100 protein-coding genes and 1 pseudogene (1 of these 101 cut by a window edge) are annotated in these 115,343 nt (G+C 63.7%); 71 read left to right on the top strand and 30 right to left on the bottom strand.

The genetic code is table 11. The features are described from left to right. Window positions 1-29 precede the first annotated feature (29 nt). The 5 genes from Q8L25_RS07740 to Q8L25_RS07760 all read left to right on the top strand — a co-directional run bounded on the left by Q8L25_RS07740 (window position 30) and on the right by Q8L25_RS07760 (window position 6,965). Window positions 30-1,301, top strand: a complete 1,272-nt coding sequence (locus Q8L25_RS07740; RefSeq protein ID WP_308924307.1) for a porin — start codon at window positions 30-32, stop codon at window positions 1,299-1,301. Between the two features lie 144 nt (window positions 1,302-1,445). Then, window positions 1,446-3,512, top strand: a complete 2,067-nt coding sequence (locus tag Q8L25_RS07745) for a glycosyl hydrolase family 28 protein (protein ID WP_308925681.1) — start codon at window positions 1,446-1,448, stop codon at window positions 3,510-3,512. A 138-nt stretch (window positions 3,513-3,650) separates the two neighbouring features. Then, complete coding sequence (locus tag Q8L25_RS07750) at window positions 3,651-4,553, top strand: sugar kinase (protein WP_374694243.1); 903 nt, start codon at window positions 3,651-3,653, stop codon at window positions 4,551-4,553. Between the two features lie 60 nt (window positions 4,554-4,613). After that, window positions 4,614-5,336: a GntR family transcriptional regulator gene (locus tag Q8L25_RS07755; RefSeq protein WP_308924309.1), complete on the top strand. Its 723-nt coding sequence runs from the start codon at window positions 4,614-4,616 to the stop codon at window positions 5,334-5,336. Between the two features lie 99 nt (window positions 5,337-5,435). Then, window positions 5,436-6,965 carry a methyl-accepting chemotaxis protein gene (locus Q8L25_RS07760; RefSeq protein WP_308924310.1) on the top strand — a complete coding sequence of 510 codons (1,530 nt, stop codon included), beginning with the start codon at window positions 5,436-5,438 and terminating at the stop codon, window positions 6,963-6,965. Window positions 6,966-6,989: 24 nt separating this feature from the next. On the opposite strand, the gene Q8L25_RS07765 is transcribed toward Q8L25_RS07760, so the two are convergent. Further along, window positions 6,990-7,235, bottom strand: a complete 246-nt coding sequence (locus Q8L25_RS07765; protein ID WP_308924311.1) for a hypothetical protein — start codon at window positions 7,233-7,235, stop codon at window positions 6,990-6,992. A gap of 130 nt (window positions 7,236-7,365) precedes the next feature. On the opposite strand from Q8L25_RS07765, the gene Q8L25_RS07770 reads away from it, so the two are divergent. Beyond that, window positions 7,366-8,766 carry a PLP-dependent aminotransferase family protein gene (locus Q8L25_RS07770; protein ID WP_308924312.1) on the top strand — a complete coding sequence of 467 codons (1,401 nt, stop codon included), beginning with the start codon at window positions 7,366-7,368 and terminating at the stop codon, window positions 8,764-8,766. 122 nt (window positions 8,767-8,888) lie between these two features. On the opposite strand, the gene Q8L25_RS07775 is transcribed toward Q8L25_RS07770, so the two are convergent. After that, a complete protein-coding gene (locus Q8L25_RS07775) occupies window positions 8,889-10,097 on the bottom strand; it encodes a hypothetical protein (protein ID WP_308924313.1) in 1,209 nt (402 codons plus the stop codon). 88 nt (window positions 10,098-10,185) lie between these two features. Next, complete coding sequence (locus Q8L25_RS07780) at window positions 10,186-11,064, bottom strand: HDOD domain-containing protein (RefSeq protein ID WP_308924314.1); 879 nt, start codon at window positions 11,062-11,064, stop codon at window positions 10,186-10,188. A gap of 225 nt (window positions 11,065-11,289) precedes the next feature. Between Q8L25_RS07780 and Q8L25_RS07785 the strand changes: the two genes are divergently transcribed. Continuing rightward, entirely contained in the window at window positions 11,290-11,862 is a 573-nt protein-coding gene (locus Q8L25_RS07785; protein ID WP_308924315.1) for a DNA-3-methyladenine glycosylase, read from the top strand. A 10-nt stretch (window positions 11,863-11,872) separates the two neighbouring features. Here the strand turns inward: Q8L25_RS07785 and Q8L25_RS07790 are convergent, their stop codons facing one another. Both Q8L25_RS07790 and Q8L25_RS07795 read right to left on the bottom strand, forming a co-directional pair. Beyond that, window positions 11,873-13,555, bottom strand: a complete 1,683-nt coding sequence (locus tag Q8L25_RS07790) for a methyl-accepting chemotaxis protein (RefSeq protein ID WP_308924316.1) — start codon at window positions 13,553-13,555, stop codon at window positions 11,873-11,875. Window positions 13,556-13,609: 54 nt separating this feature from the next. Then, the gene (locus Q8L25_RS07795; RefSeq protein ID WP_308924317.1) at window positions 13,610-14,071 is read right to left on the bottom strand and encodes a cache domain-containing protein; all 462 of its coding nucleotides are present in this window, start codon (window positions 14,069-14,071) and stop codon (window positions 13,610-13,612) included. Window positions 14,072-14,295: 224 nt separating this feature from the next. Between Q8L25_RS07795 and Q8L25_RS07800 the strand changes: the two genes are divergently transcribed. The 5 genes from Q8L25_RS07800 (at window position 14,296) to Q8L25_RS07820 (ending at window position 20,009) form a co-directional block, all read left to right on the top strand. Next, a complete protein-coding gene (locus Q8L25_RS07800) occupies window positions 14,296-15,660 on the top strand; it encodes a lysine 2,3-aminomutase (RefSeq protein ID WP_308924318.1) in 1,365 nt (454 codons plus the stop codon). Between the two features lies 1 nt (window position 15,661). Beyond that, window positions 15,662-17,002 (top strand): MFS transporter, encoded by a 1,341-nt coding sequence (locus tag Q8L25_RS07805; protein WP_308924319.1) that lies wholly within the window; start codon window positions 15,662-15,664, stop codon window positions 17,000-17,002. Beyond that, entirely contained in the window at window positions 16,947-17,795 is an 849-nt protein-coding gene (locus Q8L25_RS07810; protein ID WP_308924320.1) for a fumarylacetoacetate hydrolase family protein, read from the top strand. The genes Q8L25_RS07805 and Q8L25_RS07810 overlap by 56 nt, the downstream gene beginning before the upstream one ends. Continuing rightward, window positions 17,795-18,361: a carboxymuconolactone decarboxylase family protein gene (locus Q8L25_RS07815; RefSeq protein WP_308924321.1), complete on the top strand. Its 567-nt coding sequence runs from the start codon at window positions 17,795-17,797 to the stop codon at window positions 18,359-18,361. The genes Q8L25_RS07810 and Q8L25_RS07815 overlap by 1 nt, the downstream gene beginning before the upstream one ends. Window positions 18,362-18,455: 94 nt before the next feature. Next, on the top strand, window positions 18,456-20,009 hold the full coding sequence (locus Q8L25_RS07820) for a trypsin-like peptidase domain-containing protein (RefSeq protein WP_308924322.1): 1,554 nt from the start codon (window positions 18,456-18,458) through the stop codon (window positions 20,007-20,009). Window positions 20,010-20,064: 55 nt separating this feature from the next. Here the strand turns inward: Q8L25_RS07820 and Q8L25_RS07825 are convergent, their stop codons facing one another. The 3 genes from Q8L25_RS07825 to yjgA form a co-directional block, all read right to left on the bottom strand. Then, window positions 20,065-20,733 (bottom strand): alpha/beta hydrolase, encoded by a 669-nt coding sequence (locus Q8L25_RS07825; protein ID WP_308924323.1) that lies wholly within the window; start codon window positions 20,731-20,733, stop codon window positions 20,065-20,067. Then, window positions 20,730-21,362 (bottom strand): molybdopterin adenylyltransferase, encoded by a 633-nt coding sequence (mog, locus tag Q8L25_RS07830; protein WP_308924324.1) that lies wholly within the window; start codon window positions 21,360-21,362, stop codon window positions 20,730-20,732. Before mog ends, Q8L25_RS07825 begins: the two co-directional genes overlap by 4 nt. 88 nt (window positions 21,363-21,450) lie before the next feature. Then, window positions 21,451-22,050, bottom strand: a complete 600-nt coding sequence (yjgA, locus tag Q8L25_RS07835) for a ribosome biogenesis factor YjgA (RefSeq protein WP_308924325.1) — start codon at window positions 22,048-22,050, stop codon at window positions 21,451-21,453. 92 nt (window positions 22,051-22,142) lie between these two features. On the opposite strand from yjgA, the gene pmbA reads away from it, so the two are divergent. The 3 genes from pmbA (at window position 22,143) to Q8L25_RS07850 (ending at window position 27,451) form a co-directional block, all read left to right on the top strand. Further along, entirely contained in the window at window positions 22,143-23,495 is a 1,353-nt protein-coding gene (gene pmbA, locus Q8L25_RS07840; RefSeq protein WP_308924326.1) for a metalloprotease PmbA, read from the top strand. Window positions 23,496-23,716: 221 nt separating this feature from the next. Further along, window positions 23,717-26,128: a TonB-dependent receptor gene (locus tag Q8L25_RS07845; RefSeq protein WP_308924327.1), complete on the top strand. Its 2,412-nt coding sequence runs from the start codon at window positions 23,717-23,719 to the stop codon at window positions 26,126-26,128. Between the two features lie 15 nt (window positions 26,129-26,143). Next, window positions 26,144-27,451 (top strand): aminotransferase class V-fold PLP-dependent enzyme, encoded by a 1,308-nt coding sequence (locus tag Q8L25_RS07850; protein ID WP_308924328.1) that lies wholly within the window; start codon window positions 26,144-26,146, stop codon window positions 27,449-27,451. A 7-nt stretch (window positions 27,452-27,458) separates the two neighbouring features. On the opposite strand, the gene Q8L25_RS07855 is transcribed toward Q8L25_RS07850, so the two are convergent. Beyond that, on the bottom strand, window positions 27,459-28,583 hold the full coding sequence (locus Q8L25_RS07855) for a M14-type cytosolic carboxypeptidase (protein ID WP_308924329.1): 1,125 nt from the start codon (window positions 28,581-28,583) through the stop codon (window positions 27,459-27,461). A gap of 142 nt (window positions 28,584-28,725) precedes the next feature. On the opposite strand from Q8L25_RS07855, the gene Q8L25_RS07860 reads away from it, so the two are divergent. Next, window positions 28,726-28,980 (top strand): hypothetical protein, encoded by a 255-nt coding sequence (locus Q8L25_RS07860; RefSeq protein WP_308924330.1) that lies wholly within the window; start codon window positions 28,726-28,728, stop codon window positions 28,978-28,980. An 87-nt stretch (window positions 28,981-29,067) separates the two neighbouring features. Here the strand turns inward: Q8L25_RS07860 and paaX are convergent, their stop codons facing one another. Beyond that, window positions 29,068-29,997 (bottom strand): phenylacetic acid degradation operon negative regulatory protein PaaX, encoded by a 930-nt coding sequence (paaX, locus tag Q8L25_RS07865; protein WP_308924331.1) that lies wholly within the window; start codon window positions 29,995-29,997, stop codon window positions 29,068-29,070. 223 nt (window positions 29,998-30,220) lie between these two features. Here paaX and paaA point away from each other — a divergent pair, with 223 nt between their 5' ends. The 19 genes from paaA to Q8L25_RS07960 all read left to right on the top strand — a co-directional run bounded on the left by paaA (window position 30,221) and on the right by Q8L25_RS07960 (window position 47,533). Further along, window positions 30,221-31,210 carry a 1,2-phenylacetyl-CoA epoxidase subunit PaaA gene (gene paaA, locus Q8L25_RS07870; RefSeq protein WP_308924332.1) on the top strand — a complete coding sequence of 330 codons (990 nt, stop codon included), beginning with the start codon at window positions 30,221-30,223 and terminating at the stop codon, window positions 31,208-31,210. Window positions 31,211-31,243: 33 nt separating this feature from the next. Next, window positions 31,244-31,528: a 1,2-phenylacetyl-CoA epoxidase subunit PaaB gene (gene paaB / locus Q8L25_RS07875; RefSeq protein ID WP_034746356.1), complete on the top strand. Its 285-nt coding sequence runs from the start codon at window positions 31,244-31,246 to the stop codon at window positions 31,526-31,528. Window positions 31,529-31,542: 14 nt separating this feature from the next. Further along, a complete protein-coding gene (gene paaC, locus Q8L25_RS07880) occupies window positions 31,543-32,295 on the top strand; it encodes a 1,2-phenylacetyl-CoA epoxidase subunit PaaC (RefSeq protein ID WP_308925682.1) in 753 nt (250 codons plus the stop codon). After that, complete coding sequence (paaD, locus tag Q8L25_RS07885; protein WP_308924333.1) at window positions 32,295-32,834, top strand: 1,2-phenylacetyl-CoA epoxidase subunit PaaD; 540 nt, start codon at window positions 32,295-32,297, stop codon at window positions 32,832-32,834. The genes paaC and paaD overlap by 1 nt, the downstream gene beginning before the upstream one ends. 35 nt (window positions 32,835-32,869) lie before the next feature. Continuing rightward, entirely contained in the window at window positions 32,870-33,949 is a 1,080-nt protein-coding gene (gene paaE / locus Q8L25_RS07890) for a 1,2-phenylacetyl-CoA epoxidase subunit PaaE (protein WP_308924334.1), read from the top strand. A gap of 58 nt (window positions 33,950-34,007) precedes the next feature. Next, window positions 34,008-34,799: a 2-(1,2-epoxy-1,2-dihydrophenyl)acetyl-CoA isomerase PaaG gene (paaG, locus tag Q8L25_RS07895; protein ID WP_308924335.1), complete on the top strand. Its 792-nt coding sequence runs from the start codon at window positions 34,008-34,010 to the stop codon at window positions 34,797-34,799. Window position 34,800: 1 nt separating this feature from the next. Continuing rightward, the gene (gene paaH / locus Q8L25_RS07900) at window positions 34,801-36,366 is read left to right on the top strand and encodes a 3-hydroxyacyl-CoA dehydrogenase PaaH (RefSeq protein ID WP_308924336.1); all 1,566 of its coding nucleotides are present in this window, start codon (window positions 34,801-34,803) and stop codon (window positions 36,364-36,366) included. Beyond that, window positions 36,359-36,811 (top strand): hydroxyphenylacetyl-CoA thioesterase PaaI, encoded by a 453-nt coding sequence (gene paaI, locus Q8L25_RS07905; RefSeq protein ID WP_308924337.1) that lies wholly within the window; start codon window positions 36,359-36,361, stop codon window positions 36,809-36,811. Before paaH ends, paaI begins: the two co-directional genes overlap by 8 nt. A 44-nt stretch (window positions 36,812-36,855) precedes the next feature. Next, window positions 36,856-38,184 (top strand): phenylacetate--CoA ligase PaaK, encoded by a 1,329-nt coding sequence (gene paaK / locus Q8L25_RS07910; RefSeq protein ID WP_308924338.1) that lies wholly within the window; start codon window positions 36,856-36,858, stop codon window positions 38,182-38,184. A gap of 22 nt (window positions 38,185-38,206) precedes the next feature. Continuing rightward, complete coding sequence (pcaF, locus tag Q8L25_RS07915) at window positions 38,207-39,412, top strand: 3-oxoadipyl-CoA thiolase (RefSeq protein WP_308924339.1); 1,206 nt, start codon at window positions 38,207-38,209, stop codon at window positions 39,410-39,412. A gap of 79 nt (window positions 39,413-39,491) precedes the next feature. Next, the gene (locus Q8L25_RS07920; RefSeq protein ID WP_308924340.1) at window positions 39,492-40,643 is read left to right on the top strand and encodes an ABC transporter substrate-binding protein; all 1,152 of its coding nucleotides are present in this window, start codon (window positions 39,492-39,494) and stop codon (window positions 40,641-40,643) included. A gap of 72 nt (window positions 40,644-40,715) precedes the next feature. Next, on the top strand, window positions 40,716-41,594 hold the full coding sequence (locus Q8L25_RS07925) for a branched-chain amino acid ABC transporter permease (protein ID WP_308924341.1): 879 nt from the start codon (window positions 40,716-40,718) through the stop codon (window positions 41,592-41,594). Continuing rightward, complete coding sequence (locus tag Q8L25_RS07930; RefSeq protein ID WP_308924342.1) at window positions 41,591-42,595, top strand: branched-chain amino acid ABC transporter permease; 1,005 nt, start codon at window positions 41,591-41,593, stop codon at window positions 42,593-42,595. The genes Q8L25_RS07925 and Q8L25_RS07930 overlap by 4 nt, the downstream gene beginning before the upstream one ends. Window position 42,596: 1 nt before the next feature. Then, window positions 42,597-43,352 carry an ABC transporter ATP-binding protein gene (locus Q8L25_RS07935; RefSeq protein WP_308924343.1) on the top strand — a complete coding sequence of 252 codons (756 nt, stop codon included), beginning with the start codon at window positions 42,597-42,599 and terminating at the stop codon, window positions 43,350-43,352. Beyond that, window positions 43,349-44,077: an ABC transporter ATP-binding protein gene (locus tag Q8L25_RS07940; protein WP_308924344.1), complete on the top strand. Its 729-nt coding sequence runs from the start codon at window positions 43,349-43,351 to the stop codon at window positions 44,075-44,077. The genes Q8L25_RS07935 and Q8L25_RS07940 overlap by 4 nt, the downstream gene beginning before the upstream one ends. 129 nt (window positions 44,078-44,206) lie before the next feature. Next, window positions 44,207-44,821, top strand: coding sequence for a phenylacetic acid degradation protein PaaY (gene paaY / locus Q8L25_RS07945; protein ID WP_308924345.1), 615 nt, complete (start codon window positions 44,207-44,209; stop codon window positions 44,819-44,821). Between the two features lie 20 nt (window positions 44,822-44,841). Continuing rightward, on the top strand, window positions 44,842-46,893 hold the full coding sequence (paaZ, locus tag Q8L25_RS07950; protein ID WP_308924346.1) for a phenylacetic acid degradation bifunctional protein PaaZ: 2,052 nt from the start codon (window positions 44,842-44,844) through the stop codon (window positions 46,891-46,893). 61 nt (window positions 46,894-46,954) lie between these two features. After that, window positions 46,955-47,209 (top strand): type II toxin-antitoxin system ParD family antitoxin, encoded by a 255-nt coding sequence (locus Q8L25_RS07955; RefSeq protein ID WP_308924347.1) that lies wholly within the window; start codon window positions 46,955-46,957, stop codon window positions 47,207-47,209. Window positions 47,210-47,215: 6 nt separating this feature from the next. Further along, entirely contained in the window at window positions 47,216-47,533 is a 318-nt protein-coding gene (locus tag Q8L25_RS07960) for a type II toxin-antitoxin system RelE/ParE family toxin (RefSeq protein WP_308924348.1), read from the top strand. A 1-nt stretch (window position 47,534) separates the two neighbouring features. Here Q8L25_RS07960 and Q8L25_RS07965 read toward each other — a convergent pair whose 3' ends face one another. Further along, window positions 47,535-48,794 carry a M24 family metallopeptidase gene (locus Q8L25_RS07965; protein WP_374694244.1) on the bottom strand — a complete coding sequence of 420 codons (1,260 nt, stop codon included), beginning with the start codon at window positions 48,792-48,794 and terminating at the stop codon, window positions 47,535-47,537. A gap of 84 nt (window positions 48,795-48,878) precedes the next feature. Beyond that, on the bottom strand, window positions 48,879-50,276 hold the full coding sequence (gene argH / locus Q8L25_RS07970; protein WP_308924349.1) for an argininosuccinate lyase: 1,398 nt from the start codon (window positions 50,274-50,276) through the stop codon (window positions 48,879-48,881). Window positions 50,277-50,552: 276 nt separating this feature from the next. Here argH and Q8L25_RS07975 point away from each other — a divergent pair, with 276 nt between their 5' ends. Further along, on the top strand, window positions 50,553-50,735 hold the full coding sequence (locus Q8L25_RS07975; RefSeq protein ID WP_308924350.1) for a hypothetical protein: 183 nt from the start codon (window positions 50,553-50,555) through the stop codon (window positions 50,733-50,735). Window positions 50,736-50,866: 131 nt separating this feature from the next. Further along, window positions 50,867-51,919 carry a DUF5694 domain-containing protein gene (locus Q8L25_RS07980; RefSeq protein ID WP_308924351.1) on the top strand — a complete coding sequence of 351 codons (1,053 nt, stop codon included), beginning with the start codon at window positions 50,867-50,869 and terminating at the stop codon, window positions 51,917-51,919. 85 nt (window positions 51,920-52,004) lie between these two features. On the opposite strand, the pseudogene Q8L25_RS07985 reads toward Q8L25_RS07980, so the two are convergent. From Q8L25_RS07985 to Q8L25_RS07995, 3 genes and pseudogenes are all read right to left on the bottom strand, one after another. Next, window positions 52,005-53,465 (bottom strand): annotated as a pseudogene (locus Q8L25_RS07985) (M56 family metallopeptidase); the annotation flags it as partial. Next, window positions 53,465-53,881 carry a BlaI/MecI/CopY family transcriptional regulator gene (locus tag Q8L25_RS07990; RefSeq protein WP_308924352.1) on the bottom strand — a complete coding sequence of 139 codons (417 nt, stop codon included), beginning with the start codon at window positions 53,879-53,881 and terminating at the stop codon, window positions 53,465-53,467. The gene Q8L25_RS07990 and the pseudogene Q8L25_RS07985, both read right to left, overlap by 1 nt. 39 nt (window positions 53,882-53,920) lie before the next feature. Next, window positions 53,921-54,814 carry an alpha/beta hydrolase gene (locus Q8L25_RS07995; RefSeq protein ID WP_308924353.1) on the bottom strand — a complete coding sequence of 298 codons (894 nt, stop codon included), beginning with the start codon at window positions 54,812-54,814 and terminating at the stop codon, window positions 53,921-53,923. Between the two features lie 204 nt (window positions 54,815-55,018). On the opposite strand from Q8L25_RS07995, the gene Q8L25_RS08000 reads away from it, so the two are divergent. The 7 genes from Q8L25_RS08000 (at window position 55,019) to Q8L25_RS08030 (ending at window position 61,251) form a co-directional block, all read left to right on the top strand. After that, window positions 55,019-55,483 (top strand): carboxymuconolactone decarboxylase family protein, encoded by a 465-nt coding sequence (locus tag Q8L25_RS08000; protein WP_308924354.1) that lies wholly within the window; start codon window positions 55,019-55,021, stop codon window positions 55,481-55,483. A 44-nt stretch (window positions 55,484-55,527) separates the two neighbouring features. Then, window positions 55,528-56,415: an RNA polymerase sigma-70 factor gene (locus Q8L25_RS08005; protein ID WP_308924355.1), complete on the top strand. Its 888-nt coding sequence runs from the start codon at window positions 55,528-55,530 to the stop codon at window positions 56,413-56,415. 151 nt (window positions 56,416-56,566) lie between these two features. Then, a complete protein-coding gene (locus tag Q8L25_RS08010) occupies window positions 56,567-56,764 on the top strand; it encodes a hypothetical protein (RefSeq protein WP_308924356.1) in 198 nt (65 codons plus the stop codon). 128 nt (window positions 56,765-56,892) lie between these two features. Then, window positions 56,893-57,360, top strand: coding sequence for a GNAT family N-acetyltransferase (locus Q8L25_RS08015; RefSeq protein WP_308924357.1), 468 nt, complete (start codon window positions 56,893-56,895; stop codon window positions 57,358-57,360). 118 nt (window positions 57,361-57,478) lie between these two features. Further along, window positions 57,479-58,426, top strand: coding sequence for a GSU2403 family nucleotidyltransferase fold protein (locus Q8L25_RS08020; protein ID WP_308924358.1), 948 nt, complete (start codon window positions 57,479-57,481; stop codon window positions 58,424-58,426). A 291-nt stretch (window positions 58,427-58,717) separates the two neighbouring features. Beyond that, entirely contained in the window at window positions 58,718-58,915 is a 198-nt protein-coding gene (locus tag Q8L25_RS08025) for a hypothetical protein (RefSeq protein ID WP_308924356.1), read from the top strand. A gap of 287 nt (window positions 58,916-59,202) precedes the next feature. After that, on the top strand, window positions 59,203-61,251 hold the full coding sequence (locus Q8L25_RS08030; protein ID WP_308924359.1) for a M13 family metallopeptidase: 2,049 nt from the start codon (window positions 59,203-59,205) through the stop codon (window positions 61,249-61,251). Between the two features lie 132 nt (window positions 61,252-61,383). Here Q8L25_RS08030 and Q8L25_RS08035 read toward each other — a convergent pair whose 3' ends face one another. From Q8L25_RS08035 to Q8L25_RS08050, 4 genes are all read right to left on the bottom strand, one after another. After that, window positions 61,384-61,770 (bottom strand): hypothetical protein, encoded by a 387-nt coding sequence (locus tag Q8L25_RS08035; protein ID WP_308924360.1) that lies wholly within the window; start codon window positions 61,768-61,770, stop codon window positions 61,384-61,386. A gap of 186 nt (window positions 61,771-61,956) precedes the next feature. Further along, window positions 61,957-62,520: a hypothetical protein gene (locus Q8L25_RS08040; protein ID WP_308924361.1), complete on the bottom strand. Its 564-nt coding sequence runs from the start codon at window positions 62,518-62,520 to the stop codon at window positions 61,957-61,959. 279 nt (window positions 62,521-62,799) lie between these two features. Continuing rightward, complete coding sequence (locus Q8L25_RS08045) at window positions 62,800-64,191, bottom strand: YfcC family protein (protein ID WP_308924362.1); 1,392 nt, start codon at window positions 64,189-64,191, stop codon at window positions 62,800-62,802. A gap of 13 nt (window positions 64,192-64,204) precedes the next feature. Beyond that, on the bottom strand, window positions 64,205-65,341 hold the full coding sequence (locus tag Q8L25_RS08050) for a M14 family metallopeptidase (protein ID WP_308924363.1): 1,137 nt from the start codon (window positions 65,339-65,341) through the stop codon (window positions 64,205-64,207). A gap of 200 nt (window positions 65,342-65,541) precedes the next feature. On the opposite strand from Q8L25_RS08050, the gene Q8L25_RS08055 reads away from it, so the two are divergent. From Q8L25_RS08055 to Q8L25_RS08065, 3 genes are all read left to right on the top strand, one after another. Further along, complete coding sequence (locus Q8L25_RS08055; RefSeq protein WP_308924364.1) at window positions 65,542-66,579, top strand: MurR/RpiR family transcriptional regulator; 1,038 nt, start codon at window positions 65,542-65,544, stop codon at window positions 66,577-66,579. Then, window positions 66,570-69,350, top strand: a complete 2,781-nt coding sequence (locus Q8L25_RS08060) for a TonB-dependent receptor (protein ID WP_308924365.1) — start codon at window positions 66,570-66,572, stop codon at window positions 69,348-69,350. Before Q8L25_RS08055 ends, Q8L25_RS08060 begins: the two co-directional genes overlap by 10 nt. Window positions 69,351-69,412: 62 nt before the next feature. After that, window positions 69,413-70,678, top strand: a complete 1,266-nt coding sequence (locus tag Q8L25_RS08065) for a cyanophycinase (RefSeq protein ID WP_308924366.1) — start codon at window positions 69,413-69,415, stop codon at window positions 70,676-70,678. A 3-nt stretch (window positions 70,679-70,681) separates the two neighbouring features. On the opposite strand, the gene Q8L25_RS08070 is transcribed toward Q8L25_RS08065, so the two are convergent. Then, the gene (locus Q8L25_RS08070; protein ID WP_308924367.1) at window positions 70,682-72,688 is read right to left on the bottom strand and encodes an ATP-binding protein; all 2,007 of its coding nucleotides are present in this window, start codon (window positions 72,686-72,688) and stop codon (window positions 70,682-70,684) included. A 154-nt stretch (window positions 72,689-72,842) separates the two neighbouring features. Between Q8L25_RS08070 and Q8L25_RS08075 the strand changes: the two genes are divergently transcribed. From Q8L25_RS08075 to Q8L25_RS08120, 10 genes are all read left to right on the top strand, one after another. Next, on the top strand, window positions 72,843-74,264 hold the full coding sequence (locus tag Q8L25_RS08075) for a M64 family metallopeptidase (protein WP_308924368.1): 1,422 nt from the start codon (window positions 72,843-72,845) through the stop codon (window positions 74,262-74,264). Window positions 74,265-74,270: 6 nt separating this feature from the next. Continuing rightward, window positions 74,271-74,915 (top strand): hypothetical protein, encoded by a 645-nt coding sequence (locus Q8L25_RS08080; protein WP_308924369.1) that lies wholly within the window; start codon window positions 74,271-74,273, stop codon window positions 74,913-74,915. Window positions 74,916-75,122: 207 nt separating this feature from the next. Continuing rightward, complete coding sequence (locus tag Q8L25_RS08085) at window positions 75,123-75,308, top strand: hypothetical protein (protein WP_308924370.1); 186 nt, start codon at window positions 75,123-75,125, stop codon at window positions 75,306-75,308. A gap of 10 nt (window positions 75,309-75,318) precedes the next feature. Beyond that, the gene (gene fabI / locus Q8L25_RS08090; RefSeq protein WP_308924371.1) at window positions 75,319-76,095 is read left to right on the top strand and encodes an enoyl-ACP reductase FabI; all 777 of its coding nucleotides are present in this window, start codon (window positions 75,319-75,321) and stop codon (window positions 76,093-76,095) included. An 84-nt stretch (window positions 76,096-76,179) separates the two neighbouring features. Continuing rightward, the gene (locus Q8L25_RS08095; RefSeq protein ID WP_374694246.1) at window positions 76,180-78,405 is read left to right on the top strand and encodes a DUF3141 domain-containing protein; all 2,226 of its coding nucleotides are present in this window, start codon (window positions 76,180-76,182) and stop codon (window positions 78,403-78,405) included. A 9-nt stretch (window positions 78,406-78,414) separates the two neighbouring features. Next, window positions 78,415-79,824 carry a bifunctional enoyl-CoA hydratase/phosphate acetyltransferase gene (locus Q8L25_RS08100; protein ID WP_308924372.1) on the top strand — a complete coding sequence of 470 codons (1,410 nt, stop codon included), beginning with the start codon at window positions 78,415-78,417 and terminating at the stop codon, window positions 79,822-79,824. Continuing rightward, window positions 79,821-81,038, top strand: a complete 1,218-nt coding sequence (locus tag Q8L25_RS08105) for an acetate/propionate family kinase (RefSeq protein WP_308924373.1) — start codon at window positions 79,821-79,823, stop codon at window positions 81,036-81,038. Before Q8L25_RS08100 ends, Q8L25_RS08105 begins: the two co-directional genes overlap by 4 nt. A 131-nt stretch (window positions 81,039-81,169) precedes the next feature. After that, window positions 81,170-81,694, top strand: a complete 525-nt coding sequence (locus Q8L25_RS08110) for a hypothetical protein (protein ID WP_374694247.1) — start codon at window positions 81,170-81,172, stop codon at window positions 81,692-81,694. A gap of 179 nt (window positions 81,695-81,873) precedes the next feature. Further along, window positions 81,874-83,865, top strand: coding sequence for a M43 family zinc metalloprotease (locus Q8L25_RS08115; protein WP_308924374.1), 1,992 nt, complete (start codon window positions 81,874-81,876; stop codon window positions 83,863-83,865). A 13-nt stretch (window positions 83,866-83,878) separates the two neighbouring features. Next, on the top strand, window positions 83,879-84,214 hold the full coding sequence (locus tag Q8L25_RS08120) for a hypothetical protein (protein WP_308924375.1): 336 nt from the start codon (window positions 83,879-83,881) through the stop codon (window positions 84,212-84,214). 19 nt (window positions 84,215-84,233) lie between these two features. On the opposite strand, the gene Q8L25_RS08125 is transcribed toward Q8L25_RS08120, so the two are convergent. From Q8L25_RS08125 to Q8L25_RS08150, 6 genes are all read right to left on the bottom strand, one after another. After that, on the bottom strand, window positions 84,234-84,449 hold the full coding sequence (locus Q8L25_RS08125) for a helix-turn-helix transcriptional regulator (RefSeq protein WP_308924376.1): 216 nt from the start codon (window positions 84,447-84,449) through the stop codon (window positions 84,234-84,236). A 206-nt stretch (window positions 84,450-84,655) separates the two neighbouring features. Beyond that, window positions 84,656-87,010, bottom strand: a complete 2,355-nt coding sequence (gene parC, locus Q8L25_RS08130; RefSeq protein ID WP_308924377.1) for a DNA topoisomerase IV subunit A — start codon at window positions 87,008-87,010, stop codon at window positions 84,656-84,658. A gap of 62 nt (window positions 87,011-87,072) precedes the next feature. Then, entirely contained in the window at window positions 87,073-88,899 is a 1,827-nt protein-coding gene (locus Q8L25_RS08135) for a hypothetical protein (protein WP_308924378.1), read from the bottom strand. 153 nt (window positions 88,900-89,052) lie between these two features. Next, entirely contained in the window at window positions 89,053-90,756 is a 1,704-nt protein-coding gene (locus tag Q8L25_RS08140; protein WP_308924379.1) for a hypothetical protein, read from the bottom strand. Further along, entirely contained in the window at window positions 90,756-92,465 is a 1,710-nt protein-coding gene (locus Q8L25_RS08145) for a molecular chaperone HscC (protein WP_308924380.1), read from the bottom strand. The genes Q8L25_RS08140 and Q8L25_RS08145 overlap by 1 nt, the downstream gene beginning before the upstream one ends. Further along, window positions 92,465-94,462, bottom strand: coding sequence for a DNA topoisomerase IV subunit B (locus tag Q8L25_RS08150; RefSeq protein WP_308924381.1), 1,998 nt, complete (start codon window positions 94,460-94,462; stop codon window positions 92,465-92,467). The genes Q8L25_RS08145 and Q8L25_RS08150 overlap by 1 nt, the downstream gene beginning before the upstream one ends. A 450-nt stretch (window positions 94,463-94,912) precedes the next feature. Here Q8L25_RS08150 and kdpF point away from each other — a divergent pair, with 450 nt between their 5' ends. The 7 genes from kdpF to Q8L25_RS08185 all read left to right on the top strand — a co-directional run bounded on the left by kdpF (window position 94,913) and on the right by Q8L25_RS08185 (window position 103,828). Continuing rightward, window positions 94,913-95,002: a K(+)-transporting ATPase subunit F gene (kdpF, locus tag Q8L25_RS08155; RefSeq protein WP_034746483.1), complete on the top strand. Its 90-nt coding sequence runs from the start codon at window positions 94,913-94,915 to the stop codon at window positions 95,000-95,002. Continuing rightward, the gene (kdpA, locus tag Q8L25_RS08160) at window positions 95,002-96,819 is read left to right on the top strand and encodes a potassium-transporting ATPase subunit KdpA (protein WP_308924382.1); all 1,818 of its coding nucleotides are present in this window, start codon (window positions 95,002-95,004) and stop codon (window positions 96,817-96,819) included. The genes kdpF and kdpA overlap by 1 nt, the downstream gene beginning before the upstream one ends. Beyond that, complete coding sequence (kdpB, locus tag Q8L25_RS08165) at window positions 96,816-98,882, top strand: potassium-transporting ATPase subunit KdpB (RefSeq protein WP_308924383.1); 2,067 nt, start codon at window positions 96,816-96,818, stop codon at window positions 98,880-98,882. Before kdpA ends, kdpB begins: the two co-directional genes overlap by 4 nt. Before the next feature lie 10 nt (window positions 98,883-98,892). Beyond that, window positions 98,893-99,468, top strand: a complete 576-nt coding sequence (gene kdpC / locus Q8L25_RS08170; RefSeq protein WP_308924384.1) for a potassium-transporting ATPase subunit KdpC — start codon at window positions 98,893-98,895, stop codon at window positions 99,466-99,468. A gap of 41 nt (window positions 99,469-99,509) precedes the next feature. Next, on the top strand, window positions 99,510-102,236 hold the full coding sequence (locus Q8L25_RS08175; RefSeq protein WP_308924385.1) for a DUF4118 domain-containing protein: 2,727 nt from the start codon (window positions 99,510-99,512) through the stop codon (window positions 102,234-102,236). Beyond that, complete coding sequence (gene kdpE, locus Q8L25_RS08180; RefSeq protein WP_308924386.1) at window positions 102,233-102,952, top strand: two-component system response regulator KdpE; 720 nt, start codon at window positions 102,233-102,235, stop codon at window positions 102,950-102,952. Before Q8L25_RS08175 ends, kdpE begins: the two co-directional genes overlap by 4 nt. A gap of 132 nt (window positions 102,953-103,084) precedes the next feature. Continuing rightward, on the top strand, window positions 103,085-103,828 hold the full coding sequence (locus Q8L25_RS08185) for a TorF family putative porin (protein WP_308924387.1): 744 nt from the start codon (window positions 103,085-103,087) through the stop codon (window positions 103,826-103,828). On the opposite strand, the gene dapA is transcribed toward Q8L25_RS08185, so the two are convergent. Next, window positions 103,812-104,771 (bottom strand): 4-hydroxy-tetrahydrodipicolinate synthase, encoded by a 960-nt coding sequence (gene dapA, locus Q8L25_RS08190; protein ID WP_308924388.1) that lies wholly within the window; start codon window positions 104,769-104,771, stop codon window positions 103,812-103,814. The genes Q8L25_RS08185 and dapA overlap by 17 nt on opposite strands. Then, the gene (locus Q8L25_RS08195; protein WP_308924389.1) at window positions 104,768-105,028 is read right to left on the bottom strand and encodes a hypothetical protein; all 261 of its coding nucleotides are present in this window, start codon (window positions 105,026-105,028) and stop codon (window positions 104,768-104,770) included. The genes dapA and Q8L25_RS08195 overlap by 4 nt, the downstream gene beginning before the upstream one ends. Window positions 105,029-105,295: 267 nt before the next feature. On the opposite strand from Q8L25_RS08195, the gene Q8L25_RS08200 reads away from it, so the two are divergent. Both Q8L25_RS08200 and Q8L25_RS08205 read left to right on the top strand, forming a co-directional pair. After that, window positions 105,296-106,297 (top strand): type 1 glutamine amidotransferase, encoded by a 1,002-nt coding sequence (locus tag Q8L25_RS08200; RefSeq protein WP_308924390.1) that lies wholly within the window; start codon window positions 105,296-105,298, stop codon window positions 106,295-106,297. Next, complete coding sequence (locus tag Q8L25_RS08205) at window positions 106,294-107,355, top strand: alginate lyase family protein (RefSeq protein WP_308924391.1); 1,062 nt, start codon at window positions 106,294-106,296, stop codon at window positions 107,353-107,355. Before Q8L25_RS08200 ends, Q8L25_RS08205 begins: the two co-directional genes overlap by 4 nt. A gap of 1 nt (window position 107,356) precedes the next feature. Here the strand turns inward: Q8L25_RS08205 and Q8L25_RS08210 are convergent, their stop codons facing one another. Together Q8L25_RS08210 and Q8L25_RS08215 are read right to left on the bottom strand one after the other, a co-directional pair. Continuing rightward, window positions 107,357-108,790 carry an ATP-binding protein gene (locus tag Q8L25_RS08210; RefSeq protein WP_308924392.1) on the bottom strand — a complete coding sequence of 478 codons (1,434 nt, stop codon included), beginning with the start codon at window positions 108,788-108,790 and terminating at the stop codon, window positions 107,357-107,359. Further along, entirely contained in the window at window positions 108,787-109,524 is a 738-nt protein-coding gene (locus Q8L25_RS08215; protein ID WP_308924393.1) for a response regulator, read from the bottom strand. The genes Q8L25_RS08210 and Q8L25_RS08215 overlap by 4 nt, the downstream gene beginning before the upstream one ends. 115 nt (window positions 109,525-109,639) lie before the next feature. Here Q8L25_RS08215 and Q8L25_RS08220 point away from each other — a divergent pair, with 115 nt between their 5' ends. The 5 genes in view from Q8L25_RS08220 to Q8L25_RS08240 are tightly spaced (at most 22 nt apart) and all read left to right on the top strand, a layout consistent with a single transcriptional unit that may run on beyond the window. After that, a complete protein-coding gene (locus tag Q8L25_RS08220) occupies window positions 109,640-111,670 on the top strand; it encodes a TonB-dependent receptor domain-containing protein (RefSeq protein ID WP_308924394.1) in 2,031 nt (676 codons plus the stop codon). Window positions 111,671-111,692: 22 nt separating this feature from the next. Beyond that, window positions 111,693-112,667, top strand: a complete 975-nt coding sequence (locus Q8L25_RS08225; RefSeq protein WP_374694248.1) for a siderophore ABC transporter substrate-binding protein — start codon at window positions 111,693-111,695, stop codon at window positions 112,665-112,667. Between the two features lie 14 nt (window positions 112,668-112,681). Beyond that, a complete protein-coding gene (locus tag Q8L25_RS08230) occupies window positions 112,682-113,677 on the top strand; it encodes an ABC transporter permease (RefSeq protein WP_374694249.1) in 996 nt (331 codons plus the stop codon). Continuing rightward, window positions 113,677-114,639 (top strand): iron chelate uptake ABC transporter family permease subunit, encoded by a 963-nt coding sequence (locus tag Q8L25_RS08235; RefSeq protein ID WP_308924396.1) that lies wholly within the window; start codon window positions 113,677-113,679, stop codon window positions 114,637-114,639. Before Q8L25_RS08230 ends, Q8L25_RS08235 begins: the two co-directional genes overlap by 1 nt. Beyond that, window positions 114,636-115,343, top strand: partial view of an ABC transporter ATP-binding protein gene (locus tag Q8L25_RS08240; RefSeq protein WP_308924397.1) — the 5' portion only. Its footprint extends 51 nt past the window's final position; only the first 708 of its 759 coding nucleotides appear in the window; its start codon is at window positions 114,636-114,638; the stop codon falls past the right edge of the window. The genes Q8L25_RS08235 and Q8L25_RS08240 overlap by 4 nt, the downstream gene beginning before the upstream one ends.

Consider the following 115,343-nt stretch of genomic DNA (forward strand, 5'->3'; position numbering starts at 1 on the left):
ACCCCAAGGCGCGACCAGAGGAGAAAGACATGCAACAACTGAACAACAAACTGACCCGCCGCGTGCTGGCGACGGCACTGCTGGCAGCCCTGTCGGGCGGCGCGCTGGCCGACGGTTTCCTGGAAGGCCGCAAGGTTGAAACCCGCATCTACGGCTTCCTGAACGGCGAGATTGAATCGGTCAAGGCCGAAGGCGGACCGACTCCGTACGGCAGCCGCGGCCGCGTTTCGGACGGCAATTCGCGTATCGGCTTTGCCGGCTCGATCGGCATCAAGGGCGACGTGCGCGGCCTGTGGCAGATCGAGGGCAGCCTGAACAACTTCGACGAAGGCGGCATCAACGGCCAGGGCAAGTCCTCGACCATCGAATCGCGCAACACCTTTGTCGGTATCGAAAGCAAGCGTTTCGGCCGCTTTATCATCGGTAACAACGACTCCGTCTACCGCAGCCTGGTCGGCTCGGGCGGCGCGCTCGGCGGCAACCTGGGCCTGTCCGTGCAGGGCCTGGACGTGTGGAACAACACCTCGGCGCAACTGAGCGGCAATGCCGACAGCCTGTTCGGCCGCGGCGAAGCGCGCTACAAGAACTCGGCCCACTACCTGACGCCGGAGTGGAATGGCTTCCAGGCTGGCGCCTCCTACGGCTTCGACGAAGTGCGCGACACCGGCGACGACCGCGCGCGCTACTCGCTGGCCGCCAAGTACAGCATCGGCGCATTCTCGATCGGCGCCGGCTATGACCGCCAGCAGAACACGGGCGTGGACGTGGAAAACCTGTCCAAGGGCTTTGGCTTTCGCAATACCTCGGTCAGCGGCGTGAACACCTCGTTCTACAAGGTGCTGGCGACCTACAAATTTCCGACCAAAACCAGCGTAGGCCTGGGTTTTGAGTCGGGCAGCTACGGCTACGCCGTGCAGTCGCTGCCGACCCCCGGCAATATCTACACGGCCCTGCAGACGGGCAGCATGAAACAGCGCTCGGTGATGGCCTCCGTGACCCAGGAAGTGGGCTACGACGTGAACGTCATGCTGGCCGCCGGCAAGCTGGGCAAGCTGGACAACACCACCTTCGGCCGCGCCGACGATTTCGGCGCCACGCAAGTGTCGCTGGGCGCCACCTACAAGATCGACGAACAGTTCATGCCGTATGTGTACTTCACGCGCATCAACAACAAGTCGCAGCAAAACGTCAACCTGGGCCAGTCGCCGCTGCACAGCAACAAGGCCGGCACCGACGACGCCTTCCTGGCGCCGGGCAATTCGCCGCGCGCCTTCGGCATCGGCCTGATCGCCCGTTTCTAAACCTTGTTCCAAAAAGAGCCGGCGCGAGCCGGCACACAGCGCGCCCCAGAGCGCGCTTCCATCAGGAGATGCATCATGAAGTCAGGTATCAAACAATTCAATACAGGCTGGACGCAGGCATGCGTCGCCCTGCCGCTGGCCGTCATGCTGGCCGCTTGCGGCGGTGGTGGCGACACCAAGGGCGAGACCGCCACCAGCTACACCCCGGGCAGCGTGTTCCAGGTCGGCACCACGGCCTTCGATCCGGACCTGCCGGCCGAACCGACCCTGCCGAAAGACACGCAGGTCTGCGCCACCCTGGAAGCGACCAGCAACCTGGTGCGCCGCCCGGACGGCTCGCTGCCGCCGGAAGCCGATCCGTCGAAAGCCGGCGTCGGCGTGGCTGTCACCACCGCCACCGCCAATCCTGACCAGGCCCGCATCCAGGCCGCGCTCGACGCCTGCGGCGCCGCCGTCGACGCCGAAGTGGGCGCGAAGATCGCCGCCGCCGATGCCGCCGCGACCGCCGCGCAGAAAACCGCCAACGTCAAGAACGTCAATATCGCCGGCGTCTCGGGCGAAGAACTGGCCAAACCGGAATACCGCGGCACCAGGTACGCGGTGCGCCTGGTGGTCAACAAGTCCGGCGTGGGCGACGGCTTTATCAGCGGCCCGCTGACCCTGCCGTCCGGCGTGACCCTGTGGATCGACAAGGGCGTGACCCTGTACGCCTCGCGCGACGTCACCACCTATTCGCCGAATCCTGCCGGCCCATACTGCGGCAATACGGCGGTCAGCTCGACCAAGGCCGGCAGTTCGGGCAATTGCACGGCGCTGATCAACGGCTCCAACCTGGTCAACTCGGCCGTGATGGGCGACGGTTCGATCGACAGCCGCGCCTATGCGGAAATCGTCACCACCAACAAGCTGTACCCGCTGATGAAGGTCGACATGACGTGCTCGAACACCTACGCGGCCTATGCCACCGGCAAGCAGGCGGCGGACGGCGTATCGTGCGACAACGGCGGCACCACGGTCGACTCGAAATCGTCGGCGCGCAACATGAGCTGGTGGGACCTCGCCTTTTTGGGCAATATGGTGCAGAACGGCGTGACGGGCACGGGCTCGCAGTCAAACTTCCGCATGATGGTGTTCAACTACGCGAAAAACCTGACCCTGTACCGCATCTCGCTCAATAACAGCGCCAACTTCCACGTCGTGCCGAGCGGCGTCGATGGCCTGACGGTATGGGGCGTGAAAGTGCAGACGCCGACCCTGGCGGCGTTTGCCAATCCGGCCGGTAACGGCAACCCGCTGTACAACGGCGAAACCTACAACGCGGACAACGTCAAGAACACCGACGCCTTCGATCCGGGTGCGGCCGGCAAGGCGATTTCGGGCAAGCTGACCACCGGTTTTGCCACCACCTCGACGGGCGCGATGTCGTTCGACGGCTACCTGAAGAACTTCGTCTTTGCCTACAACTTTGTCAGCACCGGCGACGATGACGTGGCACTGAAAGGCAGCGCCAATCCTTCGCCAGCAGGTTCCGGCCTGTTCGCCATCGACGGCAAGCGCGACGTGCGTTCGGACCGCAAGCACGGCATGATCATCGCCCACAACCATATCTACTGGGGCCATGGCATTTCGGTCGGCAGCGAAACGAATGCGGGCGTGACCAACGTCGAAGTGTATGACAACTCGTTCACGCACTCGGAAGAAGCGCTGCGCATCAAGTCGGACTATGCACGCGGCGGCGAAGTGAGCAATATCCACTACCGCAATATCTGCATCCGCGACGCCCTGAACGCGCTGTTGTTTACCACCTACTACAGCACCAAGGCGCTGCCGGCGGCCGGCCCGCTGTACCCGAACTTCCACGACATCACGCTGGACAATGTTCGCATCCTGGGTAACACTGCCATCAAGCTGCAAGGCTTCAAGGAAAATACGGGCGGCTTTGCCAACCCGCAATATCCGCTGGTGATGAACCTGAACAACGTGGTCACGGACGCGCCGAACGGCACCACCATGATCTCGTCGGACGCGAACCTGACGATCAAGGGCACCAACCTGCCGATCTTCGCCAACGCTGCCGAGCGCGTGACGGTCAACGGTACGGCCACGCAAGCGGTCGACGTCGACAAGGTGGTCGATTGCAGCCGTGCTTTCGTCGACTTCCCGGCGATCGGCCAGTCCAACCTGTTCGGTTCGACCTGGGACAAGAAGTAAGCAGTAACGCGTAAGACCTGAGTAGTCCGCCGCGCCGGCCGTCCTCACGGATGCCGGCGCGGTGTCACGTTCTTGATTGATAGGAGTGAGATGGAGACGAACAATAGCGCCGAAACAGTCTTTGTAATCGGTGAATGCATGATCGAATTGCAGCGCGCGCAAGGCAGCGGCACTGCGCAGGCGATGGATTACCGCTTTGGTGGCGATACCCTGAACGCGGCCGTGTACCTGGCGCGCCTGGTCGACGCCAGCCGCCACCGCATCGCCTATGTGACGGCGCTCGGTACCGACGGGCTGTCCGACGATATGGCCGCCAGCTGGCAGGCCGAGGGCATCGCCACCAGCTGCGTGCAGCGGCTGGCCGACAAGCTGCCCGGCATGTATCTGATCGAGACTGATGCCGACGGCGAGCGGCGCTTTCATTACTGGCGCAGCGATTCGGCGGCGCGCCACTGGCTGCGCGGCCCGCAGGCGCCAGCCATCCTGGCACAGCTGGCGCAAGCGCCTCGTGTGTACCTGTCCGGCATCAGCCTGGCGATTCTGTCGCCAGCCGACCGCGAGCTGCTGCTGGCGACCCTGGCGCAATGCAAGGCCAATGGCGGCCAGATCGTGTTCGACAATAATTACCGGCCCCGTCTTTGGGAGGGGGCGCAAGTGGCGGCCGAGGTTTATCATCGCGTATTGCAGCTGTCCTCGCTGGCCCTGCTGACACTCGACGATGAAGAGGCACTATACGGCCCGGCGTCGGTCGAACAGGTGATCGCGCGCACCAGCGCGCTGGGCGTGGGCGAAATCGTGCTCAAGCGCGGCGGCCAGCCCTGCATCGTCTGGCGCGACGGCGAAGCCCGGGAAGTGGCGGCGCCACCGGTGGAAAAAGTGGTTGATACCACGGCCGCCGGCGACTCGTTCGGCGCGGCGTATTTCGCGGCGCGCCTGGCGGGCAAGCCGCCGGTTGACGCGGCGCTGGCGGGGCATCGCCTGGCCGGCTGCGTGATCGGCCAGCGCGGCGCCATTATCGCGCGCGCGCTGATGCCGCATTGATGCAAGTGGACAGGGTATGATCGCTTGCCCTGTCGTTGATTGTTTAACCTGGCCCAGCTTATGAATTTGTCGTCTTCCCTTCCTCCCGCCGATGGCGAAACGGGCATCAGCGCCGCGCGCCGCGTGTATGGCTTGCTGCGCCAGCGCATCGTCGAGATGAGCATGCTGCCCGGCACCCGCATCGTGGAAAAGGAACTGGCCGAAGAGCTGGGCACCAGCCGCACGCCGGTGCATGAAGCGGTGCAGCGGCTGGCCGAGGAAGGCCTGATCGAGGTGCTGCCCCGGGTCGGCACCTTTGTCGCGCGCATTCCGCTCGATTCGCTGGAAGAAGCCATGCTGGTGCGCTGTGCGCTGGAAACGGCCATCATCGAAAAAGCCACTGAACGGGCCACGCCGGAAGGCATCGCCCGCCTGCGCGCCATCCTCGCCACGCAAGCCGAGTGCATCGCCAATAACGATATCCGCGGCTTTCACCGCACCGACGAAGGCTTCCATGCGGCGCTGGCCGAATTGTCCGGCTATCCGGGCGTATGGCCGATGATCCTGCAGGCGAAAACCCAGATGGACCGCTATCGCCAATTGACTTTGCCGCTGGCCGGGCGCATGAGCGACGTCATGCTGGAGCATAGCGACGTGATCGAAGCGCTGGCCTCGGGCGACCCGAAACACGCCGTCGCCGCCATGCGCAGCCACCTCGATCACGTGCTGCCGGTGCTGGAAATTACCCGCAAACTGCGGCCTGAATACTTCATGCCGCACCTCGCCACCAAACCTCCGCGCTAGCCCCTTTTCTGCCAGCCAGTCCCGATGGGCCGCCTCACGCGCGCGGCCAGGGACAGTCACGCCCATGGCAGATGCGCTGCGCCTTTTTGAAGGAATACCATGAAAGTGTCACACCGCCTGATCCTGCTGGTCGGCGCCGCCTTGCTGGCCATGGCCATGCTGGGCGCCTACAGCCTGCGCACCCTGCATGCGGCCATGCTGCATGACCGCGAAGCGCAGATCGTCAATATGCTCAAGATGGGCGAACACCTGGTCGCGTACTACCACGCCCAGGAAACCGAAGGACGCCTGACGCGCGAGCAGGCGCAGGCCGCCGCCAAGGCCGCGCTGACCCAGCTCAATAACGACGGCAAGAGTTATTACTGGGCGCGCCTGTCCGACGGCCTGAACCTGGTGCACCCGAATCCGAAGAATATCGGCGTGATCGCCCAGGGCGAAACCATGGACGGCAGGCCCGACTCGCAAGCCTATGTCGAAGCGCTGGCAAAGAGCGAAGTGGGGCTGGTGTCGGTGAAAAGCCGGCGCGACGGCCAGCTGGTGGCCAAGCTCAACGGTATTATCGCTTTCAAACCCTGGGGCTGGTGGATAGGCACCGGCTTTTTCGGCGACGATATCGAGCGCGCCTTCTGGCAGGCGGCGCTGCAGTTCCTGTGGTTTTTCCTGGCCGCGCTGGCCCTGATGTCGGCACTGGGCTGGCAGGTGATCCGTCGCGTGCTGGGTGCGCTCGGTGGCGAGCCGGCCTATGCCGTCAACGTCACGCGCCGCATCGCCGGGCGCGACCTGTCGGCAGCCATCACCTTGCGCGCCGGCGACCAGGGCAGCCTGCTGCACAGCATCGCCCGCATGCAGCGGGACCTGGCCGCCACCGTGCGCCAGGTCCAGGGCAATGCGGCCGCCATCGCCGGCGCTTCGCAGGAAATCGCCCAGGGCAATCTCGATTTGTCGGCCCGCACCGAAGCGCAGGCGTCCGCGCTGGAGCAGACGGCGGCCTCGATGGAAGAGCTGACCGGCACCGTCAGCCAGAATGCGGGCAACGCGCGCCAGGCCAGCAGCCTGGCGGCCGACGCGTCACACCTGGCGCAGCAGGGCGGCGCGGTGGTGGCGCGCATGGTCGACACCATGGGCGCCATCGGCCAGTCCTCCGGCAGGATCGCCGATATCACCAGCGTGATCGACGCGATCGCCTTCCAGACCAATATCCTGGCCTTGAACGCGGCCGTCGAAGCGGCGCGCGCCGGCGAACAGGGACGCGGCTTTGCCGTGGTGGCCGGCGAAGTGCGCAGCCTGGCGCAACGGTCGAGCGCGGCCGCAAAGGAAATCAAGGACCTGATCGGCGTTTCCAGCGCCCAGGTGGCGCAAGGGGGCGAGCTGGCCGGCGAGGCGGGCGACGCCATGCGCCATGTGGTCGAGGGCATCGCGAGAGTCAGCGCCTACATGCACGATATCAGCGCCGCCACGCAGGAGCAGAACACGGGCATCGCGCAAGTGAATCAGGCGATCATCGGCATGGACGACGTGACCCAGCAGAATGCGGCCCTGGTCGAGCAGGCGGCCGCCGCCGCGCAGGCGATGCAGGAGCAGGCGCGGCAGTTGTCGGAGCTGGTGAGCCTGTTCAGGCTGGAGGGGTAGGGGAAGAGTATCTTTGCTTTGCCATTATGAAAAGGCCAATTCCAGACCGAGCTTGCTGACAATAAAGAAGGTGACGAGCCCCAGGCTCAGCAGCAATAGCACGAAGATGGCGACCGCCTTGCCGCTCGCGCGCAGCACCGCGCGATTCTGCTTCGCCTTGTCCTTGTCCTTCTTGCCTTGATCGTAATGCCACTTGATGGCGTAGAACATGCCCGTGCCGAGCACGAGAGCCTTGAACGTAACAAGGACGATAGGGATCCATTCCATCATGGTGAGTATTTCCAGGTTATTACTTGACACTATCTAATGAGAGGAGAAAACGTCAGCGGCTGCCATGCAAGGCGCTGCTGCACGTTCTGAAGCATACTACTGTAAAACAATTTCCATACATTGAGACAAAATGTCCCAGTTGAAAACCATACAAGATGAACCGTTGCCACGCTGGTTGCCACGCCTGGCCGCCAACAAGGGGCCACGCTTTTTGCAGATTGCCGATGCGTTGCAGGCGGCGGTGGCGGATGGATCGCTGGCGCCGGGCGACCGCCTGCCGCCGCAGCGCCAGCTGGCGGCCCAGCTGGACGTCGACCTGACGACGATCACGCGCGGATACGACGAAGCCCGGCGCCGCAACCTGCTGGAGGGCCGCGGCGCCCGCGGCACGTATGTCGCGGCGCCGAAAGCCGAACTGACCGCCATCCTCGACCTGTCCATGAATACCCCGCCACCGCCGCATGGCGTGGACTTCGACGACATGCTGAAGCAGGGTTTGTCTCAAGTACTGATGCGGGCGGATAGTGAATTGCTGATGACTTACCACCCGGGCGGGGGCAGCGACTCCGACCGCAAGGCGGGCGCCAGATGGCTGGCGCCGATGTTCGGACAGCTGGATGCCGGGCAGATTGTCGTCTGTCCCGGTGCGCAGGCGGCGATCGCCGCCTTGATCCTGGCGCTGACCGAGCCTGGCGATGTGATTCTGGCAGAGCCAAGCACTTATCCCGGCCTGCTTGCCGCGGCGACCCGGTTCGGCCGGCACATCATTGCGGTGGAAGCGGACCGGCACGGCATGCTGCCCGGGATGCTGGAGCAGGCGTGCCGCCGGCACAAGCCCGGGCTGGTCTACCTCAACCCCACATTGCAGAACCCGACCGCCATCACCATGCCGGAACGCCGGCGCAAGGAGCTCGCCGGCGTCGCGCAGCGCTGCAAGGTACGCATCGTCGAGGACGATCCCTACTGGCTCTTGGCCGATGCCCCGCCGCCGCCGATTGCCACGTTTGCCCCGGAACAGGTGGTCTATATCTCGACCCTGTCGAAATGCCTGACACCCGGCTTGCGTGTCGCCTTCGTGCTGCTGCGCGAGCCGATCGAGCGCGAACGTTTCCTGGCCGCGCTCCGATCATTTGCGCTGATGCTCGCGCCCCTGACGGCCGCACTGGCCACCCAGTGGATACTCGACGGTTCGGCTGAGCGCTTGATGGAAGGCATACGCAGCGAGGCGCGCCTGCGCCACCGGATGGCGCGCGATATCCTGGCGGGGCGCTACAGCGGCGCGGGAGACGGCCTGCATGTCTGGCTCGAATTGCCGGCATATTGGAACTCCGCGCAGCTTGCGCGTGCGGCCGCCAGCGACGGCATCGCCGTCACGCCGGCCGAAGCATTCGCCACCGGCAGCGTATCCATAAATGCCATCCGGATCTCGTTGGGCAGCATCAAGGACCGTGGCCGCTTGCAGGCGGGTCTGCAACGGCTGTCCCATCTGCTTGCGCGGCGGCCTGAATCGTTCGGCGCTGTCGTGGTTTGAGGGTCCAGGAAACACGGTGCCGCATTCGGTGCGGCTGGAGCATGCATATCTCCAGGCAAGGGCGCCCGGAGATGCTAACTTGATACTTTCCGTTTGCTCATCGCCAAGCGGGAGCGCCTGCTTCAGTCTGGCGAGTAAGCGTGCACTTCCACCGGCTGGCCCTGGCCATCGAACTTCAGCGCCACCGACAAGTTTGTCACGCCAATGATCGCCAGCGCATCGCAGACATCGTTGACTTCATCCTGCAGGTCGGCCGCCAGGTCCAGTGGCTTGTCGGCGCTGTGCAGGATTTCGCCACTGGCTGCGTAGACATTGACGCGCAGCAGCAGTTCGCCATGCTCGTCGGCCGGGCCGACCACCACCGAGACGTCGCCGGCGTCGAGATGGTTTTCCGCCAGCGCGTGGTTGATGCCGGACATCATCTGCAGCATCGCGTATTCGGCCAGGCCTTGCTCCTTGCCGCCATGGAACAGGTCCTGGTACAGGAAGCTGACTTCCAAGGCACTGCCGGCCGGGGCCAGGCAGCGCTGCACCAGCGGGGCGACCTTGGCCGTCCATTGCTGGTAGCGCTCCATGCGCGCGTCGAACCAGGCGTCCAAGGCCGCTTCGTCCTTCGGTTCCACATAGAAGGGGTCGTCGACGCGCTTGAGGGCAAAGCCCAGCAGGAAGCGCAGTTCGACGGCCGTGTCGCCGGCGCCGAATTCAGTGGCGCTCCAGCCGGCGATGCTGCGCTCGAGGCCGGCGGCGATGACGATCTTCTTGTCCGTCATCGAGGTATAGGCGTCGCGCACCATTTCATGCAGGTGGCTGTAGGTGATATTGTCGATTTCGTCGAGGTCGTAGGCGTGGCTCATCAGCACGACCTTGGCCTTGGCGCTTTCCAGTTCCGATTCCTGGAAACTTTTCACCAGCGCCTCGAACGCCTCCTGATCCTGGAAGCCGTCCGCTTCCTTCAGGCCGCCCGTGCTTTGCACCAGCAGCGGCACCACGAAGGCGTTGATTTCCATCGCCGGCGCGTTCTCACGGCGTATCACCACCACCGACGAGGCTTCTTCGATCTGGCTGCGCAGGTACTGGTAGGCGCCGACGTCTTCGTATTTCGCCCGTTCGATGGCGTCGTACAGCACTTCGTCTTTCTTCTGGTTCAGGCTCTTGCGGATCATGCGGCCGAATTCGACGGCCTGTTCGGCCAGCACCGTGCCTTGCGAGTCGCTGTCTTCCTGCTCCGCCAGGTTCAGCGCCATCGTGCTCAGCATGCGCGCGACGGCTTCATCCTTGTCTTCGGGCGAGTTGGACGATTTGCGGGGGGCAGGGCGCTTGTTCTTGGGCATGATGAGTAGTTGAATTCAAGTGAAAAATGGAAAAGGGCGCCAAGGCAAAAGCCTGGCGCCCGTTGCGATGATACAGGTCGCGAGGCGCTCAATGGTCGGTGTCGAACATTTCATGCAACTCGTCGAGCAGGTCGGCCGCTTCTTCTTCCGACAAACCGAGATGCTGGCAAGCCAGTTCGCCGCCCTTGTCCCACTCCAGCGAGGTGCTGTTGCCATGGTAGCGCTGTATGCCTTTTTCGGCCAGCAGCGACAGCGCGATCAGCGAGCGGATGGCGTCATCGGTGGACGGATCGCTCAGCACGCTGTAGTCGTGGTGATGCAGGATGGCCCAGGCCACGTCCGACGACAGGCCCCAGTTGCGCGCCAGCAGGCAGCCGATGGCCGCATGGTTGGTCTGGTGGCGCGCGTCTTCCACGTCCGTAAAGCTGTTGTGCGCATCGTTGGCGGCCGCCGCATACGTGTTCACATAATCGGGGAAGCGGTTCATCAGCAGTGGCACGCCGATATCGCAGAACAGGCCGAAGGTGTGGGCGATGTCGGGCGGGGCGATGCGCAGCTTGCGCGAGGTAAACACCACGGCGCGCGCGCGCTTGGCCGAGACGTCCCAGAAATTGTTCAGTTCCACGCCTTCGGCTTCCAGCGCCTGGCGCGCCAGCAAGCCCGTCATCAGGGCGCTGCACTGGTTGATGCCTAGAAAGTTGATGCCTTGCTCGACCGACTTGGCCTTGCGCGCCGCGCCATAGAACGGCGAATTGGCCAGTTTCAACAGGGCGCCCGACATGCCGACGTCATCGCCGATAATGCGTGCGATCTTGCGCGGCGATGGATCGGGCTCGGCCAGTTCGCGCTGCAGGTCGACCAGCAGGCTGGGGCGTGGTGGAATGCGGATGGACCGCATCAATGCGTCGACCGGGTCGCCGTCCGCAGCCCTGGTCGGCTCTGCCACTTTCAATGCTGCTCTCATCATGTCATCACTATCGCTGGTTGCTCCGTCGCCAACGATTATCGCTGTTTATCAGAAGCAATAGTTCAGAACTGTTCTTGTTTATGGCAAAAATCGGCAATTCTTTCGGCAGGCAGCGTTTTATTGCCCATTTTCAGACGTTATGCAGTCGTATTTTGATGGTCTTATCCACAATTTTTATTTGTTTTCAAGAAACGTGCGCCGGCATGGGCGCGCTACAATTGCTGCATGAAAAGCGTTCTTGCAGGTATCGATTTTGCCCGGGACTCCAGCGTGGTGGCGCGTGAACTGATCGGCGTGACGGTGCTGGTCGATGGCGTCGGCGGGCGCATCGTGGAAACCGAAGCGTATGACCGGCTGGACCCGGCCTCGCACACGTTTGGCGGCCAGACGCCGCGCAACGCGTCAATGTTTGGCCCGCCCGGGCACGCCTATGTCTATCGTTCCTACGGCATCCACTGGTGCCTCAATTTCGTCTGCCGCGAGGTGGACCATGGCGCGGGAGTCCTGATCCGCGCCATCGAACCGCTGTTCGGGCTGGACGCGATGCGCGCGCGGCGCGGCGCCGAGGAGGAACGGCTGCTGTGCTCGGGGCCGGGCAAGGTCTGCCAGGCGCTCGGTGTCACGCATGCGCACAACGGCTTGCCGCTCGATGCGCCACCGTTCGTGCTGCTGGCCAGGGAAGAGGAAGTGGCGGTGCTGGCCGGTCCCCGCATCGGCATTTCCAAGGCCATGGACGTACCCTGGCGGTTTGTCGAAGCCGGCTCGAAATTCCTGAGCAGGCCGATGCGGGTGGCCTAGGTTGATATGGCTAGGCGCTGCGCCGGCGCGCTGGTGCGCCCTTGCCGCGCAGCGGACTGTGCGCGGCGCGCCGTTCGGCCGAAGTTGCCGAGATGGCCGGGTCCTGGAAGGTTTCCACTGCGACCACGGCAGTTGACGCCATCTGTGGCTGATCCAGCGTAAACACGGCCACCGCCGCCGACAGGGTCACGGCCTGGTCCTGCAGGCTGGCCGCCGCGGCCGCCGCCTGTTCCACCAGCGCCGCATTTTGCTGGGTCACGTCATCCATCTGCGCCACCGCCAGGTTCACTTCCGTAATCCCCGTCGCCTGTTCCGCGCTGGCCTGCTCCACGCGCTGGATGATGTCGTTGACCTGCTGCACCGAGGCCACGATGGCGCCCATGCTGTCGCCCGCCTGCTGCACCGCCACGCTGCCGCCGTCGATGGTGGCCACCGAGGTGGCGATCAGGGTCTTGATCTCTTTCGCGGCGGCCGCCGAACGGTGCGCCAGGGTGCGCACTTCGGACGCCACCACGGCAAAGCCGCGTCCCTGTTCGCCGGCGCGGGCCGCCTCCACCGCCGCGTTCAGCGCCAGGATATTGGTCTGGAACGACAGGCCGTCGATGACGCCGATGATGTCGACGATCTGGCGCGAATTGCCGCGGATGGTGGCCATGGTGGCGACCGCCTGCTGCATCGCCGCGCCTCCCTGCAGCGCCAGGCTGGACGCTTGCGCCGCCAGTTCGCTGGCGCGGCGCGCATTGCCGGCATTGTCGTTGACGGCCTCGGTCAGGGTGGCCATGGCGCTCGACGTCTGTTCCAGCGAACTGGCCTGCATTTCCGTGCGCGCCGACAAATCCATATTGCCGGTGGCGATCTCGCGCGAGGCCGTGTCGATCGATTGCACGGCCGACAAAATGGTGCGCAGGGTCTGGTTCAGCTTGGCGATGCACTGGTCCAGCACGCGCGAGGTGGCGGCAATCTCGTCGTTGCCCTGTTTCGGTTTGCCCGCCATCAAGCGGCCCGCCGCCAGTTGCCGCACGGCCTCGGCGATGCCGTGTATTTCCTGCAGCATGGCGCGCCGCACCAGCATCGTCACCACCACCGAGGCGCAAATCGACAGCAGCACTGTGGTGAGCAGGGTCCAGCCCAGGTTGTGAAACTGTTCGACGGCCGCCGCATGCGCCTCGGTGCTGAGCGACGTTTCCAGCGCCGCCAGTTTCACCAGCTGGCCGTTGAGCTGGCCGAACTGGGCTTCCGCCTTGATCATGGAATTGGCGGCGATCGACAAGTCCATCTGCGCCATTTCCATGGTTTCCAGCACCGCCTTGCGGTAGGAGCCCAGCGCGCCGCTGGCGCCATCGACCATTGCCAGCTCGGGCCCCTTGGCGGTGGCGCGCAGGGTGGCCAGTTGCCGCGCGATCTCGCCGTGGCGCTGCTTGATCTGTGTTTCCAGCGCTTCCAGGCGGGCCTTGGCAAAGCTGCCATTGGTCCACGACAGCAGCTGGTACATATTGCTGTGCGCATAGCGCACGTCACCGGCCACGTCCAGCGCCGCTTTCAGGTGCGCCATGCGCACCTGCACCATGTTTTCCATCGAGGCATTCTGCCGCACCATGCCGTACCAGGCGCTGGCCGAGCTCAGTACCAGCAACAACAGCACCAGGGTGGGCGCCAGCAACAGCTTGGGGCCGATGCGTAATTTGTCGAGCATATGTCCTCCTGCCTGTGGATGGAAGCCGGGCCAGCCGCGCCGGCCCGCTGTTGTCTATTTCTTGTAGATCCCCGCTTCCAGCACCACGTCGTTGACGCGCAGGATGTAGGTGGTCTTCGGTTCGATCTTGCCGCTGACGGGATTCTTGTACTGGTAATCGACCCAGCCCTTGCCCTGTTTTTGCGCCAGTTCGATGATTTCACGGCGGTATTTCTTGCCGTTCGCATCGGGCACGTCCGTCAGGTCCTTGCCGACGATGGACGGATTGATCGGATGTGCCAGCACGATACCGGTCTTGATGTCGCGCATATCGACATACAGCGAGCCCTGCACGAACTCGGGGTCCTTGGCGCTGAGCCTTTTCATCATCTCTTTTTCACCATGCTGCTTGATGAAGGCGGCGCCCCGTTCCGCCATGGCGATGGCGTCTTTTTCCGTCGGTTCCACGGCGGCGACGGCATGGCCGGCACAAGCAAACATGAGGCACAGCGCGGTGCCGCTCAATACACGTTTCATGATCTGTCCTTTGGTCAGTGATGGGGGAATGCCAGGTCCTAATTTACGTTTTTTGAACGCATGTGAAATTGCGATAGCACAAGTTTTTTCTTGCCTGAATGCAGGTTTATTGACGGCAACAGGGTCAAGGCGGCGTTGTTGATTTAGTGCAATTTCATGCATTTGAGCAAGAACTATGATGGATTTTTCATCCCGCCAACCACCCCCATCCCGACGGAGTAACCATGCCCACGACGAATACGGAATTGCTGCCAGCCAAATTCAAACCCTATACGCGACAGACCATCCGCCAGGCGCGGCAATGGGAATGGCTGCCGCCCGAGCAGCGCGAGGCGGTGCAGGTGGTCTCGACAGTATTGCCATTTCGCACCAATGAATATGTGCTTGACCAGTTGATCGACTGGAACAATATTCCCGACGATCCCATCTACCGGCTGGTGTTTCCGCACAGCGACATGCTGCCGCCCGAGCAGTACGCCCACCTGCGCGAGCTGGTGCTGGAACGCCAGGACCAGTCCGCCATCGACGCCTGTGTGCGCACGATACGCCTGGGCATGAACCCGCATCCGGCCGGCCAGCTGACGCACAATGTGCCGACCATGGACGGCGTGCCGGTGCGCGGCCTGCAGCACAAGTACGGCCAGACGGTGCTGTTCTTTCCCAGCGCCGGCCAGACCTGCCACGCGTATTGCACCTTCTGTTTTCGCTGGCCGCAGTTCGTCGGCATGGACGACATGAAGTTCGATGCACGCGAGTCGAATGAACTGGTGGCCTATCTGAAACTGCATCGCGAAGTGACCGACGTGCTGTTCACGGGCGGCGACCCGATGATCATGAATACGCGGCAACTGGCGGCCTACCTGGAGCCGCTGCTGGACCCGGCGCTCGAGCATATCCAGAACATTCGCATCGGCACCAAGTCGGTCGCGTATTGGCCCCAGCGTTTCGTGTCCGACCGCGATGCGGACGACCTGCTGCGCCTGTTCGAGCGCATCGTCCGGTCCGGCAAGAACCTGGCCATCATGGGCCATTACAACCATGCCGTCGAACTGCGTCCCGAGATCGCCCGGCAGGCCGTCAAGCGCATCGTCGGCACGGGCGCCACCCTGCGCATGCAGGGCCCCCTGATACGCCATATCAATGAAGACCCGAACAGCTGGGCCGAACTGTGGCAGACGGGCACGCGGCTGGGGGCGATTCCGTACTACATGTTTGTCGAGCGCGACACGGGCCCGCGCGGCTATTTCGAACTGCCCCTGGCGCGCGCGCACGAGATTTTCCAGGCCGCCTACCAGCAGGTGTCGGGTTTGTCGCGCACGGTGCGCGGGCCGTCGATGAGCGCGTTTCCCGGCAAGATCGTGATCGATGGCGTGGTCACCATCCATGGCGAAAAACTGTTCGCCTTGCAGTTCTTGCAAGCGCGCAACCCTGACTGGGTACGCCGGCCCTTCTATGCCAAGTTCGACGAGCACGCCACCTGGATCGACCATCTGAAACCGGCGTTCGGCCAGGAGAAATTCTTCTTCGAACTCGATGAACCCGTGCCGCACATGCCGCACAAGGTGATCCCGCTGGCCCGGGCGGCCTGACATGCCAGCCGATGCTGGCGCGGGCCGCAGTCCCCTGGCCATCTTCTGCCTGGTGTTCCTGCCGTTCGCGCTCGGCCATTATCTGTCGTGTTTGCTGCGTGGCGTCAATGCCGTGCTGACGGCCGAACTGCTGTCCTCGGTGCACCTGAACCCCACGCAGCTGGGTTTGCTGACCAGCGCTTTTTTCCTGGCGTTTGCGCTGGTGCAATTGCCCGTCGGCATGGCGCTGGACCGCCATGGCCCGCGCACGGTGCAACTGGTGCTGATGAGCGTGGCGGCGCTGGGGGTGTGGCTGTTCAGCCGTGGTCACGGCTTTGCCGAGCTGATGTGTGCGCGCGCCGTAATGGGCGCCGGCCTGGGCGGCTGTTTCATGTCCGCCGTGAAAGCCATTTCGGGCGTGGTGGCGCCGGCGCGCCTGCCCTCCGTGCACGGCTACCTGATTGCCGTCGGCGGGCTGGGCGCGGCCAGCGCCACCTTGCCGGTGAAAGTGGCGCTCGACCATACGGATTGGCGCGGCCTGTTCCTGGGCCTGGCGCTGGCCGTGCTGGCGGTGGGGCTGCTGATCCGCATGCTGTCGCCGGCGCCGCCGGCCGTGATGGTGGTCAAGCAGAAAGCCGGCATCCTGGACGTCTACCGCGACGCGGCGTTTCGCCGCACGATCGCCCTGCTGCTGTTGCCGCACAGCGTGTTCTTCGGCGTGCAGGGCCTGTGGATAGGACGCTGGCTCAGCGACGTGGGCGGGATGACGGACGACGCGGTCGCCTATTTGCTGTACCTGGGCATGGCGGCCGTCATCTTTGGCGCCATCGCCATGGGCATGCTGACGGAATGGGCGGGCCGGCGCGGCGTCACGCCGATGCAGGTGGCGGCCTGGGGCGTGCTGCTGTTCGTGCTGGTGCAGTGCGCCATGGCGATGAATGTCCGGCCCGGCTTGCCCTTGCTGTCCGTGCTGTTTACCTTGCTGGGTACGGTGGCGGGACTGGAATACGCCATCGTCGCGCAAAGCGTGCCGCCTGGCATGACGGGGCGCGCCGCCACCTGCCTGAACCTGTTGATCTTCACGGGTGCCTTCCTGGTGCAGGCCGGCTTTGGCCTGGTGCTGGGCTGCTGGCCAGGCAACGCCGCGCACCAGTATCCGCCGCAGGCTTACCAGGCGGCGTTCGGCTTGCTGGCGCTGTTGCAGCTGCCGGGACTTGTGCTGTTTTTCATCGGCCGCCACAGGCGTGCCGGGCCATCCGGTAAAATGATGGCCTGCACAGCGGCAATGATCAACTCCAAGGAAGAATATGAAACTCGTTCGTTATGGTCGTCCCGGCAAGGAAAAACCGGGCCTGATCGATGAAGAAGGCAAACTGCGCGACCTGTCCGGCATCATTGCCGATCTCGATGGCGCGCAACTGTCCGACAAGGCGCTGCGCAAGCTGGCCAAGCTCGACGAAAAAACGCTGCCCCTGGTGCGCGGCAATCCGCGCTTCGGCGTGCCGGTCGCCAAGGTCGGCAAGTTCATCGGCATCGGCCTGAACTACGCCGACCATGCGGCCGAGTCGGGCATGCCGATTCCGGCCGAACCGATCGTGTTCATGAAGGCGATTACCTGCCTGAACGGCCCGGACGACACCGTGGTGTTGCCGAAGGGGTCGAAAAAGACCGACTGGGAAGTCGAGCTGGGCATCATCATCGGCACGCGCGCGCAATACGTCAGCGAAGAGGACGCGCTGAAACACGTGGCCGGCTACTGCGTCGTCAACGATATTTCCGAGCGCTCCTACCAACTGGAACGCGGCGGCACCTGGGACAAGGGCAAGGGCTGCGACACCTTCGGCCCCGTCGGCCCATGGCTGGTGACGCGCGACGAAGTGATCGACGAGCAGGACCTGGACCTGTACCTGGAAGTGAACGGCAAGCGCATGCAGACCGGCAACACGCAAACCATGATCTTTTCCGTCGCGAAAATCGTCAGCTATCTGTCGCAATTCATGACCCTGGAACCGGGCGACGTGATCGCCACCGGCACGCCGCCGGGCGTGGGCCAGGGCCGCAAGCCGCAGCGCTTCCTGAAAAAAGGCGACACCATGCGCCTGGGCATCGCCGGCCTGGGCGAGCAGCAGCAGGACGTGGTTGCCTGGACCGCCTGATGCCAGACTTCGAGCTTGACCGTCTGCCGCCGCTGCCACTGGACCAGCTCGACAGCCAGCAGCGCGCCGCCGCGCAAGCGATCATAGCCGGTCCGCGCGGGGCGCTGTACGGCCCCTTCGTGCCGCTGATCCGCAGCCCGGAACTGATGGAAACGGCGCAGCGCATGGGCGAATACCTGCGCTACCGCAGCGCCATCGGCACGCGCCTGTCCGAACTGGCCATCCTGGTGACGGCGCGGCAGTGGGACCAGCAGGTCGAGTGGGCAATCCACGCGCCGCTGGCGGCGCAGAACGGCATTGCGCCGGCGGCGATCGCCGCGATTGCCGAGCGACGCACGCCGGAAAGCCTGCTGGAAGACGAGCGGGCCGTGCATGACTTCTGCATCGAGTTGCAGCAGAACAAGCGCGTCAGCGATGCCACCTATGCGCGTGCGCTGGCGCTGTTCGGCGAGCACGGCGTGGTGGATTTGATGGGCATCAATGGCTACTACACGTTGTTGGCCATGGTGATGAACGGCGCGCAGACGGCGGTGCCGCCATTGGGGGTGCCGCCGCTGCCGTCCTGATTAGAGTGTTCCTTCGGGAAACATGGATAAAGTGTAATTATATTGCCGTTATTCAATATATAATTTTACTTCCCTTCCATTGCTCATACACTCAATGAAAACTCGTTCGTGCTTCACCCTGATGGGCCGTACCTTGCTGGTACTGGCCCTTTCTTTTTGCCCGTTGATAACGGTGCGGGCACTGGCCGCCGACACCGCCGCCGCCAGTGCGTCGGCGCTGGAAAACTCGGTCGTCAAGGTGTTTTCCACCCTGCGCGGGCCCGATCCGTACAAGCCGTGGAGCAAGGCCGCGCCGCAGTCCGTGACGGGCTCGGGCGTCGTCATCGATGGCCACCGCATCCTGACCAATGCGCATGTGGTCGGCTATGCCAGCCAGGTGCAGATCCAGTCGAATGGCGCCGGCGACAAGATTCCGGCCACCGTGCTGGCCATTTCGCGCGGCATGGACCTGGCCTTGCTGAAGGTCGACGATGACAGTTTCTTCGACACCCACAAACCTGTGTCGCGCGCCAACGTCATGCCCGACGTGCGCGACGCCGTGCTGGCCTATGGCTATCCTGTGGGCGGTAGCTCGCTGTCGATTACCAAAGGCATCGTGTCGCGCATCGAATTTGTGCGTTACAACTATCCCGTGTCGGGCCTGCGCATCCAGATCGATGCCGCCATCAATCCGGGCAACAGTGGCGGCCCGGTGATCGCCGGCGACAAGATGATCGGCCTGGCGTTTGCCGGCGCGCTTAATGCGCAAAATATCGGCTACATTATTCCCAACGAAGAGATCGAACTGTTCCTGCGCGACCAGGCAGGCGGCGCGCCCAAAGGCAAGCCCGCCATGCGCGACGTCACGCAGACGCTGGAAAATCCCGCGCTGCGCAGCTATCTGAAACTGGCCAAGGGGATCGAAGGCGCGGTGGTGATGGCGCCGGCCAGCAAGGACGCAAGCTATCCGCTGAAGGAATGGGATGTGATCACGAAGATCGGCGGCTATCCCGTCGATAACCAGGGCATGGTCAAGCTCAACGCCAACAGCCGCGTGCGGTTCCAGTACCGTGTGCAGCAACTGGCGAAAGACGGCCTGCTGCCGCTGACGGTGGTGCGCCAGGGGGCGCCGCTGAAAATCAGCCTGCCCGTTTCGGCCGAACACCCGATGCTGATCTCCAGCCTGCAGGGCGATTATCCGTCCTACTTCATCTTCGGCCCGATGGTGTTTTCACGCGCCACCACGGAATTCATGGCCGCGCCAAACGGCAATCCGACGATGTTGGGCGGCATGGCGTTTGCCGGCAATCCCCTCGTCACGCGGCGCGGCGATGCGCCCGACGCCGAGCGCGAGGAACTGGTGGTGGTCGCCGCGCCATTTTTCCCGCATAAACTGATGAATGGCTACAGCACCCGTTTCTTCTCGGTTATCGATTCCGTCAATGGCGTACCGGTGCGCAGCCTGGCGCACCTGGTGGCGCTGCTGCGCGACCAGACCGATGACTTGCTGACCTTCCGCTTCCAGCAGCGCGACGCCGAGCTGGTGGTGGTGCCGCGCAAGGAGATGCTGGCGGCCACCGAATCGGTGCTGACCGACAATGGCATTCGCTCGGAAGCCTCGGCCGACATGTTGAAGATATGGAATGAAAAAACGACGGCCAACAAATAAATCGCCGTCGTCATGAGATGGTGATGCAGGCGCGGCGCAAGCCGCGCTTTTTTGATCAGGCCAGCACTTTTTTCAGCCAGGCGCCGATGGCGTCGATTTCTTCCTGGCACAGCGAATGCTGCATGCGGTAGGCATGCCATTCCACCTGGTAGCCCATGCCGGTCAGCAAGTCGCGCGACTGTTCGGCGCGGGCGATGGCCACCACCGGGTCGGCCGTGCCGTGCGCCATGAAGATCGGTGTTTGCAGGCTGGCGGGCGTGCGCTCGGCGGCCGTCTTGTCGGCCAGCGGCAGATAGCCGGACAGGCACATCAGGCCCGCCAGTTGTTCAGGGTGGCGCAAGCCCGTCTGCAGGGTCATGGCGCAGCCTTGCGAGAAGCCGGCCAGGATGATGCGGCTGGCGGGAATGCCGCGCGCTTTTTCGCGCGCGATCAGCGCTTCGATCTGTGCCTGCGACGCGCGCAGGCCGCCTTCGTCTTCGCGGCGCACCAGATCGCTGGTCAAGATGTCGTACCACGAACGCATCACATAGCCGTTGTTGACGGTGACGGGCATGGTGCCGGCGTTCGGGAAGATAAAGCGGATGGCGGGGCAGCCGCGCAGGTCGAGTTCCTTGACCAGTGGCACGAAGTCATTGCCGTCGGCGCCCAGGCCGTGCATCCAGATAATCGAGACGGTGGTGTCGGGTGCGCTGTCGAGTTCGATGGTTTCCAGCAAAGTGCTCATGTGTTTTCCTCTGGTAATGGTTGCGCCGGACGCAGCGCCGATTTGGGACGGAAGGCCTTGCAGATAGCCGGGTCGGTTTCCATATACGGCCCGCCGATCAGGTCGATGCAATAGGGTACGGCGGCAAAGATGCCGTTGACCAATTGCTTGCCGTCGGCATCTTTCAGTCCTTCCAATGTTTCCTTGATGGCTTTCGGCTGGCCCGGCAAGTTCATGATCAGGCAGGCGCGCTCGGGCGTTTCGCGGATCACGGCCACCTGGCGCGACAAGATCGCCGTCGGCACGAATTGCAGGCTGATCTGGCGCATCTGTTCGCCAAAGCCCGGCATCTCCTTCGTGCCCACGGAGAGCGTCGCATCGGGCGTCACGTCGCGCCGCGCCGGGCCCGTGCCGCCGGTGGTCAAAATCAAGTGGCAATGGTTGAGGTCGGCCATGTCGATCAGGGTGTTTTCTATCTGCGAGCGCTCGTCGGGGATCAGCCGCTTTTCCAGCCGGAACGGCGTGCGCAGGGCGGCCGCCAGCCAGCTTTCCAGTGCCGGAATGCCCTGGTCTTCATACACGCCGCCGCTGGCGCGGTCGGAGATCGACACGAGGCCGATAATCAATTCGTCTTCAAGAGTGGTTGCCATCAATCACCTGTAAAAGAGTGGGGAGAGCGTAAAAACAAGAAAACCGGGATTATCCCGGTTTTTGTGCTGTGCCGGGGACAGGCCCGGCTTATTCGTCTTCTTCGGCGTCGACGCCGTCTTCATCCGCATCATCCTTGCCGCCATTGTTCTTCTTGGCGATCTGTTTCAGGATCTGGAAGATTTCGCGGTAGGCTTTCGGCGGCTTGTTCTCGGCCTGCTCCTTGCGGGCATTGCGGATCAGGGTGCGCAGGTGCTGCACGTCGAGTTCCGGGTTTTCCGACAGCAAGACGGTCAGCGCCTTGTCGTCCGTCAGCAGCTTGTCGCGGCGGCGTTCCATCGCGTGCATGGCGGCCGTGTCGGCTTTCGACAAGCCTTTCCAGCTGTCGATGGTGCGCTGGATGGCGGCGACTTCGTCCTCGTCGAGGGTGCGCATTTTCTTGCCGACATATTGCAGCTGGCGGCGGCGGCCTTCGTGATCCTTGATCAGCTGGCATTCGAGGATGGCGTCGCGCACGTCTTCCGGCATCGGAACGCGCTTGACGCGGTCGCGTGCTTCATTGACTAATTCTTCGCCCAGCTTTTGCAGGACGGTCATCTGGCGCTTGAGTTCCGACTTCGAAGGACGTTCATATTCCTGTTCGAATTCGGACGATTGGAAGCCGCAAGCTCCCCGGTTTGGATTTGGCATGATAAGGCGGGATTGGCCGCGTAGGCCGCACCTGTAAACTGTAAACGACTGCTATCATAACCTTTTTAGGGCCTTTCCGAAGAAAACAGCACATGAACGAGTCCGTATTTACCCATACTCAAGAGCAACTGCAGCAACTTGCCCGTGATGTGTTGTCTTTTGCGCGCGCGGCGGGAGGCAGCGACGCGGCGGTCGAAGTCAGCGAAGGTGGCGGCCTGTCCGTGTCTGTACGAAAAGGCAAGATCGAAACCATCGAGCAGAACCGCGACAAGGGCATGGGCGTGACCGTGTTTGTCGGCAAGAAACGCGGCAATGCCAGCACTTCCGATTTCTCGCCGGCAGCCCTGCGCGCCACGGTGGACGCGGCCTACAATATCGCCCGCTTCACGGCCGAGGACGATTGCGCCGGCCTGGCCGATGCCGACATGCTGGAGCTGTCACCGCGCGATCTGCAGCTGTTTTACCCGTGGTTGATTTCCACCGAGGAAGCCGTGGTACTGGCGCAGCGCGCCGAAGCGGCCGCGTTTGCCGTCGATGCGCGCATCAGCAACAGCGAAGGCGCCAGCGTGCACGTGCAGCAATCGCACTTTGTGTCGGCCAACTCGCGCGGCTTTATCGGCGGCTATCCGTTCTCGCGCCACACTTTATCTGTGGCGCCGATCGCCGGCAAGGGCGCCAAGATGCAGCGCGACGACTGGTATTCCTCGGTGCGCGATGCCGCCAAAATGTCGAGTCCCGAAGCCATCGGCCGCTACGCCGCCGAGCGCGCGCTGTCGCGCCTGAACGCGCGCAAACTCGGCACGCGCACCTGCCCGGTGCTGTTCGAGGCGCCGCTGGCGGCCGGCCTGCTGGGTACTTATGTGCAAGCGACCTCGGGCGGCGCGCTGTACCGCCAGTCGACTTTCCTCAACGATTCCCTCGGTACGCAAGTATTGCCCGATCACGTGCAGATCTTTGAAGACCCGCACGTGATCGGCGGCGTCGGTTCGGCGCCGTTCGACGAGGAAGGCGTGAGAACCGTCAGCCGCGACGTCGTCAAGGATGGCGTGGTGCAAGGTTATTTCCTGTCGACCTATACGGCGCGCAAGCTGGGCATGCAGACCACCGGCAACGCGGGCGGCTCGCACAATCTGTACATGAGCTCCAGCCTGACATCACCCGGCGACGATTTTGTCGCCATGCTGAAAAAGCTCGGCACGGGCCTGCTGGTGACGGAACTGATGGGGCAGGGCACGAATTACGTGACGGGCGACTATTCGCGCGGCGCCTCCGGCTTCTGGGTCGAAAACGGCGTGATCCAGTACCCGGTGGAGGAGATCACGATTGCCGGCAACATGAAGGACATGCTGCGCCATATCGTCGCCATCGGCGCCGACGTGCTGCGGCGGGGCACCAAGGAGACGGGGTCCATCCTGATCGAGAGCATGGTGGTGGCGGGCGGCTGAGGCAGCGCCGTCGTCGACTCCAAGGCGCCGCTGGCGCCTTTTTTTTCGTGCGGGCAGGTCATACGGCGGACATATTCGCTTCGTATGATGTCGCTGCTTCACATTAATGGCGAGTTAGATGCTTTTAATGTAAGTAAGCCGAACTTCGTGATATTTCATGCAAGATGAAAGTCTGCAGCATCGCGTCGTTGTCTCAGCCAACCTGCATAGTGATACTTTCCATGACATCTACCCGTACCCGCATCGCCCGCGCCGTGGCCCTGATGTGTGCCATGAGCGCCGCGTTCGCCAGCCAGGCGCATGCCCATGGCGATGCGCCCGCTGGCCCAGCCTCTGCCAGCGACTCGCTCGATGCACCGCAAGCCGTGATCGTTACCGGCACGCGCGGCAGCAACCGCACCCAGTTCGACACCATGGCACCCGTCGATGTGTTCAACCGCGAAGATATCGGCGCGGTCGAATCGTCGGACCTGAACGACGTGCTGGCGCAACTGGTGCCCTCGTATGTGGTGCAGCGCTTGCCGATGGCTGACGGGCAAGTCTTCGTGCGGCCGGCCACCCTGCGCGGCCTGTCGCCGGACCAGACCCTGGTGCTGGTCAATGGCAAGCGTTTCCACCGCAGCGCGCTGCTCGGCGCGCGTGGTGCCCAGGCGCCGGACCTGGCGCAGATTCCCGTGTCCGCCATCAAGCGCATCGAAGTACTGCGCGACGGCGCCTCGGCCCAGTACGGCTCGGACGCGATTGCCGGCGTGATCAATATCATTCTCGACGATACGGTCGGTACCGAACTGTCCGTGCACCATTCGCAATATGCCGAAGGCGACGGCAAGGCCAACGAACTCAACCTGAAGACGGGTTTTGCGTTTGGCGAGACGGGCAAGGCCAGCATTTTCGGCGCGCTGGCCAAGTCCGATCCCACCTCGCGCACGCGCCAGCGGGCCGACGCCATCGCTTTCCAGCAAGCGCATCCGGAACTGAAGGTGCCGAATCCGGTGCAGCGCTGGGGCCAGCCTGAACTCAAGAGCCAGCGGCTGGGTTTCAATGCCAGCATGGCCCTGTCCGACAGTATCGAACTCTACGGTTTTGGCCTGTACAGCCACAGCGACGGCACGTCGGACTTCAACTGGCGCAATCCCGACACCAGCACCGGCGCCTATAAAACCAGCACCCTGTTCCCCGGCTGGGACTTGCGCAGCGTGTACCCGCTCGGTTTCAGCCCCAGCTACTCGAACGAGCAGGACGACATGCAGTTCGTGGCCGGCCTGCGCGGGCGTATCAGCGAGCAACTCGGCTGGGATGTCAGCGCGTCATATGGCCGCAACCGCATCGACTACGAACTGGCCAATTCCATCAATGCCTCGATGGGGCCGGCCAGCCCGACGGCCTTTTATCTGGGTCGCTTGTCGCAGACGGAAAAAATCCTCAACGCCAACTTCAACTATGAGTTGCCGGTCGCGGCGTTGCCGCAACCGGTGAATATCGCCTTTGGCGCGGAAGCGCGCAATGAAACCTATGGCGTCAAGGCCGGCGACACGGCGTCCTGGACGGTGGGGCCGGGCGCCGCCATGGGCCTGGACGCCAACGCCAACGGCGCACCCGGTTTCAGCGACCGTCAGGCGGGCAGCTGGGGCCAGGACAGCTATGCGGCCTACCTCGACGTGGAGGTGCCAGTGAGCAAGGCGCTGAGCCTGGGCGGCGCGGCCCGCTACGAACATTTCTCCGAGTTCGGCAGCACCGTCAACGGCAAGCTGTCGGCCCGCTATGCCCTGAGCGACAGCCTGGCCTTGCGCGGTTCGTACTCGACCGGTTTCCGCGCGCCGACGCCGGGCCAGTCGAATACCAACAGCACCAACCAGGGCCTCGACACCAAGACCCTGCTGCTGTTTACCAGCGGCCGCCTGGCCAACAACGACCCGCTGGCGGTGCTGCTGGGCGCCCAGCCCTTGAAACCGGAAAAATCGAAAAACCTGTCGCTGGGGTTTACCTGGAAGACGCCGGCGGGATTCTCCGGTTCGGTCGACGTGTATGACATCAAGGTCAGCGACCGCTTCAGCACGTCCGCGTCGTTTGCCGTGCCGGCTGGCGTGGCCAATCCGCTGCGCTACACCTCGGTCAGCTATTTCACCAACGACTTCGACACCACCACGCGCGGCATCGATATCGTCGGCAACCACCTGAGCCGTATCGGCAATGGCAAGCTGAACCTGACCCTGGCCTACAACTACAACACCACCAAGGTCGACGGCGGCAATTCCAGCCTGGTCACCAATCCGGCGCAGCGCCAGGTCTTCGAAGAACGTTTGCCGCGCCAGAAAGCCACCATCAGCGGCAACTATGAGCTGGGCAACTGGAGTACGCTGGCCCGCGTGCGCTACTACGGCGCCTGGACCGACAACACCGGCAATACCACGGGCGATATCTTCCAGCGCTTTGGCGCCATGCAGTTTCTCGACCTGGCGGCCAGCTACAAGATCACGGACACGCAATCGATCCGCGCCGGCATCGATAATGTGCTCGATAAATATCCCGACGAAGCGACCTTCCAGGCCAGCCGTGGCCTGATTTATTCGCGCAATGCGCCGTATGATACGGATGGCCGCAACCTGTATGTCGAATACAAAGTGAAATTTTAAGGGGCGATGGTGAAGATGAATCCACAACGCCGGGCGCTGCTGCGCGCCGGTTCCCTGGCGGCGGCGCTGCCGCTGGCGGTGGATGCGGCCTCGGCAGCGTCCGCGGCCTTGCCGCCGCCCCTGCCGCCGGTGCCGGCTGGCGCCACGCCGGACAGCCTGGCCGGCAACCAGGCCTACTGGCAGGCGGTGGCCGCCCAGTACGACAGCACCGATGCGGTGCTGCAGCTCGATAACGCTTTCTGGGGTTCGATGGCCAGGCCGGTGCTGGCCCATTACGAGCAGCAACTGGCCATGGTCAACCGCGACAACGCCTGGTATGCGCGCATGCGCTTTCCGGCCGACTTCGAGGCGGCCCGCGCGGCGGCGGCCAGGGCGCTGGGCGTGGCGGTCGATGAGATCGTGCTGACGCGCGGCGCCACGGAAGCGCTGCAGGTCCTGATCGCCGGCTATAACCGCCTGCAACCGGGCGACACGGTGCTGCATGCCGATATCGACTACGACAATATGATCACCGTCACGCGCTGGCTGCAGCAGCGGCGCGGCGCCGAGGTGGTGGCGATCGCCATGCCGGAACCATTTACGCACGACAATGTCATCGATGCGTATGCGCAGGCGATGGCGCGCCACCCGAAGCTCAAACTGATGCTGCTCACGCATGTGAACCACCGCAACGGCATGGTCTTGCCGGTGGCCGAGATCAGCCGCATGGCGCGCGAACGGGGCATCGATGTGATCGTCGATACGGCGCACGGCTTCGGCCAGCTGGACATGACGATCCCCGACCTGCAGGCGGACTTTGTCGGCATCAACCTGCACAAGTGGATAGGCGCGCCGGTGGGCGTGGGCGCCGCCTACATCAAACGGGGCAGGGTGGCCGATATCGATCCCTGGCTGGGCGAAAAGATGGGCGACGATATCCGCTCGCGCGTGCACACGGGCACGGTCAATTTCGCGGCCTACCTGAGCTTGCCGGCGGCGCTGGACTTGCACGCGCGGATAGGCGTGGCCAACAAGCAGGCGCGGCTGCGGCTGCTGCGCAACCGCTGGGTGGAAGCGGCGCGCGGCATCGCCGGCATCGAAGTGCTGGCCTCGCCTGATCCGCGCCTGAGCAGCGCGATTGCGTCATTTCGCATCAAGGGAAAAACCAGCGTGGCCGACAATTTTGCCTTGTCGAAAAAACTGGTGCAGCAGCACGGCATCTTTGCCGTGCCGCGCGACGGCCTGGCGTCCGGCGCGTGCCTGCGCGTCACGCCAGCCATCTTTACGCCCGAGTCACACCTGGACAAGCTGGTGACAGCCTTGCGCCAGGTGGCCAAAGGGTAGCGCTTGCTTACGCGCGCAGGCTGGAGAGGATCGGTTGCAGTACTGCCGCACCCAGGGCGGCGCTGCGGGCACCGCTCCAGCCGGTTTGCTGGTCGGGGTCGTTGGCATTGTCCTTGAACGGCAATTCCAGGGTCAGCGACAGGCAACCAAAGGCGTGCGTGATATGGGGCGAACCCATGGTCAGCACTTCGGGCGTGAACGGGCCGTCTTCGTAGCCGTGCTCGTCCTGGAAGTCGGGACTGGCCACCTTGAAATCGGCGATAAAGCGCTCCTGCTCGGCCTTCTGTGCTGACGTGAAATTTTCCAGCGCATCGCTGCCGGCCACGAACACGTAGGGCAGGCCTTCGTCGCCATGCACGTCGAGGAACAGGTCGCAGCCGATTTCATGCATTTTCTGTTTTACCAGGAACACTTCCGGGCTGCGTTCCATGGTCGGCGTCATCCATTCGCGGTTCAGGTTGGCGCCGGCCGCGTTGGTGCGCAGGTTGCCGTGCACGGAACCGTCCGGATTCATGTTCGGCACCACGTAGAACACGGCGTCCTGCAGGCACTGGCGGGCAAACGGGTTGGCCTGGTCCAGCAGCGCTTCGAGCATGCCTTCGACAAACCATTCGGCCATCGTTTCACCGGGATGCTGGCGCGCGATGACCCAGACTTTTTTCTCGGCATCGGCGTCACCGACCACCAGCAGGTTCATGTCGCGCCCTTCCACCGTGCTGCCCAGGTCGATCAAACGCACCAGTGGCGACGCTTGCGCGCTGTCGATCAGCGCCAGGTGGCGGTCCCATGGATACGGCTCGAAATAGGCGTAATACACGCTTTCTTCTTCCGGCGTATGTTCGATGGTCATCACGGCGCCGTCAAAGCTGGTCGGCACGCGGAACCAGGTTTCGCGGTCGTAGCTGGCCACGGCCTGGTAGTCTTTCCAGCCGTCCGGATAGGCGGATTTTCCCGCGTTCATGAAGCGGATCGTGCACGCCTCGCCTTGCGCGCCCTGCAGGCGGAAGTAAAACCATTGCGTGATGTCGGCGTGGGAATCCTTGCGGATGTTCAGTTCGATCGAATGGGCATCGTCGGCGCGCAGCACCTCGATCGCGCCGGCGTCGAACTGCTGGCTGATTTTAATGGTCATGAATGTTCCTGGTAAAAACAAGTTAGGGTTTGCATCGTGTGCAATGGCGCGATGATACCCGTTTTGCCCGGGCCTTTGTGCCGGCGCAAACCCGGTGTGGCTTGCTTTGCTAACGTGATAGCTCCATCACCGGGAGATCATCATGGACGACAACGGCAAACATATCCGCGAACTGGAAAAGAAAGCCAGCGCCCTGAGCGATGCGCTGGCGCACCTGGGCAAGGGCACCACCCTGCAGGAACTGCTGCGCATCCTGCGCTTTCCCGGCTATACCACGCCGGCCGAACTGGCTTTCAACCACGCCATCCTCGACACCATGCAGTTGCAGGTCAATGCGCTCGACAAGCTGGGGCAGGATCTGTTGGCGGGGGCGAAGCAGGTGGTGGCGAAGCAGTAGGTTGAACAACCCCAACAGCACATTCCGGGGTCGGACCCTGAGGGACTCGGCGTCCCCGTCCGGCCCCCGGCATTTTCGTCGTTAGGTTCAGGTATCAAGGCCACCGAAACGCTCATAAAACCACGGCTTCACATCGGCCGCCTGTTCGTCCTCGCGCCGCAGGGTGGCCAGGATATGCTGTTCCGCCGCCGCATAGGTGCGCCGGTACAGTGCGCGCGCCAGCGCATAGGCTTGCGTGCCGGGCCACGGTTCGGGCAGCAGTTCGACCGGCAATTGCGGGTCGTGCAGCTGCACCCGGCGATAGGCGTGCGTCAGTAGCGAGCGGATCACGAAAGCCTGCTCGGGCGCGATGGCCGGCTGCTCCTGAAGCAGGGCCAGCAGCGGCTGGAAGCTGGCGATGAATTTTTCGTAGCCGGCCATCACTTCCGACAAGTCCCAGCATTCGGCCACCATTTCGCGCAGGGGCCGCGTGCTGACACCCGGCAACTCCGTACTGTGGCAGACATACAGCTTGCCCTGTACTTCGTTGCGCACCAGGATGTCTTCCAGCGCATCGCCATTGCTGGCCGGGTGGCCGAAGATGCCGGGCGCGACCAGGCCATAACCGGCCCACAGCAGCTCCTTGCGCAGCGCCCCCCGCTCGCTGGCATTGATATTGCCGGCCGCGCCGATCACCAGGGTCCAGCTGCCATCCCAGTGCTTGACCAGCGGCGCGTAGATGCGGCGGTAGGCGCGCTCGAAACGGGCCAGCGCTTCCGGCCGGATCGCATAGGCGCTGCGGCGGCCATCCCGTTGCGAACTGAGCCAGCCTTCCTGCGCCAGGCGGAACACGCTGGTGCGCAGCAGGCGGTCGTTGACGCCGAACGGCGCCAACAGCTCGATCAGGCTGCCCAGCCAGATCGACCCGCCGCGCGGCACGATGGCGTCGCCAAAGATCGTCATCACCAGCGACTTCGAACGGGGCGGGTCAGTGGCGAGGAAATCGGCTATCCATGCGGTGCAAGCGGTGTTGTTCATGTGTTCCTGGTCTGGCCGTAAGAGGACATTTCTATAAAGGCAGCAGTTTACTTCGCTCTGCGCTGCTGCATGCACTATTTTCCATATGATACCTCCGTAAAAGAAACATAAGATACGGAATTTTCAAATGATTCAAATCAAGTGTATGCAAATCGATTTATGTATCGTATTATCCGTTTATCGCTTTGCGCAGTAGCGCAAGCCACCCATTGGGAGACAGATCATGTACGCACAAATGGTTGAAACCGGCCTCAAGAACGTTCGTTCCATCGACGACATGGGCGCGGAAGAGCAGGCTTTCCAGGCACGCATCGACGAAGGCATCAAGATCGAGGCCAAGGACTGGATGCCGGACGCTTACCGCAAGACCCTGATCCGCCAGATTTCGCAGCACGCCCACTCGGAAATCGTCGGTCAATTGCCAGAAGGCAATTGGGTGACGCGCGCGCCGACCCTGAAACGCAAGTCCATCCTGTTGGCCAAGATCCAGGACGAAGCGGGCCACGGCCTGTACCTGTACAGCGCGGCCGAAACGCTGGGCGTGTCGCGCGACGAATTGCTGGCCGCCCTGCACTCGGGCAAAGCCAAGTATTCCAGCATCTTCAACTACCCGACCCTGTCGTGGGCCGACATGGGCGCCATCGGCTGGCTGGTCGACGGCTCGGCCATCATCAACCAGATTCCGCTGTGCCGCTGCTCGTATGGGCCGTATGCGCGTGCCATGATCCGCGTCTGCAAGGAAGAATCGTTCCATGCGCGCCAGGGCTACGACATCATGATGTCGCTGTGCAAGGGCACGCCAGCACAGAAAGCCATGGCGCAGGATGCCCTGAACCGCTGGTGGTGGCCGTCGCTGATGATGTTCGGCCCGTCCGACGCGGCGTCCGTCAACAGCGCGCAATCGGCGCAATGGCGCATCAAGCTGTTCTCGAACGACGAATTGCGCCAGCGCATGGTCGACCAGACCGTGCCGCAGATCGAATACCTGGGCCTGACCGTGCCCGATCCCGACCTGAAATTCAACGTCGAGACCGGCCACTATGAATTCGGCGAGATCGACTGGTCCGAGTTCAACAATGTATTGAAGGGCAATGGCCCGTGCAACCGCGAACGCCTGCAGACGCGCGTCAAAGCGTATGAAGATGGCGCATGGTTCCGCGATGCACTGGTGGCCTACGCCGACAAGCAGACCGCAGTCAAAGCGGCAGCCTGAGAACCGACATAAAAACAGTAAGGGGATAGCATCATGAGCAAAGAATGGCCTTTGTGGGAAGTTTTCATCCGCAGCCAGCACGGCCTGGCGCACAAGCATGTGGGCAGCCTGCACGCCTCCGACGCCACCATGGCGGTCAACCATGCGCGCGACGTGTACACGCGCCGCAATGAAGGCGTCAGCATCTGGGTGGTGCGCGCCGCCGATATCGTTGCCAGCAGCCCCGGCGACAAGGGCGCCCTGTTCGAACCGTCGAACAGCAAGGTGTATCGCCATCCCACCTTCTTCCCGATGCCGGAAGAAGTCAAGAACCTGTGATGGGAGTGATCGCAATGGATGACAAGGTCACTTATTTACTGCGCCTGGGCGACAACGCCCTGATCCTCAGCCAGCAGCTGTCGCAGCTGTGCGGCAAGGGTCCGGCGCTGGAAGAAGACATGGCGCTGACCAACGTCGCGCTGGACCTGCTGGGCCAGACGCGCTTGTGGTTCAGCTATGCGGCCGAACTGGAAAACGCGGGCCGCGACGAGGACGATATCGCCTTCATGCGCGACGCCCACGACTTCCGCAACTGCCTGCTGGTCGAACAGCCGAACGGCAACTACGCCGACACCATGATGCGCCAGTTCTTCTTCGACACCTGGCACTACTTCCAGCTGCTGGAGCTGACGAAAGCGAGCGACCCGCGCATCGTCGAAGTGGCGCAGAAGTCGATCAAGGAAGTGACGTACCACCTGCGCCGCAGCGGTGACCTGATCGTGCGCCTGGGCGACGGCACGGCGGAAAGCCACCAGAAAACCCAGGCCGCGGCCGACGCGCTGTGGATGTATACGGGCGAGATGTTCCAGTATGACGCGGTCGACAGCGCCATGGTGGCGGCCGGCATCGCGCCGCCTGCCGACCTGCTGCGCGCCGCCTTTCTGGAACACGTGGCCGAGATCTTTGCCGAAGCCACATTGACCATGCCGGCGCCGGACGCCTGGATGCAAAAGGGCGGCAAGCAGGGCACGCATACGGAACACCTGGGTTTTATCCTGGCCGAGATGCAGTTCCTGCAGCGCGCCTATCCCGGAGCGGAGTGGTAATGAATACCGCCACCGGCACGCTCGATGCGGCGCAGGTCTGGGCCTGGCTCGGCGACGTGCCGGACCCGGAAATCCCCGTCATTTCGGTGGTGGACCTGGGTATCGTGCGCGCCGTCGAAGTGACAGGCAATGACGCCTGCGTGGTGACGATCACCCCGACCTATTCCGGTTGCCCGGCGATGCAGGTGATCGCCGATGCGGTGACGGATGCCTTGCGCGAGCATGGCGTGGAAAACGTCACGCTGGTGAACCAATTGTCGCCGGCCTGGACCACCGACTGGATGAGCGACGAGGGCAAGGCCAAGCTGAAAGGCTATGGCATCGCCCCGCCGCAGCAGCAGGTGATCGATATCAGTGGGCTGAAGGGTGGGGCAAGATCGGGCGTGAAACGCGTGGCGGCGCCAAAACTGGATGTGATCTGCCCGAACTGCGGTTCCAGCCATACGCAGCTGACCAGCCAGTTCGGCTCCACGCCCTGCAAGGCGCTGTACAAATGCATCGATTGCCGCGAACCGTTTGATTACTTCAAGTGCCACTAAAAAAGCATGCAGTGCGTAGAAACTGGAGATGAAGCATGAGTAAATTTTATCCGCTGTCGGTGTCCCACGTGCGCAATGAAACGCGCGACACCATCGCCGTCACCTTCGACGTGCCTGCCGAGTTGCAGCAGCAGTTCCGCTTTCAGCAGGGCCAGCACCTGACCTTGCGCGCCAATATCAATGCGGAAGACGTGCGCCGTTCGTACTCCATCTGTTCGGCGGTGCAGGACGGCACCTTGCGCGTGGCGATCAAGCGCACCCCCGGCGGCGCGTTTTCCACCTGGGCCAACGACACGCTGAAAGCCGGTGCGACGATTGAAGTCATGCCGCCGATGGGCCACTTCAATGTGCCGCTCGACTGCGTCAACCGCAAGCACTACCTGGCGTTCGCCTCGGGCAGCGGCATCACGCCGATACTCTCCATCATCAAGACCACCCTGCTGACGGAACCATTGAGCCGTTTTACGCTGTTCTACGGTAACCGCGCCTCCTCGTCCGTGATCTTCAAGGAAGAACTGACGGACCTGAAGGACGTGTATCTGGAGCGCCTGAACCTGGTCTACGTGATGAGCCGCGAACAGCAGGACATCGAACTGTTCAACGGCCGCATCACGCAGGAAAAATGTGAACAGTTCCTGCAGCACTGGATCAAGGTGGAAGACTACGACAACGCCTTTATCTGCGGCCCGGAAGACATGATGCTGGGCGTATCCGCCGCCCTGCAGGCGGCCGGCATGCCCAAGCAAAACATCAAGATCGAACTGTTCGCCGCCAGCATCCCGAAAAACGCCCACAAGCCACGCGCCCAGCTGGCCGCCGGCGCGGTGCAGGAGACGGAAGTGACCGTCATCCTGGACGGCAACCACACCACCTTCACGATGGACAAGGACAAGGAATCCATCCTCGACGCCGGCCTGCGCCAGGGTATCGACATGCGCTATTCCTGCAAGGGCGGCGTGTGCTCCACCTGCCGCTGCAAGGTCCTCGACGGCAAGGTCGAGATGGACGTCAACTACGCGCTGGAAGACTACGAAGTGGCACGCGGCTTTGTGCTCAGCTGCCAGAGTTTTCCTGTCACCGACAAGGTGATTGTCGATTTCGACCAGGCAGAGTAAAGCCACGGTCAGATCCCAGATTTCCGTTGCGGGCCAATAAATAAAATAGCGAGACGCCATGACCTACCAGAACATCCTCTTCACCATCGAGCAGGGCATCGCCACGCTCACCCTGAACCGTCCCGACAAGCTGAACAGCTTTACGCAGGCCATGCACGAGGAAGTGCGCGACGCGATTGCCAAAACAAACGCCGACAATTCCGTGCGCGTCTTCGTGCTGACCGGTGCCGGCCGTGGTTTCTGCGCCGGCCAGGACCTGTCCGACCGCGCCGTCGAACCGGGTTCGAAAGGCGTGGACCTGGGCGAGTCGGTGGAAAAAAACTATGCGCCGCTTGTGCTGGCCCTGAAGGCCTTGCCGATGCCGGTACTCTGCGCCGTCAATGGCGTGGCCGCCGGCGCGGGCGCCAACCTGGCGCTGGCCTGCGATATCGTTATCGCCGGCAAATCGGCCAGCTTTGTCGAAGTGTTCTGCAAGCTGGGCCTGATCCCGGACACGGGCGGCACCTTCTTCCTGCCACGCCTGATCGGTTCGGCGCGCGCCATGGGCCTGGCCATGCTCGGTGAAAAACTGACGGCCGAAAAAGCGGAGGACTGGGGCCTGATCTGGAAATGCGTGGACGACGCCGAGCTGGCTGCGGAAACGCGCAAACTGGCCGTGCATTTCTCCACCGCGCCGACCAAGGGCCTGGCGTTCACCAAGCAGGCGCTGGCTCTCAGTGGTGCCAATACCCTGCCGCAGCAGCTGGCGCTGGAAGCGCGCATGATGAGCGAACTCGGTAACACCGACGACTACCGCGAGGGCGTGACCGCCTTTATGGAAAAACGCGCACCGCAATTCAAGGGACACTGAGATGGCAGCTCTGGACAACAACAGCATTGTCGCCGTGATCGGCAGCGGCGCCATGGGCGCCGGCATCGCGCAGGTGGCGGCGGCCGCCGGCTACCGCGTGAAACTCTACGACACGCGTCCCGAGGCCGTCAGCAAGGCGCTGGCGGATATCGGCAAGATGTACACGAAGCTGGCCGAGAAAGGCCGCATGACGGCGCAGCAGGCGCAGGACGCCACAGCGCGCCTGCAGGCGGCCGGCAGCTTGAGCGACGTGGCCGATGCGTCACTGGTGGTCGAAGCCATCGTCGAAAACCTCGACGTCAAGCGCAGCCTGTTCGCCGACCTGGAAGCGCTGGTCAGTGAGCGCTGCATCCTGGCCACCAATACCTCGTCGATTTCCGTCACCGCGATCGCCGCCAAGCTGCGCCGCCCTGAACGCCTGGTCGGCATGCACTTTTTTAACCCGGTGCCGCTGATGGCGCTGGTCGAAGTGATCAGTGGACTGGCTACCAGCGAAGCGGTCGCCGCCACCGTTTACGACACCTCGATTGCCTGGGGCAAGATGCCGGTGCATGCGAAATCGACGCCCGGCTTTATCGTCAACCGCGTGGCCCGTCCGTTTTATGCGGAAGGCTGGCGTTTGCTCAGCGAGCAGGCCGGCGACGCCGCCACCATCGATGCCGTGCTGCGCGAAGCGGGCGGTTTCCGCATGGGCCCCTTCGAGCTGATGGACCTGATCGGCCATGACGTGAACTTCTCCGTCACGCAATCGGTGTTCGGCGCCTATTTCAACGACCCGCGCTTCACGCCGTCCGTGCTGCAGCAGGAAATGGTCAATGCGGGCTTTTTGGGCCGCAAATCGGGCCGTGGCTTTTACCGGTATGGCGAAGGCGCCAGCATCCCCGCTGCCAGGGAAGAAAGCGCACAGCCGCGCCCGGAAGTGGTGGCCTTGTCCAGCGCCGTCGGCAGCGACGGCCGTGGCCACAGCGGCATCGTCCACGCGCTGGTGCAGCGCCTGGAAGCGTCCGGCATCAATGTCACCAGCAGGGTCACGCTCGAAGGCCAGGTCAGCGACACGGCGCCGGCCCTGCATTGCAATGGCGCGGCGATCTACCTGACGGATGGCCGCAGCGCCACCCAGCGCGCGCACGACAATCAACACGCCGACACGGTGCTGTTCGACCTGGCGCTCGACTATGCCACCGCCAAGCGCGTGGCGCTGGCGCGCGCCGACCAGTGCACCGATGAAGCGTACAACGCCGCTGTCGGCCTGTTCCAGGCGGCCGGTTTTACGGTGACGCGCCTGGACGACGTGCCGGGCCTGGCCGTGATGCGCACCGTCGCCATGCTGGCCAATGAGGCGGCCGACGCCGTCAACCAGGGCGTGTGCACGGCGGCCGCCGTCGATATCGCCATGCAGAAGGGCGTCAACTATCCGCGCGGACCGCTGGCCTGGGCCGATGCGGTCGGCGTCCAGCACGTCGTGACCGTGCTGCACCACCTGGCGCAAGGCTATGGCGAGGACCGCTACCGCGTCTCGCCGCTGCTGCGCCGCAAACTCGCCAATGGAGCATCGTTTCATGCATAAGCAAGACTCTGTACACGCAGCCCAGGCCCTGGCCGAAGCGGCCGCCGCCTCCATGCTGTCGCGCGACAGCGCCACGCAAGCCCTGGGCATCGCCCTCGTCGATGTCGGCCCCGGCCATGCGCGCATGACGATGACCGTACGTGGCGACATGCTCAACGGCCACCAGACCTGCCATGGCGGCTTTATCTTCGCCCTGGCCGACAGCGCCTTTGCGTTTGCCTGCAACAGCTACAACCTGAACACGGTCGGCGCCGGCTGCACCATCGACTACCTGGCGCCGGGCCGCGAAGGCGACGTGCTGACGGCCGATGCCGTCGAGCAGGCGCTGGCGGGAAAAAGCGGCGTCTACGACGTCAAGGTCAGCAACCAGGAAGGCCGCGCGATTGCGCTCTTCCGCGGCAAGTCGATCCGCGTGGCGGGTGAAGTGATCCAAGAGCAGGTTTGAACTGCCCGAACACCGAACAGTTAAAGAATTAACAGGAGACAGAGATGGTCCAACGTAATCCAGCCCCGAATGACCTCGAACCGATCGAGCGCGCCAGCAAGGATGAACTGCAGGCGCTGCAGCTCGACCGCATGAAATGGACGCTCAAGCACGCCTATGACAACGTGCCCCATTACCGCGCCGCTTTTGATGAAGCAGGCGTGCATCCGGACGACCTGAAGTCCTTGTCCGACCTGGCCAAATTCCCGTTCACCGATAAAAAAGTCTTGCGCGACAATTATCCGTTCGGCCTGTTTGCCGTGCCGCGCGAACAAGTCGTGCGCATTCACGCCTCGAGCGGTACCACGGGCAAGGCCACGGTGGTCGGCTACACGCAGAACGATATCGACACCTGGGCCAATGTGGTGGCCCGTTCGATCCGCGCCGGCGGTGGCCGCGCCGGCGACATGGTGCATATCTCCTACGGCTACGGCCTGTTTACGGGCGGCCTGGGCGCCCACTACGGCGCCGAGCGCCTGGGTTGCACCGTCATTCCGATGTCGGGCGGCCAGACGGAAAAGCAGGTGCAGCTGATCCAGGACTTCAAGCCGTCCATCATCATGGTCACGCCGTCCTACATGCTGAACATTATCGAGGAATTCACGCGCCAGGGCCTGGACCCGGCCGATTCGTCGCTGAAGGTCGGCATCTTCGGCGCCGAGCCGTGGACCGACGCCATGCGCTCGGAAATCGAAGCGCGCGCCGGCATCGACGCGGTCGACATCTACGGCCTGTCCGAAGTGATGGGCCCTGGCGTGGCGTCCGAATGTATCGAGAGCAAGGACGGCCCCGTCATCTGGGAAGACCATTTTTATCCCGAGATCATCGACCCGGAAACCGGCGAAGTGCTGCCGGACGGCGAAGAGGGCGAGCTGGTGTTTACCTCGCTGTCAAAAGAAGCGCTGCCCATCATCCGCTACCGCACGCGCGACCTGACCCGTTTGCTGCCGCCGACCTCGCGTTCGATGCGCCGCATCGGCAAGATCACGGGCCGTTCGGACGACATGCTGATCATCCGCGGCGTGAACGTGTTCCCGACCCAGATCGAAGAGCTGATCCTGAAGATGCCGAAGCTGGCGCCGCAGTACCAGCTGGTGGTGACGCGCGACGGCCACCTGGACAAACTGGAAGTGATCGCCGAACTGCGCGTCGACCTGACCTCCAGCCTGTCGGCCAGCGAGACAGACGCGCTGGCGCGCGAGCTGGAACACCGCATCAAGACGCACGTGGGCGTGAGCACGCGCGTGCGCCTGGTGGCCGCTTCCGGCATTGAACGCACCCTGACGGGCAAGGCCCGCCGCGTGGTCGACCAGCGCCCGAAGATCTTCTCCTGATAGCCCGAACAAGGAACCGAACATGAACGACGCTTTTATCTGTGACGCCGTACGCACACCTTTCGGCCGCTATGGCGGCGCCCTGGGTGGCGTGCGCGCCGATGACCTGGGCGCATTGCCGATCGCCGCGCTGATCGCGCGCAATCCATCGGTCGACTGGTCCGCCATCGACGATGTATTTTATGGCTGCGCCAACCAGGCCGGCGAAGACAACCGCAATGTGGGCCGCATGGCCGCGCTGCTGGCCGGCCTGCCGGTCGATGTGCCGGCCAATACCATCAACCGCCTGTGCGGCTCCAGCCTGGACGCCGTGGGCCTGGCGGCCCGCTCGATCAAGGCCGGCGAAGCGCAGCTGATCATCGCCGGCGGCGTGGAAAGCATGACGCGCGCGCCGTTCGTGATGGGCAAGGCCGACAGCGCTTTCTCGCGCGCGGCGAAAATCGAAGACACCACCCTGGGCTGGCGCTTCGTGAACGGCAAGATGAAGGCGCAGTACGGTATCGACACCATGCCGGAAACGGCGGAAAACGTGGCGGTGGAATTCGGCATCAGCCGCGCCGACCAGGACGCGCTGGCGCTGCGCAGCCAGCAGCGCTGGGCGGCCGCCCATGCGGCCGGCGTATTCGAGCGCGAGATCGTGCCGGTGGCCGTGCCACAGAAAAAGGGCGATCCGAAAATGGTCACCACCGACGAGCATCCGCGCCCCGATACTTCGCTGGAAATGCTGGCGAAACTCAAGGGTGTTGTAAAAGCTGACGGCACCGTCACGGCCGGCAATGCCTCGGGCCTCAACGATGGCGCCTGCGCCATCTTGCTGGCCTCGGGCGCGGCTGTCGACAAGTACAAGCTGACGCCGCGCGCAAAAGTGCTGGGCATGGCGACCGCCGGCCTGGCGCCGCGCATCATGGGTTTTGGCCCCTCGCCGGCCACGCGGAAGGTGCTGGCGCAGACCGGCCTCACCATCGAACAGATGGACGTGATTGAACTGAACGAAGCATTTGCCGCGCAGGCGCTGGCCGTTACGCGCGACCTGGGCCTGGCCGACGACGCCGCGCACGTGAACCCGAACGGCGGCGCTATCGCCATCGGCCACCCGCTGGGCGCTTCCGGTGCACGCCTGGTGATGGCCGCCCTGAACCAGCTGGAACGCACTGGCGGGCGCTATGCGCTGTGCACCATGTGCATCGGCGTGGGGCAGGGTATTGCCGTCGTGATTGAACGTGTATAAAAAGTAAAAACAAAAAGGCGCACGATTGCAAAAGCGCCGACCAACAATTGACCGTAGTGCCAACCTGGTGGAGACCACAATGATTGCGAATATCTTCAAGAAGACCCTGATTGCCGGCGTACTGGCCATGTCCGCCGTTGGCGCTTATGCGGCCGACAATATCAAGATCGGTTCCGTGCTGTCCGTCACGGGCCCGGCCGCCTTCCTGGGCGACCCGGAACTGAAAACCCTGCAGCTGTATATCGAGAAAATCAACGCGGCCGGCGGCGTGCTGGGCCGCAAGCTGGAACTGGTGCACTACGACGACGGCAGCGACGCGGCCAAGGCCAATGGCTTTACCAAGCGGCTGATCGAGTCGGACAAGGTCGACGTGCTGATCGGCGGCACCACCACCGGCGCGACGATGGCGATGGCGCCGCTGGTGGAACGCGCCAGCCTGCCGTTCATCTCGCTGGCCGGCGCCGTGGTGGTGATCGACCCGGTCAAGAAATGGGTCTTCAAGACGCCGCATACCGACCGCATGGCGGCCGAAAAGGTGTTCGAAGACATGAAGAAGCGCGGCATCACCAAGGTGGGCCTGCTGTCGGAAACCAGCGGCTTTGGCGCGTCGGGACGCAAGGAGTCGCAGATCGTCGCCTCCAAGTACGGCATCACCCTGGTCTCCGATGAAACCTACGGTCCGAAAGACACCGATATCACGGCGCAGCTGACCCGCATCAAGAACACGGCCGGCGTGCAGGCCGTGTTCGTGTTCGGCCTGGGCCAGGGCCCTGCCGTCGTCACCAAGAACTACGGCCAGCTGGGCATGACGGCGCTGCCGCTGTACCAGTCGCACGGCGTGGCGTCGGACGAGTATCTGAAACTGTCGGGCAAGGCCGCCGAAGGCGTGCGCCTGCCGACGCCGGCCCTGCTGATCGGCGCCATGCTGCCGGATGCGGACGCGCAGAAAGCCATCGTGGTCGGCTACGACAAGACCTACAAGGACCGCTACAAGATCGATCCGTCGACCTTTGGCGGCTATGCGCTGGACGCGCTGAACCTGTCGGTCGACGCCATCAAGCGCGCCGGGGGCACCGACCGCGAAAAAGTGCGGGCGGCGCTGGAATCGACCAAGGGTTTTGTGGGCACCACCGGTGTATTCAATATGTCGGCGAAAGACCATATGGGCCTGGACCTGTCGGCTTTCCGCATGGTCGAAGTGAAGAACGGCGAATGGCAATTGTCGAAATAAGGTAAGCCGGAAGTATCCGCGCGGGCTGCTCTCGAGGGCGGCCCGCGTGCAGCCGAACACATTGGAGACACCATGGAAGTCGCACAATTTCTACAATTTCTGTATTCCGGGATGACGGTCGGTTCCGCCTATGCGCTGGCGGCGCTGGGCTTTACCATCATCTACAACACCAGCGGCGTGATCAACTTCGCGCAGGGCGAATTCATCATGCTGGGCGGAATGCTGGCCGCCGTGATGTCGGCCGCCGGCGTGCCGCTGCCGCTGGCCATTTTCCTGGCCGTCGTCGCCACCGGCCTGGTGGGCCTCTTGATGGAAAAAACCGTGATCGAACCGGCGCAGAACGCGCAGGTCATCACCTTGTTGATCATCACCATCGGCGCTTCCCTGGTGCTGCGCGGCCTGGTGCAGATCTGGCTGGGCAAGGACACGCATTCGCTGCCGGCGTTTTCCGGCGATACGTCGATTCAATTCTTTGGTGCGAGCCTCTTGCCGCAAAGCCTGTGGGTGCTGGGCGTGACGGTCGTGATCGTGCTGGTGCTGGGCTGGTTCTTCGGCCGCACCCTGATGGGCAAGGCCATGCTGGCCACCTCGCACAACAAGCTGGCCGCGCAACTGGTCGGCATCAATACCCGCAAGGTGCTGCTGTTCTCGTTCGGCCTGTCAGCGCTCCTGGGCGCGGCCGGCGGCATCCTGGTCGCGCCGATCACCTATACCTCGTATGACGCCGGCATCATGCTGGGCCTGAAAGGCTTTGTGGCCGCCGTGTTGGGTGGCCTCGGTGGCGGCGCGGGCGCGATTGCCGGTGGCCTGATCCTCGGCATCGCCGAAGCCATGACGGCAGGTTACATCTCGTCGGCGTACAAGGACGCGGTACCGTTCGTGCTGATCCTCTTGATCCTGTTCTTCCTGCCGCAAGGCCTGTTCGGCGCTAAAAATTCGGAGCGTGTATGACCAACTTCTTCACACGTTTCTTCACACGCTCGCGCCATGGCGGCCTGCTGGTGCTGGCGCTGGTGCTGGCCATTTTGCCGCTGTTCCTCACCAATGCGTTCTACTATGACGTGGCGATCCGCATCGCGCTGAACGCCATCGTCGTCATCGGCCTGAACCTGCTGATGGGCTATACGGGCCAGATCAGCCTGGGCCACGCGGGCTTCTATGGCCTGGGCGCCTATGCGTCGGCCGTGCTGACCACGCACTACAACTGGCCGCCGCTGGCCGCGCTGGCCGCCGGTGCCGTCGCCACCGGCCTGCTGGCCCTGCTGCTGGCCCGTCCGGTCCTGAAACTCAAGGGCCATACGCTGGCGATGGCCACGCTGGGACTGGGCATCATCATCTCCATCGTGATCAACAACGAGACGCAATGGACCGGTGGCCCGGACGGCATCGGCGTGTCCGCCTTCAGCGTGGCAGGGCTGGAAATCGCCGGTGAAAAATCGTGGTATCTGGTGTGCGCCGTATTGCTGCTGCTGGTGACGTGGCTGGCGCTGAACCTGATCGATTCGCCCGTCGGCCGCGCGCTGCAGGCGATCCATGGCTCGGAAGTGGCGGCGCGCGTGGTCGGTGTCGACACCACGCGTTTCAAGGTACGCGTGTTCGTGCTGTCGGCCGTGATCGCCAGTATCGCCGGCAGCATCAGCGCCCATTACATCGGCTTTATCACGCCCAACCTGGCCGGCTTCTTCCACTCGATCGAGCTGGTGACGATGGTGGTGGTGGGCGGCATGGCGTCGGTCTTCGGTTCGATTATCGGCGCGGCGCTGTTGACGATTTTGCCGCAGCTGCTGTCCAGTTTTGAAGGCTGGGAGACGGTGGTGTTCGGCGTGATCCTGATGGCGACCATGATCTTTATGCCCAAGGGGCTGGTGCCGAGTCTGGCCAGCCGTTCGCGCAAGCGGGCAAGCACGCCAACCGCGCCCAAGGCGCCCGCCAAACCGGCACAGGAGGTATGAGATGCTGACGATTAACAACCTGAGCAAGAGCTTTGGCGGCGTGCACGCGGTGCAGGATGTCAGCTTTATGGTCAAGGAAGGCAATATCCACTCCGTGATCGGCCCTAATGGCGCCGGCAAGACGACCTTGTTCAACCTGATCACGGGTGTCTACACGCCGACCAGGGGAGAAATCCTGCTCAATGGCGAAAACGTGGCCGCCATGTCGCCCGATGCGCTGGCGCGGCGCGGCATGAGCCGCACCTTCCAGAACCTGCAGGTGTGCATGAACATGACGGCGATCGACAATGTGATGGTGGGCGCGCACCTGCGGCTGAACCAGAACCTGTTCGCTTCCATGCTGCGCCTGCCATCCGTGCGCCGGGCGGACACGGCCTGCCGCGATGAAGCTGCCCAGCTGATGGAATTTGTCGGCGTGGGCCGCCATGTCGACGACGAGGCGGGCCAGATGTCGTATGGCGCCCTGAAGCGTCTGGAGATTGCGCGCGCGCTGGCGGCCAAGCCGAAGGTACTGCTGCTGGACGAACCGGCCGCAGGCCTGAATCACACGGAGACGGGCGAGATCGAAGCCTTGATCCGCAAGGTGGCGCAATCGGGCGTGACGGTGGTGCTGGTCGAGCACGACATGAAACTGGTGATGAATCTGTCGGACCATATCCTGGTGCTCGACTATGGCAAGAAGCTGGCCGAAGGGACCGCCGCCGAAGTGCGCGCCAATCCCGACGTGGTGGCGGCGTATCTGGGAGTGGCTGCATGACCGATAAAGTACAAACACCGCTGGTGCTCGATATCGCCGGCCTCACCAGCCACTACGGCCGCATCCAGGGCCTGCACGGCATAGCCCTGCAGGTGCGCCAGGGCCAACTGGTGGCGCTGGTAGGGGCCAACGGCGCCGGCAAGACCACCTTGCTGCGCGCGATTTCAGGCGTGCAGCCGATCAGCGCCGGCACGATCACCTTTGCCGGCCAGGACATCAGCCGCAGCAGCGCCGACAAGCGCGTGCGCGCCGGCATCTGCCAGGTGCCGGAAGGGCGTCAGGTGTTCGGCCCGATGACGGTGGAGGACAATCTGCGCCTGGGCGCCTTTACCCGCCCGCAGCAGGAAGTGGCCGGCGAGATCGAGCGCATGTACGGTTTGTTCCCGATCCTCAAGGAAAAGCGTCTTTTACTCGCTGGTACCCTGTCCGGCGGACAGCAGCAGATGCTGGCCATGGCGCGCGCGCTGATGGGCCGCCCGCAACTGCTGCTGCTCGACGAGCCGAGCATGGGCCTGGCGCCGCTGTTGATCGCCGAAATCTTCCGCATCGTGGCCGAACTGCGCGACCGCGGCATCACGATTTTCCTGGTCGAGCAGAACGCCCACGCGGCGCTGTCGATCGCCGATGTCGGCTATGTGATCGAGACGGGCGCCATCACCCTGTCCGGGCCAGGGCCGGAATTGCTGCATAACGAGCAGGTGCAGAGCGCCTACCTGGGCATGTGAGGACGTAGGTCGGATTAGCGCGTAGCGCGTAATCCGACAACATTGTTGGCGCTACAGGTGTTTGTCGGATTACGCCGTTCCGGCTAATCCGACCTACGCACATGGCACGATAGTTAAAAGGAAAATACCATGGTCAAAGTCTACGAAATCAACGGCGTTACCCCCGTGGTCCACCCGTCCGCCTATGTGCATCCGAGCGCGGTGCTGATCGGCGACGTGATCGTCGGCCCGCGCTGCTATATCGGGCCGCTGGCCTCGATCCGCGGCGACTTCGGGCGATTGATACTGGAAGAGGGCGCCAACCTGCAGGACACCTGCGTCATGCACGGCTTTCCCGGCTGCGACACGGTGGTCGAAGTCGACGGCCATGTGGGCCACGGCGCCGTGCTGCACGGCTGCCGCATCGGCCGCAATGCGCTGGTCGGCATGAACGCGGTGGTGATGGACAACGCGGTCATCGGCGCCGAGTCCATCGTCGCCGCTATGAGTTTCGTGAAAGCCGGCATGATCGTGGCGCCGCGCAGCATGGTGGTCGGCACGCCCGCGAAAATCATCCGCAGCCTGACTGACGATGAAATCAAATGGAAAACCTCGGGCACCAGCCAGTACCACGAACTGGCCGTGCGCTCCATGCACACCATGCGCGAAGTCGAGGCGCTGACGGAAGTGGAAGCGAACCGCCAGCGACTCAATTTTGAATCGGCGCTGCCGCTGCATCTGCACAAGAACGCCGCCGCGCAATAAACTATATAGGAATACGAACTATGGCTCACATTTCAACGTTGCAAAGCCTGATCGCCGGCCGCTGGCTGGGCGAATCGGCCGCCGTGCCGCTGCACAGCGCCCTGAACAACAACGTGATTTATCACACGCACGCCGAGAAGATCGATTTCGAGGAAGCCGTCACCTATGCCCGCAAGACGGGCGTGCCGGGCCTGATGGCGCTGGACTTCCAGCAGCGCGCCGCGCGCCTGAAAGCGCTGGCGCTGTACTTGGTCGAGCGCAAGGAAGAGCTGTATGTGATCTCTCACCTGTCGGGCGCCACGCGCGCCGACAGCTGGGTCGATATCGAAGGCGGCACGGGCACCCTGTTCGCCTACGCCAGCATGGGCAGCAACGAGCTGCCGTCGTCGAACGTGCTGCACGAAGGCCCGGCCATCGCATTGGGTAAAAAAGGCGGCTTCGCCGGCACCCACATCCTGGTGCCGCGCGGCGGGCTGGCCGTGCATATCAACGCCTTCAACTTCCCGATCTGGGGCCTGCTGGAAAAGTTCGCGCCGAGCTTTCTGGCGGCCATGCCCTGCATCGCCAAGCCGGCCACCGCCACCAGCTACCTGACCCAGGCCGTGGTGCGCATGATGCATGAATCGGGCTTGCTGCCCGAAGGCAGCCTGCAGCTGGTGATCGGCTCCACCGGCGACCTGCTGGACCGTTTGAACGGCCAGGATTTCGTCACGTTTACCGGCTCGGCCGCCACCGCCGCCAAGCTGCGCACCAACCCGAACCTGATCGCCAATTCGGTGCCGTTCAACGGCGAAGCCGATTCGCTCAACTGCGCCATCCTGGCGCCGGACGTCACGCCGGACGACGTGGAATTCGACCTGTTCGTCAAGGAAGTGGTACGTGAAATGACGGGCAAGTCGGGCCAGAAGTGCACGGCGATCCGCCGCGTGATCGTGCCCGATCATCTGCTGGACGCCGTTGGCACGCGCCTGCGCGAACGCCTGGCCAAGGTGGTGGTGGGCGACCCGTCCATCGACGGCGTGCGCATGGGGGCGCTGGCCTCGAAAGAGCAGCAGAACGACGTGGCCGAGCGCGTCGCCACCCTGTCCAAGGGCAACGAGGTAGTGTTTGGCGCGGCCGACGGTTTCAATCCGCTGGGCGATGGCGCGCAGGATGGCAGCTTCTTCTCGCCGACCCTGCTGATGTGCCGCGATGCGTTCGGCAACGACGCCGTGCATGACGTGGAAGCGTTCGGCCCCGTCAGCACCATGATGGGCTATCACGATATCGATGAAGCGCTGGCGCTGGCCGCACGCGGCAAGGGCAGCCTGGTGAGCACCCTGGTGACGCGCGATCCGAAACTGGCGGCGCGCGTGGTGCCGTTGGTGGCGGCGACCCACGGCCGCGTGCATATCCTCGAGCGCGAGGCCTCGGTCGATTCGACCGGCCACGGCTCGCCTTTGCCGCAGCTGAAACACGGCGGCCCTGGCCGCGCGGGCGGCGGCGAAGAGCTGGGCGGCGTGCGCGCCGTGCGCCACTACCTGCAGCGCGCGGCGGTACAGGGCTCGCCGACCATGCTGGCGGCCGTGACCGGTGAATACGTGCGTGGCGCGGCCGTCAACGAAAGCCCGATCCACCCGTTCCGCAAGCATTTCGAAGACCTGAAAACCGGCGACTCGCTGCTGACCCACCGCCGCACCGTCAGCGAAGCCGATATTGTCGCCTTTGGCGGCATCTCGGGCGACTTCTTCTACATGCACTTCGACGAAATCGCGGCGAAGGAATCGCAGTTCGGCAAGCGCATCGCCCACGGCTATTTCGTGCTGTCGGCCGCCGCCGGCCTGTTCGTCTCGCCTGGCGTCGGCCCGGTGCTGGCCAACTATGGCCTGGACAACCTGCGCTTCGTGGCGCCGGTGGCCATCGGCGACACCATCCGCGCCCGCCTGACCTGCAAGCGCAAGGTCGACCGCAACCGCAAGGACGTGTTTGGCGTCGGCCAGGGCGTGGTGGCGTGGGACGTGCAGGTGACCAACCAGAACGATGAGCTGGTGGCCAGCTATGACATCCTGACCTTGGTGTCGAAGCGCGAATGAAGTGTTTGACCTGCCGCTGTTCTCGGCTATATTGAGATTTCAATAGTTGGCGAGGTCTGTCATGGACAATATGGAAATATCGATACCGGAGAACCTGAAACGATTCGTCGATGATCAGGTTGCCGGTGGCCGTTACGGCAGCGTCAGTGAATATGTGCGTCAGCTGATACAGGCGGACCAGGAGCGCGCTGCAGAAAGCGAACTGGAAGCGCTCCTGATAGAGGGCTTGGCCAGTGATGAAACGCCGATGACAGCGGCAGATTGGGCTGACATCCGGCGACAGGGACAGGCAAGGATGAGTTCCTTGAAGAAATAAAACCAGATGTCCACCATTTACAAGCGGGCATTAGCGCAGCGCGATCTGGTGGATAACTATGTCTATTTGGCTGAGCATGCAGGCATCAGCCTTGCCGAGAAATTTTTGTCCAATGCAGAGGCCAGTTTTATTGAACTTGCCGCGCAGCCCAAGCTGGGTGCACCGTTGTCAACGCTTCAGCCTTCACTGCAAGGCATGCGCAAGTGGCGAGTCAAGAACTTCGATCATTTTCTGATTTTTTATCTGCCAGTAAAGAGCGGCGTGAGCATCGTTAGGGTACTGCACGCCGCCCGGAACTGGCAGAAAACGCTATCAGTGCGCTAGATCAGCAGGCCAATCCAAACGGATCATCAATGCTGTGCGCCGGCTGGGTGAACCAGCGCGGGCCATTTGCCGTCATATAAAAATGGTCTTCATGGCGGATGCCGAATTCGCCGGGGATGCAGATCATCGGCTCGTTTGAAAAGCACATGCCGACGTCCAGTGGCGTGGTGTCGCTGCCGACCAGGTAGGGCCACTCGTGGATATCAATGCCGATGCCGTGGCCGGTACGGTGGGGCAGGCCGGGCAGCTTGTAGCCGGGGCCGAATCCATCGGCTTCCAGCGCCACGCGCGCGGCGCGGTCGACGTCGCCGCAGGGCACGCCCAGTTGCGCCGCCGCAAACGCCGCCGCCTGTGCTTTTTTCTCGCTGTTCCACACGCTGCGCTGGCGTTCGCTGATGGCGCCAAACACATAGGTGCGCGTGATGTCGGAGATATAGTTCATCACCTGGCAGCCCGTGTCGATCAGCACCGTGTCGCCCGCCTTTAATGTCTGCACATAGTTCACGCCATGCGGGTAGGCGGTCGCCTCGCCGAACAGCACGATGCAGAAGTACGATCGCGGCGCACCCACCTTGCGGTGCGCGCGGCTGATGAATTCCTCCACTTCCACCGTCGTGATGCCTTCGTATAGCATGCTGGCGGTGGCCACGTGCACGGCCAGGGTCATGTCCATCACGCGCTGCATCAGGGCGATTTCGGCTGGCGACTTGCGGCTGCGGCAGTACGCCGTGACGGCACGCGCGTTTTCCAGCGCGTAGCCGGGAGCCAGCGGCCGTATGCCGTCATAGATAAAGAAGGCGGCGCTTTCGCAGATGCCCACGCGCGGCGGCGCGACTGCATCCTGTACCACGCCCATGCGCGCCAGCACATCGACGAACAGCTGGTACGGGCTTTCATGCTCTTCCCAGCAGTTGACCTTGCCCTCGATCTGCATAAAGCCTTGCAAGGTGCTTTCTTCGAACGCGGGGGCGATATATTCCAGGCTGCCGCTGGCGGGCAGGATGGCGCCCACCATGCGTTCGCTGGCATACCATTTGGTGCCCGTGAAATAGACGAGGTTGGCGCCTGCGTTCAGGTAGATGGCGGCGATGCCCTGCTCGCGCATGTACGCTTGCGCGGTGGCGATGCGCTGCGCGTGTTCGTCCTTGCCGATGGCGGCCATGCCGGCCGTCATGTCGCTCAAGGTGGACAGTGCTGCTTCGATGGATGTGCCGCCGATACCGATGCCGGTGTGTGCGATGGCGTTGCTGACGCTGTTCATGCCTGCTCCCAAAAGATCATTCTGAAGGCAGGCATGATAGCAGCCGCGCCCCGGACAGGGCGCAGGTGATGCTTACGAGGGTGCTTACTTTTCCAGCTGCGTGCGCACGCGCGCAATCGCTTCACGTACCTGGCGTGGCGCGGTGCCGCCCACGTGATCGCGTGCGGCGACCGAACCTTCCAGGGTCAGTACCTCGAACACATCTTCGCCTGTCAATGGCGAGAATGCCTGCAGCTGGGCCAAAGACAAATCGGCCAGGTCGCAGCCGGCGTCGACGCAGGCGCGCACGGCCAGCGCCACCGCTTCGTGGGCGTCGCGGAACGGCAGGCCCTTCTTGACCAGGTAGTCGGCCAGGTCGGTGGCGGTGGCGTAGCCTTGCAGGGCCGCCGCGCGCATCGCTTCCGGTTTGACCGTGATGCCGCCGGCCATGTCGGCGAAGATGCGCAGGGTGTCGATGACGGTGTCGACGGTGTCGAACAGCGGTTCCTTGTCTTCCTGGTTGTCCTTGTTGTAGGCCAGCGGCTGGCCTTTCATCAGGGTCAGCAGGCCGATCAGGTGGCCGTAGACGCGGCCGGTCTTGCCACGCGCCAGTTCCGGCACGTCCGGGTTTTTCTTTTGCGGCATGATCGACGAGCCGGTGCAGAAGCGGTCGGCGATGTCGATGAAGCCGATGCGCGGGCTCATCCAGATCACCAGTTCTTCGGCCATGCGCGACACGTGCATCATCAGCACGGCCGAAGCGGCGCAGAATTCGATGGCGAAATCGCGGTCCGACACGGCGTCGAGCGAGTTGTGGCAGACGTCGTCAAAACCCAGGGTTTTCGCCACGCGCAGGCGGTCGATCGGAAAGGTGGTGCCGGCCAGGGCGGCGGCGCCCAGCGGCAGGCGGTTGACGCGCTTGCGCGTGTCCGCCATGCGCTCGGCGTCGCGGCCGAACATCTCGACATACGCCAGCATATGGTGGCCGAAGGTGATCGGCTGCGCTACCTGCATGTGGGTAAAGCCCGGCATGATGGTGTCGGCGTGCTGCTCGGCCAGGTCGGTCAGGGCGCCGCGCAGGGTGGCCAGCAGGGCGGTGATGTCGTCGATGGCGGAACGCACGTACAGGCGGATGTCGGTGGCCACCTGGTCGTTGCGCGAACGGCCCGTGTGCAGGCGCTTGCCGGCGTCGCCCACCAGTTCGGTCAGGCGTTTTTCAATATTCAGGTGGACGTCTTCCAGGTCCAGCAGCCATTCGAACTGGCCGGCGGCGATTTCCTGCGAAATCTGCGCCATGCCGCGCTGGATTTCAGCGTAATCGGCCGGGCTGATGATGGCTTGCGCATGCAGCATTTCCGCATGGGCCAGCGAACCTTCGATATCGAACAGCGCCAGGCGCTTGTCGAAAAATACGGATGCGGTATAGCGCTTGACGAGGTCCGAGACCGGTTCGGAAAACCGGGCCGACCAGGCTTCGCCCTTTTTGGAGAATTGATCAGTCATGAAAGAGGTCCTTTAGTGTACGGCGATTATAAACAAGGTTGACCCGCATCAGGGCTTTTAGGGGCGCAGACAGGGTCGAGAGGGCCGGAAATGGGGCTTGCACGCATCAAAATGCGGCCTGTAGCCGGTTTTTCCGCTGTTTCTGCGTTTCGTCAGAGCTGTTTGTATTCTGTTCCGCGATTTGCGCGTTTGGTCGCAATCCGGTGGCAAGTAGCGGGCGCTGCGTCTACAGTTCAATCATCGCAGCACACCACCACTGATCCCAAGGACTTGACCATGACCATCGCCAAACACATCGAAGCCATCGTTATCGCTATCATCGCCGTTGCCGCCGCAGCCAGCATGGCCACCGCTTCGGTGCCGAAAACGGTCGCCAATGCCAGCGCCGATGCCGTCACCACCCACGTGGTCTATGTCAGCGCCAAGCGCCTGAGCGCCGAAGAAAAAGCCGCGCTTTAAGCGACAACGCCTGGCCCCCTGTTTCGGCAGCCTGCCCCCCGCAAAACGCATTCTGCCCGCACCGGCCTTGTGGCTGTACCCTGTTTTTCCTAGAGTTGCCCTATCTTTAATGACAGGCAGGGGAGGGGCACATGAAAAAATGGACAACGGCGATGGTATGCCTGGCGGCGGCCTGGCCTTATTTCTCACAGGCGCAGGTCGACCTGGCGTCGCTCGATCGCGACATGACCGGTCCGCGGGCCCAGGTACTGGTGCTGGGCACCATGCCCCTGAACGCCATGCCGGACGGCTTCGATCCGGCAGCGCTGGACGGCGTGCTGGACCGGCTGGCGGCATTCAAGCCGGGCATCATCACGATTGAAACCGAGTCCGGCGAAGAGTGCGACCTGGCGGCGCGCCATCCCGCAAAATATGGCGCCGACTATTGCGCCTCGACCGCGCTGGCAAAGGCCGCTACCGGGCTCGATGTCCCCGCTGCCCTCGCCGAAGTGGACAGGACCCTGAAGGCCTGGCCGGCGGACGCGGCACCGGCGCAGCGGCGGCGACTGGCGGCGCTTTTCCTCGCGGCGAACGATGTCGCTTCGGCCTATGTCCAGTGGCTGCAACTGCCGGCGCCGGAGCGGCGCGCGAGCGACAGCTTGGACCAGGCACTGGTGGACAAACTCGCGCAACTGGCCAGGCGCAATAACGAGAACTACCAGCTGGCGGCCCGCCTGGCCGCGCGCCTGAAGCTGCAGCGCGTGCATGCCATCGACAACCATACGGGCGACCGCATCGATCTGCCCGATATCAAGCCCTTCGTGCAGGCGATCGAAGCGGCATGGGCGGCAGGTGGTGCCGCATTGAAGGAAAGCGAACAGCGGCAGGAAGCGATGATGCGGGCACCGGACCTGCTGCCCTTGTACCGCGAGCTCAATACGGCGGCCAGCCTGCGGATGTATGCCGAGGCCAACGTCAGCGCCGCCATGCGCGCGCGGTCACCGCAAGGCTATCCGCAAATGTGGGTGGCCGGCTGGGAAGTCCGCAACCTGCGCATGGTCGCCAATATCCGCGAAACCTTCCGCGAACAGCCGGGCGCGCGCGTGCTGTCCATCGTCGGCGTGTCGCACAAGCCGTGGTTCGATGGCTGGCTGGGGCAGTTGCAGGGCGTCGATGTGGTCGATGTGGGGCCGGTGCTGAAATAACACCGCACCAATACTGGGGCATTTCCGCCAGCGCCCAGTGCGCCTCGCCGGCCACTTCGGCATTCGCGTCATCGAGGTGCTGGCGCAGCATGGGGATGGCGGCGGTGGCCTGCAGATCGCCCAATGCATGCGCGACGCGGGCGCGCACTACGGCATGCGGGTCGTTCAGCATCGCGATCATGGGCGCCAGCCAGCGTGTCTCTTCCATGTCGCCCAGGGCGCCGGCCGCTTCGGCGCGTACCGAGGCATCGGGGTCGGCCAGCAGCGCCGCCACGGCGGCCGCCGTTTCAGGAAAACGCATCTCGCCCAGGGACCAGACGGCAAGGCGCCGCGTTACTGGTGAGGGATAGCGCAGCAGTTGCAGGACTGAGGGGATGGCGGCGCGCTGGCGGAACGATGCCACTTTCTCCGCATGGCGCAGCGAAAAATCCCCGGCGCGCATGGCGGCGGCCAGCTGGGTGAAATTCGGGTTGTCCAGCGTTTCAAGGAAGCCGAGCGGCTCCAGACTCGTCATCGGCACGGATACCAGCTGGTCCGGCCACAGCACCTGTTCGCCGCGCAGCTGCAGGCTGCCGAGCACATACAGCAGCGCCACTGTCGCCAGCGTTCCGCTCCACCATTGCAGGGCCGTGACGCGCCCGCGCGGGCGATGCGCTTCCAGCAGCGCAGCGATACGCTTGCGCAGCATGGCGCCACGACTGGCGATATGGTTTTCCACCGTACCTGCGGCATCGCCACCGAAGGCATGGCGCGACACCGCCAGCAGCGTGTGCGCATAGTGCGATGGCTTGCTGCCTGCCGCCAGCACCGCATCGTCGGCCGCGCACTCGGTATCGTGTTCGAGGGTGCGCAGCAGTGGATACATCAGCGGGTGCCACCAATACAGGGCCAGCAGCACACGCCCCAGAATCAACATAATCCAGTCATGCGCGCGCACATGGGCCAGTTCGTGGGCCAGCACGGCGCCCGGATCTGCGCTGTCCAGGCTGTGCCGGTCCAGCACGATGACGGGATGCCGCCAGCCCCAGCTATAGGGCGAATGCGCCGCATCGGACACCAGCAGCGCTACTTTGCGGCGCAGCCCCAGCGAGCGGTGCAGCCTTGCCAGCGCGGCGCTCCATGCGGGGGCGTCGACTGCCCGCGCGGCAGCGGCGGACCGGCGCAACTGCCGCAGGTTCAGCGCCAGGCGCAGCAGATGGCACAGCACGCCGATGACGTAGACGGCCAGCAGCCAGCGTCCGAGGCTGGCCGCGCGCAAGGGCAGGGAAATGGCCTCACGCAGTACGGGGACGTCGGCCTGCGTCACGCTGGCGGGGATCACCAGCGGCGGGTCAAGCAGGGCCGACAAGGCCAGCGGCATGGTGAGCGGCATCGGCGGCAGCGACAGCCAGAAAAGCGGCATCAGCAGCAGCGCCACCAGGCCGCAGCGGGCGGCAAACACGCGGCGCGCCGCCGAGGCATGCGCCAGCAGCCGCAGCAGGCATAACAGCAGCAGGACCGTCACGCCATGCTTCAGCAGAAGCTGGGCGAGATCGGTTCCCGCCATCAGCGGCCTTCCTTGCGCGCCTTTGCAATCATCGCTTCGAGGTCGTCGAGTTCTTCCGGACTGAGTTTGCCCGACATGCCGAGCAAAGCCGTCGCCGCGCTGGCCTTGGAATTGTTGAAGAAGGTGCCGACCAGTTTTTTCAAGGCCGATTCGCGCACCTGCGCCTGTGGCGCCACGGCGCTGTACAGATAGCGCTGGCCGTCGACTCTGTGCCGCAGCAAGCCTTTCGTTTCCAGCCGCCCCAGCATGGCGCGCACCGCCGAATTGCTCAGGTCCGGCCCCAGCGCCTCCTGGATCTGCGCCGCGGTGGCTTCCCGCAGCTGGTACACGCATTCGACCACCTGGCGCTCGCGCGGCGCCAGGTTGTCCAGTCCTTGCGTCTCGGTGACGCTGGTCGATGCGGGGGCTTTTTTCATGATGGTTTCAACGCTGGTTCTGCTGGTAAAAGATGCTGGCTATTGTACGCCAGCACCGGCTGCTTTCTCTTTGGCCAGGCGCGCCGCGTTCTGCGTGGCCAGCGTCATCACCTGCTCGATCGCATTGATCACCAGCTCCGGCTCCTGCCGCTGGATGCCATGGCCGCTGTTGGGCGTGAAGACATGGGCGCCGCTGGAAAACTGGCTGAGGAAGGCGGCGTGGCGCTGGCGCTTGAGCTTGATGACGTCCGGGGTTTCCTGGAAAAAGTCGGAACCGGCGCGCGCCTGCACCGACGTGATCAGCACCGCCGGCACGTCGGGCAGCGCCGGCGCCGCCGGCAGCTTGCCTGCATCGAGGATGGCCTGGATCGTCTGCAGCTCGCCCTGCCATTTGGGCGGGATGCTGGAGGCAAGCATCTGCTGGTCCTGCCGTACGCGCGCCGCATCGATGCCCTTGAGGACGGATTCGAAGCCTTCATCGGCCGGGTCGACGAACACCATGCCGGCGACCTGCCGCGGATGGGTGGCGGCGAAATGGCGGATCAAGAAACCGCCATACGAATGGCCGACCAGGATCAGCGGGCCTTGCACTTGGCGCGCTTCCAGCACGGCGGCCAGTTCGGCCACGCTTTGCTCCATCGTCAGCGGCGTCGTGCGCGCCGGCGACTTGCCGTAGCCGGCGCGCGAATAGACCAGCACCGCCGCTTTTTTTGCCACTTCCGGCGCCACCTTGCGCCATACCGACTGGTCGCTGGCGAAGCCCGCTTCGAACACGACGGTATAAGGCCCTTGGCCCATCTGCGCCACTTGCAGCTGGTGCTGGCCGACCGTGACCATGCTGTCGAAATCGGTGGCGGCGGCCGTCGCCGGTAGCGTGAGGGCGGCAGTGGACAGCAGGCCGGCCAGTATCCATTTGCGTGCGAATGACAGCATGTTTTTTCCTTGGGCGATGAGTTTGGCTACATTTGTAGCATGTAACATTTGTAGCATGCCACATTTGTAGCAGGCGTGACAAGCGATAGTTTTCGCCTGTTTTGAAAATAAATCACGGGATCTGTCACAACGCGCTTGCGTCGCACGTCTAATCACTGTGACCAGCGCATGGTGCGCGGTCGCCAACCAACCAATGAGGTCATCATGTCCAATACCGCCCGCCTGCCTTTCTTTTCCCTCGCTCCCAATTCGCTCAAGGCGATGATCAACCTGTCGAAGTCGGTCAGCCAGAGCGCGATCGGCGAGCGCCTTTTCGAGCTGGTCAACCTGCGCGTGTCGCAAATCAACGGTTGCGGCGTGTGCGTCGACATGCATTGGCGCTTCCTGCTCAAGCAGGGCGCCGAGCCGCGTCACCTCAATGCCATCGCCGGCTGGCGCGAAGCGCCGTTCTTCAGCCCCCGCGAACGCGCCGCGCTGGCCTGGGCCGAAGCCGTCAATGCGCTGCCGCAGCGCGACGATACCGACGCCGCTTATGCCGAACTGCGCGAGCATTTCGATGAAAACGAGGTGGTCGAACTGAGCTACGCCATCGCCGCCATTCGTGGTTGGAACGTGCTGAACCTCTCGCTGCGCAACCAGATCCCGGAAGAACCGGCGCCAGGTTTCTAACACCCCCGCCGATCGATGTAGTATTGGGGAACAAGAGCATAACGATGAACCATCGCACCGACACCGACTATCTGGCCCTCTTTACGGCGCTGCGCCCAAGGCTGTTTTCGATCGCCTATCGCATGCTGGGCGTGCGCGCCGATGCCGAGGATGTGCTGCAGGACGCCTGGCTGCGCTGGCACGCCGGTGACAAAACGCAGATCCAGTCCTGCGAGGCGTGGCTGGTGTCGGTGGTGACCCGGCTGGCCATCGACCGGCTGCGCACCAGCAAGGCAGACCGCGAAACCTATGTTGGCTGGTGGCTGCCCGAACCGCTGGTCGAGCTGGACGAGAACACGCCGGAAAGCGCGGTGGAACTGGCCAGCGATGTGTCGTTCGCCTTCATGTGGGCGCTGGAGAGGCTGTCCGCCGACGAGCGCGCGGCATTCCTGATGCGCCATGTGTTCGATGCCGACTATGCGGAAATCGCCGAAGTGCTGGGCAAGTCCGAAGTCGCCTGCCGCCAGCTGGCCCATCGCGCTCAAGTGCGGGTGCGGCAGGAGCGTCCCCGTTTCACGGTACCCAGGGATGCGCACCGCGATTTGCTGGCGAAATTTACCGAGGCCGCCAGCAAGGGCGACCGCGCGGCGATGCGCGCCCTGATGTCCGACGACGTGCAACTGGTGGCCGATGGCGGCGGCAAGGTGAACTCCTTCCTGCATGTGCTCAAGGGAGCAGGGCGGGTTGCCGGCGTCTACTGGTCGCTGGAGCACCAGTTCCCGGCGCAAGTGCGCTATCGCGTGGCCCTGATCAATGGCGAACCGGGGCTGCTGCGCTATGTGGCCGGCAAGCTCGAATCGGCGCAGTCCTTTATCGTCGATGGTGAAAAGGTGGTGGCGGTGTTCATCATGCGCAATCCCGACAAGCTGCGCTCGGTTCCGCAAACCTTCTGAGGGCCGTGACGCGTTTCATCGCAGCTGTCTGTATTCTGTCCCGCCTTTTGCGCAGTTGGTCGCAATCCGGTGGTGTTGTCAGGGCGATGCGCCTAAAGTTCAATCATCGCAGCACACAACCTACCGAACCACTCGCTCAAAGGACACCATCATGAACATCGCCAAAAACATGGAAGCCATCTTCGTCGCCATCATCGCCATCGCCGCCGCCACCAGCATCGCCACCGCCTCGGTGCCGACCTTCCGCGCCGCGCCGGCGAGCGTGGTTGCCAGCGCCGACGCCACCGTCACGCACACCGTGTATGTCAGCGCCAAGCGTCTGAGCGCTGCGGAAAAAGCCGTGCTGTAAGCGCTGCTCGACCATGCAGCACGCAGCACCCGCAACAGCATCGGCAGTACATCGCAAGACCCCATCACAGGCAGTCAGGACGGGCGGCGCCCCCGGTTCTTTCCAGCCCTGGTGACAGCAGCGCCAGAATGGCCGATGATCGTGTTTTCAACGACAACCGGGCCAGCGCAATGTCATCCTTCAAGATCACCACCGACAAGACGGAACTCGACGTTCCGGCGATCCACCATTTTCTCGGCACGCAATCGACCTGGGCCATCGGCATTCCGCTGGCCACCGTGCAGCGCGCGATCGACCATTCCCTGTGCTTTGGCGGCCTGCTTGACGGCCGCCAGGTGGCGTTCGCCCGCGTGGTCACTGATCACGCCACCTTCGCCTACCTGGTCGACGTGTATGTGCTGGAAGAGTACCGCGGCAGGGGCTATAGCAAGCAGCTGATGGACGCCGTCATGGCGCATCCCGGCCTGCAGGGCCTGCGCCGCTTCATGCTGGCCACCAGCACCGCGCACGGCCTGTATGCGCGCCACGGGTTCACGGCCCCGCTGCGGCCTGAGTCGCTGATGGAGAAGTATGTGCCCGATATTTACCGGCAGTGAGTTATCGGCGCTGATCAGTAGAAAACATTTTTGTCTTGTTTTTATGATTCAAGATATTGATTTTAAAAGTTTTTCGGTATAATTTGAAAAATAATGAAAATATACCGAGGAGCTTGCTATGTTGGAACTGCCAGCCGATGCCACACGGCAGTACATTGATGCGGTTGCCACTTTTGAAGCTTATGAAGAGGCGCTGGCGGAGGCCGCCAAGGTACGTGGCGGTATGTATTGGCACAGGGGGCCCATGGCCGCTCCTGATGATGCCTATCTGGTGCGTACCACCGCTTCCGGCAGTGAAAAGAGTTTGGGCCGCCGGTCGCCTGAAACAGAGGCAATGTATGCCAGTTTTCGTCAGAGAAAAGAGTTAGCCGAGTTGCGCAGAGACGGGCTGAAGGCGTCGTTATCCAAACATAAAAGAATGAACCGTGCGCTGCGTGTTGGAAGGGTTGCGCCTATCATCGTGGACATTCTGAATCGTCTGGCAGTCACCAAATTGGGCGAACACTTTCGCGTGGTCGGCACCCACGCACTCTACGCTTACGAATCGGCGGCGGGCATTATCTTTGAAGACGATGCGGTGGCGACACGCGACATTGACTTGCTTTGGGATGTCAGAAAAAGAGTTGCATTTGCCACTGCCTTGAGCAAGGTCGACATGTCAATGCTGGGTGTGCTTCAAAAAGTAGATCCAACGTTTCGTATCCGAAATTCTAAAAAATACACGGCTGTTAACAAGGACGGTTTCGAGGTTGATATTATCCGCCGCGAGCAGGCGATTGGCGACCCGCATCCTATCCGGTTGAGCAATGACGACGAGGACTTCTGGGTGGCTCAAGCACCACGTGCCCAGGAACTGCTGGACTCGCCTCCCTTCTCGGCAGTCATCGTCGCCACCAATGGCGATATGGCTCGGATGAATACACTCGATCCCACGGCCTTTGTCCGCTTCAAACAATGGATGAGTGCTTTGCCTGAGCGCGATCCTCTCAAGCGCCGGCGGGATGCCTTGCAAGCAAAGGCCGTCGAAGAAGTGGTTCAAGAGTATTTGCCGCACTGGGCGCGCTAAGTAACCCCCAATAAATTCTTGTGATTTCTGACTTCCATCACCGGCGCTCTGCTGTGTTGCCAACTGCTAGCAGTGCTCGCACTGCGTCGCAGTCGGCGCCTTGCATAGCATCCGGTCCTGTTCGTCATAACTTCACAATAATTTCCTGACGATTACTTAGCTTTCCATCCTTCCAGTGAGTATTCTGTCCCGCGTTTTGCGCAGTTGGTCGCAATCCGGTGGTGCTTGTGGGGCGATGCGCCTAAAGTTCAATCATCGCAGCACACAACCCACCACCCAAAGGACACCATCATGAACATCGCCAAAAACATGGAAGCCATCTTCGTCGCCATCATCGCCATCGCCGCCGCCACCAGCATCGCCACCGCCTCGGTACCGACGTTCCGCGCCGCGCCGGCGAGCGTGGTTGCCAGCGCCGACGCCACCGTTACGCACACCGTGTATGTCAGCGCCAAGCGTCTGAGCGCCGCGGAAAAAGCCGTGCTGTAAGCGCTGCAGCACCATGCAGCACGCAGCACCCGCAACAGCATCCGCAGTACATCGCAAGACCCCATCACAGGCAGTCAGGACGGGCGGCGCCCCCGGTTCTTTCCAGCCCTGTTGACAGCAATGCCAGTCATCTTCGCCCGCGCAAATCGCCAGCGAAAAAGAGTGGTAATCCAGCCTTTGATCTTGCTGCATTGCAGCACCCGTCTGTGAGTATAATCCTGCGCTTGCATGTCTGTACCCAGCATGTTCTTCAACAGGAAGTCTCACTCACAACCAAAGGAATCTTCGTGCATCGTTCGCTTATCAGCGCCGCCTGCTGCGCCCTGTTCGCTCTCGCCACACCCTCGCTGCATGCCCAGCAAGCCCCCAATGCCCTGGCGCCCGTCTCGGGCATCGACATGAAAACGCTCGATACGGCAGTGCGTCCGCAAGACGATTTCTATGCCTACGTCAACGGCATCTGGACCCGCAACACCGAGATCCCGGCCGACAAATCGGTCTGGGGCACGTATATCGAATTGCGTGAAATCGCCCAGGGCCAGCTGCGCGCCCTGATCGACGCCACCGTCAAGAATCCCGGCAAGGCCGGCAGCGAGACGCACAAGATCGCCGACCTGTACACCAGCTTCATGAACGACAAGGCGCGCGACGCCGCCGGCTTCAAGCCCCTGCGCGTCGAACTGGCGCGCGTGGCGGCCGTCAAGGACAAGAAGGACCTGCCGGCGCTGTTCGCTTTCCTGCAACGCAGCGGCATCCAGACGCCGTTTTCGGCCGGTGTCGCGCCCGATGCGCAAGACCCGGAAAACTACACCGTCAACATCAGCCAGTCCGGCCTGGGCCTGCCCGACCGCGACTACTACCTGAAGGACGACGACGCCAAGCTGGCGGCCGTGCGCGCCAAATACCAGAAGCATGTCGAGACCATGCTGGCCATGAGCGGCGACAAGGCCGCCGCCGCGCATGCCGCCCAGGTACTCGAGATCGAAACGCGCCTGGCCGCAGCGCAATGGACCCGCGTGCAGATGCGCGATCCGGTCAAGTCGTACAACCGCGTCGCCTTCGACCAGTTCGGCGAACTGGCGCCGGCGTTTGACTGGAAGGCCTACTTTGCCGCCGCCGGCCTGGCGCCGAAAGCGTCCATGGCCGTGGTGCGCCAGCCCAGCTTTTTCACCGGCTTCTCGGCAGCCGTGGCCGAGATGCCGCTGGAATCCTGGAAGAGCTACCTGAACTGGCGCATCGTCGAAAGCTATGCGTCCTACCTGGACAGCGCCACCGTCAAGGAGCGCTTCGCCTTCGAAGGCACGGTGCTGCGCGGCGTGCCGCAAAGCGAACCGCAGTGGCAGCTGGCGCTGCGCTTCACCGACAACGCCATCAGCGACGCCGTCGGCAAGCGCTATGTGGAAATGTATTTGCCGCCTGAAACCAAGCCGCGCGTGATGGCCATGTTCGACAATTTCGTGGCCTCGTTCAAGGAAGGCATCGACAATCTGGACTGGATGAGCCCCGAGACCAAGAAGGAAGCCCAGCTCAAGCTGGCGGGCCTGAAGCCGAAGATCGCCTATCCTGAAAAATGGCGCGACTACAGCAGCATGAAAACCCAGCCGAACGACCTGATCGCCAACGTGCGCGCCGCACGCGCCTGGGGCCGCCAGAACAACCTGGACAAACTGGGCAAACCGGTCGACCGCGACGAATGGTCGATGACGCCGCAAACCGTCAACGCCAGCTACAGCCCGGCCCTCAATTCGATCACGATCCCGGCCGCCATCCTGCAGCCGCCGTTCTTCAACGTGAAGGCCGAAGACGCGGTCAACTACGGCCTGCTCGGCATCACCTTCGGCCATGAGATCAGCCATGCTTTCGACGATTCCGGCAGCCAGTACGACGCCCACGGTCGCCTGCGCAACTGGTGGACGGCCGAGGACCGCACCGCCTTCAAGGCGCGCGCCGCAGGCCTGGTCAAGCAGTACGGCGCCTACAGCCCGGTGCCCGGCTATCACATCAACGGCGAGCTGACCCTCGGTGAAAACATCGGCGACAACTCCGGCCTGTCGCTGACCTATAACGCCTATCGCCGCTCGCTCGGCGGCAAGCCGTCGCCGGTGATCGACGGCCTGACCGGCGAACAGCGTTTGTATATCGGCTTTGCGCAAAAATGGCGCGCCAAGCTGCGCCCTGAAGCGGCCATCGCGCAGATCAAGAGCGATCCGCATTCGCCCGGCGAATTCCGCGCCAAGGGCACCGTCATGAACCAGCCAGGTTTCTATGAAGCCTTCGGCATCAAGCCGGGTGACGCGATGTATCTGCCGCCGGAACAGCGCGTGATCATGTGGTAAGGCTGTAATGATGGCTGCAATGCCGTCAACTTAAGCTGGCTCAACTCGAACGGCGAAAGTGCCTGGGTCGGACGGGGACGCCGAGTCCCTGAGGGTCCGACCCCAGTATCTGCGTTAGGGGTGAAAAGGACACTAACTTGGCGGCGTCAAGACCACCCCACGCTGCTCCCGCAGATGGCGTACCAGGTGCCGGCCATGGCCGGCAGCGATCACCTGCGCGGCGGTCGGCAGGTACTTGTCCACCACCCCTTCCATCAGATAACAGAAGTCCTCGAACGGCACGCCGCAGCTCGAACACGCCAGCCGCTCATCACCACCAGACAAAAAGCTGCTCTCCATTCGGCTGGTGTCCGCCAGATCGACATACCACGTCTCGCACTCGTAGCACTGCACCGAAATATGGCCGCAGGCGGGGCAGCGCAGGAAAACCAGGTCTTCATCGCCGCAGCAGCTGAAGTTGGCGTATTCCACGTCGCTGTCGCTCAGCAGGGCGGGATTGCGAGGTTTTATATGGGTCATTGGCTAGTTAAACATCTGAAAGCTGACACAATTACAATCGTCTTAGCGTACATATTTGTGTAGGTAAAATAAAGTTCTGACCTTCTCGATTGGTATTGAAATATTTTTATTGTTTTTGTGAGTGTATTCCTACTGATTCTTTATTTCAATAAATTTAAATAATTTATCTTCGGTAAATTACTATTTTTATTTAATGGCGTCATAAAGAAATGATGCCGTAACTGATCCAGTAACTCCAAGTGTAATTGCGAATAAGCTTGAGAGTGCGAGCGACCATAGAGGATGCTTTTTTATAAAGTCAAAAGCTCGATAATATAAATCTTTGCGTATTTTTTTGATCTCGCTCTTCACGGCGTCAATCAAATGATTTGATACCCTATCTCGTCGTAGTTGTTCTTGGCATTGACCGCAAATCTTAGCGTTGCTGCATGAAGCCGCAAGGTCTGTCTTAATCCCGTTCATGTCAAACAAACATGCCCTTGTTTCATCGTGTGTAAGTCCTTGCATCTCATCGATTCCAGGAATGCGATTTCCTGCTCGTTTATATATCAGGGTATATGCATAAAGCATTCTATAGACGATATTTTCAATTGGAATATTGTAATGTTCAAGAATGTCTTTCGTCTCATAAAACGTAAAAACAATTTGATTATTTCCTAGTCTACGTGAGTAATAGTTGTCTTCAATCGGGACGTTTACAATCGCCACAATGAAATCCGCATCGAAATCTCTTGGGATTTGCTTCCTCACAAGTTCATCTGAAAAGGCCCAGTCCGGTCCGTCGGAATCGCATGTAAGTGAAAAATTTTCTATTTCTTTTGATACTTCAAATGCAGATGATTTCCATTTGAGGATATTTTTTCTTGAAAATCAATTGGTAGTTGACCAATTGAAACTAATTTAATTTTTATTTTTTTCATCTATTCTTATATTTTTTTAAGTAATTAAAATTATTTTTTATTTGTCTAATTTTATCTTTGTGGCGGTGAAGTTTTTGATGGAAATAAAATAATCTCAGAACGATGATTTTCACTGCCAATGCATCAAACAAGGCGGTATCAGCAGCAGCAGCGCCAGCACCAGGTAAATCAGCTGCAGCGGAATCATCCACTTGGCCCAGGTAATCCATGGCACGCGCGCCAGCGCCAGGACGCCGACGGTAATGCCGGAGGTGGGGATCATCGGCGTGGTGAATTCGCCGAACTGGAATGCCAGGATGGCGGTCTGGCGCGTCACGCCCACGAGATCCGCCAGCGGCGCCATGATGGGCATGGTCAGCGCCGCCTGGCCGCTGCCGGAGTGGATAAAGAAGTTGATCACGGTCTGCATGAAGAACATTTTCTGCGCGGCGAACACGGGGCTCGATGACGCCACCAGCGGTGTCAGCGCATGCAGCATGGTGTCGATGATCTGCGCGTCGCGCGCCAGGATCATGGTGGCGCGGGCCAGCGCGATCACCAGCGCCACGCCGACCATGTCGCGCGCGCCTTGCACGAAGGAGGCGACCAGGCTGTCGGCGTCCAGGCGCCCGACCAGGCCCACCACGATGGCCATGACCAGAAACAGGGCGGCGATTTCGTCGATGAACCAGTCGTACTTGACCACGCCAACCACCATGGTCAAAAGGGTGCCGAGGAAGATCCACAGCACGGCGCGGTGGGTGCGCGTCATGCCGGCGAAGCTGTCCAGGTCCATCGTGTGCTCGCTGCGTTTTTCGATGTCGAGCAAATAGGTGGGGCTTTTCTCGGGGTGGCGCTTGATGCGCGCCGCGTACCACATCAGGAACAGGATGCTGACGGCCGTGGCGATGCTCCACACGATCAGGCGGTAGCCGATGCCGGAAAAGATCGGCACGCCGGCGATGCCCTGCGCGATGCCGACATTGAAGGGGTTCAGGAAGGCGGCGGAAAAGCCCACCTGCGAACCGAGAAACGGGATCGAGACGCCGGTGATGGTGTCATAGCCCAGCGCGAGCGCCAGCGGCACGAAGATCAAGATGAAGGGGATCGCCTCCTCGTTCATGCCGAAGGTGGCGCCGCCGAGGGAAAACATGGTGAAGAAGACGGGAATGATGGCGGCGCGCACGAAGCGCGAGCTGGTGTGGGCCTTGGCGATGGCCTTGATCAGCGAGTCGAACGCTTCGGTTTTCTGCAGCACCGCAAAGGCGCCGCCGACGATCAGGACAAAACCGATGATCAGGCTGGCGTCGACAAAGCCCTTGATGGGCGACATCATCAAGGCGGCCAGTCCCTGCGGCTTGTTGTCCACGTAGTGAAAGGTGCCGGGAATGATCAGCTGCTTGCCGTTCACCAGCTGGGTGTCGAATTTGCCGCCGGGGACCAGCCAGGTGGCCAGCGCGATCATGGCCAGGATGCCGCACAGGAGGACGAAGGTATTGGGCAGCTTGAACGATTTTTTCATGGGTGTGGTCTTCTTATTGGCTCAGCAGGCTGCCGCCGCGGTAGGCGACGGCGCCGGCCACCTTGCCGACGTTCATGCCGCGTAAAACGTGGCGGTGCGCGCTGCGGGCAAAGAACACGCCGGCCACCGTGCAGCGCAGGGTGGTGGTGTCGCCGCTGACGGGGTCGATCACGTCGGCCACCGCGTCGCCGGCCGCCAGCACATCGCCCATTTCGCGCAAATACACCAGCACCCCCGCATGTGGCGCCAGGATCGGTTCCACGCCGGCCAGCGGCGTCGGCACGCATTGCGGCGCCGGCAGGTCGTCGGCCGCGCCGGGCATATCGAGCACGCCTTCGATGGCCAGGAAGCGCAGCAGGGCCCGGGCGTCACGCTCGGCCAGCGCGTAGTTCACCTCCACTTCGCCGCGCAGCTCCACCGTCACCGACAGGCAGGCGGCGGGGATCGGGTAGCGGCCCTGGAAGTGGCTGTCCAGGTCCCACCACAAGCGGCTGCACGCTTCGTCGAATGGCTCCTCGCCGGCCGCCAGTTCCAGCAGCACGGCGCGTGCGCCCAGCAGGGCGGTGAGGGGCGCCAGCTGCGCGGCCAGCGGCGTACCCGTGTACAGGTGCAGTGCCGCCTCATTGTCGCAGTGCAGGTCGAGCACGATGTCGGCGTCGATCGCCATGCCGAGCAGGGTTTTTTTCAGGGTTTCCGCATCGGTGCGCGGTTCCCAGCTGGCGACGGACGCGCGCGCCTGCTCGCGGATCAGCGCCACGTTGGCGCCCGTGTCCGGCCCCAGTTGCCCGTCGAGCGTGGTTTTCAGCTCGTCGGCCACATGGCGGTAGGCGCGGTTGAAGTTGATGCCGGTCGACAGGTCAAAACGGCCGAACGGCGCGCCGTGGATGGCTTGCGCCAGGCCGATCGGATTGGCCGCCGGTACCAGGATGACTTCACCCAGCAGCTTGCCGGCCGCTTCCAGCGCCAGCAGTTCGCGGCGCAGGAATTGCGCCACCAGCATGCCCGGCACTTCGTCCGCGTGCAGGGCCGCCTGGATATAGACTTTCTTGCCGCTGCGGCTGTCGGCGGCGGCGCTACCGAAATGAAAACTGCTTAATTGATAGGCAACGCTGGCATGCGGCGTGGAGATGGTGTGCTGGCGAACTTGCATGATGAGGCGCTCCAAAACGGGGCATGGTGGGCGGGTTTTGCGTCGATTATGTAGCATTATTTTCACTAAGTAAATAAATGAAAATCCTTTTACAGATATTGATTGAGTTTTGTTTTTGATATGAGTACAGTGGATTCCAGCAGCCGTTTTCTGAACGACGCTGCATGTCTTTCGCATGTCAAACACAGGCCGCCAGCATCATGAAGTCAACCGCCAGTCCTGCCTCCAGCGTCGCCGGCGTCCATGCGCCGGATGCCGCGTTTGCGCAGTCTGCGCTGGGCCAGACTCTGATGCGCGTGCTGGCCACGGGCTCCGCTTCGCACCGGCAGATCGCCGACTATTTATTACGCAACCAGATGCGCGTCACGGCGCTCGGCATCGAGGAACTGGCCGACAGCTGCCAGGTATCGACCGCCACCATCAGCCGCTTTGCGCGCGACATCGGCCAGAAGAATTATTCGGCCATGCGCGGCGCCATGGCCGAAACCTTGCAGTCGCTGTTGCAGCCGGTCGACAAGCTGCGCCACACCATCGAACATCGCGCGCGCGCCACCTCGCCCGTCACGCAAAGCCTGGAATACGCGGCCGCCAATATCGCCGCCACCGCCGATGGCCTGTCGCTGTCGCAGATGCAGGCCGTGGTGCGGCGCCTGACGCGCGCCAAAGTCGTCTACGTGATGGGCTTCGGCCTGTCGGCCAACCTGGCCGGCATGCTGGTGCAGCATTTGCAGCCGTTCTGCCCGCACGTGGTGGAAGTGGTGGGCATCGGCGGCTCGGAAGTGGCGGCCGGCCACCTGGTCAACCTGACGTCGCACGATGTGCTGTTGGTGATCTCGTTCCCCCGTTATACGCTCGATTGCATCGGCCTGGCCAGCTTTGCGCGCGACCGGGGTGCGCATATCGTGGCGCTGACCGATTCGCCGGCCTCGCCGCTGGCCGAGCTGGCCGACCATGCGCTGTATGCGCAAAGCACCCATCCCGTACTGCCCAGCAGCGCCAGCACGGCGCTGGCCATGATCGAAGCGCTGGCCGTGGCGCTGATGGTGTCGAACAAGGGCAATGTCGAAAAGGCCGCGCGCCTGAGCGATGTCATCGCGGCCTATCTGTATGGCGGCGAACATGGCGTGCAGGGCCCGAGAAAATCCGCAGTCAAGCAGCGCAAGGCAGTAGCAAAACAAAAAAGCAGTCCACATAAAAATTCAGGGTCAACACCATCAGGAGCATACAAATGCAAGTAGAAAATCGAAACAAGCGCGGTGTGCCGCGTGAATCCGAGCTGGCGCGCTCGGTACGCCTGGCGCTGGGGGCAATCGGCATGACGGCGGCGCTGGGCATGGGCCACGGCGCGCTGGCGCAAACGGCGGACGGCGAAATCGACCCGGCCTTGCGCCGCGTGGAAATCACCGGTTCGGCCATCAAGCGGCTCGAATCGGAGACGGCGCTGCCGGTGCAGATCATCACGCGCGCCGACATTGAAAAGGCCGGCGTGACGACGGCGGCCGAGCTGATGGCGCGCGTGTCGGCCAACGTCGGCGGCCTGACGGACGGCGCCAGCATCAACGTGGGCGGCGACCAGCGCGGCTTCAACAGCGCCAACTTGCGCGGCGTGGGTACCTCGTCGACCCTGGTGCTGCTCAATGGCCGGCGCATGGCCAACTTCGCTTCGCCTGGCGACGACACCGGCGTGGACCTGAACAATATCCCGGCCGCCGCGCTGCAGCGGGTGGAAGTGCTGCTCGACGGCGCCTCGGCCCTGTACGGCACCGACGCCATCGGCGGCGTGATCAACTTCATTACACGCAAGGATTACCAGGGCCTGGACCTGAACGTGTATGGCAGCCGTACCGATGAAGGCGGCGCCGGCAAGCGCACGGCCAGCATCACGGCCGGCTTCGGCGACCTGGCCACCGACCGCTACAACGTGTTTGCCGTGCTGGACGTCCAGAAGACCGACCGCCTCAGCACCTCGCAGCGCAAGTTCATTCCCAACTTGCAGATCCCGCAGCGCCTCGGGCATTTGCTGTCGAGCTTTACCAGCCCGGCGAATATCCGCCTGTCGGGCGAGCAGCGCGACCATTTACAGGCGAACGGCTTCCTGCTCAACGGCCAGCCGATCACGAATCGCCAGATCAATTTCGCGATCCCGAACTGCGCGCCGGCGGCCAATCTGTACCTGCCGAACGGTACCGGCGGCGTCGATGCCTGTACCTATGACTACATGGGCGACACCGAGCTGTATCCGAAGACGGACAAGCAGAACCTGCTCACGCGCGGCGTCTTCAAGATCAATAACGACCACCAGCTGTATGCGGAAGCGGCACTGAGCCGTTCGCGCAGCTATTACGTGGGCTCGTCGGCGCGCGTGATCGGCTATCTTGATTACAGCAAGGTACCGCAGCTGGCCAATACGGGCCTCGATAGCATCGTCGATGAAGAGGGTAATCAGACGGGGCGCGAACTGGAACTGCGCATGCGCCTCAATGAAGCGGGCATGCGCACCAGCCAGTTGACCAGCGAAAGCCAGCGCTACGTGGTGGGCGCCACCGGCACCTTGGCCGGCTGGGATTACGACGTGGGCCTCAATCACAGCGTCAACGTGGTCAAGGACCGCGACACGCATGGCTATGTGCTGTACGACCAGCTGCTCGAAGGCATCGCGGACGGCCGCATCAACCCCTTCGGTCCATCGAGTGCGGCTGGTCGTGCGCTGCTCGACAGCATCCAGGTCAATGACGAAGTGCGCCATGCGCGCGGCACCATGGACGCGCTGGACTTCAAGGTCTCGCGCGCATTGATGGCGATGAAAGGCGGCGACCTGGCGCTGGCGGTCGGTGGCGAAGTGCGGCGCGAGCGCACGGACTTCCGTCCCTCGGCCCTGCTGATGAGTGACAATATCAACAACGATGCGGCGCCCGAAGGCGGCGTGGCCACCAGCGACAGCCGCAACGTGCAAGCGATCTACGGCGAACTGCTGCTGCCGTTCACCAAGCAGTGGCAGGCGCAGCTCTCTAGCCGCTACGATCATTACCAGCAGGTGGGCGGGGCGCTCAGTCCCAAGATCGGTCTCACCTTCATGCCGAACAAGCAGCTGCTGATGCGCGCGTCGGCCGGCAAGGGCTTCCGCGCGCCGTCGATGTCGGACCTGCACCGCCCGACCGTCTACAGCAGCACTGCGACCCTGCCCGATCCGGTCTACTGCGCCGACGAAGGCAATGATTATTCCGTCTGCGCCGACAACTGGGATACGCGCCGCTACAGCAACGACAAACTGAAACCGGAACGCAGCCGCCAGTTTTCGGCCGGCCTGGTGCTGGAGCCGAGCAAGCACTGGACCTTCAGTCTTGATTACTGGAACATCAAGCGCACCAATCTGATCAGCGAGATCGGTGACGACATCATCCTGGGCAACCTGGCCAAATACGGCGACCTGGTGCACCGCGACGAAGATGGCCTGATCGATTACATCGAACTGCGCAAGGAAAACCGCGGCGGGCAAAAAGCCTCGGGCATCGACCTGACAGCCGACCTGCACGGCGTGAAAACGGCGTGGGGACGTTTCGGCGGCCACCTGAGCGGCACCTATGTGCTGGCGTCGAAAATCCAGACCAGTCCCGGCGACGCCTATATCAGCAACCTGAACGCCTTCGTCACCGACGGCGTGGTGCAGCGCTGGCGCCATACGATCACCCTGGACTGGGACCTGGGCCCGTACTCGGCCAGCCTGTCGAACACTTATTCGACCGGTTACAAGGACCAGAACTCGGCCATCAATATCGACGATGGCAGCGTGGTGGCGGCCAACCGGGTCAAGGCCTACACGATCTGGGACATGTCGGGCGCGTATGCCGTCAGCAAGCAGTTCAAGCTGCGCGCCGGCATCCAGAATCTGTTCAATACCAGCCCGCCGTATTCGAACCAGGCCTATTACTTCCTGTCCGGGTATGATCCAACCTATACGGACCCGCGCGGCCGGCGCTTTTATGCCAGCGCGAACTATAGTTTCAAATAAGGCAGTTGTCGTCTGCGGCGCGCGTGTTGCGCGCGCCGTTTTCATCGCATTTGAAAGGCATCATGAAATCAACCACAATCCGGCTTCAAAAATTGTGCACCGCCTTCGTGCTGACGGCGGCGCTGGCCATCATGGGCATGCAGGCCGTGTTTGCCGCCCCCGCCACGCCAGCCGTGCCGGCCAATGCGCCGCAAGGCACGCTGGTGATCATCGGCGGCGGCCTGCGGGCCGACAATGCGGAAGTGTGGCAGCGCATCGTCGACCTGGCCGGCGGCAAGGGCGCGCGCATCGCCGTGATGGCGTCCGCCTCCATCAACCCTGAAAAATCGGGCGCCAGCATCATGGCCAAGCTCAATCAGTATGGCGCCGACGCCTTTTTTGTGCCGCTGGGCGTGAAACTGGCCAATAGCGACTACCGCAAGGCGGCCGAAGACCCGGCCATCGTGACCCAGATCAAGTCGGCCAGCGGCATCTATTTTGCCGGCGGCGACCAGGGCCGCATCACCCAGGCGCTGCTGCGCCCGGACGGCAGCCGCACGGCGGCGCTGGAAGCCATCTGGTCGGTCTACCGCAACGGCGGCGTGATCGCCGGTTCCAGCGCCGGCGCGGCCATCATGAGCACCACCATGTTCTATGACGCGCGCCCGGTGCTCGACATGCTGAAAATGGGCGTCACCGATGGCCGTGAAATCGCGCCTGGCCTGGGCTTTATCGGCAGCGACGTGTTCGTCGACCAGCACTTGCTGGTGCGCGGTCGCTTTGCGCGCATGATTCCCGTGATGCTGAAAAAGGGCTATCACATCGGCCTGGGCATCGATGAAAACAGCGCCATGATCGTCGACGCCAAGCGCGACGTGGAAGTGATCGGCTACAGTGGCGCGCTGCTGATCGACCTGTCGGGCGCCATCAGCGACCGTGGCGTGAAGAACTTCAATATCAGCAATGCGGCCATCAGCTACCTGGACCGGGGCGACAAGTTCAACCTGATCACCAAGGTGTTTACCCCATCGCCGGACAAGGCCGACAACAAGCTCGATCCGAACCAGCCCGACATGCGCGAACCGGTGTTTACCAACGATATCCTCGGCAACAACGCCGTACTGGACCTGATGGGCAACCTGATCGACAACGCCCAGCAGGAAGCGATCGGCATCGCCTTCGGCAATCCGCGCGACCCGTACCCGGACCTCGGTTTCGAATTCAGGTTCAGCAAGACCGTCAACAGCGTCGGTTACAGCTCGACCGAGGCGGAAGCGTATTCGGTATTGAAACTGCGGCTCGATATCCGCCCGATCCAGCTGCGCCAGCCTTTGTACCGCTACAAATAAAACTCAGGATATGGCGAGGGTGTCGAGCAGTTCCATCAGCTTGGCGCTCTCGATCGGCTTGACGAAATGATGGTCGAAGCCGGCCGCGCTGGCCTCCTGCCTGGCCTGTTCGTCGCCGTAGCCGGTGACGGCGACCAGCACCGCGCCCGCCAACGCGGGCACGGCGCGGATCTGGCGCGCCAGCGCATAGCCGTCCAAGTCGGGCAGGCCGATATCGAGCAGGAACACATCGGATACCAGCGCTTGCGCGCGGTTGAGCACCTGCAGCGCATGGTGTTCGATGACCACCCGGTGGCCCGTGGTTTCCAAAAACATGGCCAGCATCTCGGCCGCATCGACGTTATCGTCGACCACCATCACCTGCAGCGCCGTCCAGCCGGCCGCGCGGCCCTGTCCGGTCGCCGCAGGCACGGGTGGGCGCTCTTCCTCTTCCTGCAGATGCGGCAGGCAAATCGTGAAACGGCTGCCCAGGCCCAGGCCGTCGCTGCCGGCGGCCACCTCGCCGCCATGCAGCTCGACCAGGCTTTTCACCAGCGCCAGGCCGATGCCCAGGCCGCCCTGGGCGCGGTCGGTTTCGCGTTCTGCCTGGACGAACAGTTCGAATGCATGCTCCAGCACCCTGGCCGTCATGCCGATGCCGTTGTCGATGATCGCGAGCGTCACCCGGCCATCCGCCACGTCAAGCTGCAGCGCGATCTCGCCGCCATGCGGCGTGTACTTGGCCGCGTTGTTGAGCAGGTTGGCCACCACCTGCACCAGCCGCTTCGGATCGCCCGCCACCTGCGCCGAGGCGGCCGGGGTCTGCACCGTCAGGCGGTGGCCGCGGCTTTCGATCAGCGGGCGCACCTGCTCGATCGCGTCGGCCACCACGCGCTTGACGTCGGTGCGCGCCTTCACCAGCGGGATCATGCCGCGCGTGACGCGCGACACATCGAGCAAATCGTCGATCAGGCCACTGATATGGCGTACCTGGCGGCCGATCACGGCGCTGGCCTGCCGCACGCGGGCCGGGTCGGTGCTGGCCAGCTGCAGCAGGTTGGCCGCCGCCGAAATCGGCGCCAGCGGATTGCGCAGCTCATGCGCCAGCATGGCCAGGAATTCATCCTTGCGCCGGTCCGCCTCGCGCAAGGCCTGCTCGGTACGCGTGCGCTCGCTGACGTCGCGGAACATCAGCGCCACCTTTTTTTCCTCGGGCCGTCCGACCCGGATCGCATACACGTCGAACCAGCGGTTCATCGGCTCCGAGCCTTCCATGAAGCGGATCGATTCGCCCGTCAGCCCCACCTTGCCGTAGATATCGAACCAGCGCTGTTCCAGGTCCGGCACCATCTGCCTGGCGGTCTTGCCGATGGCGTCGACCAGGCCGGTCTGCCGCTCGAACGCCGGATTGGCCTCCAGGAAGCGGTAGTCGACCGGCACGCCGGCGTCGTCGACGATGATCTGGATCACCGCCAGCCCTTCATCCATCGAGTCGATCACCGTCACGTACGATTGCTTGAGGCCTTCGCGGATGCGGATTTCCTCGGTGACGTCGGTGCAGACGACCAGCACGCCCTGCACCCGGTCTTCGTCCTGGATCGGGCTGTAGCCGTAGGTCCAGTACACGTCTTCGTGCTTGCCGTGGCGGATCACGGGCACCAGCGCATTTTCATGCCAGGTGGCGCCGCGGCCGGCCATGACATGGTCGATCTCGGGGCCAATGATATGCCAGGCTTCGGTCCAGCAGTCGCGCCCGCGCTGGCCCAGCGCTGCCTGCCGGCGCTCGGGTCCCAGCGTGCGCTGGTAGGCATCGTTGTAGAACTGGTACAGCTCGTCGCCCCACCAGATGAACATCGGGTGATTGCTGGTCAACAGCAGGCGCAGCGTGGATTTCAACAGGGCCGGCCAGTGCTGCGGCGCGCCCATCGGATGCGCGGCCCAGTCATGGCTGCGCATCAGGGCGCCCATCTCGCCGCCGCCGTCGAGAAAGCCGGGCAGGGGCGCCGCATTCAACAAGTCCGTTTGCTTCACTTGCGTACCTTTCAGTTTCAAACGGCCTGAAACCGGGCCATCGCGCTGCGATTGTAGCAAGCTCTTCAATCAAAGCCGCCGCCTTTGTCGCTACAATGTGTCGCAGCGAACCGTGCGATAGTCGCCGTTTGCCTTGTCCACTTCCAGGAATGCCATGCAGCCCATTTTTATCCGATCTTTTCTTTCCGCGCTGGCGCTGGCCGCCGCCGCGCCCGTCGTGCAGGCAGCGCGGCCGGCCACCATGCGCCTCGACTACCAGCACAGCGGCAACGCACTGGGCGAGCATTACGCGGTCGAACGCGTGCTGGTCGAGCCCTTGCCCTGGCCGGGCAGCATGGCGCGCACCCTCGACGACAGCAACCGTGGCGTCAATATGGTGGAAGTGGTCGACATCAAGACCGGCAAGGTGCTGTACTCGCGCGGCTTTTCCACCATCTTCGGCGAATGGAGCAGCACCGACGAAGCGAAAACCACCACGCGCGCCTTTCAGGAGTCGGTGCGTTTTCCCCAGCCCGAGCAGCCGGTGCGCGTGCGCATCCTGAAGCGCGACGAGCGCGGCCTGTTTTCCATCGTCTGGTCCACCGATGTCGACCCGAAGGCGCAGGACGTGATCCGCCAGCAGCCTGCATCGCCCGTCAAGCCGATTCCCATCCGCGTCAGCGGGGCTTCCGCCGACAAGGTCGACCTGCTGATTTTGGGCGACGGCTATACGGCGGCCGAGATGGGCAAGTTCGAGGCGACCGCGCGCAAGCTGGCCGAGCATCTGTTTACCGTCTCGCCGTTTCGCGAGCGCGCCAAGGACTTCAATGTCTGGGCCATGGCCGCGCCGACCCAGGAGTCGGGCGTGTCGCGTCCGTCGACCGGCGTGCACCATGCGTCGCCGCTGGGCACGCGCTACGATATTTTCGGCAGCGAGCGCTATGTGCTGACCACCGACAACCGCGCGCTGCGCGACTTGGCGCAGTACGCGCCGTATGAATTCATCGAAATCCTCGTCAATAACGACACCTATGGCGGTGGCGGCATCTTCGGCCAGTTCAGCACGGCGGCGGCCAATAACGACTGGGCCAACTATCTGTTCGTGCATGAATTCGGCCACCATTTCGCCGGCCTGGCCGACGAGTACTACACCTCGCCCGTGGCCTACCAGTCGAATGGCGAACGCCAGGAACCGTGGGAGCCGAACGCCACGGCGCTGCGCGACCCGGCCAAGCTGAAATGGAAAAGCCATGTGAAGGCGGGCACGCCGCTGCCCACGCCGTGGCCCAAGGACGCCTATGACAGCCACGCGCGCGAATACCAGAAGGAACGCGCGGCCCTGCGCGCCGCGAATCGTCCGGAGAGCGAAATGAGCGCCCTGTTCAAGGCCGACCTGGCGCATACCGAGCAGCTGTTTTCCAGGGCGCCGCAGCGCCATGCGGTGGGCGCGTTCGAGGGTGCCAATTACGAGTCGACCGGGTTCTACCGCCCCGCGATGCAGTGCATCATGTTCGACCGCAGCGAGACTTTCTGTTCGGTCTGCCAAGACGGCATCAGCACCATTATCGACCTGTATGCCGGCACGCCGAAACGTTGACCGGCCATGAAAAAGACCCTCCTCATCATTGTTATCGCCCTGATCGCTGTCTATGTCGTCAAGCGCATGGTGGTGGACCCGTACTTATGGAAAAAGGCCATCGCCACGCCCGAGCATGCATTGAAACTGGGGAGCTTTGTTTTCAACCAGCGGCGTGGTCATAACGGCAGCCAGAGCATGGAAAACCAGTATTTCATTCTCAAGGTAACGGAAATCCAGGGCGACTACGTACGCATGGCGGTGATCAGGAAACTGAAGGCGGGCGACCAGATCGTCCAGGGGGATTTTTCCACCACCAAACAGGCGTATGAGGAGGCCAGGGGTAATATCAAAAATCTCGTCATTACCGGCATCTCGCGCGACGATCTGTATGGCAGAAGGACCGGCCATGATCCGCTGCAGATCGATGATACTTTGCTGGAAAAATATCCGGCGCTAAAAACATCGCGCTATTACTTCGAGGATGTGCCCGAAAACAAGAGGAATCGTCCGGTACCGGGCGATCGGATGGAACGCGAAGAGTATTTCACCCTGGTCTATTCAAAAAAGGAAATCATTGAACATGGCAAGCTGGTGGGTTGGATACTGAATAACAGCCCCGAGCCTGAATTGTCGAATATCGTGGAAAACATCGATCTGATACTCAATTAGGCTTGTGACAGTGCGCCGCACAATAGGCGCACTGTCATGGCGTGGTCATGGTATTGCGGTAGAATTTGATTCAGATCAATGTTGCATTGCCGCAAACGCCGTTATAGTTGCCCCGTATCAAGGTGTCTTGACCGTGCGCACCATGCCTTCCGGACGCACCGTCAAGCTGTTGCCATTTATTGGAACCCAGACGGAAAAGCCACAGACATGAAGATGCACGACAGCGCGCCTGGCGCGTTCGACCAGCTCCATCCCCACACCCCCATTTTGCTGCCGTATGCCCGCATCGGCAGCGTCACCCTGGCCACCTGTGCGCGCCGGCTCAATACGGGCGCGGCGCGCTGCATCAGCGCCGCCACGCCGTGGCCAGCGCTGCTGCCGCAGCGACCGTGAGGGTGGCCCCATGACACAACCACTATTCGGTTTGCAGGGAAAACGCGGCCTGGTGGTCGGCATCGCCAATGACCAGAGCATCGCCTGGGGCTGTGCGCGCGCGCTGAGCGCGGCCGGCGCGCAACTGGCGCTGACCTGGCTCAATGACAAGGCGCGCCCGCATGTGGAACCGCTGGCGCAGCAGCTGGGAGCGGCCATCACGGCGCCGCTCGACGTGTCCGTGCCGGGCCAGCTCGAAGCGCTGTTCGACCAGATACAACAGCAATGGGGCGGCCTCGATTTCCTGGTGCACTCGATCGCCTTTGCGCCCAAGCAGGACCTGCATGGCCGCGTGACGGACAGCTCGGCCGCCGGTTTCGCGCAGGCGATGGATATCTCGTGCCACTCCTTCATGCGCATGGCGAAACTGGCCGAGCCGCTGATGGGGCAGGGCGGCAGCCTGATGGCCATGACCTATCTGGGTGCCGAAGAAGTGATCGCCGACTACGGCCTGATGGGCCCCGTGAAAGCCGCGCTGGAAGCGTCGGTGCGCTACCTGGCGGCCGAACTGGGCCCGGCCGGCATCCGCGTCAATGCGATTTCGCCGGGGCCACTGGCCACCCGCGCCGCCTCCGGCATCGCCCATTTCGACCGCCTGCTGGCCGACGCCGAAGCGCGCTCGCCGATGCGCCGCCTGGCCAGCATCGATGACGTCGGCGCCTTGTGCGCCTTCCTGGCCGGCGACGGCGCGCGCTCGATCACGGGCGGCACGCTGTATGTCGACGGCGGCTACAACATCCTCAATTAATCGATGGCGGCAGCCTGCGCCTGGCCATAGTGCCGGCTGCGGCAATGCCGTCCAACACGCTTGAAAGCACATACAAGGAACCCCATGAAGACACCATCCGCAGCCATTTTCTCGACCGGCGGCGTGCCATCGCTGGGCATGCTGGGAGACTACGCGCGCGACTCGTGGCAGCGCATCGTGCTGTACGCGGACGTGATGCGCAAGCGCGGCAACCAGTACCAGGAACACCTGGTCGAAGACGTGCCGAACGTGCTCGACTTCCCGGCCGAAATCGTGATGACGGGCGTGGACCTGCCGCGCCCCGTCAACTATGGCCTGGTGCGCATCCTGGCGCCCGACCTGCCGCAACCGGATCCCTCCAAACGCCCCTTCGTGGTGGTCGACCCGCGCGCCGGCCATGGCCCCGGCATCGGCGGCTTCAAGGCCGAAAGCGAAGTGGGCGTGGCCCTGCGCGCCGGCCATCCCTGCTACTTCATCGGCTTCCTGCCCAATCCGGTGCCGGGCCAGACGGTGGAAGACGTGATGCATGCGGAAGTGGCCTTCCTGGAAAAAGTGATTTCCCTGCACCCGCACAGCGAAGGCAAGCCGACCGTGATCGGCAATTGCCAGGCCGGCTGGCAGATCCTGATGACGGCCGCCATGCGCCCCGACCTGTTCGGCCCCATCATTGTCGCCGGCGCGCCCGTGTCGTACTGGGCCGGCTGGCATGGCCGCAATCCGATGCGCTATTCGGGCGGCATGATGGGCGGCAGCTGGGCCACGGCGCTGGCGGGCGACCTGGGCAACGGCCGTTTCGACGGCGCCAACCTGGTGCAGAATTTCGAGAAGCTCAATCCGGCCAACACCCACTGGAGCAAGCAGTACAACTTGTACGCCAACATCGACACGGAAGCGCCGCGCTACCTGGAGTTTGAAAAATACTGGGGCGGCCATGTGTTTTTGAACGCCGTCGAGATGCAGTACATCGTCGACAATCTGTTTATCGGCAACCGCCTGGCCACCGCGCAGCTGATCACGTCCGACGGCGTGCGCCTGGACCTGCGCAATATCCGCTCGCCCATCGTGGTGTTCTGCTCCAACGGCGACAACATCACGCCGCCACCACAGGCGCTGGGCTGGATCACCGACCTGTACCGCGACGACGCCGACCTGCAGGCGCACGACCAGACCATCGTCTACTCGGTGCATGACAGCATCGGGCACCTGGGCATTTTCGTCTCCGGCAAGGTGGGCCACAAGGAGCACCAGAAGTTCGCCAGCAATATCGACCTGATCAACCTGCTGCCGGCCGGCCTGTACGAAGCGCAGATCGTCGACAAGACGGCCGACACCCCCAACGCGGAACTGGCCAGCGGCGACTATGTGCTGTCGGTCGAGCAGCGCCGCATCGACGATGTGCGCGCCATCGTGCAACCAAGCGTGGAAAACGACCGCAAGTTCGCCGCCGCGGCGCGTGTTTCGGAAGTCAACCTGTCGCTGTACCGCAGCTTCGTGCAGCCGTGGGTACGCGCCGTGGTGACGCCGCAATCGGCGCGCATGCTGGAACTGATGCACCCGCTGCGCGTGTCCTACGAGCGCTGGAATGACCATAATCCGCTGGCCAGAATGGTCGCAAAAGAAGCCGACAAGGTGCGTGCCCACCGTACTCCGGTGGCTGCCGGCAATCCGCTGCTGGCGATGCAGGAAGCGTTCTCCAGCGCCATCACGGCGGGCCTGAACAGCTGGCGCGACCTGCGCGATGCGGCCACCGAGCAGACCTTTGACCTGGTGTATGGCAATCCGCTGGTGCAGGCGCTGGCAGGCCAGGGCGCCGGCGTCATCCCCCGTCCGCATCCCGGCGTCACGCATGAACACAACGACGATGGCGCCAGCCTGGACGACGAGGTGTACCAGGGCGGCCTGGTGGAGGCAGGCGTGCGTGCGCTGTTCTACGTCCACCGCCTGCGCACCGCCGCCGACGAGCGCCGCTTCAACCTGACCCTCAAATTGCTGCAGCCCCTGTTCGAGCAGGGCCTGCGCATGGATGACTTCCGCATCATCGTGCGCCGCCAGGCGAAATTGATGCAGCATGATTTCGAGGCCAGCATGGCCGCCCTGCCGGTGCTGCTGGCGCGCGCCCATCCCGAGGCGGTGCGCGAGATGGCGGCCGGCCTGGAGCAGGTGGTGCTGATGCTGGACGCGCCCACGCTGAAAGAAAAAGCCAGCCTGGCGCAGATGCTGGACGTCTTCGGCCAGGTCACGCAACAAGCCACCGCAACGAAACACGCGGCGTCCGGAAAGACGTCCGCCACATCCGCGACCATCGCGTAAAGGACCCAGATGAATCCTCATGATGAATTGAATATCGTGCGCAACCGCACGTTCGAACAGATCGCCATCGGCGACAGCGCCAGCATCCAGCGCACCCTGAGCGCCGACGATATTTCGCTGTTTGCCGTGATGTCGGGCGACGACAATCCGCAGCACCTGGACGCCGAATTTGGCGCCTCGTCGCGCTACCAGGGCGTGATCGCGCATGGCATGTGGGGCGCGGCCATGATTTCGGCCGTGCTGGGCACGCGCCTGCCCGGCGCCGGCACCGTCTACACGGGCCAGACCTTGCGCTTTTTGCTGCCGGTGCGCGTCGGCGACACGCTCGATATCGGCGTGACCGTCACCGCGCGTGAAGCATCCACGCGCAAGGTGACCCTGGCCTGCCGCTGCGTCAACCAGCATGGCGACATCGTGCTCGACGGCGTGGCCGAAGTGATCGCGCCAGCCGAGCAGATCGCCCGCACGCGCGCCACCCTGCCCGAAGTGCGGCTGCACAATGGCGAGGGCACGCGCCGCCTGGTGGAGCAGGCGCGCAGCAAGGGCCCGATCAAAGTGGCGGTGATCCACCCCTGCGATGAACTGAGCCTGGCCGGCGCGCTCGATGCGCATGCGGCCGGTCTGATCACGCCGATTCTGGTGGCGCCGCGCGCGCGCCTGGAAGCGGTGGCGGCGGCCGCTGGCCTGAGCCTGGCCGGCATCGCCATCGACGACGTGGAACACAGCCATGCGGCCGCCGCGCGCGGCGCCGAACTGGCCGGCAAGGGCGAGGTCGAAGCGCTGATGAAGGGCAGCCTGCACACGGACGAACTGATGTCGGCCGTGCTGGCGTCCAGCGCCGGCCTGCGCACCAAGCGCCGCGTCAGCCACTGCTTCCTGATGCAGACGCCCGCCTATCCGCGCCCCTTCATCATCACCGACGCCGCCGTCAATATCGTGCCGACCCTGGAGATCAAGGCCGACATCGTGCGCAACGCGATCGACCTGGCGCACGTGATTGGCGTGGCCTGCCCGCGCGTGGCGATCCTGGCGGCAGTGGAAACCGTCAACCCCACCATGCCGGCCACGGTGGATGCGGCGGCACTGTGCAAGATGGCCGACCGTGGCCAGATCACCGGCGCCATCCTCGACGGCCCGCTGGCGTTCGACAACGCCGTCTCGATCGCGGCGGCCACCGTCAAGGGCATCGTTTCGGAAGTGGCGGGCCGCGCCGACATTTTATTGGTGCCGGACCTGGAAAGCGGCAATATGCTGGCCAAGCAGCTTGAATACATGGGCGACGCCGACACGGCCGGCATCGTGCTGGGCGCCAAGATCCCCATCATCCTCACCAGCCGCGCCGATTCGCGCGCCAGCCGCATCGCGTCGTGCGCGCTGGCCGTGATGCTGGCCAGCCACTACCGGAGCACGCCACCATGAGCGCAGCTATTCACTCAACTGACGGCGCGCTGATCCTGGTGCTCAATTGCGGCTCGTCGAGCATCAAGTTCGCGCTGTTCGCGGCCGGCCAGGGTGGCGTGGCGCAGCAGTCGGAATGGAGCGGCAAGGTCGAAGGCATCGGCCGTGAAAAAACGCTGTACCGCGCCGGCGGCCTGCAGGCCGAGACGCTGGTGTTTGCACCGGAACAGGCGCACCACGAGGCGCTGGCGCATATCCGCGAAAAGGTGGTCGAACAACTGGCGGGGCGGCGCCTGCATGCGGTGGCGCACCGCGTGGTGCATGGCGGCAGCAAGTATTTTGCGCCGGTGCGTATCGACGCGGCCGTGCTGGCCGACCTGAAAACCTATGTGCCGCTGGCGCCGCTGCACCAGCCGTTTGCGCTGGAGGCGATCGAAGTGCTGCTCGCATCGCGGCCCGATATTGCCCAGGTGGCGTGCTTCGACACGGCCTTCCACCACACGGTGCCGCAGGTCGAACAGATGCTGGCGCTGCCCTACGATGCCTGGGAGCGCGGACTGCGCCGCTATGGTTTCCACGGCCTGTCGTACGAGTACCAGTCGCTGGTGCTGGAGCAGCGCTACGGCAGCGTTGCGCGCGGCAAGGTGATCGTCGCGCATCTGGGCAGCGGCGCCAGCCTGTGCGCGATGGAGAACCTGGCCAGTGTCGGCACCACCATGGGCTTTTCGGCGCTCGACGGCCTGATGATGGGCACGCGCTGCGGCGCGCTCGATCCGGGCGCCGTGATCTACCTGATGGAGATCGAAAAGCTGTCGCTGGAAAAAGTGGCCCATGTGCTGTACCACGAGTCGGGCCTGCTGGGCATCTCGGGCGTGTCGGCCGACCCGCCGGTGCTGCTGGCGCAGGAAGGCCGGCAAGATGAAACGGGCGAACGCATCCGCGCGGCGCTGGCGCTGTACGTGCGCCGCATCGTGCGCGAAATCGGCGCGCTGACGGCGGTGCTGGGCGGGCTGGACATGCTGGTATTCACGGCCGGTATCGGCGAGCACAGCGCCGTGCTGCGCCAGCGCATCTGCGACGAGCTGAAATTTGTCGGCCCGGTGCTCGATGGCGAAGCGAATGCGCGCAACGCCAGCGTGATCTCGACGGCGCACAGCCGCATCGTGGTAGGCGTCGAGCCGGCGAACGAGGAATGGGTGGCGGCCCGCCATGCGGCAAGGGCGGTATTGTCCTGAGAGGGTATTGCCTGTTTGCAGTGTTTTTTCTCATGAGTGCGCTAGCGCACTGTGTGGTTTTTGATTGTTCTCTATTATGAAGTCATGCCACTGCGGTGTTTCACCAGAAACCAGCGCAGTGCTGGCAAATTTTGAACATTTTGCCCGCCTTTAGTCAGAATAATGTAAACCACTTGAAAGGTCACATCATGAACAAATTACTCGCCGCCCTGATCGCTACCGTATTTGCTACCGCAGCCATCGCTCAAACCACCACGCCAGTGGCCAATGCCCAGAATTCGGCACAAAAAGACGTCAACAAGGCTGTCAACAAGGAAGCCAAAGTAGCAGCCGACGCTAACGAAGACGTCGCCAAGGCACAAGCCAAGGCTGACGAAAAGAAAGCCGACGCCCATAACAAGGCCGCCAAGACCAAAGCCAAGGCACACGACAATGTCGTTGACGCCGATCCGGAAGACAAGCTGAAAGCACAAGCCAAGGCCGACAAGAAAGACGCCAAAGCTGACGCCAAAGCCCACAAGGCTTCCGTCAAAGCCGACGAAAAACTGGCCAAGGAAAAAGTGGAAGCCAACGCTGACAAAGCCGTTGCCGCCACCAAAACTGCGGAAGTGAAAGCCAAGGCCGACGCTGACGTGAAAGCCGCAGCAGCCAAGTAATTGGCAGCATCCCTCCGCAGGCCACTCCTGCTGGATGTAAAGCGAGAAAGACAGCTTCGGCTGTCTTTTTTTTTCGTCTGGACATTTTTCCCTGCTGCCTGCCAGCTTTGATCCGCATCAAATCCTCTCGCTTTCGCCATGCCATAGTGTTTTTCCGGACACACTGAAAGGGAAACATCATGGCCACCTCGAACCCCACCGGCACGCCGCAAGTACGCCGCTGCGCCACCATGGACGTGCACCGCCGCCTGCTCAATGAGAATCCGGCCTACGCCCTGGTGCGCGACGATATCGAAAACATGACCTTGCTGTACCAGGAAGGCCGCGGCATGGCCGGGCGCACGGGCGTGACGCGCATTCCCGTGGTGGTGCATGTGGTGTGGAATACGGCCGCGCAGAATATTTCCGACGCGCAGATCGCCAGCCAGATCGATGTGCTGAACCGCGATTTCCGTCGCGCCAATCCCGATGTCGAGGCCACGCCGGCGCCGTTCCTGCCGTTCACGGCCGACGCGCGCGTGGAATTCGCGCTGGCCACCGTCGATCCGCATGGCGCCGCCAGCACCGGCATCGAGCGGCGCCAGACCAGCGTCAGCGCGTTCGGCGCCGACGATAGCGTCAAGTCGCAGGCCTCGGGCGGGCTCGATGCCTGGCCGGCCGCCTCCTACCTGAATATCTGGGTCTGCCAGCTGGGTGGCGGCCTGCTCGGCTATGCGCAGTTTCCCGGTGGCCCCGCTGAAACCGACGGCGTGGTGATCCTGCAGTCGGCCTTCGGCACCATCGGCACGGCCGCGCCGCCATTCCACCTGGGCCGCACGGCCACGCATGAAGTGGGTCACTGGCTGAACCTGAACCATATCTGGGGCGACGACGGCACCGGCTGCAGCGGCACCGACAATGTCGACGACACGCCCAACCAGGGCGGCGCGCACACGGGCCAGCCGCCGTTTCCTCAACTGTCATGCAATAACGGGCCGCACGGCGACATGTTCATGAACTACATGGACTATGTCGACGACCCGGCCATGTTCATGTTCACGGCCGGCCAGGTGACGCGCATGCAGGCTTGCCTCGACGGTCCGCGCGCCGCCATCGGCACCGTCGGTGGCGGCGGCGCGCTGGCGCCGCGCCACAGTTCCTCGCCGGTGGTGGCCTGGGGCAGCAATCGGCTCGACGTTTTCGTGCCTGGCACCGACCATGCGTTGTACCACAAGGCCTGGGATGGCGCGGCCTGGCAGCCGTCCGTCACCGGCTTCGAAGCGCAAGGCGGCATCTGCCTGGGCGCGCCGCAGGCGGTGTCATGGGGGGCCGACCGCCTCGATATTTTCGTTACCGGCACCGACAGCGCGCTGTATCACAAATGGTGGAACGGTTCGGCCTGGGGGCCGTCGGTGGACGGTTTCGAGTCTCTGGGTGGCCTGTGCGTGGGCGACCCGCGCGCGGTCAGCCGGGCACCGAATCGCCTCGACGTGTTCGTCGTCGGCACCGACCGTGCGCTGTACCACAAGTGGTGGGACGGGACGGCCTGGGGGCCATCCCTGAGCGGCTACGAAGCCATGGGCGGCGTCTGCCTGGGCCAGCCCGAAGTGGTGTCATGGGGCGAAAACCGGCTCGACATCTTTGTCATCGGCGTGGACCATGCGCTGTACCACAAGTGGTGGGACGGCGCCGCCTGGGGGCCATCGCTCACTGGCTATGAACGGCTCGGTGGCGTGTGCCTGTCGTCGCCACGCGCGGTCAGCTGGGGCCCGGACCGCCTCGACGTGTTCGTCACCGGCACCGATGGCGCGCTGTATCACAAATGGTGGGATGGCGCGCAATGGGGGCCGTCCATCGACGGCTTCGAGCGTCTCGGCGGCGTCTGCGTGGGCGAGGTGGAAGCCGTCTCGTGGGCCGGCAACCGGCTCGACGTGTTCGTCATCGGCACCGACAGCGCCCTGTACCACAAGGCCTGGAATGGCACGGCGTGGACGCCATCGGCCGATGGTTTTGACAGCCTGGGCGGCACCTGCACCTCGCGCCCGCGCGCGGCAAGCTGGGGTCCGGATCGCCTCGATGTGTTCGTGACGGGCACGAATGGCGCGCTGTTCCACAAGGCCTGGGCTGGCGGCGCCTGGCAGCCCACCGTCGACGGTTTCGACGACCTCGGTGGCGTCATCACACAGTTTTAATGTGGAGAACAAGATGAAAATAAAGACGCAGCAAGCGCTGCCGGTTGCGGGCAGCTGGACCCATTCCTTCGAAGAAGATGAAGCTGGCGTGCTCGTTTATCGTCCTACGCATGGCTACCCTTTCCCGCCGGCGCGGCGCGGCCGCGAAACCCTGGAGTTTGGCGAGGACGGCCAGTTGACGACGCTGATGGCCGGCCCCGATGACAGGCCGCTGGCCAGGCCGGTGACGCAATTGAAAGCGATGGGCGGCAACCGCTATGCCCTGATGGACGAGATGGTCAGCGTGCCGCAGCGCGTGATCGAAGTGATCGAAGCCACGCCCGAAGTACTGAAACTGGCCAGGCAATGAGGCATCGACACCCGCCAGTTCAGCTTTCCCCGCGCAGCTTGCAGGCCAGCGCCGTGCGGTTCGCCACGTCGAGCTTCCGATACACGGCGTGCAACTGGTTGCGCACGGTGGCGGGCGACTTGCCCAGCACTTTGGCGATGGTTTTATACGCTGCGCCTTCGGCCGCCATGACGGCCACCTGCCGTTCGGCCGGCGTCAGGCTGGATGGGGAAGTGCTGGAAACTGCGATGGCCATGCCGGTTCTCCTGTCGATCTGCAGGCATGCCGATGTATGCCTTGCAGGGATAACGGGGAACGGCTGGGATTATGCAAAACTATTTGTGCAAAGACCGTAGGTCGGATTAGCGCGGCACAGCCGCGCGTAATCCGACAACATTGTTGACGCCGCCAACGGTGGTGTCGGATTAGCGCGGAGCGCTAATCCGACCTGCGCGGTAACAATCACCCGATCGCCGTCATTTTGACCGGCTTCAACTTCGATGCCAGCGCCTTGCCCTTCCTCGAACGCTTGCCGAAGTGGTCCGCCAGGCCGGTGGCGCCCAGCGACACATCCTGCGGCTTGGCACCACGGCCGATGCCGGACACCACCACGCCGCGCTGGGTGATCGGCTGCACGGCCAGCAGCTTGTCCTTGCCTTCCAGTTCGATCAGCTTGACGCCGGTGCCGCCCTTGGTCAGGGTCTTCATTTCATCGAGGCCGAACACCAGCAAGCGCGTGCCTTCGGTCAGGCAGGCCACGGCGCTGGCCGCCGCCGGAATGATTTTTGGTTCGAGCGGCACGTCGCCATCGTCCAGGGTGATAAAGGACTTGCCGCCTTTCAGGCGGCTGGCCATGTCGCCCGCCTTGGCCACGAAGCCGTAGCCGGCGCTGGTGGCCAGCAGCAGGTTGGTGGCGCCATTGCCCGCAAAGTAATGCAGGATGCGCACGGCATTGCCGGGCGTGCCGCCGCTCATGTCGCACAAGGTCGTGATCGGCACGCCGTCGCCGCGCGCGTTGGGCAGCGCCGACACCGGCACCGAGTAGATCTTGCCGTTGTTGCCGAAGCCGAGCAGGGTATCGACCGTACGGCACTCGAACGCGCCATGCAGGGCGTCGCCGGCCTTGAAGGTGAACTGGGCCGCGTCGTGGCCGATGCCGGTACGCGCGCGCACCCAGCCTTTTTCGGAAATGATCACGGTGACGGGCTCGTCGACCACCTTCTGTTCGGCCACGGCTTTCTGGGCTTCCTCGATCAGGGTGCGGCGCGCGTCGCCGAACTGCTTGGCGTCCGCTTCGATTTCGCGGATGATGGCGCGCTTCATCGAACCCGGGTTGTCGAGCAGGTCCTGCAAGGATTTTTCTTCCTTGCGCAGCTCGGCCAGTTCCTGCTGGATCTTGATGGTTTCCAGGCGCGCCAGCTGGCGCAGGCGGATTTCCAGGATATCGTCGGCCTGGCGTTCGGACAGCTTGAACGCTTCGATCAGGGCCGCTTTCGGCTCGTCCGAATTGCGGATGATGGAAATGACCTTGTCGATATTGAGCAGGATCGCTTCGCGTCCTTCCAGGATATGGATGCGGTCGCGCACCTTGCCCAGCTTGTAGCCGGTGCGGCGCGTGACGGTCTCGAAGCGGAAGGCGATCCATTCGCGCAGGATGTCGCCCAGCCCTTTTTGGCGCGGACGGCCATCGCCGCCTATCATCACCAGGTTGATCGAGGTCGACGATTCGAGCGAGGTATGGGCCAGCAGCATCAGCATGAACTCGGCCTGGTCCTGGTTCTTCGATTTCGGCTCGAACACCAGGCGCACGGGCGCGGCGCGGCCCGATTCGTCGCGGATGGTGTCGAGCGAATTGAGGATCAGGGCCTTCAGCGAGATCTGCTCCGGCGACAAGGCCTTCTTGCCCAGCTTGACTTTCGGATTGGTCAGCTCCTCGATCTCTTCCAGCACTTTTTGCGACGAGGTACCCGGCGGCAGTTCCGTCACCACGGCCTGCCACTGGCCGCGCGCCAGTTCTTCGATCTTCCAGCGCGCGCGCACCTTCATGCTGCCACGCCCGCTCGCATACATATCCTGGATCTGCGTGGCCGGTGTGATGATCTGGCCGCCGCCGGGAAAGTCCGGGCCCGGAATGATGGCCATCAGTTCGGCGTGCGTCATCTTCGGATCGCGGATCAGGGCCACCGCCGCTTTCGCCACTTCCGCCAGGTTGTGCGACGGGATCTCGGTGGCCAGGCCCACGGCAATGCCGGAAGCGCCATTGAGCAGCACCATCGGCAGGCGCGCCGGCAGCAGCTTCGGTTCTTCCGTCGAGCCATCGTAGTTGGGCTGGAAGTCGACCGTGCCCATGCCGATTTCATCCATCAGCAGCTTGGCGATCGGCGTCAATCGCGCCTCCGTGTAGCGCATGGCCGCGGCGCCGTCGCCGTCGCGCGAGCCGAAATTGCCCTGGCCGTCGATCAGCGGATAGCGCAGCGAAAAGTCCTGCGCCATGCGCACCAGCGCGTCGTACACCGACTGGTCGCCGTGCGGGTGCAGCTTGCCCAGCACATCGCCGACCACGGCGGCCGACTTGCGCGGCTTCGCGGTGGAATTGAGACCCAGCTCGTTCATCGCATACAGGATGCGGCGCTGCACCGGCTTCTGGCCGTCGCACACGTCGGGCAGGGCGCGGCCCTTGACCACCGAGATGGCGTAATCGAGGTAGGCGCGCTCGGCAAAGGTGGACAGGGTCAGCGCCTCGCCGTCGAACACCGGTTCATCGGGCACGGTCGGCTCGGGCTGGGCATCGTCAAATAAATTCGTTTGTGTGGACATGGTGCGGGCTTCAGTATTGAGTGATTGCGGTTGAATTCATGGGCTGATTATGACAGCCCGTTTTAAGATTTGGAGATCCTGTGCAGGCGATACAGGTGCAGCATGGTGAAATACAGCACGGCCAGCGCCAGCACGGCGCCCAGCCTGGTCATGGTGTGCGAGGCGTGCGATAGCGCGCCCGAGGGCTGGCCCGCCAGCAGCAAGCTGGCGATCGCCGGCGCCAGCACCAGCGGCCAGGAAAACCTCCAGCGCAGGTCGACGGGGGCGAACAGCATGCCCACGCAGGCCCAGGCGAACAGCAGGGCGCCCAGCACGTTCGCGTTCGCCGGCTGTACCTGGAGCGCCGTCAATCCGATGGCGCAGGCGATGACCCACGCCGCGCGCAAACGCGGCAGCATGGCTTCCGGCCAGCCGCATTGCGCATACAGGCCGTTGGCCGTGCGCAGCGCCAGCACCAGCAGGCAGAACACCAGCATCATGCTGTCGCTGATCGCCAGCCCGTGCGTCCCTTTGCCGCTCATGAAGATGCTGGCAAACAGCGACCCTCCCACCGCGTAGCCGAGCAGGCCTTGCAGCAGCGTGCGGTTGGCGGCGAACGCCAGCAAGGCCAGCACGCACAGCGCGCCGGCGGTGGCGATGCGCAGCGTCGGATCAGGAGCAGGCAGGAACAACAGCAGCGACACCAGCATGAACGGGACGATCCAGCCCAGTTGAGGCAGGCCGGGGCGCGCCTGCAGCATGCGCTGGTCGGCCCACTCCTTGACTGCCTGCAGCCTGTCGAACAGCGGCGCCGGCCAGCGGAAGGCCAGCAGGGCCATCAGCGCAAACGCCAGCGCCTGGAAGCCGAACAGGCTGATCTTGCTGCCAACGTCGTCGAGCTGCATACCGGCCACGCTGACCACGCCGGCCAGCATAAAGTGCAGCACGAAACCCAGGCCGGCCGACTGCAAGGCCGTCTGCTGGAAATAGCGCTTGGAAAAGACCGCATGCTCCCAGCGTTCGAACTGTTCGGTGTCGAGCTTGTAGGCCAGCATTTCACCGTGATGCCAGCGTATGGTGTACAGCAGTTCGCGCAACTGCCTGGTGAATTTTTCATCGAACAGCTGGCGCGCATAGGCCGATGGCGGCTTTTGCGACATGATGCAGTCCAGGCCAGGATAGTTCTGGCCGAAGTCGACGAAATGCATGAACGACTGGTCGGCCCGAAAACGCTGCACGGCGCTGCGTACCAGATCGCCATGGCTGCGCGCCAGGTAGGAAAAGTCGTGATTCCAGCCCAGCGCGGCAAACACGGCGTCGCGCAGCGCGATGTCGTAACCTTCGCTGGCGCAGTAGCGCAAGGCGCACAATTCGAATTCCTCGCGCACGTCGAGTTTCAGCAGGGCCTGGTCCTGCAGTGTGCCGGCGAGGACTGCTTCGGCGTCGGCCTGCTGCAGTTGGTCCAGGCAGGCCTGCCAGATACTGGCCGCTTCCTCGGCCGGGTCGATCTCGATGATGCCCCATAGTTCGGCAGGCGGCGGTGGCGGCGTGTCGATCACGCCCCACAGTTCGATTGGCGCCTGTTCCGTCACGGGGTCGACGATGCCCCACAATTCGGCTGGCGGCGCCTGTACCTCGGCCGCCGGCTCGGGCACTACAAGCGGCGCAGCTGGTGTCGCTACTTCCGCATCTTCCCGTAACTCCGCCAGTTCCTCGGCAAAGCGCGGCGCATGGTGCAGCGCATATTCATAGGCCTCGCGCAGCTCCTGGAACGCCTCCGGATCGTCTTCCGGGCGCGTGAGCTTCAGGCGTTTGGCATAGGCGCGCTTGATGGCGCGCTCGTCGCCGGTGGGCGCCGTGCCCAGGATCGCCCACAGGCTGCGCTGGCCGTTATGCAGGTCGCCATCCATCTACAGCAAACCTTCGTTCTCGGACGGCCGCGCTGCGTTGCCGGCCAGGCGCGCATTGCGTTTGGCAAAGACAGGCTGGTGATCAATCAATGAATGGCGGTAGATGGGCATGATAAGTAAGTTTTCGGGTTTGACGCTCGTTGGAACCGCCACTCAGGTATAGATATTTTTTTGCTGTGCCGCGTGATAGAGATTGCCCAGGATCAGAATGGCAATAAACAGCAACAACGCTTCCGGTAGTACCATGCGTGCGTCAGGCAATTCCTTGAAAAAAGACACGCCAGAAAAAAGGGCGAATTTCCCCAGGATCAGGGCCGGCCAGATCAAGTGCCTGGACAGGCCTGCCATCTTGAACTCGTATAAAGGCATGGCGGCCAGACACCACAGCCATGCGGCGATCACTGCCACGCTCGATGGCAGGATGGTGGTGGCAGTGATAAAAAACACGGCTGTTCCGCCGAGCAGCCATACGGTGCGCAAGCTGGCGCGCCATGGTTCCGGCAATGCTGTTGCCGCGTAGAGCTGCGGTCCGCTGCGCACCAGCATCAGCACAAGGCACAGGCTGAAGGCCAGGCGTGCAGCGAAGTGGAAATCTTCAAAACCCAGCTCTTGCATGCCATAGGCCAGCAGCAGCGACAGCGGAAGCAGCAGGACATAAGCCTCCGGCTTGAGCTGCACCGATGCCGAAAGTAATGCCAGTAGGGCACATGCGGCAAATGCCAAGGTCTCCGTGTACACCACGAATGGAGCAGGGTGCGGGACAAATAGCAGCAGCGATGCGGCGGCGTACAGAGCCAGCCAGCCGAATTGCCATTTCTTCTGATGGCGCTCATGCCGTAGCCAGTTGCCGAAGCGCGCTTCCTTGAACCGCTCCATGTGATCGAGCAGGGCGCTGGGGCGATGGAAGGCATAGGCGCCGAACAGGGCGAAGGAAATCGCTTGTGCCAGCAGGAAGGCGTTCAGATGCGGAAAGGCAAATTGAAACTCGCCGAGCTGGTGCATGAACAGGCATGACGCGTAGAGAGCGAGTCCGCCCAGTGCGGACATCTTGGCTGTCCTGGTAAAATATTTTTTTGCGCGCGCCTGCCGTTCCCACCAGGTGTAGGCCTCGGCGTTGATCTTGTAGGCCAGCAGATCCGGGTGCTGCCAGCGGATGAGATGGATCAGTTCCAGCAACTGGTGCGTCAATCCGGCATTCGCCAGAAGGCGGCTCGATGCCGGTGGTGGGGCCATCAACAGCGCAAGCGCGGTGTTGAAGCGCCCGCTGTCCTCCAAATGATGCAAGGAGCAGGTAGCGTGATGGCGTGCCAACATCTCTCTGGCGGCCTGTGCATCGATTGCATGCAGCTGCGCCACCCGCTCACCCCATTGAAAGTGGGCCATGAACTTGACACGCGTCTGGTCATGGCAGGCCGCAGTGGCGCAGTGGCGCAAGGCCATGCGCTCGAACTCCTCGCGGACGGAAAAATTGGCCATGACCGGCCGCGCTTCCAGCGTCTTCAAATGCAGCCCGCCAGCGGCGTTGAGCCACTCTTGCCAGAGGCTGGCTGCTTCTTTCAGCGGATCGGGGACGGCAAACCCGCTGTCATCAGGCGCCGTGGCTGACCGACGGCCGTCCATGTTGACCGCGGGAACCGCATCTTTTTTCCGCAACGCGATCATCGATGCCGCGTGCTGGTCATGCGCCGCCATCCGCAATGCCTCTTCGTAGGCGTCGCGCAGGCGCTGGAATGCCGCCGGATCATCCTCGGGACGGTTCAGCTTCAACTGACGCGCGTAGGCGCGCTTGATCTCGCGCTCGTCGCCGGTGCGCGCGATATTCAGGATATGCCAGGTGTCCGGGGCAGTACTGTTCATCAGAGAAAACTGTTGCTTTCTATTTCTTCGAGTACCGCTGAAAAAGCCGTGCGCGCCTTGCGGATGGTGGACGGGTCCTGCGACTCCAGCGCGGCCTGGAAGTTGGCCGTATGGGCGGCCAGGTACTGTCGCACGTCGCCCAGCGACTGTTCGTACAGGCGGTCGGCGCGCGTGACCAGGGTGCGGTTTTCGATCTGGTCGCGCGGGTGGATTTTCAGGTCGGCCAGTTCCGCGAAACGCTGTTCGATCTGCTCCGGCGTCATCACGCCGGCGTTGTCGCTGATGACCATTTTATGGTGTTCCTGGGTGGCCAGCACCGTCACTTCGGCTTCCAGCACGCCGCTGATATCATAGGTAAAGCGTACGTCGATGCCCACTTCGCCGGCCTTCTTGACGGGAATCGGGAAGTTGATCTTGCCGAGGAAGACATTGTCGGCCACCAGGCGCGATTCGCCCTGGTAGATCGCCACATTGATTTCCTTCTGGTTGTCGTGGATGGTGACGATGTTTTCCGTGCGCGAGACCGGTACCACCGAGTTGCGCTCGATAATCGGCAGGTAATGGCCGCCCTCGTACTGGTTGGGGCCGACCTGGCGCGAAATGCCGATGCCCAGCGAGTAGGGCGCGACGTCCGTCATCACCACTTCGTCCAGCGCCGCGTCGCGCATTTTCAGGCCCGCCTGCACGGCCGCGCCCAGCGCGATCGCTTCGTCCGGATCGAGGTGGATGGCGGGGAAGCGGCCGAACATGCGCGACACCAGTTTGCGTACCAGCGGCATGCGCGTGGCGCCGCCGGCCAGGACAACTTCGTTCAGTTCGGCGGCGCGGATGGTGGCGTCGCGCAGCGCGCGCTCGACCGGCAGTCGCAGGCGCGCCAGCAGCGGCTCGCACAATTGCGCCAGCCTTTCTTCGCCGATTTCCCAGCTGTAGTCGGTGTTCTCGAAGCGCGTGTTCATGCGCACCGGGGATTGATCCGACAGCAGGCGCTTGACCCGTTCGGCCTCGTCGCGCAGCAACTGCTGCTGGCGCGGGTCGAACTGGCGGCTGCCCAGCGTCGTGCGCAAGCCGCTATGCTCCACAAAGGCGTCGACCAGCAGCGTGACGAAATCCTCGCCACCGAGGAAATTGTCGCCGGCCGAGGCCCGCACTTCCATCACGCCTTCGAACAGCTCCAGGATCGACACGTCGAAGGTGCCGCCGCCCAGGTCGAAGACGAGGAATTTGCTTTCCTGTTCCTTGTCGCGGATGCCGTAGGCCAGCGCGGCGGCCGTCGGCTCGTTCAGCAGGCGCTCCACGCGCAGGCCCGCCAGCTGGCCGGCGATACGCGTTGCCTTGCGCTGTGCATCGCTGAAGTAGGCAGGCACGGTGATGATGGCTTCCTCGACCTTTTCGCCCAAAAACGCTTCGGCATCTTCCTTCAGGGCGCGCAGCACCATCGATGACAGTTCCTCGGGACGGAACTGCTGCGTGCCGAGGGTGATCTTCTTTTCGCTGCCCATGTAGCGCTTGAAGACCGATGCCGTCAATTGCGGGTGCGTCTGCAGGCGCTCGCGCGCGGCGCGGCCCACCAGCACGGTGCCGTCGTCGTCGATGCTGACGCACGACGGCGTCAGGTGCTCGCCCAGCGCATTGGGGATGATGGAAGCCTTGCCGTCGCGCCAGATGGCGACCAGGCTGTTGGTGGTGCCCAGGTCGATGCCGATGATCATCAGATGTCCGCCTCCGCTTCATTGCCGTGTTCTTCGATCCAGGCGCGGCGGCCGGCTGCTTCGCCTTTGCCCATCAACATATTGAAACGCGCGCTCGAATCCATATGGTCGACCGCACCCAGCATCACCGGCAGCAGGCGGCGCGTGTCCGGATTCATGGTGGTTTCCCACAGCTGCTCGGCATTCATCTCGCCCAGGCCCTTGAAGCGCGAGATCGCCCACGCGCCTTGCTTCACGCCTTCCTTGCGCAGCTTGTCTTCGATGGCCACCAGTTCGCCGTCGTCGAGCGCATAGATTTTCTGGATCGGCTTCTTGCCGCGCGCCGGCGCGTCCACGCGGTACAAAGGCGGGCGGGCGATGCAGATATGGCCCTTGGTAATCAGCGAGGGGAAGTGGCGGAAGAACAGGGTCAGCAGCAGTACCTGGATGTGCGAGCCGTCGACGTCCGCATCGGACAGGATGCAGATCTTGCCATAGCGCAGACCCGACAGGTCGGGGTTGTCGCCGGCGCTGTGCGGATCAACGCCGATGGCCACCGAAATGTCATGGATCTCGTTATTGGCGAACAGGCGGTCGCGGTCGGTCTCCCAGGAATTGAGCACCTTGCCGCGCAGCGGCAGGATGGCCTGGAACTCCTTGTCGCGGCCCATCTTGGCCGAGCCGCCGGCCGAGTCGCCCTCGACCAGGAACAGTTCATTGCGCGTGATGTCCGACGATTCGCAGTCGGTCAGCTTGCCCGGCAGGACGGCCACGCCCGACGATTTTTTCTTTTCCACTTTCTGCAGCGAGCGCTGGCGCGACTGCGCCTGCTTGATCACCAGTTCGGCCAGCTTCTTGCCGTAGTCGACGTGCTGGTTCAGCCACAGTTCCAGCGGCGGCTTGGTATAGGTCGAGACCAGCTTGACGGCGTCGCGCGAATTCAAGCGCTCCTTGATCTGGCCCTGGAATTGCGGGTCCAGCACTTTCGCCGACAGCACGAACGAGGCGCGCGCAAACACGTCTTCCGGCAGCAGCTTCACGCCTTTCGGCAGCAGCGAATGCATCTCGACGAAGTTTTTCACGGCGCCGAACAGGCCTTCGCGCAAGCCCGATTCGTGCGTGCCGCCATTCGAGGTGGGAATCAGGTTGACATACGATTCGCGCACGATGGCGCCTTCTTCCGTCCACGCCACCACCCAGGCCGCGCCTTCGCCTTCGGCAAAGCCTTCCGATTCGGAGCTTGCATACTGCGCGCCTTCGAACAGGGGGATCAGGGTTTCGCCATTCGATACCTGCGCCAGCGATTCGGTCAGGTAGCCGCGCAGGCCTTCCGCGTACAGCCAGGTCTGGGTGTCGCCGGTTTTCGCGTTGGTCAGCGTGACCGTCACGCCAGGCAGCAGCACGGCCTTCGAGCGCAGCAAACGCTGCAGCTCGGGCTGCGAGATATTCGGTGAGTCAAAGTATTTGGCGTTCGGCCAGGCGGTCACGCGCGTGCCCGATTTCTTGCCGTCGCGCGGCGCCGGGCGCGAGTTCAACGGTTCGATCACGTCGCCATCGGCAAACACCATGTGGTGCAGGCCATTGCCGTCGCTTTCCTTGCGCCAGACGGTGATTTCCAGGCGCGAGGACAGCGCATTGGTGACGGACACGCCGACGCCATGCAAGCCGCCCGAGAACGCGTAGGCGCCGCCCGAACCCTTGTCGAACTTGCCGCCCGCGTGCAGCCGCGTAAACACGATTTCCACGGTCGGCACGCCTTCTTCCGGGTGCATGCCGACGGGAATGCCGCGGCCATTGTCTTCGACCGTGATGCTGCCGTCGACGTTTTGCGTGACGGCGATATGCGTGCAATGGCCGCCCAGCGCCTCGTCGGAGGCATTGTCGATCACTTCCTGGATGATGTGCAGCGGATTTTCAGTGCGGGTGTACATCCCCGGGCGCTGCTTGACGGGTTCCAGTCCTTTCAGGACACGGATGGATGATTCGCTGTAGTCGGATGCTGGTTTTTTAGTGGCCATACGTGTTCAAGCTAAGTAAAGACAGTGGTGGGAACGCCAGGCGCGCTTGCTGTGCGGCGATTTGACAGAGTGACAGCGGTGGCGATAACTGTATAAATATACAGTATATCGCGCCTCGCGTCACTCTGGGAGCGCATTGCGGCAGGCCGGGCGTCCTTGTGCGGACGCTCGCGCATTCTATCGTGATCGGCGCGCAATGGCGCTACTCCTTGGCAACTATGGTGCGCCCGTCATGTGACGGCTAGATGGTAGTGCACGATTTTTACAGCTTGTTTACACCGCCCGCTCCAGTCTTTACGAATTTTTTAGACCCTTCTGGCTAAGCTTCCCTCTATCAAAACAAACCTGAATGAGGGTGGGAATGGATCTCGTATACCTGGGCCTGATGGCCGTCTTTTATGTCGTGGTGGCTGGCTTTGCCGGCGCCTGTGACAAGCTTGGGGGCGCGCAATGAACGCCTTTTATGTGCTGGGCGCCGTGGTGTCGGCCGGCCTGCTGGTATATCTGCTGGTGGCGCTGCTGAAAGCCGAGGAGCTGTGATGACGACGCAATCGATTTTATTGCTGGTGCTGTTCCTGGCCGTGCTGCTGGCCGCCGGCTATCCGCTGGGCCTGTACATGGCCAGGGTGGCGGGCGATGCCCCGATCCGTGGCCTGGGCTGGCTGCAACGCGGTGAAAATGTTCTTTACCGCCTGGCGGGCGTGAAAGCGGGTGCCGAGCGCTCCATGGGCTGGAAGCACTACGCCATCGCGCTGCTGGTGTTCAATACCGTCGGCGCCTTTTTTGTGTATGGCCTGCAGCGCCTGCAGGGCTTTTTGCCATTCAACCCGCAAGGCCTCGGTAACGTGGGTCCCGATTCCTCGTTCAATACGGCGGTGAGCTTTGTCGCCAACACCAACTGGCAGGGCTATTCTGGCGAGCAGACCATGAGCTACCTGACGCAGATGCTGGGCCTGGCCTGCCAGAACTTCTTTTCGGCGGCCACCGGCATTGCCGTGATCTTTGCGCTGGTGCGCGGCTTTTCGGCGCGCTCGAGCAAATCGATCGGCAATTTCTGGGTCGACCTGGTGCGCTCCACCCTGTACATCCTGCTGCCGCTGTCGCTGGCCCTGTCGGTGGTGTTCATGGGCGAAGGCGTGATCCAGAATTTTTCGCCATACAAGGAAGTGACCCTGCTCGACCAGGTACATTATGAAACACCGAAAACCGACGCCGCCGGCCAGGCCGTGCTGGACGCGGCCGGCAAGCCGGTGATGGAAGCGCAAGTGGCCGCCACGCAGACCATCGCCATGGGCCCGGTGGCATCTCAGGAAGCGATCAAGCTGCTGGGCACGAATGGCGGCGGCTTTTTCAATGCCAATTCCGCCCACCCGTATGAAAACCCGACGGTGCTGTCGAACTTCCTGCAGATGCTGGCCATCTTCATCATTCCCGCAGGTCTGTGCTTCACGTTTGGCCGCATGGCGGGCGACATGCGCCAGGGCTGGGCAGTGCTGGCCGCGATGACGCTGATCTTTGTGGTCATGACGGCCGGCGTATTCCAGGCCGAGCAGCAGGCCAATCCGGCCTTGCAGGCGCTGGGCGTCGACCAGCAGATGAGTACCTTGCAGGCGGGCGGCAATATGGAAGGCAAGGAAACGCGCTTCGGCATCAGTTCGTCGGCCCTGTTCGCGGCCGTGACGACTGCCGCCTCGTGCGGCGCCGTCAACTCCATGCACGACTCCTACATGCCCCTGGGCGGCATGGTGCCGCTGCTGTTGATGCAGTTCGGCGAAGTGGTGTTCGGCGGCGTGGGCACGGGCCTGTACGGCATGCTGATGTTTGCCATCCTGGCCGTCTTTATCGCCGGCCTGATGATAGGGCGCACGCCCGAATACCTGGGCAAGAAAATCCAGGCGCATGAAATGAAGATGGTGTCCCTGGCCATCCTGGTCACGCCCACCCTGGTGCTGGTCGGTACGGCGATCGCCGTCATGCTGGAACAGGGCACGGTGGGCGTGGCCAATCCGGGCGCCCACGGTTTCTCGGAAATCCTGTATGCCTTTACGTCGGCCGCCAACAACAACGGCAGCGCGTTCGCGGGGCTGTCGGCCAACACGCCGTTCTATAACGTGATGCTGGCGATTGCCATGTGGTTCGGGCGCTTTGCCGTGATCGTGCCGGTGCTGGCCGTCGCCGGTTCGCTGGCCGCCAAGCAGCGCCTGTCGGCCAACGCCGGCACCATGCCCACGCATGGCCCCATGTTCATTGGCTTACTGGTCGGCGTGGTGATACTGGTGGGTGTACTGAACTACGTTCCTGCGCTGGCCCTGGGCCCCGTCATCGAACACCTGCAACTCTTTACCCAACTGCCATGAAAACCAAGACATTGACCCTGTTCGACCCCGCCTTGCTGCTGCCCGCCATCGGCGACGCCTTCAAGAAACTCGACCCGCGCACGCAGTGGCGCAGCCCCGTGATGTTCGTCGTCTATGTGGGCAGCATCATCACGACCCTGCTGGCGATCCAGGCCCTGAATGGCCAGGGCGAAGCGCCGTTCGGCTTCATTCTGGCGATTGCGGTGTGGTTGTGGTTCACCGTGCTGTTCGCGAACTTTGCCGAAGCGCTGGCCGAAGGACGCAGCAAGGCGCAGGCGGCCTCGCTGCGCGCCCTGAAGCAGACCGTGATGGCCAAGAAAATGCAGGTGCCGAAATACGGCACCTCCTGGCTGCCGACACCGGCCACCGACCTGCGCCGTGGCATGACGGTGCTGGTCGAGGCGGGCGACGTGATCCCGGCCGACGGCGAAGTGACGGCTGGCGTGGCCTCGGTCGACGAGAGCGCGATCACCGGCGAATCGGCGCCCGTGATACGCGAGTCGGGCGGCGACTTTTCAGCTGTCACCGGCGGCACCCGCGTGCTGTCGGACTGGCTGCTGGTGCGCGTTTCCGTCAATCCCGGCGAGGCCTTTATCGACCGCATGATCGCCATGGTCGAAGGCGCCAAGCGCCAGAAGACGCCGAATGAAATCGCGCTCACCATTTTGCTGGTGGCCCTGTCGATCGTGTTCCTGATCGTCACCGTCACGCTGTTGCCGTATTCGCTGTTTGCGGTGGCGGCCGCCGGCAGCGGCACGCCGGTGACGATTACCGTGCTGATCGCGCTGCTGGTGTGCCTGATCCCGACCACCATCGGCGGCCTGCTGTCCGCCATCGGCGTGGCCGGCATGAGCCGCATGATGCAGGCCAATGTGATTGCCACCTCGGGCCGCGCGGTGGAAGCGGCCGGCGACGTCGACGTGCTGCTGCTCGATAAAACCGGCACCATCACGCTGGGCAACCGCCAGGCGTCCAGCTTTGTGCCGGCGCCGGGCGTGACGGAACAGCAGCTGGCCGATGCGGCGCAACTGGCCTCCCTGGCCGACGAAACCCCGGAAGGGCGCAGCATCGTGGTGCTGGCCAAGCAGCAGTTCAATATCCGCGAACGCGAGATGGCCAGCCTGAACGCGACGTTTGTCCCGTTTACGGCGCAGACGCGCATGAGCGGCGTCGATATCGCCGATAGACAGGTGCGCAAGGGCGCGGCCGATTCCGTCAAAAAATACGTGGAAGCGCTGGGCCAGCCGTATCCGGCCGACGTGGCGCGCGCCGTCGACGATATCGCGCGCCGCGGCAGCACGCCGCTGGTGGTGGTCGATGCGGGCCGGGTGATGGGCGTGGTGGAACTGAAGGATATCGTCAAGGGCGGCATCAAGGAGCGCTTTGCCGAACTGCGCCGCATGGGCATCAAGACGGTGATGATCACGGGCGACAACAAGCTGACGGCGGCGGCGATTGCGGCCGAAGCGGGCGTCGACGACTTCCTGGCCGAGGCGACGCCGGAAGACAAGCTCAAACTGATCCGCAGCTACCAGTCCGAAGGCCGGCTGGTGGCGATGACGGGCGACGGCACCAACGACGCGCCGGCGCTGGCCCAGGCCGACGTGGCGGTTGCCATGAACTCTGGCACGCAGGCGGCGAAAGAGGCGGGCAATATGGTCGATCTCGATTCGAACCCCACCAAGCTGCTGGAAATCGTCGAAATCGGCAAGCAGATGCTGATGACGCGCGGTTCGCTCACCACGTTCTCGATCTCGAACGATATCGCCAAGTATTTCGCCATCATCCCGGCGGCGTTTGTCGGCACCTATCCGCAACTGAAGGCGCTCGACATCATGCACCTGGCCAGCCCGTCGTCGGCCATCATGTCGGCCGTGATCTTCAATGCGCTGATCATCGTCGTGCTGATCCCGCTGGCCCTGAAGGGCGTGCAGTACCGCGCCATCGGCGCGGCCAGTCTGCTGCGCCGCAACCTGCTGGTGTATGGCCTGGGCGGCATCGTGCTGCCGTTTGTCGGCATCAAGCTGATCGACATGGCGCTGTCGGCACTGAACTTCATCTAAAGGAAATAGCATGAACACCATCGTACGTCCCGCCCTGGTCCTGTTTGCCGCGCTGACCGTGATTTGCGGCGTGGCCTATCCGCTGGCCACGGCCGGCATCGGGCAACTGGCTTTCAACCATGAAGTCAACGGCAGCATCGTCGAGCACGGTGGCAAGCCGGTCGGCTCGACCCTGATCGGCCAGTCGTTTACCTCGCCGAAATACTTCTGGGGCCGCCCGTCGGCCACGGCGCCGATGGCCAATAACGGCGTCGGCTCGGGCGGCTCGAACCAGGGGCCGACCAATCCGGCCTTGGTCGAGGCCGTCAAGGCGCGCATCGCCGCCTTGAAAGATGCCGACCCAGGCAATACGCGCGCGATTCCGGTCGACCTGGTCACGGCGTCCGGCAGCGGCCTGGACCCGGAAATCAGCCTGGCCGCCGCCATCTACCAGGCGCCGCGCGTGGCCCGCGTGCGCGGCCTGCCTTTGGCGCAAGTGGAAAACGCCATCGCCAAGGCGCAGAAAACCGCGTATATCGGCTTTTTCGGCGAGGCGCGCGTGAATGTGCTGGAACTGAATCTGGCGCTCGATGCGATGCAGAAGTAAGATGATCGGGGTCTGACCCCAGCCTTTCATTGAAAACCACCATGCCCTCCAACGACCAACGCCCCGACCCCGACGCCCTGCTGGCCCAGGTCCAGGCGCAGGAACACAAAGCCACGCGTGGCCGCTTGCGCATTTATTTCGGCGCTTCGGCCGGCGTCGGCAAGACCTATGCCATGCTGGCCGCGGCGCGCAAGCTGCTGGCCGAAGGTGTCGACGTGCTGGCGGGCGTGGTGGAAACGCATGGCCGCTCGGAGACGGCGGCCATGCTCGACGGCTTGCCGTGGCTGCCGGCAAAAAACCTGGAATACCGCGGCAAGACCTTGCCCGAATTCGACCTGGACGCGGCGCTGCTGCGTCACCCTGCCGTGATCCTGATCGACGAACTGGCGCATTCGAACGTGGCCGGTTCGCGCCATCCGAAGCGCTGGCACGATGTCGAGGAACTGCTGGCCGCCGGCATCGACGTGCTGACCACCGTCAACGTGCAGCACCTGGAAAGCCTCAACGATGTGGTGGGCGGGATTACCGGCGTGCGCGTGGCCGAGACCTTGCCCGACACGGTGTTCGACCGTGCCGACGAAGTGGTGCTGGTCGACATACCCGCCGACGAACTGCTGCTGCGCCTGAAAGCGGGCAAGGTCTACCAGCCGCAGCAGGCGCAGCGCGCGTCGCAGCATTTTTTCCGCAAGGGTAATCTGATCGCCCTGCGCGAGCTGGCGCTGCGCCGCACGGCCGACCGGGTGCAGGACGATGTGCAGGCCTACCGCCTTGAAAAATCGATCAACCCGGTGTGGAAGACGGGCGCGGCGCTGCTGGCCTGCGTGGGGCCGCACGCGGGCGGCGAACAGGTGGTGCGCAGCACGGCCCGCCTGGCCAGCCAGCTGAACGCCGAATGGCATGCGCTGTACGTGGAAACGCCAAGGCTGCAGCGCCTGCCGGCGCGCGAGCGCGAACGCATTCTGAACACCCTGAAACTGGCGCAGGACCTGGGCGCGCGCACCGCCATCGTGGCCGCCAGCGATATCGCCGCCGCCATCGTCGCCCATGCGCGCGGCGCCAATATCGCCAGGCTGGTGATGGGCCGCCGCCAGGGCGGAGCGCTGGCGCGGCTGTGGCATGCCGCCAGCGCCGCGCGCATCGCCGGCCTGGCGCCCGATATCGACCTGATCGAGGTGGGCCAGCCGGCGCTGGACGCCGCGCCGCGCAAGGCGGCCGAAGAGGCCATCGTGCACCGGCCTGGGCGCCCCTGGCGCTATCTGCTGGCGGCCGCCGCCAGCCTGGCCACGGCCTGCGCCTCGGTGCCGCTGCTGCCGTATATCGACCTGGCCAATATCGCCATGCTCTCCTTGTTGACGGTGGTGCTGGTGGCCGTGCGGCTGGGGCGCGGGCCGGCCGCGCTGGCCAGCCTGGTGGGCGTGGCCAGCTTTGATTTTGCCTTCGTGCCGCCGCGTTTTTCGTTTGCGGTGGGCGACTTTCAATATGTGATCACGTTTGGCGTGATGCTGGCCGTGGGCCTGATCACCGGCCACCTGACGGCCGGCCTGCGCTTCCAGGCGCGGGTCGCCACGCACCGCGAAGCGCGTGCGCGCGCCCTGTACGAATTTTCGCGCGAACTGTCGGGCGTGCTGCAGACCGAAGAGATTTTCGACATCACGCGGCGCGCCATCGAGCGGGCCTTCCGCGCCCGCGCCACCTTGCTGCTGCCCGATGACGAGGGCCGGCTGCAGACGCCGCTGGAGCCCGGCCAGCTGGACCTGGGCATCGCGCAATGGGCCTTCGACCGCGCGCAGGCGGCCGGCACCGGTACCGACACCTTGCCCGGCTCCGATATTTTTTATTTGCCCCTGATCGCGCCGATGCGCACGCGCGGCCTGCTGGCGCTGCTGCCGCTCGATTCGCCCCAGCACCGGCACTGGCTGCTGGTGCCGGAACAGCGCCAGCAGCTCGACACCTTTGCCGCGCTGGCCGCGATTGCCCTGGAACGTGTGCACTATATCGACGTGGCGCAGGGCGCGCTGGTGCAGATGGAGTCGGAACGGCTGCGCAATTCGCTGCTGGCGGCGCTGTCGCACGACCTGCGCACGCCTTTGACCTCGCTGGTGGGCCTGGCCGAATCGCTGGCGCGCTCAACCCCGGCCTTGTCCGGCGCGCAGCTGGAGATGGCGCGCTCGCTGCAGTCCGAGACGGTGCGCATGAGCGCGCTGGTGGCCAACCTGCTCGACATGGCGCGCATCGAAAGCGGCCATGTGCGGCTGAACCTGCAATGGCAGGCGCTGGAAGAGGTGGTGGGCAGTTCCCTGCGCGTAAGCGCCCCGCAACTGGTGCGGCATGCACTGCGCACCCAGCTCGCGCCCGGCCTGCCGTTGGTGCGCTACGACGCCGTGCTGATCGAGCGCGTGCTGTGCAACCTGCTGGAAAACGCCGCCAAATACACGCCGGCCGGCAGCACCATCACGATTGCCGCCGGCGTGCATGGCCAGTGGCTGCGGGTGACGGTCAGCGACGACGGGCCGGGCCTGCCGCCCGGGCGCGAAGAAGCGATCTTTGAGAAATTCACGCGCGGCGAACGCGAGTCGAACCTGCCCGGCGTGGGCCTGGGGCTGGCGATCTGCCGCGCCATCGTCGAAGCGCATGGCGGCACCATCGCCGCGCAAGTGCCGCTGCCCGCGCGCGGCGCGGCCTTTGTATTGATGCTGCCTCTGGGGACGCCGCCGGCGCCGCCTGAAGAACTGGACAGCGAATTGACTGACACTGGAACACCATCATGAATGACGCTAATGCCACCGGCAACACCACTTCCCCGACCGCACTGCTGGTCGAGGACGAACCGCAGATCCGCCGCTTCGTGTGCGCCGCGCTGGAAGCCGAAGGCTGGCAGGTGCACGAATCGGCCACCCTGCAGCGCGGCCTGATCGACGCCGGCACGCGCCGCCCCGACCTGGTGGTGCTGGATCTGGGCCTGCCCGACGGCGACGGCATCGATTTTCTGGGCGACCTGCGCAAATGGTCGGCCGTGCCCGTGATCGTGCTGTCGGCGCGCGTCGGCGAAGACGAAAAAATCCGCGCGCTCGACGCCGGCGCCGACGACTATTTGACCAAGCCGTTCGGCGTGGGCGAACTGCTGGCCCGCGTGCGCGCCACCTTGCGCCGCCAGCGCCAGCCGGCCGCACCTGATGATGGCGTGGTGCGCTTCGGCGACGTGTCGGTCGACGTGCAGAACCGCCTGGTGATGCGCGACAAGCAGCTGGTGCATGTGACGCCGACCGAATTCCGCTTGCTGTCGGTGCTGGTGAAAAACGCCGGCAGGGTGGTCACCAATCCGCAGCTGCTGCGCGAAGTGTGGGGGCCGTCGAACCTGGAGAACGGCCACTACCTGCGCATCTACATGGGCCACTTGCGCCAGAAGCTGGAAGCCGATCCGGCCCAGCCGCAATACCTGCTGACGGAAACGGCGGTCGGCTACCGATTGCTGCTGCCACTCTAAGTCTTTCTATCCCCCGGTTTTGAAAACAGGCGCCGCGCGCGCCAGGGGAGCGTTTTACCCGAAATTTTGCAGCAAGGGGCCAGCTGCGCCATCCCGGCAAAGGCCCAACCCACCAATGAAGAAGTACATACCATGAACAAAATCGTATTTGCCATCGCCGCCATTCTTGCCTCGGGCGTATTGCACGCGCAGGAAGCGAAACCGGACAATGAAGTCAGCTTCAACGTTGCCGGTGTTTCCGACTACCGCTACCGCGGCATGTCGCAAACGCGCTTGAAACCGGCGCTGCAGGGCGGTGCCGACTATGTCAATAACCCCACCGGCCTGTACGCGGGCGCCTGGGCCTCGACCATCAAGTGGACCAAGGACGCGGGCGGCGGTGGCGACGTGGAAGTGGACCTGTATGCGGGCAAGCGCGGCCAGTTGACTGACGATATCGGCTACGACGCCGGCGTGCTGGCCTATGTGTATGCCGACAACGGCCTGAAACACCTGGCCGGCTTTGCCGATGCGGATACCCAGGAAGTCTACGGCCAGCTGTCGTACGGCCCGGCGTATATCAAGTATGCGCACGCCGTCTCCAACCTGTTCGGCATCGTCAACAGCAAGAACAGCGGCTACCTCGACATCGGCGCGAATATCGACTTGACAAATGGCTGGACCGGCAACCTGCATGCGGGCCACCAGAAGGTGCGCAACAACGATGCGTCGAGCTACACCGACTGGAAAGTGGGCGTGACGCGCGACTTTGGCGTGCTCACCGGCGCACTGGCCGTGATCGGCACCAATGGCAGCAAGACCGCCTACGCCTCGCCCGTGAATGGCAAATTCATGGGCAAGACGGCCTTGATCCTGACAGTCAGCAAGGTGTTTTAAACGACGCGCCGCCAGCGCGGTAGCGCGGCAGCGCCAGCAATGATTCCAGCGCCAGCGCCAGTTTTTGCTGGCCGGCGCCGGACATGGGCGTCATCGGCAAGCGCAGTTCATCGCGCAGCTTGCCCTGCATGGCCAGCGCCGCCTTGATGGGGCCGGGGTTCGGTTCGGCGAACAGCAGCCGTATGGCAGGCAGCATGGTCTCGAACAGGGCGCCGGCGTCGGCGTGGCGATTCGATTGCACCAGGTCGAACAGCTGGGCATACAGGTCGGGTCGCACCTGGGCGGCGGCCGACATGGCGCCATGTGCGCCCAGCGCCAGGCTGGCCAGCAGCAGCGCATCGTCGCCGCACAGCACGTCGAGGTGGGTGTCGCGCAGCAGCTGGCCGAACTGGTCCAGCTGCCCGCCCGCCTCCTTGATGGCGACAAAGTGCGAGTCGCGCGCCAGCAGCGCCGCCGTCGCCGTCGTGATGTGCACGCCGGTGCGGGCCGGCACGTTGTACAGCACGATGGAGTGATCTGTGGCGGCGGCAATCGCCTGGAAATGGCGCACGATGCCCTCCTGCGACGGCCGCACATAGGCGGGCGCGGAGATCAGCAGGCCGGCCAGCGGGTGGTCGTGATAGCGTTGCACGGCGGCCGTGACGGCGCGCGTGTCGCTGCCGGCTATGCCCATCACGACGGGAAAGCGCGGGCCGGCCGCTTCCAGCACGCTAGCCAACAGCATGCCCTGTTCGGCCTCGCTCAGCATGGCCGCCTCGCCGGTGGTGCCGCACACCACCAGGCCATTGACGCCGCTGCCGGCCAATTCGACAGCCAGCCGCTGTGCGGCGCCGAAGTCGATCGCGCCGTCGCGAAACGGCGTGACCATCGGCACCCAGATGCCCTGGAAGTGGGCCGTGATGCGCTCGCAGGACATCGCGTGTTCGCACGCGTACTGGTTCATCGTGTACCACCGTGGCGTGGATGATCCTGGCAAATCCGGCCAAACTCCGCCGGCAGCCAGCGCATCACGGCGTCCATCGTCAGGCGCAGCGCCGGTTCGGTCACGCACAGGTCCACCCTCATGCGTTCGGCATGGTCGACCGCCTCGATCCGCATGAACGACAGCATCGCGCCGCAGGTCCTGAACACCAGCTGGCGCAGCGCCGACAGGCAGTCTTTATCGACCGTGATATGGATAAGAAAAGTGGCTTGGCGCAAGGAAGTGTCCATGGCGATGGTGCTTTGCAGCGGTGGTTGAGATGCAATCGAGATTAGCAGCGAGCATGTAAAGATGGTCTAAAAAGCGCGGTGGCGGACGTAAACGCGGCGTATTTTTGGCAGGCGCCGCCATGCGCGCCAGGCCCGGCCTGTTGCGTTTTTGCCCCGTAAGCCGGGCATGCGTATGCTTTTGTTACAAAATTGAATCGTGCTTTCGGGAACGGAGGTTTATATTGAAACCGTCTCCGCCATCCAGCAAGTCACGCCATGTCAGACGAAAAAATCCCGCCCAGTGTTTCTCCCGCCCCGCCTGCTGCGCCGGTCCGTCCCGACCGCGTCGGCCGCGCCTCCGACGCCGATGAGCGCGACCGCCGCTCGCGCGAGGCACCGCCGCGCTACCTGAAGGATAACGACACGCCGTTCGCGCTGGCCTGGCGCGTGCTGACGTCGCGCTACCGCTCGATGCGCGACAAGGCGGGGCGCGACTTCATGCGGCGCACTTTGCGCATCGGTATTTCGGCGCGCATTTTTCATCCGGAACCCGGCGCCACGGGCCTGCGCAGCAAGAATCTGCAATACCTGGAGGAGTCGATCGCGCAGTGGGTCATGTCGCGCGATGTGCTGGTGTTCATGATCCCGACGGTCAATACCAGCGGCCTGCTACACCCGAGTAACATCACCTTGCGCCACTATGCGCGCCATCTTGATGGCCTGGTGCTGCAGGGCGGGGCGGACGTGTCGCCGCAGACGTATTCGGAAGCGGCCACCCGCCCCGAATGGAGCGGCGACCGCGCGCGCGACCTGTATGAGCTGGAACTGCTGCATGAATTCGTCGACGCGGGCAAACCGGTGCTGGGCATCTGCCGCGGTTGCCAGCTGATCAACGTGGGCTTCGGCGGCACCTTGTACCAGGATATCGCCTCGGACGTGGAAGGGGCTTCGTCTCACGTCAACGACCTGTATGACCGCCACCGCCACACCATCGTCTTCCCGAAAGGCTCGACCCTGGCCGGCCTGTTTCCGAAGGCGGGCGAGGCGCTGGTCAATTCGATCCACCATCAGTCGGTGAAGGACCTGGGGCGCGATATCACGGTGGAAGCGTATTCGCATGGCGACAATATCGTCGAGGCGATCCGCTACCAGCGCGCGCGCTTCGTGATGGGCTTGCAGTGGCACCCGGAATTCCATTCGGCCGGTGGCGTCGAGCTGCTCGATTGCACGCCCATCCTCGATAATTTTTTGCGCGCCGCGCGCGAGACCCGCTTTTGATTACCCGGCGCGCGGTGCTGACCGGTTTGCTGGCTTTGCCGTTTGCCGGCGTGCGCGCGGCCTCTGCTGCCACCACGCTGCCATTTGCACTGACATCGCCGTCGCATGCGGCTGGCCTGAAAACGCGGGTGCCGGCCAGGGTGGCCGCGCAGGTGATCCGCGCCGCGCAAAAAGCGGTGGACCGGCCCTTGCATCTGATGGCCGAAGTGCGCACGGGCGGCCTGCTCGACGGCGAAGGCGGGCGTGCGCAAAGCCAGCAGGCGCAGGAAGACTGGCGCCAGGCGCGGCTGCAGGCGCTGGCGTGGCGGCTGTCTGGCGACCCTGCCTGCCTGGACAATGCGCGCAAGCTGGCGCTGGCCTGGAGCCGCGGCTACCAGCCCTCGTTCAGCCCCGTCGACGAGACGGAACTGGCCAGCCTCTTGATGGGCGTGGACCTGATCCAGGAGCGGTTCAATAGCAGCGAACGCGAGCAGCTGAAGGCATTCTGCCGCACCCTGGCCAGCGGCTACCTGAGCGACCCGGTCAAGGTGGGCGGGCCGTCGACGGCGCGCAATAACTGGCACAGCCACCGCATCAAGATCGGCACGGCGGCAAGCTATTTGTCAGGCGACGCGGCGCTGGTCGCGCGTGCAAAAGAGAGCTTTATGTCCCATGTGCCGCGCAATATCGGTGCAGGCGGCGTGCCGTTCGACTTCGAACAGCGCGACGCCCTGCATTACACCACCTACAGCCTGGAGCCCTTGCTCACCGCCGCGCTGATGGCGCAACAGCATGGCGACGACTGGTATGGCGCGCCCGAAGCGCGGCGCTTGAAAGAAGCGCTGGCCTGGTTGGCGCCGTATGCGCAGGGCAAGCAGACCCACGTCGAATTTGCGAAAAGCGCGGTGCCGTTCGACCGCAAGCGCGTGGCCGCCGGCCAGAAGGGTTTTACGGGCAACTGGGAACGCGCGGGCGCGGCCAATGTGTATCTGCTGGCGTCGCGCTTCGATCCCGCCTATGCGCCGCTGGCGCAGGAACTGCAGCCGCCGGCCTGGGCGCTGGCGCTGTTCTCGGCCTGAGCTACAGTCCCGGCAGCCGGATGCTGACAATCAGTCCACTGCGCCGGCCGTTTTCATCCATATCATCACCTTCGCCACGGTTGCGCGCGGCCATGCCGCCGCCGTGGCGCGCCACCATGGTGGCGGCGATCGTCAGGCCCAGGCCCGCGCCGTCGCCATCCTGCTGGGCGTCGCCGCCGGCGCGGTAAAACGGCTGGAACAGCCGTGCCAGTTCGTCTTCCTGTACGCCACTGCCATGGTCGCCGATTTCCACCACGATGTCGCCGTCCTCGCGCCAGGCGCGCAGCACGATGGCCGAGTCTTCGGGCGCGTGGCGCAAGGCATTCCTCAGCACGTTTTCCAGCACGCTGCGCAGCAGCAGCGGCACGCCCAGCATCGTCAGGGGCAGCGGCGGCGCCGTCCACGCCACGCGGCGCCTGGCCGCCTGCGCCTCGAAGCGCGCGTCGCCCACCACCTGGCTGATGATCACGGCCAGGTCCAGCGGCTCGGGCATGTCGCTGGGCGCGCCGCGCAGCCGCGCCAGGTGCAGCAGCTGGCCCACCATCTGGTCCAGGTGGGCGCATTCCTGCTCGATGCGGTCAAAGCGCCTGTCCAGCGCCAGCCCGGCGCCGGCGTCGCGCCGCGCCAGTTCCAGTCCCAGACGCAGGCGCGCCAGCGGCGAGCGCAGTTCGTGCGACACGTCGCGCAGCAGGTTTTCCTTCGATGCCAGCAGCTCGGCCACGTTTTCGGCCATGTCGTCGAAGGCGCGCGCCAGGGCGCCGAATTCGTCGCGCCGCGCCAGCAGCGCGCCATCGAGGCGCAGCTTGGCGTCACCGTCGCCAAACGCCTGCGCGCCCCGTTCCAGCTCGCGCACGGGTCGGCTGATATGGCGCGCCAGCAGCCAGCAGATGGGGGCGCTGAGGGCAAACGCGGCCAGCAGCAGCAGGGGCAGGTCGGAGTCGCCCAGCGCTTCCAGGTGCGGTGGATCGAAGGGCAAAAAGCCCAGTTCATAATGGTCGCCGTCTGGCGAGACCAGATCGTGTATGTCCCACCATGACACCGGCTTGCCAGGCAGGGGGCCGGGCAGCGGCGTGCCGTTGGCGGCGGCGAAATCGCCTTCCTCGATATGCGCGCCCAGGCGGTCTTCCAGCCGCGGCTGCAGGCGGCGCCCCAGGATGTCTTGCACGCCATGGTCGACCACATAGATCTTCAAGGTGGCGTACCGCGCTTCGCTGGCGCGTATCCATTGCCGCAGCGCGCCCACGCCGCCCAGCGCCATCTGCGCGCGCGCTTCGCGCACCAGCGCGGCCGGCTCGACGCCGTCGAGCGCATTGTGGCGCGCCGCGCCGACCACCGTGGTGATCACCATGCCGGCCGCCACGATCATGCAGGTGGCCAGCCAGAACCAGATGAAGATGCGCAGGAACAGCGAGCTGCCTGGCGCGGCGCGGCTCAAGCGGCGTCGCCCGCGCTCATGGCCAGCAGATAGCCCTGGCCACGCACGCTGCGCAGTTCGGGCCGGCCGTCAGGCGATGGCCCCAGGCCCAGTTTGCGCCGCAAATTGCTGGCATGCGTATCGAGGCTGCGGTCGTCCGCCTGCAGCTTGCGCCCCAGCGCCCATTGCGTCAGCTGTTCACGGCCTATCATGCGCCCTTCCGAGCGCATCAGGATTTCCAGGATGCGCGCCTCGGTGCCCGTCAGGCGCACCATGCCGCCGCCGACGCTGGCCTCCAGGCTGCGCGGCAGGTAGCGCAGGGTGCCCACGCACAGGGCGGGGTCGGGCGGTGGCGCGACGGGTGTGGCCGGGCCGTCGTCGCGGCGGCGCAGCACGGCGCGGATGCGGGCCGTCAGTTCGCGCGGATTGAAGGGCTTGGGCAGGTAGTCGTCGGCGCCCAGTTCCAGCCCCAGGATGCGGTCGCTCTCGCTGCCGCGCGCCGTCAGCATGATCACCGGCAGGTTCGATTCCTGGCGCAGCCGCCGGAGGATCTCGAAGCCGTTCTGGCCCGGCAGGGTGACGTCGAGGATTACCAAGTCCAGGCCATGGCCGGCCGCCTGCAGCAGCTGGTGCGCCTGCCAGCCGTCATGCGCGACCTGCAGATGGATATGCTCGGCCGTCAGGTATTCCTCCAGCATGCGCGCCATCTTGACGTCGTCGTCGACCAGCAGCACCGAGAAATGCAAAGAATTCATAAGACTGCCTTTAACGTTGCCGATACGCAAAAATCGCTGATTATAATGCGAATCGTTCTTATTCTCAATTGTGTAACAGGGCGCTTGCCGCTGCGCCGACTACCTGAAAGTCCCCATGAAAAAGCTCTCCGTGGCGCCGTGCGCCCGTTTCCTGTTGCCCTGCGCCTTGAGCGCCGCCGTCGGCGCCGCCTGGGCGCAAGCGCCTGCCGCAACCGCAGCGGCGGCCGTGCCGACCGTGGTGGTGACGGCCTCCGGCGCGCCGGTCGACATCAAGGATGCGCCGGCCAGCATCAGCGTCATCACGCGCGAAGAGATCGAGCGCCAGCCCGTGTACGACCTCAATACCCTGCTGCGCCGCATCCCCGGCGTGACCGGCGGCACCAGCGCCACCGGCGAGCAGTCGAAGATCAAGCTGCGCGGCTTGCCCGAAAAATACACCCTGATCCTGGTCGATGGCAAGCGCCAGGGCAGTTCCACCGACACCGCCTACCGTCCCGACCAGAGCCGGCAGGACCTGAACTGGATCACGCCCGACATGATCGAACGCATCGAAGTGGTGCGCGGCCCGATGTCGTCGCTGTACGGTTCCGACGCGATGGGCGGCGTGATCAACATCATCACGCGCAAGGTGCCGCGCCAGTGGGGCGGTTCGGCCACCCTGAACTATACCGCCGCCGAGGAATCGGGCCGTGGCGACGCGCACCAGGCCAGCGTCAACCTGGCCGGCCCGCTGTCGCAGGCTGTCGGTATCCGCCTGGGCGCCAGCAAGAAGCGCCAGGTCGCCGATTCCGTCAGCACCGGCAACCGCGCATTCGGCGGCGTGGGCGGCGAGCGCAATGACAATTTCACGGGTCAGCTGAACTGGAAGATCGCCGAGCGCCAGAGCATGTCGGTCGATGTCGCCTACGGCAAGCAGCAAGCCAGCGGCGGCGGTGGCCTGGGCGCCACCGGCGTGCCGGTGATCGAGGCCTTCGGCGCCAGCGAACTGACGCGCAAGAGCGCCGGCATCGGCCATGAAGGGCGCTGGGGCTTCGGCAAGACCAAGGTCAATCTGTACCACAACGCCTACGACAGCAAGATCAGCGGCCACACGGCGAAATCGAAAGATACCTTGCTCGACGCGACTTTGGAAAAACCGTTCAAGTTCGGCGTCGACCATCTGCTGACCCTGGGCGGCCAGTGGAAGGACGAAGAGCTGACCAATACCCGCACCATCGGCACCGTGCCCACCGATTACCTGGGCAATGTGGCCAGCGGCTCGACCCTGTCGGTGACCACCGCCGCCGTGTTTGCGGAAGACCAGATCTTCCTGCGCGAGGACCTGACGGCCACCGTCGGCGCGCGCCTCGATCACCATGAAAAATTCGGCAACAACACCAGCCCGCGGCTGTACCTGGTGTATCGCCCGGCCGAAGCGTGGACGGTGCGGGGCGGTATCTCGAAGGGATTCCGCGCACCGAGCCTGAAGGAAAATGCGCCGAACGCGGTGACCAGTTCGCGTGGCAACGGCTGCGCGGGGCTGCGTCCGTTCGGCTATGTCACCGGCACCTGCTACATGGCCGGCAACCCGGACCTGAAACCGGAAACAAGCACCAGCGCGGAACTGGGCGTGGCCTTCGAGCGCGCCGGCTGGGATGCGGGGCTGACCTTCTTCCACACCGATTTCAAGAACAAGATCGACTACGCGCCGCTGGGCTTTTACCAGGGCCTGTGGTGGACCATGATGGAAAACATCCAGAAGGCGCGCACGCGCGGCCTGGAGGGAACCTTGGCCATCCCGCTGGCCAGGAGTCTCACCTTGCGCAACAACCTGACCTACATGATCGAGGCGAAGAACCTGTCCACCGGCGCGAGTTTGCTGAACACGCCGAAGGTGTCGCTTTTCTCGGCGCTGGGCTGGCAGGCCAATGACAAGGTGTATGCCGAACTGTCGGCCCAGCACACGGGCAAGCAGCTGGGCGGCGGTTCCATCTACACCAAAAAATACACGATCACCGATGCGACGGTTTCCTACCGCATGAACGACAAGCTGACCGTGCGCGGCGGCGTGCAGAACCTGTTCGAGGAAGGCCCGGAAACCGTGGGCGTGGCCGACAACTATGTGCAGGGCCGCCGCTTCTTCGCCGGTCTGACCGCGCGTTTTTAAACTGAACTGACTGGATACCATCATGATGAATTTTGCTGCACACACCAAACGCCGCTCGCTCGGCATGCTGCTGGCCGGCGCGCTGGCGCTGGCCGTCCTGCCGGCCCAAGCCCAGGAGACCCGGAAGATCAGCCACGCCAAGGGTGAAACGGTGATCCCGGCCGCGCCGAAAAGCGTGCTGGTATTCGACCTGGCCACGCTCGACACGCTACAGGCGCTGGGCGTGGACGTGAAAGGCGTACCGACCGTGAAAATGCCGGCCCATCTGGCGCAGTATGCGGACGCGAAATACGTCAAGATCGGCAGCCTGTTCGAACCCGACCTGGAAGCGGTACACGGCGCCAGGCCCGACCTGATCATCACCGGCGGGCGCTCGGCCGCCAAGTATGCGGAACTGGCAAAGATCGCGCCGACCATCGACCTGACCGTCGACGCGAAGAATTTCCTGCCCAGCGTGTACCGCAACGCCGAGACCCTGGGCACCATCTTCGGCAAGCCAGCCCAGGCCCAGGCCCAGGCGCTGGTCAGGCAGAACCAGGATGCCATCGCCGCCCTGAAAACGGTGGCGGCGAAAGGCGGCAAGGGGCTGATGATACTGACCAATGGCGGCAAGATGAGCGCCTACGGTCCCGGCTCGCGCTTCGGCGTGCTGCATGACGGCTTCGGCATCGTGCCGGCGCAAACCAATCTGGCGCAATCGAACCACGGCCAGGCGATCTCGTTCGAGTTCCTGCTGCAGACCAATCCGGACTGGCTGTTCGTGCTGGACCGCGACGCCGCCATCGGCCGCGAGGGATCGGCCGCCCAGCGCCTGCTGGACAATGAACTGGTCCGCAAGACCACCGCCTGGAACAAGAAGCAGGTGGTCTACCTGGACGCCGCCAACTGGTATTTGCTCGGCAGCGCCGGCCAGGGTGCGCTGCGCGCCAATATCGCGCAGATCAGCAAGGCCATGGGTGCCGCCGCTCCCGCTGCTCCCGCCACTGCCGCCAAGTGAGTCGATAGATGGTGTTGAGTAGTCCGAAGTCGGGCGGCGCCGGCTGGCTGGTGTTGCTGGCGCTGCTGGTGCTTGTGCTGGCCTGCGCCAGCGTGCTGGTGGGCGCCAGCGATGTGTCGATGCTGGCCCTGCTGGGCATCGGCGGCGCGCCGGCCGACCCGATGGCCTCGCAACTGCTGTTCGCCAGCCGGCTGCCGCGCACCGTGGCCTTGATCCTGTCGGGCATGGCGATGGCGGTGGCCGGCATGATCATGCAGATGCTGGCGCGTAACCGCTTTGTCGAGCCGTCGACGGCCGGCACGGTCGAATCGGCCAGCCTGGGCGTGCTGGCCGTGGCCCTGTTCGCGCCAGAACTTCCCCTGTTCGGCAAGATGGTCGTCAGCGCCGGATTCGCGCTGGCCGGCAGCCTGCTGTTCCTGGCGATCCTGCGCCGCATTCCGCAGCGCTCGTCGCTGATCGTGCCGCTGGTGGGCCTGGTGCTGGGCGGCGTGATCAGCGCCGTCACCACTTTTTTTGCGCACCGCCACGACATGCTGCAATCGCTGCACGCCTGGTCGACCGGCGACTTCTCGGCCGTGCTGCGCGGCCGCTACGAGCTGCTGTGGATCGGCTTTGGCCTGACCCTGCTGGCCTGGCATACCGCGCACCGCTTCACGGTGGCCGGCATGGGCCGCGATTTCAGCGCCAACCTGGGCCTGCGGCATGGCCGCATGGTGGCGCTGGGGCTGTTGATCGTCGCCACCGTCACGGCGGTGGTGGTGGTCACCTCGGGCATGGTGCCCTTCCTGGGGCTGATCGTGCCCAATCTGGTCAGCCTGATGTTGGGCGACAATGTGCGCCGCGCCGTGCCTTGGGTGGGGCTGCTGGGCGCGGCGTTCGTGCTGGCCTGCGATATCGCGGGGCGCCTGCTGCTGCATCCGTATGAAGTTCCGATCGGCACCGTGGTCGGCATCGTCGGCAGCGCGCTGTTTCTATTTTTGCTGCTGCGCACGCGGGCGAGGGTGGGCTGATGGCTGTTTCGATATCTTCTTCCGCGCGGCTGTGGCTGCTGGGCGCACTTGCGCTGGCATCGATGGTGGCATTCATGACCATCGGCGCCAACGGCAACTGGGCCTTCGTGCTGCCGCACCGGGGCGCCAGGCTGGCCGCCATGCTGCTGGTGGCGTATGCCATCGGCGTGGCCACGGTGCTGTTCCAGACGATTACCCACAACCGCATCCTGACGCCTGCCGTGATGGGCTTCGACGCGCTGTATGTGCTGATCCAGACCGTCCTGGTGTTCACGCTGGGGCTGGAGCGCCTGGGCGGGGTCGACGTGCGCCTGAAATTCGGCCTGGAGCTGCTGCTGATGGTGGGCCTGGCTTGCCTGCTGTTCCGCTGGATGTTTTTGGGCGGCACCCAGCGCAGCCTGCATCTGATGATGCTGGTCGGGATCGTCTTCGGCCTGCTGTTTCGCAGCGTGACCAGCTTCATGGTGCGCATCATCGACCCGAATGAATTCGTGGTGCTGCAGGACCGCATGTTCGCCAGCTTCAACCTGGTGGCGCAGGACCTGCTGGCCGTCTCCGCGCTGGTGGTGCTGGCCGCCAGCGTGGCCGGCTGGCGCATGTGGCGCGCGCTCGACACCCTGGCGCTGGGGCGCGAACTGGCCATCAACCTGGGGCTCGACTACCGCAAGCTGGTGATGCGCGTGCTGGTGCTGGTTGCCGTGCTGGTGTCGGTATCGACCGCGCTGGTCGGGCCGGTGACCTTCTTTGGCCTGCTGGTGGCCAACCTGGCCTACCAGCTGATGGGCAGCGACAAGCACCGCCTGGTGCTGCCGGCGGCCATTTTGCTGGGCGCCACCATGCTGGTCGGCGGCCAGGTGATCCTCGAGCGCGTGTTCGGCTTTGCCACCGCGCTGTCGGTGGTGATTGAATTTTTGGGAGGACTGATGTTCATCTTTATTCTGCTGCGCCGGAAGGCCGCATGATCGCCGCCGATGCGGTATCCAAACGCTACGGCGACACGCTGGTGGTCGACAATGTCACGCTGGTGATTCCGGCCGGCGGCGTGACGGCCATTATCGGCCCGAACGGCGCCGGCAAATCGACCATGCTGGCCATGATCAGCCGCTTGTCTCCCATGTCGGCCGGCAGCGTGACGGTCGATGGGCTCGATGTGACAACCACGCCGGGCGAGGTGCTGGCCAGGCGCCTGGCCATCCTGCGCCAGGACAATCATTTGACCCTGCGCCTGACGGTGCGCGAACTGGTCGCCTTTGGCCGCTACCCCCATTCGGCCGGGCGGCTGACGGAGAACGACCGCGTGCATGTGGAGCAGGCGCTGGGCTACCTGGGCCTGGAGGCGCTGGCCGAACGCTTCCTCGATGAATTGTCGGGCGGGCAGCGGCAACGGGCCTTTGTCGCGATGGTGCTGTGCCAGGACACCGATTACGTGCTGCTGGACGAACCGCTCAACAGCCTCGACATGCGCCACGCGGTGGCGATGATGAAGCTGCTGCGGCGCGCCGCCGACGAGTTGCACAAGACGGTGGTGCTGGTGCTGCACGATATCAATTTCGCCTCCTGCTATGCCGACCATATCATCGCCATGCGCGACGGCAAACTGGCGGCGCAGGGCACGCCGCAGGAGCTGATCCAGCCCGAGGTGCTGCGCGATCTCTACCAGGTCGAG

Source organism: Janthinobacterium sp. J1-1 (assembly GCF_030944405.1).
Taxonomy (GTDB): Bacteria; Pseudomonadota; Gammaproteobacteria; order Burkholderiales; family Burkholderiaceae_D; genus Janthinobacterium.

Coding starts and splice junctions, on each gene's coding strand:
- Q8L25_RS08060 (WP_308924365.1), top strand. CDS start 66,570: ATGCAAGTAGAAAATCGAAACAAGCGCGGTGTGCCGCGTGAATCCGAG.
- Q8L25_RS08120 (WP_308924375.1), top strand. CDS start 83,879: ATGAAAATAAAGACGCAGCAAGCGCTGCCGGTTGCGGGCAGCTGGACC.
- Q8L25_RS08035 (WP_308924360.1), bottom strand. CDS start 61,770: ATGACCCATATAAAACCTCGCAATCCCGCCCTGCTGAGCGACAGCGAC.
- paaH (WP_308924336.1), top strand. CDS start 34,801: ATGGCAGCTCTGGACAACAACAGCATTGTCGCCGTGATCGGCAGCGGC.
- mog (WP_308924324.1), bottom strand. CDS start 21,362: ATGGCAACCACTCTTGAAGACGAATTGATTATCGGCCTCGTGTCGATC.
- paaX (WP_308924331.1), bottom strand. CDS start 29,997: ATGAACAACACCGCTTGCACCGCATGGATAGCCGATTTCCTCGCCACT.
- Q8L25_RS08185 (WP_308924387.1), top strand. CDS start 103,085: ATGAACAAAATCGTATTTGCCATCGCCGCCATTCTTGCCTCGGGCGTA.
- Q8L25_RS08055 (WP_308924364.1), top strand. CDS start 65,542: ATGAAGTCAACCGCCAGTCCTGCCTCCAGCGTCGCCGGCGTCCATGCG.
- Q8L25_RS07940 (WP_308924344.1), top strand. CDS start 43,349: ATGACCGATAAAGTACAAACACCGCTGGTGCTCGATATCGCCGGCCTC.
- Q8L25_RS07850 (WP_308924328.1), top strand. CDS start 26,144: ATGAATCCACAACGCCGGGCGCTGCTGCGCGCCGGTTCCCTGGCGGCG.
- paaB (WP_034746356.1), top strand. CDS start 31,244: ATGAGCAAAGAATGGCCTTTGTGGGAAGTTTTCATCCGCAGCCAGCAC.
- Q8L25_RS07790 (WP_308924316.1), bottom strand. CDS start 13,555: ATGCTCGACAAATTACGCATCGGCCCCAAGCTGTTGCTGGCGCCCACC.
- Q8L25_RS07800 (WP_308924318.1), top strand. CDS start 14,296: ATGCCCACGACGAATACGGAATTGCTGCCAGCCAAATTCAAACCCTAT.
- Q8L25_RS07750 (WP_374694243.1), top strand. CDS start 3,651: ATGATCGAATTGCAGCGCGCGCAAGGCAGCGGCACTGCGCAGGCGATG.
- Q8L25_RS08220 (WP_308924394.1), top strand. CDS start 109,640: ATGAAAAAGCTCTCCGTGGCGCCGTGCGCCCGTTTCCTGTTGCCCTGC.
- yjgA (WP_308924325.1), bottom strand. CDS start 22,050: ATGCCAAATCCAAACCGGGGAGCTTGCGGCTTCCAATCGTCCGAATTC.
- paaA (WP_308924332.1), top strand. CDS start 30,221: ATGTACGCACAAATGGTTGAAACCGGCCTCAAGAACGTTCGTTCCATC.
- kdpA (WP_308924382.1), top strand. CDS start 95,002: ATGACGACGCAATCGATTTTATTGCTGGTGCTGTTCCTGGCCGTGCTG.
- Q8L25_RS08175 (WP_308924385.1), top strand. CDS start 99,510: ATGCCCTCCAACGACCAACGCCCCGACCCCGACGCCCTGCTGGCCCAG.
- Q8L25_RS07815 (WP_308924321.1), top strand. CDS start 17,795: ATGCCAGACTTCGAGCTTGACCGTCTGCCGCCGCTGCCACTGGACCAG.
- Q8L25_RS08065 (WP_308924366.1), top strand. CDS start 69,413: ATGAAATCAACCACAATCCGGCTTCAAAAATTGTGCACCGCCTTCGTG.
- parC (WP_308924377.1), bottom strand. CDS start 87,010: ATGTCCACACAAACGAATTTATTTGACGATGCCCAGCCCGAGCCGACC.
- Q8L25_RS07755 (WP_308924309.1), top strand. CDS start 4,614: ATGAATTTGTCGTCTTCCCTTCCTCCCGCCGATGGCGAAACGGGCATC.
- Q8L25_RS08095 (WP_374694246.1), top strand. CDS start 76,180: ATGAAGACACCATCCGCAGCCATTTTCTCGACCGGCGGCGTGCCATCG.
- Q8L25_RS07740 (WP_308924307.1), top strand. CDS start 30: ATGCAACAACTGAACAACAAACTGACCCGCCGCGTGCTGGCGACGGCA.
- Q8L25_RS07980 (WP_308924351.1), top strand. CDS start 50,867: ATGAAAAAATGGACAACGGCGATGGTATGCCTGGCGGCGGCCTGGCCT.
- Q8L25_RS08025 (WP_308924356.1), top strand. CDS start 58,718: ATGAACATCGCCAAAAACATGGAAGCCATCTTCGTCGCCATCATCGCC.
- Q8L25_RS07955 (WP_308924347.1), top strand. CDS start 46,955: ATGGACAATATGGAAATATCGATACCGGAGAACCTGAAACGATTCGTC.
- Q8L25_RS07975 (WP_308924350.1), top strand. CDS start 50,553: ATGACCATCGCCAAACACATCGAAGCCATCGTTATCGCTATCATCGCC.
- Q8L25_RS08005 (WP_308924355.1), top strand. CDS start 55,528: ATGAACCATCGCACCGACACCGACTATCTGGCCCTCTTTACGGCGCTG.
- Q8L25_RS07765 (WP_308924311.1), bottom strand. CDS start 7,235: ATGATGGAATGGATCCCTATCGTCCTTGTTACGTTCAAGGCTCTCGTG.
- dapA (WP_308924388.1), bottom strand. CDS start 104,771: ATGAACCAGTACGCGTGCGAACACGCGATGTCCTGCGAGCGCATCACG.
- Q8L25_RS08085 (WP_308924370.1), top strand. CDS start 75,123: ATGAAGATGCACGACAGCGCGCCTGGCGCGTTCGACCAGCTCCATCCC.
- Q8L25_RS07930 (WP_308924342.1), top strand. CDS start 41,591: ATGACCAACTTCTTCACACGTTTCTTCACACGCTCGCGCCATGGCGGC.
- paaI (WP_308924337.1), top strand. CDS start 36,359: ATGCATAAGCAAGACTCTGTACACGCAGCCCAGGCCCTGGCCGAAGCG.
- fabI (WP_308924371.1), top strand. CDS start 75,319: ATGACACAACCACTATTCGGTTTGCAGGGAAAACGCGGCCTGGTGGTC.
- Q8L25_RS08125 (WP_308924376.1), bottom strand. CDS start 84,449: ATGGCCATCGCAGTTTCCAGCACTTCCCCATCCAGCCTGACGCCGGCC.
- Q8L25_RS07760 (WP_308924310.1), top strand. CDS start 5,436: ATGAAAGTGTCACACCGCCTGATCCTGCTGGTCGGCGCCGCCTTGCTG.
- Q8L25_RS08140 (WP_308924379.1), bottom strand. CDS start 90,756: ATGAACAGTACTGCCCCGGACACCTGGCATATCCTGAATATCGCGCGC.
- kdpC (WP_308924384.1), top strand. CDS start 98,893: ATGAACACCATCGTACGTCCCGCCCTGGTCCTGTTTGCCGCGCTGACC.
- Q8L25_RS08225 (WP_374694248.1), top strand. CDS start 111,693: ATGATGAATTTTGCTGCACACACCAAACGCCGCTCGCTCGGCATGCTG.
- Q8L25_RS08000 (WP_308924354.1), top strand. CDS start 55,019: ATGTCCAATACCGCCCGCCTGCCTTTCTTTTCCCTCGCTCCCAATTCG.
- Q8L25_RS08200 (WP_308924390.1), top strand. CDS start 105,296: ATGTCAGACGAAAAAATCCCGCCCAGTGTTTCTCCCGCCCCGCCTGCT.
- Q8L25_RS08010 (WP_308924356.1), top strand. CDS start 56,567: ATGAACATCGCCAAAAACATGGAAGCCATCTTCGTCGCCATCATCGCC.
- Q8L25_RS08115 (WP_308924374.1), top strand. CDS start 81,874: ATGGCCACCTCGAACCCCACCGGCACGCCGCAAGTACGCCGCTGCGCC.
- Q8L25_RS07920 (WP_308924340.1), top strand. CDS start 39,492: ATGATTGCGAATATCTTCAAGAAGACCCTGATTGCCGGCGTACTGGCC.
- Q8L25_RS07990 (WP_308924352.1), bottom strand. CDS start 53,881: ATGAAAAAAGCCCCCGCATCGACCAGCGTCACCGAGACGCAAGGACTG.
- Q8L25_RS07925 (WP_308924341.1), top strand. CDS start 40,716: ATGGAAGTCGCACAATTTCTACAATTTCTGTATTCCGGGATGACGGTC.
- Q8L25_RS08080 (WP_308924369.1), top strand. CDS start 74,271: ATGAAAAAGACCCTCCTCATCATTGTTATCGCCCTGATCGCTGTCTAT.
- Q8L25_RS08020 (WP_308924358.1), top strand. CDS start 57,479: ATGTTGGAACTGCCAGCCGATGCCACACGGCAGTACATTGATGCGGTT.
- Q8L25_RS07935 (WP_308924343.1), top strand. CDS start 42,597: ATGCTGACGATTAACAACCTGAGCAAGAGCTTTGGCGGCGTGCACGCG.
- Q8L25_RS07960 (WP_308924348.1), top strand. CDS start 47,216: ATGTCCACCATTTACAAGCGGGCATTAGCGCAGCGCGATCTGGTGGAT.
- kdpE (WP_308924386.1), top strand. CDS start 102,233: ATGAATGACGCTAATGCCACCGGCAACACCACTTCCCCGACCGCACTG.
- Q8L25_RS07810 (WP_308924320.1), top strand. CDS start 16,947: ATGAAACTCGTTCGTTATGGTCGTCCCGGCAAGGAAAAACCGGGCCTG.
- Q8L25_RS07795 (WP_308924317.1), bottom strand. CDS start 14,071: ATGAAACGTGTATTGAGCGGCACCGCGCTGTGCCTCATGTTTGCTTGT.
- Q8L25_RS08015 (WP_308924357.1), top strand. CDS start 56,893: ATGGCCGATGATCGTGTTTTCAACGACAACCGGGCCAGCGCAATGTCA.
- Q8L25_RS07745 (WP_308925681.1), top strand. CDS start 1,446: ATGCTGGCCGCTTGCGGCGGTGGTGGCGACACCAAGGGCGAGACCGCC.
- Q8L25_RS07770 (WP_308924312.1), top strand. CDS start 7,366: ATGTCCCAGTTGAAAACCATACAAGATGAACCGTTGCCACGCTGGTTG.
- pmbA (WP_308924326.1), top strand. CDS start 22,143: ATGAACGAGTCCGTATTTACCCATACTCAAGAGCAACTGCAGCAACTT.
- Q8L25_RS07965 (WP_374694244.1), bottom strand. CDS start 48,794: ATGAACAGCGTCAGCAACGCCATCGCACACACCGGCATCGGTATCGGC.
- Q8L25_RS08145 (WP_308924380.1), bottom strand. CDS start 92,465: ATGATCATCGGCATCGACCTGGGCACCACCAACAGCCTGGTCGCCATC.
- kdpF (WP_034746483.1), top strand. CDS start 94,913: ATGAACGCCTTTTATGTGCTGGGCGCCGTGGTGTCGGCCGGCCTGCTG.
- Q8L25_RS07785 (WP_308924315.1), top strand. CDS start 11,290: ATGAAAAGCGTTCTTGCAGGTATCGATTTTGCCCGGGACTCCAGCGTG.
- Q8L25_RS07775 (WP_308924313.1), bottom strand. CDS start 10,097: ATGCCCAAGAACAAGCGCCCTGCCCCCCGCAAATCGTCCAACTCGCCC.
- Q8L25_RS07845 (WP_308924327.1), top strand. CDS start 23,717: ATGACATCTACCCGTACCCGCATCGCCCGCGCCGTGGCCCTGATGTGT.
- kdpB (WP_308924383.1), top strand. CDS start 96,816: ATGAAAACCAAGACATTGACCCTGTTCGACCCCGCCTTGCTGCTGCCC.
- argH (WP_308924349.1), bottom strand. CDS start 50,276: ATGACTGATCAATTCTCCAAAAAGGGCGAAGCCTGGTCGGCCCGGTTT.
- Q8L25_RS08135 (WP_308924378.1), bottom strand. CDS start 88,899: ATGGATGGCGACCTGCATAACGGCCAGCGCAGCCTGTGGGCGATCCTG.
- paaY (WP_308924345.1), top strand. CDS start 44,207: ATGGTCAAAGTCTACGAAATCAACGGCGTTACCCCCGTGGTCCACCCG.
- Q8L25_RS08235 (WP_308924396.1), top strand. CDS start 113,677: ATGGCTGTTTCGATATCTTCTTCCGCGCGGCTGTGGCTGCTGGGCGCA.
- Q8L25_RS08050 (WP_308924363.1), bottom strand. CDS start 65,341: ATGCAAGTTCGCCAGCACACCATCTCCACGCCGCATGCCAGCGTTGCC.
- Q8L25_RS08150 (WP_308924381.1), bottom strand. CDS start 94,462: ATGGCCACTAAAAAACCAGCATCCGACTACAGCGAATCATCCATCCGT.
- Q8L25_RS07780 (WP_308924314.1), bottom strand. CDS start 11,064: ATGATGAGAGCAGCATTGAAAGTGGCAGAGCCGACCAGGGCTGCGGAC.
- Q8L25_RS08045 (WP_308924362.1), bottom strand. CDS start 64,191: ATGAAAAAATCGTTCAAGCTGCCCAATACCTTCGTCCTCCTGTGCGGC.
- paaK (WP_308924338.1), top strand. CDS start 36,856: ATGGTCCAACGTAATCCAGCCCCGAATGACCTCGAACCGATCGAGCGC.
- Q8L25_RS07825 (WP_308924323.1), bottom strand. CDS start 20,733: ATGAGCACTTTGCTGGAAACCATCGAACTCGACAGCGCACCCGACACC.
- paaE (WP_308924334.1), top strand. CDS start 32,870: ATGAGTAAATTTTATCCGCTGTCGGTGTCCCACGTGCGCAATGAAACG.
- Q8L25_RS07995 (WP_308924353.1), bottom strand. CDS start 54,814: ATGCTGTCATTCGCACGCAAATGGATACTGGCCGGCCTGCTGTCCACT.
- Q8L25_RS08100 (WP_308924372.1), top strand. CDS start 78,415: ATGAATCCTCATGATGAATTGAATATCGTGCGCAACCGCACGTTCGAA.
- Q8L25_RS08215 (WP_308924393.1), bottom strand. CDS start 109,524: ATGAATTCTTTGCATTTCTCGGTGCTGCTGGTCGACGACGACGTCAAG.
- Q8L25_RS07820 (WP_308924322.1), top strand. CDS start 18,456: ATGAAAACTCGTTCGTGCTTCACCCTGATGGGCCGTACCTTGCTGGTA.
- paaC (WP_308925682.1), top strand. CDS start 31,543: ATGGATGACAAGGTCACTTATTTACTGCGCCTGGGCGACAACGCCCTG.
- paaG (WP_308924335.1), top strand. CDS start 34,008: ATGACCTACCAGAACATCCTCTTCACCATCGAGCAGGGCATCGCCACG.
- paaZ (WP_308924346.1), top strand. CDS start 44,842: ATGGCTCACATTTCAACGTTGCAAAGCCTGATCGCCGGCCGCTGGCTG.
- Q8L25_RS07855 (WP_308924329.1), bottom strand. CDS start 28,583: ATGACCATTAAAATCAGCCAGCAGTTCGACGCCGGCGCGATCGAGGTG.
- pcaF (WP_308924339.1), top strand. CDS start 38,207: ATGAACGACGCTTTTATCTGTGACGCCGTACGCACACCTTTCGGCCGC.
- Q8L25_RS08105 (WP_308924373.1), top strand. CDS start 79,821: ATGAGCGCAGCTATTCACTCAACTGACGGCGCGCTGATCCTGGTGCTC.
- Q8L25_RS07860 (WP_308924330.1), top strand. CDS start 28,726: ATGGACGACAACGGCAAACATATCCGCGAACTGGAAAAGAAAGCCAGC.
- Q8L25_RS08075 (WP_308924368.1), top strand. CDS start 72,843: ATGCAGCCCATTTTTATCCGATCTTTTCTTTCCGCGCTGGCGCTGGCC.
- Q8L25_RS07805 (WP_308924319.1), top strand. CDS start 15,662: ATGCCAGCCGATGCTGGCGCGGGCCGCAGTCCCCTGGCCATCTTCTGC.
- paaD (WP_308924333.1), top strand. CDS start 32,295: ATGAATACCGCCACCGGCACGCTCGATGCGGCGCAGGTCTGGGCCTGG.